The organism is Streptomyces sp. NPDC000594 (genome assembly GCF_040299965.1).
GTDB lineage: Bacteria > Actinomycetota > Actinomycetes > Streptomycetales > Streptomycetaceae > Streptomyces.
Window position 1 is genome coordinate 112516 of sequence record NZ_JBEPCY010000012.1, and the last position, 101696, is coordinate 214211.

The following is a 101696-nucleotide window of genomic DNA, read 5'->3' on the forward strand; positions in this document are numbered from 1 at the left end:
CGATCCCGAGCGTTCCCCCTGTAGCCCGGCCATCTCAAGGAGCCCGTATGTTCCTCTCGTCCCGTACCCCCGTGCTCCCCACCCCCGAGCAGGCGCTGAAGGGCCGCGCCGAGCCCACTTTCGGCGTCCCTGAGCGCCACACCGTCCTCGGCAACCCCCTGCTCGGCCCCTATCCGGAGGGCCTGGAGACCGCCGACTTCGGACTGGGCTGTTTCTGGGGTGCCGAGCGCACGTTCTGGCGGCTCCCCGGCGTCTGGACCACCCTCGTGGGCTATCAGGGCGGCACCACGCCCAACCCCACGTACGAGGAGGCGTGCTCCGGTCTGACCGGCCACACCGAGGCCGTCCGGGTGGTGTACGACCCCTCCGTCATCACCTATGAGCAGCTGCTCAAGGTGTTCTGGGAGGCCCACAACCCGACCCAGGGCTTCCGCCAGGGCAATGACGTGGGTACGCAGTACCGCTCCGCGGTGTACACCCACTCCCCCGAGCAGGCCGCCACCGCCGAGGCCTCCCGCGCCGCCTACCAGCGCGTGCTGACCGGCTCCGGCCATGGCACCATCACCACCGAAATCCTGCCCGCCGAGGGCCGCCCCTTCTTTCCCGCCGAGGCGTACCACCAGCAGTACCTCGACAAGAACCCCGGCGGATACTGCGGTATCGGCGGTACGGGCGTCTCCTGCCCCATCGGCGTCGCCCCGGCCGACAGCTGAGCCCCTGGCCCCCTACGACTTCCGGGCACCGGTCCTCCGGCCCCGTCACCCCAGATGGGGCCGGTCCCGGTGGTCCAGGAAGTGCTGGACGCGCAGCCGCTGAGTGTGGTGCATGGGCAGGTCGGGAAGATCGTCGGGGGCGATGAACCGCAGCTCGGTGGACTCCTCCGAGATCTTCAGCTCCCCGCCGGTGACCCGGGCCGTGAAACAGACGTTGAACTGCCGGCGCACCTCGCCGTCCGAGTAGGCGATCACATGGCGGGGGTCGGTGTACGTACCGACCAACCCGGTGATCTCGACGGTGAGGCCCGTCTCCTCCCGGACCTCACGCACCGCCGTACCGGGGAGGGAATCGGTCATCTCCATGCCGCCTCCGGGCAGGGCCCAGAGATTGTTGTCCCGGCGCCGCTGGAGCAGGATGCGTCCCCGCTCGTCGGTCACGACGGCCGAAGCGGCGACGACGAGACTGTTCGGCTCGGGGGCGTGGGGGTCGTCGTAATACTCGGTACGGGTGGTACGGGCCATGGTCACTCCTCGCGGATCAGGGACGCCGTCGCCCATACGGCGTCAAAGCTCTGCGCGTAGGTGTCGAAGATCCCTCCGGCACCGTTGCGCCTGAGGTGCCAGACGGGGGCTCCGTAGGCGTTCACTCCCCAGACATGGGCGTTGACCAACAATTGGTCATCTGCCCGGAAGAGGGAGTTGTAGAGCGTCGTCCCATGGGTCCGGACCTCGATCCCCGGCACCCCGATCAGCGGCCGGTAGTGCATCAGGGCCAGTCGGCACCGGGACTCGATGCCGTGCCCGAACTTCTCCTCCTCACCCCGCTGCCGGACATTCTGGCTGTCCGCGTCCCCGAGAGCGATCCGTACCGTGCAGCCGTCGGCGGCGCGCTCCCGCAGCAGGTCGTTGAGTCGCGGATACGCCTCGTGCAGGAAGATCGCGGCGTAGACGAGTACGTCGATGTGCTCGCGGGACTGAGCGAACATGTCGGTGATGGCCGACACCGGGACGTCCGCGCGCTTCTCGTAGAGAGCGACCAGTTCCGGGCTGACCGCGCGGGCGGCACGGGCCTGACGCAGTGCGGGCCACAGGGTGTGCACGTCTTCTCCTAGGGTCTCTGCCGCGAGCAGGGCCGTGGTCCGACGTGGCGTGCGGCCCAGATTGACCCACCGTTCAACGGACTTCGGGTCGACCTCTGCCTTCGTCGCGAGAGTGGCGTAGGTCCACCCACCGGCTGCCATGGCGGCGCGGAGCCGTTCGTTCGGCATCGCAGTCTCTCCCTGAAGCTGGGGACGTTGCTAGGGACGTTCTACCGCACCCAGGACGTCCCCAAATGGGTTTTGGGGGAGGTATCCACGTCCTGGCGAGCGGCCTGATCCTCCCCGTATGACGAACAACTCCGCCCCGGAAGTGGGCACGCTGGCGCTGGATTCGGTGACCCGGCGAGTCGGCACGGTCATGGGCCATGTAGGCCCCTATGTGCAGTTGCGCCCGCCCGAGGGCGGCTTGGAGTGGGACGCCTGCCCGGAGGACATCCAGCCGGCCAGTGCCTCCGACCGGCTCCGGGAGCGGGTGGCCGAACGGAACGCGAACAGTGAGCGGGCCCTGTGAGGCGCTTCGGCTTACACCCCGCCCGGTGGATCATGCACCCGGACCCCGTCAGGGACGCGCCGGAGATGATCCACGAACTGGTCTGCGCGACGTGCGAAGTGGCGTCCGGAGCGCAGAGCGAGTTCGACGCCGTACGCGACTGGGCCTTCGCCCACACCGACGCGAACCCCACGCACCTGCGCTACTTCGAAATGGCCGCCCGCCCCTGGCGCCTGGTCCCCACTGGCGGGGATCGACCGTGAGCCAGACCCTGCTCCACGCTCTGGCGCTGATCTCCTGGCTGGCGGTGGTCGTACCCGCCTCCCTGCTCAGCGGCCCGAGCACCCACTGACCCACCACACATTGAGACCGGACCACCCCTCGCCCTCGACAGCTACCGGGGGTGATCCGGCCCGGAGCCCTCGCGGACCCCAGTGCCGATGGCACTGGGGCCGCAGCCATGCCGCTGATCAGCGGAGCTACGGCCCAGGTGCTGAACTTCAGCTTCCTGAGGGGACGTTCTGTGCAGCACGAGCCGATAGACCCGGGCATCGACGGCGACGGGGTCCTGGACCCGGACGCCTGGGTGTGGACGCAAGGGGTCGACTACCTGGCGGGGTGGCGCCGCGCGAGGGACGCGGCGGCGGAGCTGGCTGCCGCGATGGACGCAGCTGGCATCGACACGTCGGGGATGACGGCGACGGCGGGCGCGGCTCCGGATGGGGCGGGGCTGCTGCGAGTGTCGCTTCCTGCTGAGACGGCCTTCGCCATGGCGCAAGTGATCAGGGAGGGAGCGGTGAAGTGGGACGAGTCGGGGGAGATCGGTTCGAGGCGGGCTGGCGGGTAAAGCACCAACAAGGCCACGAGCTTGGGAATCAGCGATCTTTGCTGGGTCTGTGCTGCCCTGACTAGCGATATACGCGCCAGGCTGATCTCAAGTGCTCCCCGGCCACCCGGTGCGGACCGTGGTTGACCGACTGATCTGGCACGGCCCTTCTTGTCCTCAGGAGCCGACCATGGGTGTCCGCTGCCGGGCGTGCGGTGTGGTGTGGTGTACCCGCAGAAGTTACCCGAGGAGCCATACGTCCATCTTTTCCTTAATTTTGCACTATGTCACTTTAATGAAGTATGGCCTAGTGGTACTGCTCAAGTGCTCGCTGCTGCCGGTCCGGTGTCAGTGCGGATCGCTAGAGTTTCGGTCATGAGTCTCAGGCCGGCAGTACCCAGGAGCCCTCCCGCTGATCTAGCCTGAAACCTCGTTGTGTTCGGGGAGGGGCACTGCCTGTGGTGGGGGCAATAGGATCTGCAGGCGGACGCAAGCCGCGGGCTAGCCACATAGAAGCTGTAGACAAGCGCCATGTCACTCAGATGATGGAACAGCTACAGCAGGGCTACATCAAGTCCGTGGCGGCCACCGCCGGTCTGGCAGTCGAAGTCGTTCCCGTCGATGTGTACGGCTATGACATCCGCCTAATCAAGCCGCCTCGCGATGCCATGGATGAGGAGTCCGCGCTACTTGCTCAGCTCAAGTGCACGACTCAGATTGTTCCCGATGTTTCCCGTGAACACTTCAGTTACCAGTTCACTAAGCGGCAATACTTTGATCACCTCGTAAAGCCCCGCCGGTATCCCAAGGCGATCCTCATCGTCATGACCACGCCCACTCGGCAGTCTGACTGGACCGAGGTGACGCACGACGGTCTTTGGACTAGACGATCTTGTTACTGGGCATACCTTGAAGGAGTGCACGCTGATCCGTCGATCAAGAAACCGACGGTGCACATTCCTACCAAAAATAAAGTAGACGCCGCTTCCCTTATTGAGATCCTGGACAAGATTGACAGGGGTGAATCGCTGAATGACTGACATGTCGAGCGTAGCGCTCCCTACCCGAGTTGATCCAGGGAAGCTAGGTGCGCTACTGGAAGAAGCCGGGTGGACACGAGCGGGCGGCCGGAGAGGGATTTACTCCCGCTACCTCCCTCCTAATCTCACTGATGCCTGGCAAGAGGCAAGTCTCATGTTGCCTCTTGATGAAGGTGCGCCTGAATTTAGCGAGGCGATGAGGGCTGCACTATATCAACTCTCTCAGGATCGAGAATTCTGGATCAGATCGATCTATCCTCGTCTCATTGTTGATGCATCTGATGAGTTTAGATTCCGGAAAGAATCCTCCGCGCCAAGTGGTTTCATTGAGTGGAAGAGCGGGGAGCGCCTGGTTGAATCGGCGCGCAGGACGCTGCTCGCTGGCGCGAAATCCTACGTGGAGCCTGGCCGCCACTTTGTGAACAAGCATGGTCGGTTTGCCCATCGCTACCTCGATCAGATCCTCATGGGGCAGACAGCACCCGGAAGTTACATCATTACCGCATATGCTCCACCAAATGCCGGAGTTACGCTTTCTGCTTCAGCGGGCAGATCGTCGATGGGGTTGCCAGAGGTCGGCATTGCGAGCGTGCGCGACGTTAGCCAGGCCGTGGTTAAGGCGGTCCAGGCGACAGTTGAGGCCCTCGAACACTACAGATCCAGCGGATCGCTCTCAGGCTTCGACTCCGGAGTCTCCGAAGGTATCTCGTATGAAATGACCAATGCCTTGCTGGGGATTGCGGAAAACTCGGACGGTGCAGACATCAGCGTAGATTGGGATCCGACTGTTCCGGGGCCTTCTGCACTGGATTCCCGATTTGAACTGAGAGGTTCGGATGTTGAGCCTCTCAATAAGGCCGCTGTGAAGCTTGCCGCAGGTGAAGATTCGCAGATTACAACGGTCATTGGCAGGGTTCACCTGCTTGCCAAGAAGCTTGCTGGAAGTCCTGGTGTTTTTGGGATTGAGATGCTTGCGGCTGGTCGTACTAAGAAAGTTCGCGTGCGACTTTCGGATGAGGAGGAGTATCACGAAGCGGTTAGGGCACACGAGGAAGATCTCGCGTTGCAAGTCAGCGGTAGGTTGGAAAAAGAGGGCAACTTGAGCTGGCTCTACGATGCGAATGTACTTCGTACGCTAGGCCCAATCTCTGGATATGCAAAACAGCATCGAGGCGGTTCGATTAAAGGTCAGATAGAGCTCTTTGCGGAGCAGCGCTCCGAGTCGGATTCGTAGGAACCGCGTTGCTCTAGAAAGACTTGCGATGGCTCGGTGGAGCGGCTTTGGGGCGGGAGCTGCCATGGGGCGAGAGATCGGGGCCCGTAAGCTGTCGGCGACTCGGGCGGTCTGTGAACCTGCCCGGTAAGGCCCGATGTGGGCCCCGATCTTCGAGGCTCGCCCCATGGTGGCTGCCTAAAGCCGTGGAGCCGACCGCCCCGGCCACAGAGGGGTTGTCCTGAACGGATTGCCACGTTGGCGGCCTGGCGGCCGGGCCGCCCGCCGGAGGCAGGGGCGGGCCCGGGTGCCGGGGCCGACCCGCGCTGTGCGCGGGCCTTGAGGAAGTGAAGAAAGTTTCGACCGGTGGCCCCGGTCAGCTCCGGACAGCTTGCGGGCTGCGGCTGGCGCCGGGGCTGATGCGGTAGTTGAGCTGGGCCCTGCTGCCGCTGGTGCGGAGTTCTTCCAGCAGGAGTGGGGCGTTCTCCGTGCCGTGCGTGACGCGGAGCGCGTGGATCACCGGGGTCGCGTCGGGGAGTTCGAGGGCCGCGCGTTCGTCGCCCTGCGGCATCCGGGCCCGTACGGTCTCCGACCACGCCAGGTCGTGCCCGGCCCGCGCCAGAGCAGAATAGATCTCTTCCACCGGAGCACCGGGGTTCTCCGCCAGGGCCGGCGCCTGGTCGGCGGTGGCGAACGGCAGCAGCAGCCGGTGCAGCGCGCGGGCGCCCGTCGCCAGGTCGGTTAGTGTGCGGTCCACGCCGAAGAGCGCTTCCCCTTGGCCCTGCGCCTCGGGATCGTCTCGTCCTCCTCGTGCGCTCACGCGACGTGCAGGCCTGACAGGCGGTCGTCATCACCCTGTTCGGGATCTACCTCAGACAGACCCCGGTGATCCTCACCGTCGACTCCGTCGTCAACTGAGCCGTCTCCGGCTTCATCACCCCCGACGACACGACCCCGGAGGGAAGGCGGGCCGAACTCGACCGCTCGGCGCGCCGGCGCCGCCTGCCCGAAGCGGACCGGGACGCCATCCAGCGTCATGGGTCACATGGATACAGGTTGGTAGGTACGGGTGTCTCCTGCCCCATCGGCGTCGCCCCGGCCGACAGCTGAGTCCGGCCCGCAGCTGAGTCCTCCGCCCCGTCCCTGACCCCGCCCCCGCTGTCCCCGTCGTCACCGGCCACGGGAAAACCGGAGGACCGGGGGCGGGGTCGTTCCGTAGAGTGGGGCCATGGGTTTGTTCGCTCACTTCTTCTTCGTCTGAGTCCGCGCGCGGACGCGGCCTCGTAGCACCACGCCCCGAGCACGGTGGCGCGGTGCGGTGCCGTCGTCCCTCTCACCGGTGGTCCGGCTTTTCGATGCCGGGCCCGGCGAACCCATTCGTACCGCTGTGCGGGCCCTGCCCCGGCGGTGTTCCCGAGGGAAACGATCATGCGCGCACGCACCCAGCACTCCCCTGCATCCAAGCCGTCCCAGCAGTCCTTGAAGGCCCAGCTGTCCTTGAAGGACGTCTCCAAGAGCTATGGCACCCGTACGGTGCTCGACCGGATCAGCCTGGCGGTCCGGCCCGGTGAGCGGGCCGGGGTCATCGGGGAGAACGGCTCCGGCAAGTCCACCCTGCTCCGGCTGATGGCCGGGGCCGAGGCGCCCGACAGCGGGGAGGTCACCGTCCGGGCGCCCGGGGGGACCGGGCGGCTCGCCCAGACGCTGGAGCTGACCTTCGGGGTCGGCGACGGCCACACCGTGGCGGAGACCGTCGACGCCGCCCTCGCCGAGCTGCGGGAGCTGGCGGAGCGGCTGCGGACGGCCGAGGCCGGGCTCACCGGCGACCCGGCGGCGCTGGCCGCCTACGGCGAACTGCTGACCGCCTTCGAGGAGCGCGGCGGATACGAGGCCGACGCCCGGGTCGACGCCTCCCTCGACGGACTCGGCCTCTCCGGCATCGGGCGCGACCGCCCCGTCGGCACCCTCTCCGGCGGGGAGCGCTCCCGGCTCGCCCTCGCCTGTGTCCTCGCCTCCGACCCCGAACTGCTGCTCCTGGACGAGCCGACCAACCATCTCGACCGGCGCGCCACCGACTGGCTGGAGCGGCGGCTGCGCGACCACCGGGGCACCGTGGTCGCCGTCACCCATGACCGGGTCTTCCTGGACCGGATCGCGACCACCGTCCTGGAGGTCGACCGCGACACCCGTACGGTGCGCCGCTACGGCGACGGCTGGCAGGGCTACCGCCAGGCGAAGGCCGCCGCCCGCCGCCGCTGGGCCCAGGAGCACCGGGAGTGGCTGGACGAGCTGGCCCGCGCCGAGGAGCTGGTCACAGCGGCCGGACAGCGGCTGCGCGGCGGGGGCGGGGACCCGGGCGAGGGCTTCGGCAAGCACCGGCGCTCCTCCGAGGCCAAGCTCTCCGGCCGGGTCGGGGCCGCCCGCGAGCGGCTGGATCGGCTGCGGCGGGAGCCGGTGCCCCCGCCGCCGGAGCCGCTGCGCTTCCGGGCCGGCCTCCGTACCACCGACCCGGTCACAGACATGGAAATAGACACAGACACAGATGGCACCCCGATGGGGGACGGTGGCGGCGGCATCGTGGCCGAGGCACGGGACATCGTCGTCGGCGACCGGCTCCGGCTGGACCGGCTGCGGATCGGCGCGGGCGCCCGCCTGCTGGTCACCGGCCCCAACGGCGCGGGCAAGACCACCCTGCTCCGGGTGCTCGCCGGGGAGCTGCGCCCGGACCGGGGCACCGTCCGCCACGGCCCCGGGACCGCCGTCGGCCGGCTGGCACAGGAACTGGACCCGGCCCCCTCCCCCGTACCGCTGCTGCAGGCCTACGCACGGGACCGGCCGGGCCACCCGGAGGAGTACACGGACGAACTGCTCGGTCTGGGCCTCTTCCGGGAGGCGGATCTGACGGTTCCGGTACCGGCGCTCTCGGTCGGCCAGCGGCAGCGGCTGGCGCTGGCCCGGCTGCTGGCCGCCCCGGTGGATCTGCTGCTCCTGGACGAGCCGACGAACCATCTCGCCCCGGATCTGGTGGAGGAGCTGGAGGCGGCCCTCACCGCCTATCCGGGGGCGGTCGTCGCGGTCTCGCACGACCGGGGGTTCGGCGGCGCGTTCCCCGGCGAGCGGCTGGAGCTGTGCTCCGGCACGGCTCGGTGACCGACCCCGGGGCCCGGCCGGGACAGGGCCGGGCCCCCGGGGGTACGAAGGTCCGCCAGTAGGGTTGTCACCGTGGGGAGCAGCGAACGACAGGCAGAGATGACCAGGCCCGGCGGGAACGGAACGACCGAGGGAGAGGCACCGGAAGCGGGGGAACGCACCACCGGGCACCCGGCCACCGCCGTTTCCGCGCGGATCGCGCCCGAGCGGGTCCCCGGGCAACCCGGGCCCGGTAACGCCCCGGCGGAGGGATCCGGTGGGCCCGCCGGGCGGGGCGCGTCCTGGTGGCGGATCCCGCTGATCGTGACGGCCGCCGTGGCCCCGCTGTACCTGGTGTGGGCGGTGTGGCTGGCGACCGGCGGTGGCGATCTCGCCGCCCAGTTCGCCTGGACCGCCTTCGCCCGGGAGCATCCCTCGTCGGCGTACAACCTCTCCTGGTACGGGGGGATGCACACCGTCAATTACAGCGTGCTGACCCCGCCGCTGATGGCGTTCCTCGGGGTGCGGACGGTCTCCGTCGCCGCCGGGCTGATCGGCACCTGGGCGCTCGCCCTGCTGGTGGTCCGGAGTCCGGTGGCCCGGCCGCTGTGGCCCGCGCTGCTGGGCGCCCTGGCCGTCTGGTGCAATATCGCCTCGGGCCGGACCACCTTCGCGCTGGGGTTCGCGATCGGTCTGGTCGCCCTGGTGTACATCCGCAGGCCCGCCCTGGCGGCGGTGGGTACGGCCCTCGCCACCCTGGCGAGCCCGGTCGCCGGGCTCTTCCTGGTGGTCGTGGGCGCGGCCTGGCTGCTGGAGCGGCGGTGGCACCGGGCCCTGGCGCTGCTCGTACCGCCCGCCCTGGTGGTGGCGGTGACCACGGTGCTCTTCCCGTTCTCCGGTGAGATGCCGATGCCGTCGGGGAAGCTCTGGCTGCCCCTGCTGGTCTGCGCCACCCTGGTGGTGGCCGCTCCGCCCGCGTGGCGGATGGTGCGATACGGGGCCGGGATCTATGCCGTCGGGGTGGTGCTGACCTTCTTCATCCCGACCCCGATCGGGACCAATGTGGAGCGGCTGGCGGGGCTCGCGGGGCCGGTGGTGCTGCTGGCCGCCGTTCTCACCGCCTTCGCGGGGGTGCCCCGTTCGGCCTGGTTCGCCCGCTCCCGGGCGGGGCTGGCCCGGCTGCTGCTGGTGGCGGTCCTCGCGGTGAATGTCTCCTGGCTGGGCGACAAGACCGAGGACGATCTCACGGTCTCCACCGTGGTCCCGGCGTGGGCCGAGGAGACCGACGGGGTGGTACGGGAGCTGAAGCGGCTCGGCTCCGACCGGATGCGGGTGGAGGTGGTCCCGGCCCGTAACCACCGGGAGGCCACCGTCCTCGCCCCGCACCTCAATATGGCCCGTGGCTGGAACCGCCAGCTCGATGTGGAGCGCGGCCGGCTCTTCTACGACGGCTCGCTGAGCGAGGAGAGCTACCGCCAGTGGCTGGACCGCTGGGCGGTGGGTCTGGTGGTGCTGCCGCACGGCCGGATCGACGGCCCCGCCGAGGACGAGGCGGAGCTGGTCCGCTCCGGACCGGCGTGGCTGGAGCGGGTCTGGTCCGACGAGGGCTGGAGCATCTTCCGGGTGAAGGATCCAGTGCCGCTGGTCCCGGCCCCGGCGACGGTGGTCCGCGGGGACGCCTCCGAGTTGGTGGTACGGATGCCGGCGGCCGGTTCGGTGACGGTACGGGTGGCGTACTCGCCCTGGCTCCGTGCCGAGGGGGCGTGTCTGAGCGAGGACGGCGAGTACACCCGGCTGACGGTGGAACGGGCCGGTGAGTACCGGCTGGACTCCCGCTACCGGTTCCCCGGCACGGGCGACGGCGGCTGCTGACCCTCCGCCGGGAACGGGCGCGCGCGACCACCCGGTGCGCGCGACCGCCCCCGGCCCCGGGCCCCCGCCCCGGCCCCAGCCGCAGGGCTCAGGGCTCAGGGCTCAGGGCTCAGATCGTGGCCGCGTCGATCACGAAGCGAAAGCGCACATCCCCGGCGAGGACCCGCTCGTACGCCTCGTTGATCTGCTCGGCGCGGATCACCTCGACCTCCGCCACGATCCCGTGCCGGGCGCAGAAGTCCAGCATCTCCTGGGTCTCCGCGATCCCGCCGATCATCGACCCCGCCAGCGTGCGCCGCCCCGCCAGCAGGTCGAAGAGGTTCAGCCCGACGGGCTCCTCGGGGGCGCCGACATTCACCATCACCCCGTCCGTGGCGAGCAGCCCCAGATAACGGCCCATCGGCAGCGGCGCGGAGACGGTCGAGACGATCAGGTCGAAGCTCCCGGCCAGCTCCTCGAAGGTCTTCTCGTCGGCGGTGGCGTAGTAGTGGTCGGCGCCCATCCGCAGCCCGTCCTCCTGCTTGCGCAGCGACTGGCTCAACACGGTGACCTCGGCGCCGAGCGCATGGGCGATCTTCACTCCCATATGGCCGAGACCGCCAAGGCCCACGATCGCGACCCGCTTGCCGGGGCCCGCCTTCCAGTGGACCAGCGGGGAGTAGAGCGTGACGCCCGCGCAGAGCAGCGGCGCGGCGGCGTCCAGGGCGAGGCCGTCGGGTATGCGGACGGTGAAGGACTCGTCCACGACGACATGGGTGGAGTAGCCGCCGTAGGTGGGCTCGCCCTCCTTGTCCCGGCCGTTGTAGGTGGGGACGGAGGCGGTGCAGTACTGCTCCCGCCCGGCCCGGCAGTCGTCACAGGTGCGGCAGGAGTCGACCAGACAGCCGACCCCGACCCGGTCGCCGACGGCGAAGCGGGTGACGGCCCCTCCGGTGGCGGCGACCACACCCGCGATCTCATGCCCCGGGACCATCGGATAGATGCCCTCGTCCCAGCCGTCGCGCACCTGGTGGATGTCGGAGTGGCAGATGCCCGCGTAGACGATCTCGATCAGTACGTCGTGGTCGCCGACCGGACGGCGGGGGACGGTGGTCCGCTCCAGCGGGGCATGGGCGGCGGGGGCGGCATAGGCGGGGACCGTGGTGACAGCGGAAGCAGTGGTGACGGCGGAGGCAGCAGAGGCATTGGAGACGGTGGTGGCAGCGGAGACGGTGGTGAAGTCCTGGGTGGTCATGGGAGAACCCTGGTCGATCGCCGGAACCGGGCCCAGCCCTCTGCTGTGCGTACCACCGCCGTTCCTACCACTGACAGGGACAGGCTCCCCGTACTCGGGCACCCGTACCGAAGAATCCCGCCCCGGCGATACTGGCCCCATGGATCAGCGCGCCGAACTCAGCGAATTCCTCCGGTCCCGCCGAGCCCGGCTGCTCCCCTCGGATGTGGGGCTGCCCTCCTTCGGCAACCGCCGCCGGGTGCCGGGGCTGCGCCGGGAGGAGCTGGCGCTGCTGGCGGGGGTCTCGGTGGCGTACTACACCCGGCTGGAACAGGGCCACGGCGGGAATGTCTCCATGGAGGTACTGGACTCGATAGCGCGGGCGCTCCGGCTCTCGGACGCGGAACGGGACCATCTCAGCCATCTCGCCGGGCAGAAGCGGACCAAGCACCGGCGGACTGCCGCCCGGCCGCAGCGGCTGCGCCCGGCGGTGCGGCATCTGCTGGACGCGATGGAGACCGTTCCGGCGTATGTGCTGGGCCGGCGGCTGGATGTGCTGGGCTGGAACAGGATGGCCCGCGCACTGCTGGGCGACCTCTCCGCGCTCGCCCCGGCCGATCGGAACATGGCACGGATCGTCTTCCTCGACCCCAACGCGGTCGATCTGTACGAGGACTGGGAGAACAAGGCAACCCAGGTGGTCAGCATGTTGCGGATGTACGCGGGGTGCTCGCCGGACGACCCCCGGCTGCCGGAGCTGATCGGCGATCTGTCGGTGCGCAGCGAGGACTTCCGGCGACTGTGGGCGGCGCACACGGTGGCGGACAAGGGCCATGGCACCAAGCGGATCCGCCATCCGCTGGTGGGCTCGATGACGCTCTCGTACGAGACGCTGCGCCTGCCCGACGACCACGATCTGGCGCTGGTGACCTATCACGCGGAGCCGGGCTCCCGTTCGGCGGAGCTGTTGCGGCTGCTGTCGGGGTGGGGGGTCGACGGGGTGCCGGACGGGTCGGCGGAGGAGACGGTCGGCCACTGAGCCACTGAGCCACTGAGCCGCCGGGCCGCCGGGCCGCCGGGCAGGCAGCGCGAAGGCGGCGCCCCGGGAGGAGCGCCGCCTTCGCGGTGGTGCGATGGACCCGTGGTGGGTACGAGGTACGGCGACCGGATCAGGCGGCCGAGCCGGCCTTCCACTTCGCCCAGTCCATGTTCCAGCCGTTGAGGCCGTTGTCCGGGGCGATGGTCTCGTCCTTGGAGTTCTTCACGACCACGACATCGCCGAGCAGCGAGTTGTCGTAGAACCAGGCACCGGGCTTGCCCGGGTTGTTGGCGCCCTGCACATCCTCAAGGCCCACACAGCCGTGGCTGGTGTTGGAGTTGCCGAAGACGCCGCGACCCCAGTAGTTGCCGTGGATGAAGGTGCCGGAGGTGGAGAGCCGCATGGCGTGCGGCACGTCCTTGATGTCGTACTCGCCCTTGCCGCTGGCGTCGGTGAAGCCGACCGTGGCGCCGTTCATCCGGGTCTCCTTGAACTTCTCGGAGATCACCATCTGACCGTTGTAGGTCGGGGTGGCGGGGGCGCCCGCGGAGATCGGGATGGTCCGGACGGTCTTGCCGTCGCGCTGGATCTTCATGGTCTTGGCGGCGGCGTCGACCACGGAGACCTGGTTGCGGCCGATGTTGAAGGTCACCGTCTTCTGCTGGACACCGACGACGCCGGGGGCGCCCTCGACACCGTCCAGGTTGAGCTTCAGCGTGACCTTGGTGTTCTCCTTCCAGTACTGCTCGGGGCGGAAGTCGAGGCGCTGGCTGTTGAACCAGTGACCGACGATTTCCTGGCCCCCGGTGGAGGAGACGGTGATCGCGGACTGCACCGCCTTGCGGTCCTTGATCGGCTTGTTGAAGTTGATCGAGACGGGCATTCCGACACCGACGGTGGAATTCGCCTCGGGGGTGAAGTTGCCGATGAAGCTGTTGTCGGGCGAGACGGTGGTGAAGGAGCTGTTCTCATGGGCGGTGAGCCCGGCGGAGTCCTTGGCCTTCGCCGCGAGCTTGTAGCCGGTGGAGCGCTCCAGCTGGGCGTCGGGCTTCCAGCTCTTGGCGTCGCCGGCGAGGGTGCCCTTGACCGGGGCGCCGTCGGCGGTGGTGAGCTTGACCTCGACCAGGGTGCCGTCGGTGACGGTGACCTTGCCGGCGTTGTTGATGCTGGCGTTGGTGGCGCCGTTCTTGGGCGCGATGGCTATTCGCGCCTTGGAGACCTTCTCGGCAGCGGCCTTGTCGACCTGCGCCTGGGACTTCCCGGACTTGTCGTCCCCGCCCTTGTCACCGCCGTCGCTGCACGCCGACAGCACCAGGACACCGCTGAGCACCGCCGCCGCCGCCGCGAAACCCCGCCGCCGCTTGCTGTCCGTCTTCACACGCTTCTCCATCGTCCCCGATTTCCCCTGACCGAACTACTTAGTTGAACACCCATTTCGGGCCTCGCGGTTGCATTCACCCGGGCGATGTGGGGAACGCCACTCTCCTGTCGGCTGTATCCGGTCAACCTTTCCGGAGCACCATCTTCCCTGGGACGGTTCCGGAGCCGGGCGGCGGGGCGGGGAACCCCGGATTTTCTTTGACGTGCACCTCTCACTAGCATCTGCGCATCCGGCCAACTCAAGGACGCCTCAAGGGAGATCGTGTCCGTGTCCGTCGCACGCCGACCGCTTCTGACCGCCATCGTCGCAGGGCTGCTGCTGTGTGCCCTGTGGTTCGTCCCGTCAGCGAACGCCTCCGTCGATCCGGGCGGGGACCGGAGAACCCCGGGGGGCGGATCCGTGGTCGCCCCGGGCACCGGCGCGGCCGCCGCCGCGCGGGCGCTGCGGCTCGCGGAGACCGGGAGCCTCAACACCACGCCCTATCTGATCGGCGGCACCGGCTTTCTGGGGCTGGGAATCGGCTTTGTGGCCTATGCGGTCCGCAGGCGCGGTTCCGACCCGATGTAAGCCTGTACGTACACCTATGAGCCGGTACGGTCGTGACCGTACTGGTGAGCCCGTACGGAGGACAACCACGCAGGGCCGGTCCCGCAACACCGGGGCCGGCCCTCCGCCGTTCAGGCCAGTGGTCCGGTGACCCGCTCCACCGCCGCGAGCAGCGCCCCGTCGCGGACGAAGGCGTCGGCCAGCTCCAGTTCGGGGGCGAGGAAACGGTCCGGCCCCGGCCCCTCGACCCCGGCGGCGCGCAGGGCATCGATCGCCGCCCGGGACGCGGGCGCCGGGGTCAGCCCCCTCCGCAGCTCGATGGCGCGGGTCGCCGCGTACAGCTCGACGGCGAGGACCCGGCCGAGGGCGGCGACGGCGGTACGGAGCTTGCGCGCGGCCGACCAGCCCATGGAGACATGGTCCTCCTGCATCGCCGAGGACGGGATGGAGTCGGCGGAGGCGGGGACGGCGAGCCGCTTCATCTCACTGACCAGCGCCGCCTGGGTGTACTGGGCGATCATCAGGCCCGAGTCCACGCCGGGGTCGTCCGCGAGGAAGGGCGGCAGGCCATGGCTGCGGTTCTTGTCCAGCAGCCGGTCGGTGCGGCGTTCGGCGATGGAGGCGAGGTCGGCGGCGGCGATGGCGAGGAAGTCCAGGACATAGGCGACGGGGGCGCCGTGGAAGTTGCCGTTGGACTCCACCCGGCCGTCGGGCAGCACCACCGGGTTGTCGACGGCGGAGGCGAGTTCGCGGTCGGCGACCAGCCGGGCGTGGGCGAGGGTGTCCCGGCCGGCCCCGGCCACCTGGGGGGCGCAGCGCACCGAGTAGGCGTCCTGCACCCGGGGCGCCTCGTCCTGCTGGAAGTGGCCGGTGAGGCCGGACCCCTTGAGCACGGCGGCCATATTGGCGGCGGCGGCGGACTGGCCGGGGTGGGGGCGGACGGCGTGCAGCTCGGGTGCGAGGACCCGGTCGGTGCCGAGCAGCGCTTCGAGGCTGAGCGCGGCGGTGATGTCGGCCGAGGTGTAGAGGGAGTGGAGGTCGGCGAGGGCGAGGACCAGCATGCCGAGCATGCCGTCGGTGCCGTTGAGGAGGGCGAGGCCCTCCTTCTCCCGGAGTTCGACGGGGGCGAGGCCGTGTTCGGCGAGGAGTTCGGCGGCGGGGCGGACCCGGCCGTCGGGGCCTTCGGCGTCGCCCTCGCCCATGAGTGCGAGGGCGCAGTGGGAGAGCGGGGCGAGATCGCCGGAGCAGCCGAGGGATCCGTACTCATGGACGACGGGGGTGATCCCGGCGTTGAGGAGACCGGCCATGGCGAGGGCGGTACCGGGGCGGACTCCGGTATGTCCGGAACATACCGTCTTCAGCCGCAGGAACATCAGGGCGCGGACCACTTCGCGCTCCACCCTCGGGCCCATGCCGGCGGCGTGCGAGCGGACGATGTTCCGCTGGAGCCGGGTACGGAGTTCGGGCCCGATATGGCGGGTGGCGAGCGCCCCGAAGCCGGTGGAGACGCCATAGACGGGCTCGGGGGTCGCGGCGAGCGTGTCCACGATGGAGCGGGCGGCGGCGAGGGCGGCGAGGGCCTCGGGGGACAGCTCGACCCGGGCACCCCGGCGGGCCACGGCCACCACGTCATCGGCGGTGACGCCGGACGGTCCCACCACGACGGTATGCATATCCATATTCAGCAGCGTACGTATTGAATTGCAGCATGTCATCAGAGGAACGGGAGGCGATCGGGGCGGGTGGGACGGTCGCGCCCCAAGGCGCACCCGGCCACAGGCGCGGGGCGGCTAGGGCTCGTCGGTGCCGTCCGCCGGGACGCCCCGGAAGGCGCGGCGCTCACGGTGGGGATGGGACGGCGGGGTGTCGGCGAGACGCAGCACCGAGCCGTCGCGGCCCGCGACGACCGGGCCGGGCGAGCGCTCGGCCTTGGCGCGGTACTGGGCGGCGTCCGCCAGCCGGAAGAGCCGGCGGGCGCTGCGGATCTGGCCGATCGGGTCCCCGGTGGAGGCGACTCCGCAGGCCACCCCCTCCCCCAGTTCCAACGCGGCGGCCCGGTCACAGAGTTCCCCGGCGACCCGGACCACCTCGTCGGCGGTGGGACCCACCGAGAGCAGACAGAACTCGTCGCCGCCCAGCCGGGCGGCGAGCGCGCCGGGGAGCATCGCCCCGCAGAGCGAGAGGACCGAGCCGAACCGTTCCAGCAGACGGTCGCCGACGGCATGGCCCTGGGTGTCGTTCACCTGCTTGAGGCCGTTGAGGTCGCAGACGACCAGGCTGACCACGGAGCCGTCGGCGCGATGGCGCTCCACCGCCTCGTCGAGCCGGGTGTCCACGGCCCGGCGGTTGGCGAGGCCCGTGAGGGGGTCGGTGAAGGCCAGCCGGCGTACCTCCTCCAGACGCTCGGTCTGGGCGATCCCGGAGGCGACGACCGAGGCGAGCACGGTCGCGAAATCCGTGTCGTCCCGGTCGAAGAGGGGAGCGCCGAGCGGGCGGGCCACATACAGCTCGCCCCAGGCCCGGCCGTGGAGCACGATCGGCGCCACCACACAGCAGCCGCGCTCACGGCGGCGGAGCGCCATGGCCCGGCCGTCCCGGGGGGCGGAGGGGTGGCGGTAGCCGGGCGGGGGGCCACCGGGGGCGGAACCACCGGCCCCGGAAGCGGGGGCGGATCCGGAACCCAGGGCGGACCCGGACCCGGACCCGGTTCCGGAACCGGCCTGGGCGGGGTTCTCCACCACCACCGGCCGCCCCACCCGGGCCCCGGGGGCACCCGGCGGCTCGTCCCCGGGGTACCGGGCCGCCGTCTCCACCCAGGCGTCCGGCTCACCGCCCCCCGCCCACCGCTCATGCAGAAACTCGGTGATCTCCGGGAAGCGGTTGACCGGATAGGTCTCCGCCTCCGGGAACTCCTCCTCGCCGGGGGCCCGTTCACCGGCATTGACCAGCACCTTGAGCCTGCCCAGCTCGCGCTCCCACACGGAGAGCGCGGCAAAGGAACCCGACAGTGCCGAGCACGCCCCCAGCGCCGCCGCCCGCCAGAACTCGCGCGGCGTCTGCGCCGCCGCCATCGCCTGCGCCAGTGCCACCACGGCTCGCAGCCGCCGATCCTCAGCCATCAAACCAGCTTAGGGAGGATTGGCGCGTTTTGATCGGTGAACGGTTATGTGCCCCTGCCCCGCCCGGTCAGCGCGGGGCCTCCCGGCCGGAGCGAGGCCGCCCGCTCAGAGCGAGGTCGCCCGTCCGGGGGCGGGACCGTCCGGCCGGGGGTCGGGGGCCCTGCCTCCGGGGGCTCACTCACCGGGCCACTGCGGCCTGCGCTTCTCGTTGAAGGCGGCCACCCCCTCCGCCCGGTCCCCGGAGAAGGCGACCGAACGCCAGGCGGCGTCCTCCACCTCCAGACCCGAGCGCAGATCGAGCCCCTGCCCCAGCCGCAGGGCGCGCTTGGCGGCCCGCAGCCCCAGCGGGGAGTTGGCCGCCATCCGGGCGGCGAGTGCCAGCGCCTCCGTCCGCGCGTCCTCCGCGAGTTGGTCGACCAGACCCAGCTCACGGGCCTCCTTGGCGGCCACCCTGCGGCCGGTGAAGACCAGCTCGGCGGCGCGGGCCGCGCCCACCCGGCGGGGCAGCAGCTGGGTCCCGCCACCGCCGGGGACCACCCCGACGGAGACCTCCGGCAGCCCCACCACGGTGGTGGCGTCACCCACGATCACATCGCACGCCAGCGCCAGCTCGAACCCACCGCCCAGCGCGAAGCCATGGACCCCGGCGACGGCCGGAACCGGCAGCTCCAGCACGCCCGTATAGGCGGCCCGGGTCACCGGGCGCTGCCGCCGCAGCTCCTCGTCGGTGAAGGAGTTGCGCTCCTTCAGATCGGCGCCGACACAGAAGGCCCGGTCGTTCGAGGAGGTCAGCACAGCGACCCGGACGGCCGGATCCCCGGCGAGGGCATCACAGGCGGCGCTGATCGAGCGGGCCATGGCGGTGGAGACGGCGTTCATCGCCCCCGGCCGGTCCAGGACCAGCTCGGCGACATGACCATGGGATCGGACCAGGACGTACTCGCCGAACCGCTGCTCGGACTCGGACATGGGACACCCTCCCGGTTAACGACGGTTCACCATCTCCCGGATCATAGGCCCCCCGCCGAAGGCCTCCCCGGGCGGTCCCGACGGGCACGGGCGACCGGCGCCAGGGGGCACCGGGGCGTACCGGGACAAGGGCGCGGGGACACACACGTACCAACAGGAACAGGAACGGAAACAGAAACGGAGAGGGACGGAGACGGGTACGGGCGTACGGGCGTACGGGCGTACGGGCGTACGGGCGTACGGGGCTCAGTGACGGCGGGCGAGCAGCCAGGGCTCGACCACGCCGAGGCCGCGCACGGGCCGCTGCCACATCGGCTGGAGCGCGAACCGGTACGCGGGCGGGGTCACGCCCTCCTTCTCCGCCGCCGCCGCGTCCTCCGCCGCCTGCGCCTCCGACTTCGGGGCGTCGCCGGTACGGATCAGCTCCTCGGCGAAGGCGCCGTCCACCAGCACCGCGTCCTTCGGGGCTATCGAGGTCAGCCGGCTGGCGAGATTCACCGTCGTCCCGAAGACATCGCCCATCCGGGTGGTGACCGTCCCGAAGGCGAGGCCCACCCGGAGCGCGGGCATGGTCTCGTCCTGGTTCATCGCGTCGATCAGCCGCAGCGCGATCTCGGAGGCGGTGCCCGCGTCGTCCGCCGCGTAGAGGACCTCGTCGCCCAGGGTCTTGATCAGCCGCCCGCCGTGCGCGGCCACCAGATCGGCGGCGCTGGTCTCGAAGGACTCGACCAGCTCGCCCAGCTCCTCCTCCTCCAGCCGACGGGTCAGCCGGGTGAAGCCGACCAGGTCGGCGAAGCCCACCGCGAGCCTGCGGTCGACCATCTCCTCGTCGTCCGCCGCCTGCACCACCCGGCCGGTCGCGGCGGCGAGCTGGCGGCGCCAGACGTACCGCAGGAACTCCTCCAGCTCCGGCAGGAGCAGCTCGATCAGCGGATAGGTGACCTCGGTACGGGTCATCCCCGGCTCGGGCGGCTCGGTCAGCCCCTCCAGGAAGGAGTCGATCTGCCATTCGGCCAGCCGGGCGGTGGTCTGGCCGGTGGAGCGCGCCACCTGGATCGCCATCGGCTCGCTGAGCAGCCCCGCCTCCACCAGACCGGCGAGCCGCCGCAGGGCGAGCACATCCGCCTCGGTGAGCGCCTTGGCCTGACCGATGTCGGCGAAGCCCATGGCCCGCCAGAAGCGGGAGGCCAGCTCCATGGAGACACCGGCGGTCCGGGCGGCCTGGAAGGGGGTGTAGCGGCGCTCCGCGCCGAGGATCAGCTGCTCCAGCCGGATGGCGAGGGGATCGTCGGTGGGCTCGGCCGTGTGGTCGACGTCGTGGTGGGGCGTCGGGTGCACGGACCGGGCGGACCCGCCGGACGCGCCCGCGCCGGACGTGGTTCGGTCGCCCGTCACCCGCCGCCTCCTGCCCGTTCCCTACCCACTGTCCTGCCGTTTCTCTCTCCGTCGCCGACCGCCTCAACGATACGACAGGTGTGCCCTAGCTCACGTCCCGGCGGCGGGGGAGGTTCATCCGGGGAGGCACCGGGCGGACGGGGGACGCGCCGTGAGCGCCTTGCCGCACATCGCACGCGCCCTTCGGTGCGGCCCCGCGCCCCTGTGTGCACCCCGCCCCGGGGCCCGGTCCCCCTTCGGCCCCGACCGCCCTGCCCGCCCTGTCCGCCCTGTCCGCCCGGCGGCACCTTCCGCCCCAGTGGCCCCGCCGGCCCGGTCAGTCTCCCGCCGGGCGCAGATGGACGATGTCCCCCGCCCCGACCGCCTCCCGGCCCCCGTCCGCGAGGGCGATCACCAGCCGTCCGTCGCCGTCCAGCGCCACCGCCTCGCCGGTGAGCGAGCGGTCCCCGGGGAGCAGCGCCCGCACGGTCCGGCCGAGGGTCGAACAGCCCGCCGCGTACGCCGGCTGCACCCGGGAGACGACCGGGTCGCCGCCGGCCGAGCGCCACTCCCCGTACCACTCCTCCAGGGAGCGCAGCACGGACCGGAGCAGGGGATCGCGGTCGGTGGAGACGGCGTTCGCGAGGGCGAGCGAACCCGCCGTCGGGACGGGCAGCTCATCGGCGCGGAGCGAGACATTGACGCCGATGCCGACGACCACCATCTCCTCGCCCGCCCGTTCCGCGAGGATGCCGCCGGTCTTGCGCTCCTCGCCGTCGACGGTGACCAGCAGGTCGTTGGGCCATTTGAGGGACATGTCGACCCCGGCGGACCTGCTCAGCCCGGTCGCCACCGCGACCCCGGCGAGCAGCGGCAGCCAGCCCCACCGGTCGACCGGCACCCCGGGGCCCGGCCGCAGCGCGACCGAGAAGAAGAGGCCCGAGCGCGGCGGCGCGGTCCAGGAGCGGTCGAGCCGCCCCCGTCCGGCGGTCTGCTCCTCGGCGACCAGCACCGCCCCTTCGGTGAGCGGGGTGCGGCGCACCAGGTCGGAGTTGGTGGAGCCGGTGGTGGGGACCACGTCGAGGGAGGTCCACAGCCCGCCGGGCCGGACCAGGGCACGGCGCAGTGAAGGGGCGGCGAGCGGCGGCCGGTCCAGGTCGGACCAGCGGTGACCGGGCGTATTCCGTGGCGTCATGCAAGCCAGGGTAGGTGTGGCAAACGCCGCACTGCCGAGAGGTATCGGCGCCGATACGCTACGAGTCGGTAGCAAGGGCGGCGGGTACGCGAGCAGCCGGGCCGACCGTCCCGTACCAGGTGGGAGGCCGTCCCCGAGAACCGGAGCCGACCCCATTGCCCGGAGCCGTCCGTAGAGCCCCGTCCGCAGAGCCGCCCGTACCGCCGTCAGCCATCGCACAGCCGTCGCGCCGGGGCACCGCCGCCGTCGCGCCGACCCGTCAGTCAGGGGAGCCGCATCCCGATGTCCGAGCCGGAGAAGGTCCGCGAAGAGGTCGCCGTCGCCGAGGTCCCGGCGGCGATCCCGGATCCGATCGATGTCCACACCACCGCCGGGAAGCTCGCGGATCTACGGCGGCGCCGGGAGGAGGCGGTCCACGCCGGCTCCGCGCGCGCGGTGGAGAAACAGCACGCCAAGGGGAAGCTGACCGCGCGTGAGCGGATCGATCTGCTGCTGGACGAGGGTTCCTTCGTCGAGTTCGACGAGCTGGTCCGGCACCGCTCCACCAGCTTCGGCCTGGAGCGCACCCGGCCATACGGGGACGGTGTCGTCACCGGGTACGGCACCGTCGACGGGCGTCCGGTCGCCGTCTTCTCGCAGGACTTCACGGTCTTCGGCGGCGCGCTCGGCGAGGTCTACGGCCAGAAGATCATCAAGGTGATGGACTTCGCGCTCAAGACCGGCTGCCCGGTGGTCGGCATCAACGACTCCGGCGGGGCGCGGATCCAGGAGGGGGTCAGCGCACTGGGGATGTACGGCGAGATCTTCCGGCGCAACACCCATGCCTCCGGGGTGATCCCGCAGATCTCCCTGGTGGTGGGCCCGTGCGCGGGCGGCGCCGTCTACTCCCCCGCGATCACCGACTTCACGGTGATGGTGGACCAGACGTCCCATATGTTCATCACCGGTCCGGATGTGATCAGGACGGTCACCGGGGAGGACGTCGGCTTCGAGGCGCTGGGCGGGGCCCGTACCCACAACACCACCTCGGGTGTGGCCCACCATCTGGCGGGCGACGAGAAGGACGCGATCGACTATGTGATCTCGCTCCTCTCCTATCTGCCGTCGAACAACCTCTCCGAGCCGCCCGCCTTCCCGGAGGAGGCGGAGCTGGAGACCACGGCGGAGGACCTGGAGCTGGACACCCTCGTCCCGGACAGTGCGAACCAGCCGTACGACATGCACACGGTGATCGAGCACATCCTGGACGAGGGCGAGTTCCTGGAGACCCAGGCGCTCTTCGCGCCGAACATCCTCACCGGCTTCGGCCGGGTGGAGGGGTATCCGGTCGGGGTGGTGGCCAATCAGCCGCTCCAGTTCGCGGGCTGTCTGGACATCAACGCCTCGGAGAAGGCGGCGCGGTTCGTCCGTACCTGCGACGCCTTCAACATCCCGGTGCTGACCTTCGTCGATGTGCCCGGCTTCCTGCCCGGGGTCGACCAGGAGTACGGGGGGATCATCCGCCGGGGCGCCAAGCTGATCTACGCCTACGCGGAGGCGACGGTGCCGCTGATCACCGTCATCGTCCGCAAGGCGTTCGGGGGCGCGTACGACGTGATGGGCTCCAAGCATCTGGGGGCCGACCTCAATCTGGCCTGGCCGACGGCGCAGATCGCGGTGATGGGCGCCCAGGGCGCGGTCAACATCCTGCACCGGCGCACCATCGCCGAGGCCGGGGACGCCGAGGAGCAGGAGGCCCGGCGGGCCGAGCTGATCCAGGAGTACGAGGACGCGCTGCTCAATCCGTACACGGCGGCCGAGCGCGGCTATATCGACCGGGTGGTGCTGCCGTCGGACACCCGGGTGCAGATCGTCCGGGGCCTGCGCCAGCTGCGGACCAAGCGGGAGAGCCTGCCGCCGAGGAAGCACGGCAATATCCCGCTGTGAGCGGGGTTCCCCTCGGAGGATCCCCTCAGAGGATCCCCGGAGGGGTCCCACCAGGCTGTCGGGGTGCGGCGGGGCGAGCGGAAGGACAAAGCGATGATCAGGGTGGTACGGGGCAATCCGACGCCGGAGGAGCTGGCGGCGGCGCTGGCGGTGGTACGGGCGCGTGCGCTGGCCTCGGCGGGCGCGGGCGCCGTGGGTGCTGCGGGCGCCGGGGGTGCATCGGGCGTCTCGGGCGAGAGCACCGCTCCGGGACCGGAGCAGTGGTCCGACCCGGCGCGGATCGCCCGGACCGGCCGCCCCCGCCCGGGGCCCCGGGCCTGGGCCCGGACCTACTGGCCGCGCTAGGTCGTCTCTTCACAGGGGCACCCGGGGCGGGGGGCTCCGCCGGGCGCTATCACCGGTCCCGGGGTGCCGGCGCCAGTGATGGACGGAGGATCACGCGATAGGTCTTGCGCGGGACTGCGGACTGTGTCCAAGGTCCCGCGCGGCTTGAGTACCCGTACTCAGGCGCGACCCTGCCCGGCGGCGCCACCATCGGAAACATGCTGTGGTCCGACCCGAAGAACGAGCCCCCCAAGGAACTGCGGGAGACGCAGGCGATGATGCGCCGGGCGGGGCTGCTGCTCGCGCTCGCCATGGTGGTGGGGATGTTCGTGCTGGGTCTGCGCTGAGCGCGCCCTACCATGCTGGCATGACCGCCCGAACCCCCCGCCTCGTCCTCGCCTCCGCCTCCCCCGCCCGGCTGCGTCTGCTGCGCGAGGCGGGCTTCGCCCCCGAAGTGATCGTCAGCGGGGTCGACGAGGACGCCCTCAGCGCCCCCACCCCCGCCGAGCTGGCCCTGGTCCTGGCCGAGGCGAAGGCGGCCGTCGTCGCCGCCCGCCCGGAGACCGCCGGGGCGCTGGTCATCGGCTGCGACTCGGTGCTCGAACTCGACGGGGTCGCGCTCGGCAAGCCCAAGGACGCCGAGGAGGCGACCGCCCGCTGGAAGGCGATGCGCGGGCGGAGCGGGGTGCTCCAGACCGGTCACTGTGTGACCGACACGGTCACCGGGCGGATCGCCTCGGCGACCGCGTCCACCACGGTCCGCTTCGGTGAGCCGACCGACCAGGAGATCGCCGCGTATGTGGCGACCGGTGAACCGCTCCAGCTCGCGGGCGCGTTCTCGCTGGACGGGCGGTCCGGTCCGTTCGTCCAGGGCATCGACGGGGACCACGGCAATGTCATCGGTCTGTCGCTGCCGCTGCTGCGCGGGCTGCTCGCCGAGCACGGCCGCTCGGTGACGGACTTCTGGGTCTGACGGCCCTCCGGGTCCGGCCCTCTTCCCGGCCCGGCCCCCTTCCGGGCTGACGGCCTTCCCGGTCCGGCCGCCCTCCGGGTCCGGCCCTCTTCCGAAGCTGCGGGACCCACCCCCTTACCGCCGGTAAGGGCCTGGCGGGCCGGGGCGGACCACTGACCGGTACCGGACCGTACAGGGGCCCGGACACCCCCGGACGGCCCAGCCGCCACCGCCGTGACTAGCCGGAAACACCCCAGGGGCATTCGTAGACACTCCACAAAGAAACACGTCGGGCAGATGGGTTCCCTGACAGAGACCCGCACCGCTCGGGAGGGCTACGCTGCCAGGAGGAAGCCCGTCGTGCCTCGGTGCGACAAGGGATTTCGCGACCTGCGCGAGCCTCGAATCACGCTCCGTGTGGGCAAGCTCACCAATGGGGACGGGTCGAAGGGCCGTGTCGGTAGTCCCTAAACTCAGCTTGTTTCATGGAGGGAGCCATCGTGCGCAAGGTGCTCATCGCCAACCGTGGCGAAATCGCTGTACGCGTTGCCCGTGCCTGCCGGGACGCCGGAATCGGGAGCGTAGCCGTCTACGCCGACCCGGACCGGGACGCTCTGCACGTCCGCGCGGCAGACGAGGCGTTCGCCCTGGGCGGTGAGACCCCGGCCACCAGTTATCTCGACATGGCCAAGGTGCTCCAGGCCGCCCAGGATTCCGGGGCGGACGCGATCCACCCCGGTTATGGATTCCTCTCCGAGAACGCGGAGTTCGCGCAGGCGGTCATCGACGCCGGGCTGACCTGGATCGGTCCCCCGCCGTCGGCCATCCGCGACCTCGGTGACAAGGTGGCCGCCCGGCATATCGCCCAGCGCGCCGGAGCCCCGCTGGTGGCGGGCACCCCCGACCCGGTCTCCGGGGCGGACGAGGTCGTCGCCTTCGCCGAGGAGCACGGTCTGCCGATCGCCATCAAGGCGGCCTTCGGCGGTGGCGGCCGGGGACTCAAGGTGGCCCGCACTCTGGAAGAGGTGCCGGAGCTGTACGACTCCGCCGTCCGCGAGGCGGTCGCCGCCTTCGGCCGGGGCGAGTGCTTCGTCGAGCGCTATCTCGACAAGCCCCGCCATGTGGAGACCCAGTGCCTGGCCGACCGGCACGGCAATGTCGTGGTGGTCTCCACCCGTGACTGCTCCCTTCAGCGCCGTCACCAGAAGCTGGTGGAGGAGGCCCCCGCCCCCTTCCTCTCGGAGAAGCAGAACGCCGAGCTGTACAGCGCCTCCAAGGCGATCCTCAAGGAGGCCGGCTATGTCGGCGCCGGTACGGTCGAATTCCTGGTCGGGCTCGACGGCACCATCTCCTTCCTGGAGGTCAACACCCGTCTCCAGGTGGAGCACCCGGTCACCGAGGAGGTGTCCGGTATCGACCTCGTCCGCGAGATGTTCCGGATCGCCGACGGCGAGGAGCTGGGGTACGACGACCCGCCGCTGCGCGGCCACTCCTTCGAGTTCCGTATCAACGGCGAGGACCCGGGCCGCAACTTCCTGCCCGCGCCCGGCACCGTCACCGCCTTCAACCCGCCCACCGGCCCCGGTGTCCGGCTGGACGCGGGCGTGGAGTCCGGCAGTGTGATCGGCCCGGCGTGGGACTCGCTCCTCGCCAAGCTGATCGTCACCGGCGCCACCCGGGAGCAGGCGCTCCAGCGGGCGGCCCGCGCGCTGGACGAGTTCACCGTGGAGGGCATGGCCACCGCCATCCCGTTCCACCGTGCGGTGGTCAGGGACCCGGCCTTCACCAGTGACCCCTTCCGGGTCCACACCCGGTGGATCGAGACCGAGTTCGTCAATGAGATCCCCGCCTTCGCGGTGCCCGCGGCGCCCGAGGCCGAGGACGAGCCGGGCCGTGAGACGGTCGTGGTCGAGGTCGGCGGCAAGCGCCTGGAGGTGTCGCTGCCGTCCTCGCTGGGGATGACCCTGGCCCGTACCGGCCTCGCGGCGGGTGCCCGGCCCAAGCGGCGGGCGGCGAAGAAGTCCGCCTCCTCCGTCTCCGGTGACACCCTCGCCTCCCCGATGCAGGGCACGATCGTGAAGATCGCCGTCGAGGAGGGCCAGGCGGTCCAGGAGGGCGACCTCATCGTGGTCCTGGAGGCCATGAAGATGGAGCAGCCCCTGAACGCGCACCGCGCGGGCACCGTCAAGGGTCTGAGCGCCGAGGTCGGCGCCTCCATCTCGTCCGGCGCGGCCATCTGCGAGATCAAGGACTGACCCCCGTACCGCCCCCGTCCGTCCCACAGCGGCCCGGCCGCCCGGCTCACCCGGGCACCGGGCCGTTGTGCACTCCGGCCTCCCGCGCGGACCGGGGGGCTCCGTCCTCCGCTTCCGTCCTCCCCCCTCCGCTCTCTCCGTCCTCCGCTTTCTCTCGGCCCATCGCCCCCGCGATGGCATCCTGTCCTCCAACCGGGACGACCCGGCGAGCCTCAGGGAGGACCGCGCGATGGCGACCACGACGGCGGGCACGGCACGACCCATGCGGGCGGACGCCCGCCGCAACTACGAACGGCTGCTCGTCGAGGCCCGTGCCGTCTTCGCCGAGCGGGGCACCGATGCCTCGCTGGAGGAGATCGCCCGCCGCTCGGGCGTCGGCATCGGCACCCTCTACCGGCACTTCCCCAACCGCCACGCGATCATGAACGCGGTCTTCCGGGAGGCGGCCGAGACCCTGCTCGACCACTCCCGCGAGCTGGCGTACGCGGAGCGCCCCTGTGCGGCGCTCATCGAGTGGCTGCGCGCCCTCATCACCCATGCGAGTGAGTACCGAGGGCTCGCGCGGGCGCTCATGTCCGCCTCGCAGGACGCGGGTTCGGCGCTCTCCCCGTGCTGTGTGCCGCTGAACGAGGCCGGGGAGCGGCTGCTGAACCGGGCACGGGAGACGGGGGCGGTACGGGACGATGTGTCGATCCGGGATCTGATGCAGCTGACGAACGCCATCGCGCTGGCGGCCGAGCAGACACCGGACGACCCCGGGCTCCCCGACCGTCTGCTGAGTCTGACGCTCCGGGGCCTGGCCCCCTGTCCCCCGGCTGCGCCGCCCCTCTGACCTGGGAGGGTCCAGCCCTTGGCGGCCGGGTGGAGCCCTACGGCGGGCCCGCCCGGACGCCACGGTCACACGGCACGGACCTGCGGGCGGGCGCGCCCCCGCAGGCCCACCGCCCCGGCGGCCCCCGGCGGTCCCGGCGCCCCCGGGCGGCCCGGGGCCACTCGCGACGCCTCGGCGGCGCCTCAGCGGCGCCTCAGCTCCGCCATCCTGGCCGTACGCTCCATCGCGCCGCCCGGCCCCGCCACGGTGCCCGGCTCAAGACCGCCCGCCGGGCCGAGCCGCTGCGGCCCTGGACCGGCCCCGCCCCGGGTACGGCGCTGCCCGGGCAGCGGCACCTCGCGCCGCTGCGGCCGGGCCTTCTCCTGGTCGGCCCCGCCGCTCTGGCCCCCCGGGGCACCCCCGCTCGCGGGCGGTGGCGCCGGGGCCCCGGCGACGGTGATCTGCACCCCCTGGTCCGCCAGCGCCTGAAGCTCCGTGGCGGCCCGCTCGTCATGGGCCGGGGGCTCGTCCGTCACCAGCCGGGTGATGACATCCGTGGGCACGGTCTGGAACATGGTGTCGGCGCCGATCTTGGTGTGGTCGGCGAGGACCACGACCTCCCCCGCCGCCTGCACCAGCGCCCGGTCGACGCTGGCCGAGAGCATGTTGGAGGTGGAGAGCCCCCGCTCGGCGGTCAGCCCGCTGCCGGAGAGGAAGGCCCGGGAGACCCGCAGCCCCTGGAGGGACTGCTCGGCACCACTGCCCACCAGGGCGTAGTTGGAGCCGCGCAGGGTCCCTCCGGTCATGACGACCTCGACCCGGTTGGCGTGGGCGAGCGCCTGCGCGACGAGCAGGGAGTTGGTGACAACGGTCAGTCCGGGCACCCGGGCGAGCCGTCTGGCCAGCTCCTGGGTGGTGGTCCCGGCACCGACGACGATGGCCTCGCCCTCTTCGACAAGCCCGGCGGCGAGATCGGCGATGGCCGTCTTCTCCGCGGTGGCCGACAGGGATTTCTGGGGAAAGCCGGACTCGCGGGTGAACCCGCCCGGCAGGACCGCACCGCCGTGCCGGCGGTCGAGGAGTCCTTCGGCCTCCAGCGCCCGCACATCACGTCGTACGGTCACTTCGGAGGTCTGGACGACGCGGGCGAGCTCACGGAGTGACACGGCTCCGTTGGCACGCACCATTTCAAGGATCAATTGGCGACGTTCTGCAGCGAACACGAAACTGACAGTAACCTGAGCGGCCGATAGTTTTCAGCAGTATGCGCCGAATAATAAGTAGTGCGCTCACCGAGGGCCATCAAGTGGTATGAGGGAGCCAGCAGTTGGCTTTTGAACGACCAATACGGTGATCGCGGCGGAGAACGTACCGACCGGAACAGCGGAACACTCCGGCCGGAACAGCGGAACGCGTCGGCCGCGCGGGGCGGACACGGAAGGGGTGCGGCCCGGCCGACCGGCCGGGCGACACCCCTTTTCGCGTGCGCGGATTCCCCGTCAGCCCTCGCCGGACGTCTTGCGGGTGTGCAGCTGGCGGGCCACCTCCGCGATCGATCCCGACAGCGAGGGGTAGACGGTGAAGGCGTTGGCGATCTGCTCCACCGTCAGATTGTTGTCGACCGCGAGCGAGATCGGATGGATCAGCTCACTGGCGCGCGGGGCGACCACACAGCCGCCGACCACGATTCCCGTACCCGGCCGACTGAAGATCTTCACAAAGCCGTCGCGGATCCCCTGCATCTTCGCGCGGGGGTTGCGGAGCAGCGGCAGCTTGACGACGCGCGCGTCGATGGTGCCCGCGTCCACATCGGCCTGGGTGCAGCCGACGGTGGCGATCTCCGGGTCGGTGAAGACATTGGCCGATACGGTCTTCAGGTCGAGCGGGGTGACCGCGTCGCCCAGGAAGTGGTACATCGCGATCCGGCCCTGCATCGCGGCGACCGAGGCCAGCGCGAAGACCCCGGTGACATCGCCGGCCGCGTAGACACCCTGGGCACTGGTCCGCGAGACCCGGTCGGTCCAGATGTGGCCGGACTCCTTGAGCCGGACACCCGCCTCCTCCAGGCCCATGCCCGCGCTGTTGGGGATCGCGCCGACCGCCATCAGACAGTGCGTACCGGAGATCACCCGGCCGTCGGAGAGGGTGACCTCGACCCGGTCGCCGACCCTCTTGGCGGACTCGGCGCGGGAGCGGGCCATGACATTCATGCCCCGGCGGCGGAAGACGTCCTCCAGCACGGCGGCGGCGTCCGGGTCCTCGCCGGGGAGCACCCGGTCGCGGGAGGAGACCAGGGTGACCCGGGAGCCCAGCGCCTGGTAGGCACCGGCGAACTCGGCGCCGGTGACACCGGAGCCGACCACGATCAGCTCCTCGGGCAGCTCCTCCAGGTCGTAGACCTGGGTCCAGTTGAGGATCCGCTCGCCGTCCGGGAGGGCGTCGGGGATCTCCCGGGGGTGACCGCCGGTCGCGATCAGCACCGCGTCGGCGACGAGGGTCTCCTCGGTGCCGTCGGCGGCGCGCACCACGACCTTGCGGGAGCCGTCCGCCGCCTGGCCGCCCTCCAGCCGGCCCCGGCCGCGCACCACCCGGGCGCCGGCCCGGGTGACCGAGGCGGTGATGTCGTGCGACTGGGCGAGCGCCAGACGCTTCACCCGGCGGTTGACCTTGCCGAGGTCGACACCGACGACGCGGGCGCTCTGCTCCATCGGCGGGGTGTCGTCGGCCACGATGATGCCCAGCTCCTCGTAGGAGGAGTCGAAGGTGGTCATCACCTCGGCCGTGGCGATCAGGGTCTTGGAGGGCACGCAGTCGGTCAGCACGGACGCGCCGCCGAGGCCGTCGCAGTCGACGACGGTCACCTCCGCGCCGAGTTGGGCGCCCACCAGGGCCGCCTCGTATCCGCCGGGTCCGCCGCCGATGATCACGATCCGGGTCACTGGGGTTACGCCTCGCGCTCTCGTTGCTGCGGGGGTGTCCATCCCGCTGGGCTGAGTCCCACGGGTGGGCTGGAGTACGTACCCCATTGTCCCGCACGCTTCAAGTTGCTCGCCGCCGGGGCCCTCCATGTGGGCGAAGGGCCGGGACCGGGCCCCCGCCCAGGGCTCCGACGGGACCGCCGGGGCGCCTCCGGAAGGTCCTCGGGACGGCCTTCGGGAAGGATGTCCGGCGGCGGTACGGGGGCGGGGTCCGACGCCTCCGTAACACAGCGGGGAAGGGCGACCACCCATGCCCCTCCCGTACCCTCAATCCCATGTCGCTCTACGCCGCGTACGCCGGCAACCTCGACGCGCGGCTGATGACCCGCCGCGCCCCGCACTCCCCGCTGCGCGGCACCGGCTGGCTCAACGGCTGGCGGCTCACGTTCGGCGGGGAGCAGATGGGCTGGGAGGGCGCGCTGGCCACGATCGTGGAGGCGCCGCGCTCACAGGTCTTCGTCGCCCTCTACGACATCGCCCCGATGGACGAGGACTCGATGGACCGCTGGGAGGGTGTCGGGCTCGACATCTACCGGCGGATGCGGGTCCGGGTGCACACCCTGGACGGCGAGGAGCCCGCCTGGGTGTATGTCCTGAACGGGTACGAGGGCGGGCTGCCGTCGGCGCGCTACCTCGGGGAACTCGCCGACGCGGCGGAGTCGGCGGGGGCGCCGCACGACTATGTGATGGAGCTGCGCAAGCGGCCCTGCTGAGCCCTGGCCCCCGGGGCGGCGGGCCCCGGGGAATGGCCGCGCGCCGGTATTCACTCCCCTTCCGCTCCCCTGCCCCCCCTTCTTCCCCCCCCCTTTCGCTCCTCTCCCACTCCCCTCCCACTCCCCTTTCGCGCCCCTTTGATCCGGCGCCTTCGCGGGACCTTCCCCCGATGTTCCCGGGAGGTTTCCGGAGCGGTTGTCCGGCGTTCGGGGAGCCCTTTGTCGGAAACGACAAGACAACGATCCGGGGACCTTGTGCCACAGCATCTACGCGCGTAGGGAATCAGCGGTTACTCTCATTCGCGTGAACGCACATGTGAATCCGGAGCACGACGGCGCCAGCGCCGACCCCTACCGCGCGGCCGATACCGCCGCCGCGCGGCTGCGCGAGCTGACCGGTGCCGAGACGCACGACGTGGCCCTGGTCATGGGCTCCGGCTGGGCCCCGGCCGTGGAGGCGCTCGGCGCCCCCGAGGCCGAGTTCCCGGTGACCGACCTGCCCGGCTTCCCGCCGCCCGTGGTCCAGGGCCACGGCGGCCGGATCCGCTCGTACCGGATCGGCGAGAAGCGCGTCCTGGTCTTCCTCGGCCGTACGCACTACTACGAGGGCCGGGGCGTCGCCTCCGTCGCCCACGGGGTGCGCACCGCCGTCGCCGCGGGCTGCAAGACCGTGGTCCTCACCAACGGCTGCGGCGGTCTGCGCGAGGGCATGCGCCCCGGGCAGCCCGTGCTGATCAGCGACCACCTCAACCTCACGGCCGCCTCGCCGATCGTCGGCGCGAACTTCGTGGACCTCACCGACCTGTACTCCCCCCGGCTGCGGACGCTCTGCAAGGAGATCGACCCGGCGCTGGAGGAGGGCGTGTACGTCCAGTTCCCCGGCCCGCACTACGAGACCCCCGCCGAGATCAACATGGTCCGGGTCCTCGGCGGCGACCTGGTGGGCATGTCCACCGTCCTGGAGGCCATCGCGGCCCGTGAGGCGGGCGCCGAGGTCCTGGGCATCTCCCTGGTCACCAATCTGGCGGCCGGGATGAGCGGCGAGCCGCTCAACCATGAAGAGGTGCTCCAGGCGGGCCGTGACTCGGCCGCGCACATGGGCGAGCTGCTGACGCGGGTACTGGCCCGCATCTGATCGACGGGCCCGGCGGCACCGCCGGGCGGACCGGCCACGTCCGGTGGAACCGGTCACGTCCGGGCGGGGTCCCTTTCCCGCCCGGACGTTCCTGTTCCCCGGGCCGGCGGGCACCACTGCCCGTACGGGCCCCTTGCGGACCGACGGACGGCACAGCGCCCGTACACAGGGCATGGACACCACAGCGCGAAAGGCGGAGCGAGCGTGCAGCAGGACCAGGATCTCTTGGCACGGGCCCGGACATGGCTGGCCGAGGACCCCGACCCGGACACCCGGGCGGAACTCGGCGCACTGATCGAGGCGGGCGACACCGACGGGCTCGCCGACCGGTTCTCCGGGACGCTCCAGTTCGGGACCGCCGGGCTCCGGGGCGAGCTGGGCGCGGGCCCCATGCGGATGAACCGCGCCGTGGTGATCCGCGCCGCCGCCGGGCTCGCCGCGTATCTGAAGGCCCAGGGGCAGGGCGACGGGCTGGTCGTCGTCGGCTACGACGCCCGCTACAAGTCCGCCGACTTCGCCCGGGACACGGCGGCCGTCATGGTCGGCGCGGGGCTGCGCGCCGCCGTGCTGCCGCGCCCGCTGCCGACGCCCGTCCTCGCCTTCGCCATAAGGCAGCTGGGTGCCGTGGCGGGCGTGGAGGTCACCGCGAGCCACAACCCGCCGCGCGACAACGGCTACAAGGTCTATCTGGGCGACGGCTCCCAGATCGTGCCGCCCGCGGACGTGGAGATCGCGGCGGAGATCGCCGCCGTCGAGGCCCTGGCGGATGTGGCGCGCGCCGACTCCGGCTGGGAGATCCTCGGCGACGAGGTCCTGGACGCGTATCTGGCCCGTACCGACGCGGTCCTCACCCCCGGCTCCCCCCGGACCGCCCGGGTCGTCCACACCGCCCTGCACGGCGTGGGCACCGCCGTGCTGACCGCCGCGTTCGCCCGCGCGGGCTTCCCCGAGCCGGTCCTCGTCGCGGAGCAGGCCGAGCCCGACCCGGCGTTCCCGACGGTCGCGTTCCCCAACCCGGAGGAGCCGGGCGCGATGGACCTCGCCTTCGCGACGGCGCGCCGGGCCGGCCCGGACATCGTGATCGCCAACGACCCCGACGCGGACCGCTGCGCCGTCGCCGTCCCCGACGGGGGCGACTGGCGGATGCTCCGCGGCGACGAGGTCGGCGCGCTGCTCGCCGCCCACCTCGTCCGCGGCGGCGCGCGCGGCACCTTCGCCGAGTCCATCGTCTCCTCCTCGCTGCTGGGGCGGATCGCCGAGGCGGCGGGGGTCGGGTACGAGGAGACCCTCACCGGCTTCAAGTGGATCGCCCGCGTGGAGGGGCTGCGGTACGGGTACGAGGAGGCGCTCGGCTACTGCGTCGACCCCGAGGGCGTCCGCGACAAGGACGGCATCACGGCGGCGCTGCTCGTCGCCGAGCTGGCGTCGGTCCTCAAGGAGGAGGGGCGCACCCTCACCGACCTCCTGGACGACCTCGCCGTCGAGCACGGCCTCCACGCCACGGACCAGCTCTCCGTCCGGGTGAAGGACCTCGGCGTCATCGCCGACGCCATGCGCACGCTGCGGGCCACCCCGCCGACCGCCCTGGCCGGGCTCACCGTCACCTCCGCCGAGGATCTGGCCGAGGGCAGCGCCGCCCTTCCGCCCACGGACGGCCTCCGCTACCACCTCACGGGCGCCCTCAAGGCCCGCGTCATCGTCCGCCCGAGCGGGACCGAGCCCAAACTCAAGTGCTACCTGGAGGTCGTCGTCCCGGTCCCCACCCCAACGGCCCTCCCCTCGGCCCGCACCCGCGCCACGGATGTCCTCGCGACCCTGAAGCACGACCTCGCCTCGGCGGCGGGCCTCCCGTCGACCTGAGCCTCACCACCAGGTAAATCAAGCCCCTCCGGCGTTTGAGGAGCGGGGGCCTCAATCCCAGCCTCGTGGGGGTCCCCCCGGACGAAGTCTGGGGGAGTTTGAGAAGCGGGGGCCTCAAACTCCAGCCCCTCCGGCGCTTGAGGAGCGGGGGTCGGGGCTGGCCCCGACAGGTGCCTCAATCTCAGCCCCTCCGGCGATTGAGGAGCAGGGGTTCGGGGGCTGGCCCCCGACGTGTGCCCGAGCCCGCCCGGGGCTGAGGTCCGTCCTCAAGCGCCGGACAGGCTGGTTTTGTGCGGGCAGCCCGTACCTAGGGGGCTTGGAGCGAGGTGACTCGCGAGTGCGGGGGCGGGGGCCTCCGGGCTCACCTCCTCGGGGCCGGCAGACCGAGGAGAAGGTCAAGCCCAAGGGACCGTCCGCCGGTCCCCTGCGGGGGCGACCCTGCACCCCCCACCCTCGTGCCACCAGGCCAACCGCCCCGGGGCGCGGGCAGACCGCGACGGGGGACGGGGGCCCGGCTCGGCCCCCATGGTGCAATGCCCCCATGGCAACCCTCCTCGACAAGGCACAAACCTTCCGCTCCCTGCACATCCCGGGCACCCCCCTGATCCTCCCCAACGCCTGGGACGCCGCCACCGCCCGCATCGTCGCCGACGCCGGCGCCCCCGCCGTCGCCACCACCAGCGCCGGCCTCGCCTGGTCACTGGGCCACGGCGACGGGAACCACCTCACCCGCGACCAGGCACTCGCCGCGATCTCCCGGATCACCGCCGCCGTGGACGTACCGGTCACCGCCGACATCGAACGCGGCTACGCGACCGATCCCGCCGGCGTCGCCGAGACCGTCCACGGCGTCCTCGCGGCCGGGGCGGTCGGCATCAACCTGGAGGACACCCTTCGCCCCATCGCCGAGCAGGCCGAACGGATCGCGGCGGCCCGCACCGCGGCGGACGACGCGGGCGTCCCGTTGTTCATCAACGCCCGCATCGACACCCACCGCCTGCCCCCCGGCGACCGCGCCGCGTGGATGGCGGAGACCCGCACCCGTGCCATCGCCTACGCCGCGGCCGGCGCGGACGGCATCTTCGTCCTCGGCACGCCGGACGTCGCGACGATCGGAACGCTCGCCGCGTCCGTCCCCCTGCCGCTGAACGTCCTGGCCGAACCCGGCGCGCCCGCCGTGCCCGAACTGGCCGCCGCGGGAGTCGCCCGCGTCAGCGCGGGGTCCTCCATCGCCGAGGCGGCCTACGCGCTGGTGAGCCGGGCCGCCCGCGAACTGCTGACCCAGGGCACGACGACCGCGCTGCGGGGCAAGTACGACTACGCCACGCTCAATGCCCTGCTCCTGGACGAACGGACGGGCGGCTGAGGCACGGTCAGCGGGGGTCGTCGACCGGCTCGGATGTGGTGTGGGACCAGCGGGCGACCGTTCGCGCGTCGGCCATCTCGGCTTCGGTGGCCAGGAGGTGGTCCAGCCGTCCGGCGCGGGTGTCGGTGACGAAGAGGGTGAAGGCGACCCGGGGGACGACCAGCGCGGGCTGAGGGCTGTCGCAGTCGCGAAGCCGGATCATGCGCAGGCCGTACGGTCCGTCGGGGGCCGGTGTGGCGTTGAGGGACATGGGTGTCTCCCTTGAGGGTGAGGGGGGTGGGTTCTACGGGTGGGCCCCGGCCGCCCGAATGCGGGGGTGGCGGCCGGGGCCCGGGGGCCCGCCCAGGGCAGGGGTACGGGCGGACCCGCTTGAAGCCGCCCTCCGTGGCCCGGAGAGGATCACCGCTGAACCAGCGGGCCACGGAGGACGGGGCTTTTCAGAGCCGCTCGGCCAGGCTCAAGGTGTGCAGACCGACCGAGAGCGACCAGGCGGCGAGCAAGGCCACCGTGCGGGCTATCGACTTTCCTCGTCGCTCTCGCACGAATGTGCCTTTCTGACAATCGCGTGGAACGGACCGAACCGCACGCGGAGTTCGTGATCGTCCTGTATCCGCAGGCGGAGGGCCCTGAGGAGCGCGCTGTCCCCGGAGGGCTCGGGCAAGAGCGGGGGCGGTTGACTCACCGGTCACCTCCCACCGGTAATGAACTGTCCCCAGGTCGGGGAGTACCGCTGCGCCGCGCCATGAGCGACCTTTCGATCTCGGTGTGTCTGTGATCGAGAAAACCGCTCGGACGGCGCCGGGGGTACCGTGGAAGCAGAAACGGCATTTAAGCGCGTTAAAGGCACCCAAGGACCGTCTCGTACAGGGGAGTTGTCTGCACATGGCAGACCGCGAATCGAACGAATGTTTAAAGCGCCTGCACGCCGAAGCGGACTGGTCCTTGCGCCAGTTCGCCCATCTGGTCAACCGCGTCGGTACGGAACAGGGCCATACGACCCGGTACCAGCCGCCCTCCGTCCATCAATGGATCCATGGGCAAATGCCGAGAGCGGCCACCCGCCCCCTGATCCTGGAGGCGCTCTCCCGGCGGCTCGGCCGGCCGATCACCGCGATGCAGGCGGGCTTTCCGCCCCCTCCCGATGGCGGTCCCCCACCGGGAACGGTCGAAGGTCTGATCGATCTGGGCAGCGCGGACATGGACCCGTCACGCCGAGGTGTCATGGGCGCGGCGCTCTTCTCCGTCGCCCTGACCGTCCCCGACTGGCAGGATGTCGTGGGCCGGATGGAGGCCGTCCAGAGCGGGAAGACGCCGCGCATGGGGATGGGCGAGGTGGACATGGTGACCGCCATGACCGAGCGACTCTCCGACCTGGACGATCAGTTCGGCGGCAGACATGCCCGGCCGATGGCGGCGGCCTTCCTGGTGAACACGGTGTCGCCCTATCTACGGACAGACGCTAAAGATGAAGTACGCAAGGCGATGATGTCCGCTGCGTCCGATCTGTGCTATCTCACGGGCTATATGGCCGTCGATGAAGGGATACACGGACTGGGCCAGCGTTACTACACGAAAGCCCTGGAGCTGGCCGGGGCGGCGGAGGATCACCTCACGTACTGCACAACACTGCGCGGAATGAGCGTGCAGTCCGTAGATCTCGGCCATGGACCAATAGCAGTGAGACTCGGTGACGCCGCCGCTTCCGCCTCCCCGCAGGCAGGTCCCAGGATGCGTGCATTCCTCGCCGGACAACAGGCCCACGCATACGCGCAGGTAGGGGACCGGCCCAATGCGATGAGGTTCCTTAAAGACGCCGAAATGGCCATGGAGAAGGCCGAGTCCCGGGAAAAGACCTTCGGCTCGTACGATCCGGCGGCACTCGCCTATCACACTGCGCAGGTCCGTTACGAACTGGGAGACACCAAGGGTTCGATCGCCTCTCTTACTGCAAGCAATAGGCTTCGGCCCAGCAAGTTCCGCAGGGGCCAGGTCCGGCATCTTGCACTCCTCGCGGAGCGGCAGCTCGAAATGGGCAATCTGGAGCTGGCGTGTGAGACCTGGGGGAGTTCGCTCGACCTCTACCCCGGTGTGCAGTCCGGCCGCTGCGATGCCCGGATGGTGGAGATGCGCAAGCGTATCCGCCCCTACCTCGGAAACCGCTACGCGAAGGCGCTGCACGAACGCGCGAGATCGACGCTTCCCATGTGATCGACAGCGGCCCCGCCCCCTCCGCTCCGGGGCGGGGCCGTCGCCGGCCGGGCGGCGCCCGGCTCAGGAGGACGTATCGCGGAGGATCTTCCGCGCGGCGGCGAGCCGGTCGGTCCGGGTGTGCGCGAGGTCCCGGAAGGTGTCGGGATCCGACCGGATGGCGGCGTTCTGCACCTGGCGGTCGACGCGGACCCAGGTGGCGAGGAAGCCGGTGCTCTGCTTGCAGCGCACATCGTCGCGGGCGACGGAGAGTTCACGGGCCGTGGGACGGGGCGACTTCTTCCAGGCGGGGTCGTCGAAGGGGCGGTCCGGGTCGGGGTAGGCGTGGCCCTCTCGCTTCATGCAGGCGCTCCACCGCCGGTTGGCGTCGAGGACATCGGGGTGTCGGCGGGCTGTGGCGAAGGTCTGCGTCGAATGCCTGGCGAGCAGTTCCCCGCGGCTGGTCCGGACATCCCGCTCCATACGGAGATGCGCCTTCTTCCAGCAACCTCCGGTCGCGCCGTCGGGGCCGTAGGCGGCACGACGCTCCTCGGCCGGAAGGGTGGTCCGGCCGGCGTACACGGCCTCCAGCCGTTCACGAGCCGGGGTCGCGGGCGGCATGCGATATCCGTAGCGGGCAGCGTCGCCGGGAATGGCAAGCCCGTAGCGGCGGTCGTGCGACCCACCCGTGTCCGCCCGGGTGAGCGGCGGCAGCGGTGTCCACCGCATGCCCCGGTCGCGCATGCAGGCGCCGAGGAGACGGTCCTCCGCCCGCTGGATCAGCTGGCCCTCGGCAGGGGTCGTTTCATACGCGTCGAACGGAAGAACCAGGGTCGCGATGTCCACCGGGCCCGTCGGGAAAGTGGGGGCGGGCGTGGCACGGGGCGCGGCGGCCGGCCGGTCTCCAGGGCCGAGCGTGGTGAGGAGAGTGACGACCACGGCGACGGCGACGGCGGCTGAGATGAGGAGGGTGATGTGACGGGCGCGGGTCACAAGAGCCCTTTCGGGAATCGCGTTCAGGGCATGGCGGGGAGGTGCCCCGGCGCGACGCGCCGGGGCACCTGTGACGGGGAGAACTTAACTGAAGATGAGGCAGCTGATCGTGTTGTTGAAGCCGCCCAGATTGGTGAAATCAACGCCGTTGGCAAAGCCGACATTGTCCCCGCGGCAGTTTCCGTCCCTGCTGCCGATGGTGTACATCTGGACCCACCTGCCAGTCCGGTTCTTGGCCGAGTTGGCTCCATTGTCGACCGAGATGCTGGTGCCGTCCCAATAGTTGTCGCCCAACCAGTGGTTCGTGGCGGTGAACGACACCGTGTACCCGGAGAAGTTGTTGCCTCCATAGAGGTGGAGCCGGCCCGTCTGTGCCGCCCCCGACTCGCCACTCTTCGATGCCTCGACAGAAACAGGCGCGGCGCCGGCGGGGTTCTCGGCCGCGGTGGCCGAGCCGGCGGTGACCATCCCCATTCCCATGGCCGCCAGGAGCGCTACAGCCGCCGGAATCTTCCTCGACATGGTGCGATTCACAATTATCTCCTTGTGAGTTCGGACCCAGGAGGGCTCGTTCCTGAAACGAGCCCGGTGAATCTGCGGGCTGACTCAAAGATTAGGGAGGCGACAAGTGAAAGAGTTGGCGATCCATGTGGAGAACTTGGCCGTCCGTGTATCACGTATCACGCGACCCGGGCCTGCTGTCGGAACGCTCGCGGGCTCACGCCGTACGCGTTGCGGAACGCCCGGCTGAAGGCGGCGGCGTCGGTGAAGCCCCAGCGCGCGGCGATGACATGGATGGGCCGCTGCCGCTGATCCACCGCGACGAGGTCGGCGCGGCACCGCTCAAGGCGCCGTCGGCGGATCCACGCGGCGACGCCCTCTTCCTGCGTGCGGAAGAGGGCGTAGAGGGTACTGAGCGAGATGTGGTGGCGGTCCGCGACAGCCTGTGGGGTGAGACAGGGGTCCGCGAGATTCGTCTCGATGAACGAGTGGATACGCTGGAGTGCGGTCTTTTCCCCGGTCTCGGCCGGCAGCGTGTTACACGCACCGAGATGCCGGGAAAGAAAATCTGACGTCATGTCCAATAAGGACTGTTGCAGCGACTGAAGCTCCCGTGGAGTACACGCTGGACCATGCGACATCAGAGAGTCGAGGAAGTTGTTCAGGATGGCGTCGACACCTTGATGAGCGGGGGGTCTGTCCAGCTTGCTCCTCTCCCTGTGGGCATAATCCACCATGCAGAGGTGGGCCAGAGCGAAGAAGATCGCATCGTCGTGGTGCGGACGATGCGTGTTGCGCCGTTGGGATATCTCCATCTGCGCTCCCTTGTGATCGGACCGATGGGACGATTGCCACGATCGCTCTACCGGATCAGACCGCACCGGTTTCGGAACTCCGGTGCGCAAGGGAAAGGGCGCCACAAGGGCGCGTACGGGCCGGTGATCACGCGGAGATCGAGGGCCCCCGAGGGTCGGGCGGACGCGCGCCGACGCACGGTCTTCTCTCACACCATGCGCATAAGGCCAGGTGAGACCCAGGTGAACCACCCGTCCTTCTGTCCACGGCAGTCGCACTGATCCGGTTCCCGTAGATGGTTCCGTACCTATGTGCACCGTGCAACCACGCACGGACCAAACGCCCCCGCCGCCCCACCGGAAACGCAGCGGCCCCGCCCCCTCAGGACAAGGGGACGGGGCCGACGGTGCGGGGGTTCCTAGCGCGCTATGAGCGCCCAGGCGACGCCGCGCTGCTCACACCACCAGATGATGCCCCACCGCCACTCGCCGGCCTTGCCCGCGTTCTTGCACTCCAGTTCGGTCCCGTACCAGGCGACGGGATAGAACGGGGTCCGCACCGAGGCAGTCGTCGTGGCTTCGGCGGGGGCCGCCGTGGCAGTCGTGGATGAGACACCGAGGGCCAGCGCGGCGCCGGCGAGGGTGATTCCGATGGCAGTGGCTGAGCGTCTGAACATGAAGAACTCCCTTGTCAGAAGGGGGGACATGAACGGAGCGTGCGCTTGCGGAGGCCGCCCGACCAGCGGCCAAGGAGGAAACTAGCCAAAGTCCCGGAAGGTCGACAAGAGGTCTACACCATTCATTTGACGCCGCGCCGGGATTATCCACATACGCCCCTCGGCCACGCCCGGAGCGACGCCGTTCCTCCAGGTCACACCGGTGAGCGGGCGCCCTCCGGCGGGGGCGGGGCGGGGACGACGGCGGGGGTCGCCATGCCGTTCTCCTCCAGGGCGATGGGGCCCATTTCGACACTGCGGACCAGGACCCCGGGGAAGTCCTCGAACCGACTCAGCGCGTCCGCGACGGCCGCCGTGAGGGTGTCCGCCCAGACGATGCAGATGAACCGGCTGTAGCCCGGCCTCTCGGCCAGCCCCAGGGCTCCGTCATGGAAACGGTCGAGATGGTCCAGAGTGCTGGCCTGCTCCTCAGTCAGCGGGGCATCCAGCACAAGGTTGAAGTACCAGCTGCGCACAGTTCCCATGCCTCTCACACGGACAGCGGCGGAGGCGCGGGAACAACGGCCGGAGTCGCCATGCCGTTCTCCTCCAGCGCCATCTCGTCCAGCTCGACACTCCGGACAAGTACCCCCGGAAGGTCCTCGAACCGGCCCAGCGCGTCGGCAATCGCCTGGGTCAGCGTCTCGGCCTCGAAGGAACACGTGAACCGGGAGTAACCCGGCCTCTCCGCCAGGTGGATGCGCCCGTCGTGGAAGCTGGCCAACTCCGTCAGCCTGTCATCCTGCTCTTCGGTAAGGGCATCCTGAAGGACCAGGCTGAAGTACCAGTTACGCACAGTTCCGATGCCTCTCACACGGACAGCGGCGGAGGTGCCGGGACCACGGCCGGGGTCGCCATGCCGTTCTCCTCCAACGCGATCTCGTCCAGTTCGACACTGCGGACCAGAACACCGGGGAAGTCCTCGAACCGGCCCAGCGCGTCGGCAATCGCCTGGGTCAGCGTCTCGGCCTCGAAGGAGCACGTGAACCGGGAATCGCCCGGCCCCTCCTCCAAGTGGATGCGCCCGTCGTGGAAGCTGGCCAACTCCGTCAGCCTGTCATCCTGCTCTTCGGTAAGGGCATCCTGAAGGACCAGGCTGAAGTACCAGTTACGCACAGTTCCGATGCCTCCGAGTGAATCGATCGATGTCCCGAGCCTCTTCGCTCGGATTCTGCGGGGTGCAGGCCACCGGGTACCTGCGATTGCAGGGACAGCAGACGACGAGCCCCCAGCGGTGCCCCTTCCCCGTATGCGTCACCTTGAGCCCCGCCGCCTCCGCGCGCCTCAGCGCCGCCTCGACGTCCTTCTTCTGGTGCCGGTCACCAAGTCCCATGCCACCACGTCCTAACGCCCCGGCGACAGCACCCGCAGCCGAACAGAAGGCGAGTCGCCCGAACGAGCGACCTCGGCGGGCGCGGCACCGGCGGGTCGGGGCGTACGGGTGAATCTGGCACGGCACCCCGGGGCCCACCCCCGCGTCGCGCGGTCGTTTGGACAGGGTGACCCGGTAGGACCCGCCGAATCGAGGAGCGCCGCCGTTGTCCCCCGCCGCGACCGCTCGTCCGTATCCGCGCGTGCCCGCGTCCCGGCGGCCCGCTCCCCCCAAGGGCACGGCGGGGCCTGGGGCGGGGGCGCGGCTGGTGCGGTCGTTGCGGTGGGCCGGGCCCGCGCTCGCCGGGTATCTGGTGGTGCGGCTCTGCGGGCTGCTGGCCGTCGCCCGGCTGGCGCACGCCCAGGACCACGGGGTCTGGCCGGTGCTCGCCGGCTCCTGGGACTCCCGCTGGTATCTGGACATCGCCGCGCACGGCTACGCGGACGAGCTGGGCACCCGGGTCAACGCCAACAATCTGGCGTTCTTCCCGCTCTACCCCTTCCTGGTCCGGGGGCTCGCCGCCGTCCTGCCCGGGTCGGCCGGATCGGTGGCCCTCGGCGTCGCCGTGGTCTGCTCCGGCGCGGCGGCGTGGGGGATCTTCGCCGTCGGCGACCATCTCCACGGGCGGCGCACCGGCACCCTGCTGGCCATGGTGTGGGGCGCCCTGCCGGTCGCGGTGGTGCAGTGGATGGCGTACACGGAGTCACTGTTCACAGCGTTGACCGCGTGGTCCCTGTACGCGGCGCTCACCCGCCGCTGGCTGCTCGCCGGAGCCCTCGCCTCGCTCGCCGGGCTCACCCGGCCCACCGGGATCGCGGTGGCCGCCGCGATCTCCCTCGCCGCGCTGCTCGCCTGCCGCCGCCGACCCCGCGCACCCGCCGTGGCGGGCGCACTGCTGGCACCGCTGGGGTGGCTCGCGTATCTGATCTGGGTGGGGGTACGGGTGGGCCGCCCGGACGGCTACTTCGCGGTGCAGCGACTCTGGAAGAACGAGTGGGACGGCGGCCGGGCGACCCTGCTGGAACTGCGCCAGCAGCTGGTGTACGCGAGCCGCCCGCCGCTCTTTCTGCTGCTGGTGTCGGCGGTGCTGGTGGTGTCGCTGGTGCTGTACGCGCTGTGTCTGGCCGATCGTCAGCCGCTGCCGCTGCTGGTCCTCAGCGGGGTGCTGCTGCTGGTGGTCCTGGGCAGCGAGGGCGTCTACTTCCCCCGGGCCCGCTTCCTGCTGCCCGCCTTCCCCCTGCTGCTGCCCGTCGCCCGCGCGCTGGCCGGGGCGCGGGCGGTGACGGCGGGGGTGATCCTGACGTCGATGACGGCCCTCTCGGCCTGGGCGGGCGCCTACATGCTCCTGGTGTGGAACGGTCCGCCGTGACAGGGGGAGGCAAAGCCAGTCGGATGTTCCCCGGCCGTTCCCGGCCCCTCAGGAGCCCGAGCGGAGCCCCAGCACACTGTGCAGATAGGGCCCGGCGGGAATATCGGGACGGCCCCTCCGCCGGCGCGCCCCCTCCGCCACCTCCGCGCGCAGCCCGGTGGCCGGTTCACCCAGGACGACGGTGCTGATCACCAGTTCGATCATCAGACAGTCATGGTGGTCGTCGGTTCCGCCGTAGCGCTCCGGGTCGCGTTCGGCCATCGCTCCGATGATCCGCCATCCTCCGCCCTCGGCCGGGGCGAAGGCCGCCTCGAAGATCCCGAGGCCGGTCCAGCTGCGGTGCAGGAAGACGACACCGTCCTCGGTGAAGACGTCCCACTTCTCGTCCATGTCCCCCGAGCGGTAGCCGCTCCGGATGCGTTGCCAGTCGTCCTCCGACCAGATCCGCTGGGGCAGCTCCGACAGCGGACGAGGGTCCGACATCCACTCGACGCCGCAGGCGAAGGAGGAGCGCGTCACGTGTTCGACGGCGGGCATGGCCAGATCCTATAGATGATCATGGCCGGTCCGACGGCGGAAGGCGGGTCAGCCGGTCGCGAAGAGCGCGATCAGCAGCACCGCGCCGGCGGCGATCGGGGCGATCAGTTCGAACGCCCACCGCACCACGGGCTCGCCCTGCGCGGACTTCCGCTCGGCGTGGTGCTCGCAGAGCAGCCGCAGCTCGCGGATGGTCTGGTCGACCTGGGCCTGCTTGATCTCGCCGACCGGGTCGGTGCCGGTCCCGGCGGTCCGGGCGGCCTTCATCTGCTGGCGGTTGGCCTTCTTCCGCTGGCGCAGCGAGACCGGGATGGCCCACATCGGGTACTTGGTCCCGTCCTCGGTGATCACCTCGGACGAGTAGGCGGCGCGGAAGTCGTCCACGGCGCCCCAGGGGATGTCGATGGTACGGAGCGGATTGCGGACCCGTACCCGGTCGTCGCCCGCGAGGACCACGGGCCGCAGGGTGAACGCCAGCACCGACGGCACCACCACGAGCAGCCAGGCGACGGCGAACCAGGGCGTCCGCCCCTCGCCGCGCAGAATGGCGTCCGTGCCCAGCCACAGGGCGAGGCCGAGCAGCAGGACGCCGCCCACCAGTCCGGCGGGGGATCGGAACGCCCGATCCGCGTAGGTGCGCGCCTCGGGAGACTTCGAGCTGGTCATACCCCCGATTCTGCCCCACGGTCCGCCGGGGCCGCGCCCGCCTCCCTGGGAGGACGCCGGGCAGAAGCCGGGATGAGGCCAGGAGGACCCCGGGAGGACCCCGGGAGGACGCCGGGCAGAAGCCAGGAAGACACCGGGCGGAAGCCGAAAGCGGGCGACGGACCCGCATTCCGTCGCTTCTCACACCCCCCTGTACAGGCAGCTACGCGCGTAGATATGCTCCGCTGGTGAGCATGCCCACCGCACCCGCATCCGCCCTCCCGGAGGTCACCGCCTCCGACCAGGCCCTCCGTCGCTTTCTGCACGGGCTCCCGGGGGTCGACCCCGTCGGGCTCGAAGCACGCGCCGCGTCCCTCGGCACGCGGTCGATCAAGACCACCGCCAAGGCGTACGCCATCGATCTGGCGATCTCGATGATCGACCTCACCACCCTGGAAGGCGCCGACACCCCCGGCAAGGTCCGGGCCCTCGCCGCCAAGGCCGTGCACCCCGATCCGATCGACCGGACCACCCCGGCCACCGCCGCCGTCTGCGTCTATCCCGACATGGTGGCGACCGCCAAGGCCGGGCTGAAGGGCTCCGGCGTCAAGGTCGCCTCCGTCGCCACCGCCTTCCCCGCCGGGCGCGCCGCGCTCGATGTGAAGCTCGCCGACACCCGGGACGCCGTCGCCGCCGGGGCGGACGAGATCGACATGGTGATCGACCGTGGTGCCTTCCTCTCCGGGAGGTATCTGAAGGTGTACGAGGAGATCGTCGCCGTCCGGGAGGCCTCGGGCGACGCCCGGCTGAAGGTCATCTTCGAGACGGGCGAGCTGTCGACGTACGACAACATCCGCCGCGCCAGCTGGCTCGGCATGCTCGCGGGCGCCGACTTCATCAAGACCTCCACGGGCAAGGTCGCGGTCAACGCCACCCCGGCCAACACCCTGCTGATGCTGGAGGCCGTGCGTGACTTCCGGCTCCAGACCGGGATCCAGGTCGGGGTGAAGCCCGCCGGAGGCATCCGTACCACCAAGGACGCGATCAAGTTCCTGGTCCTGGTCAACGAGACCGCCGGTCCCGACTGGCTGGACAACCACTGGTTCCGTTTCGGCGCCTCCAGCCTGCTCAACGATCTGCTGATGCAGCGCCAGAAGCTGGCCACCGGCCGCTACTCCGGCCCCGACTATGTGACTGTGGACTGAGCGAGATGACCAGCGATATGACCCAGACAGCGGCGGGCAACCCGTTCGCCTACGCCCCCGCGCCGGAATCCCGCGCGGTCGTCGACATCGCCCCCTCCTACGGCCTCTTCATCGACGGGGAGTTCACGGAGTCCAGCGGCCGGGAGATGCACAAGACCGTCTCCCCCGCGACCGAGGAGGTCCTGGCGGAGTACACCCAGGGCACCGCCGAGGATGTGGAGCGCGCGGTCGCCGCCGCCCGCAAGGCGTTCGGGAAGTGGTCGGCACTGCCCGGCTCCGAGCGCGCCAAGTATCTCTACCGGATCGCCCGGATCATCCAGGAGCGCAGCCGTGAGCTGGCCGTTCTGGAGACCCTGGACAACGGCAAGCCGATCCGCGAGACCCGTGACGCCGACCTTCCGCTGGTCGCCGCGCACTTCTTCTACTACGCGGGGTGGGCCGACAAGCTGGGCCACGCGGGGTTCGGCCCCGACCCCCGTCCGCTGGGTGTCGCGGGCCAAGTCATCCCCTGGAACTTCCCGCTGCTGATGCTGGCGTGGAAGATCGCCCCGGCGCTGGCCACCGGCAATACGGTGGTCCTCAAGCCCGCCGAGACCACCCCGCTCTCCGCGCTCTTCTTCGCGGACATCTGCCGCCAGGCGGGTCTGCCCCGGGGTGTGGTGAACATCGTCACCGGTGACGGCCGTACCGGTGAGGCGCTGGTGACCCACCCCGGCATCGACAAGGCGGCCTTCACCGGCTCCACGGCGGTCGGCAAGGCCATCGCCCGCCAGGTCGCCGGGACCGGCAAGCGGCTCACCCTGGAGCTGGGCGGCAAGGGCGCCAACATCGTCTTCGACGACGCCCCCATCGACCAGGCGGTCGAGGGCATCGTCAGCGGCATCTTCTTCAACCAGGGCCAGGTCTGCTGCGCGGGCTCCCGGCTGCTGGTCCAGGAGTCGATCGAGGAGGAGCTGCTGGACGCGCTGAAGCGCCGGCTCTCCACCCTGCGGCTGGGCGATCCGCTGGACAAGAACACCGATATCGGTGCCATCAACTCCGCCGAGCAGCTGGCCCGGATCACCGCACTGGCGGGTACGGGCGAGGCGGAGGGCGCCGAGCGCTGGTCCGCCCCGTGCGAGCTGCCGTCCTCGGGGTACTGGTTCGCCCCGACCCTCTTCACCGGGGTCACCCAGGCGCACACGATCGCCCGGGACGAGATCTTCGGCCCGGTGCTGTCGGTGCTGACCTTCCGTACCCCGGACGAAGCCGTCGCCAAGGCCAACAACAGCCAGTACGGCCTGTCGGCGGGGATCTGGACCGAGAAGGGCTCGCGGATCCTCGCTGTCGCGAGCAAGCTCCGGGCGGGTGTCGTCTGGGCCAATACGTTCAACAAGTTCGACCCGACCTCGCCCTTCGGCGGTTACAAGGAGTCGGGCTTCGGCCGCGAGGGCGGCCGTCACGGCCTGGAGGCTTACCTCGATGTCTGAGATCGCACGACTGAGCGTATTCAAGACGTACAAGCTGTACGTGGGTGGTAAGTTCCCGCGTTCCGAGAGCGGCCGGGTGTACGAGGTGACCGACGCAAAGGGCCAGTGGCTGGCGAACGCCCCGCTCTCCTCCCGCAAGGACGCCCGGGACGCCGTGGTCGCCGCGCGCAAGGCGTTCGGCGGCTGGTCCGGGGCGACCGCGTACAACCGAGGACAGATCCTCTACCGCGCCGCCGAGATGCTGGAGGGCCGCCGGGCGCAGTTCGTCACCGAGGTCGCCCAGGCCGAGGGGATCTCCAAGACGAAGGCGGCGGCGCAGGTCGACGCGGCCGTCGACCGTCTGGTCTGGTACGCCGGGTGGACCGACAAGATCGCCCAGGTCGTCGGCGGGGCCAACCCGGTGGCGGGGCCGTTCTTCAATCTCTCCACCCCGGAGCCGACCGGTGTGGTCGCCGTCCTGGCCCCGCAGGAGTCGTCCTTCCTGGGTCTGGTCTCGGTGATCGCCCCGGTGATCGCCACCGGTAACACCGCCGTGGTCGTGGCGAGCGAGCGGGCCCCGCTGCCCGCGCTCTCCCTGGGCGAGGTGCTGGCCACCTCGGATCTGCCCGGCGGTGTGGTCAATGTCCTCTCCGGCCGTACGGCGGAACTGGCCGCGCCGCTCGCCGCGCACCAGGACGTCAACGCGATCGATCTCACCGGCGCGGGCCCCGAGCTGGCCCGGGAGCTGGAGACGGCCGCCGCCGACAACCTCAAGCGGGTGCTGCGGCCCCGGCCCGATGCCGACGAGTGGACCGCCGACCCCGGTACCCGCCGGATGACCGCGTTCCTGGAGACCAAGACGGTCTGGCACCCCACGGGCGCGCTGGGCGCGGCCGGTTCCTCGTACTGAGGACCGCCGGAGTAGAGGAACAAGACGCCGGGGCGGTCGCGGAGACCGGCCCGGCGTCTGTCGTGTCTACAGCGGTGTGTCTACAGCGGCAGCTGGCCCACCACCCCGCCGATCAGCGGCAGCTCGCTGAGCGAGGCGCCCTGGGCCAGCGGCCCGGTGGCCGCCTCGGTGGAGATCGGCTTGAAGTCGGCGATCTGGGTCGCGACCCCATTGGCGAGCGGGTCGACACCGGTCTTGGCCAGCGGGTTCAGCTGGAGCCTGGTCAGCTCCCCGAGGCCGGTCACCGAATTGGTGACCACCCCGGTCAGCGGTCCCAGCGCGTCCGCCGGGCCGGCCGCCGTGGCGGTACCCGGGGCCGGGGCCGGGGCGACCGGTACGGGTGCCGCGTGCGCGGCGGTGGCGCCCGCGCCGAGGGAGGCGGCCACCGCCGCCATGGTCAGTCCGGCGCGCAGGGTGACCCGCCGGGGATGGGGTGAAGCGTGACGTGCCATGGATCGAGGCTCCCGCCTGGGTGAGCACCCGGACGGCGCCCGGATGTCCGTATGTGTCATCGGAAGGGCACCGAGCGTAGTTGAGATGTGATTCTCCCTCCACCGCTCTCCCCGGAGGGTCCCCTTCACGGGTCAATGCCTCACACTGGTGTCCCGTGACTGCCTCCCCCACGCCGACGCGTGTCGTACTGCTCACGGGTCCCTCCGGTTCCGGAAAGAGCTCCCTCGCCGCCCGTACGGGACTGCCCGTACTGCGCCTGGACGACTTCTACAAGGAGGTCGGCGACCCCACTCTGCCGCTGGTCGCGGGGGGTACGGACATCGACTGGGACTCCCCGCTCTCCTGGGACACCGAGACGGCGGTGGCCGCCATCGCCGAGCTGTGCGGCACCGGGCGTACCGCCGTACCGGTGTACGACATCGCCGCCAGCGCGCGGACGGGGAGCACCGTCTTCGAGAGCGGCGGCGCGCCGGTCGTGGTCGCGGAGGGGATCTTCGCCGCCGAGCTGGTGGACCGCTGCCGGGAGCTGGGGCTGCTGGCGGACGCGCTCTGTCTGCGCGGCCGTCCCTCGACCACGTTCCGCCGCCGTCTGGCGCGTGATCTGCGGGAGGGACGGAAGTCGGTCGGGTTCCTGCTGCGGCGGGGGTGGCGGCTGATGCGCGCGGAGCGTTCCATCGTGGCCCGTCAGGCGGGTCTGGGGGCGTATCCCTGTGGACGGGACGAGGCACTGGGCCGGGTCGCGGCGGCGGTGGCGGGCGACCGCGCGGACCACCCGGGGTGTCAGGAGCACCCGGGGCATCAGGACCGCCCGGCGCGCCAGGGGCGGCGGCAGCGCCGTACCCCCGCCCGGCAGGGCTGACAGGGCCGAAGCAACCGAAAACCGGGGAAGCCGAAGCCGGGGAAGCGGAAGCCGGGGAAGCGGAAAGAAGCCAAAAAGAAGAGCGGAATCGGACAAGACCCCCCGGCCCGTCCGATCCCGCTCTCCCCCGTTGCCCCCGTGAGCCGCGTGGGTCCCCCGACCCTCGTGGCTCCCCCCTTGTGCACCGTCGCTCCCCCGAGTCGACGGCCCCCCTCACTTCCCCCGTTCGGGTCACCCCGGTATTTCCCCCGTGGGGTTCCCCGTGCCTTCAGGCCACCAGCTCGCCGAAGGACTCCTCCTCGTCACGGCCGAAGCTGAGGACCTGGTCCTCGCGGAGCCGGCGGAGCGACCGCCAGATGCTCGACTTCACCGTGCCGACACTGATGTCCAGGATCTTCGCGATCTCCGGGTCGGTGCGTCCCTCGTAGTACCGCAGGACCAGCATCGTCCGCTGGAGTTCGGGCAGCCTGGCCAGCGCCTGCCAGAGCACCGCACGCAGCTCGGTCCCCCGCATCGCGTCGGTGTCGCTCGCCGTCTCCGGCAGCTCCTCCGTGGGGTACTCGTTGAGCTTGCGCCGGCGCCAGGCGCTGATGTGCAGATTGGTCATGGTCCGGCGGAGATAGCCGCCGACGGCCGCCTTGTCGCTGATCCGCTCCCAGGCGCGGTACGTGGAGAAGAGCGCGCTCTGGAGCAGGTCCTCGGCCTCGAAGCGGTCACCGGTGAGGTGGTAGGCGGTCGCGTACAGGGAGGAACGACGTTCCTGCACATAGGCGGTGAACTCCGCCTCGGTCAGGCTCGGCCGTCCCCCGTTCTCCCGGTACGGGACCGCCCCGGTCCCCGTGCTCCCCGTGTTCGCGTCAACGACCGTCATGTACGACGGCTTGTGCTGACGCCCGGTGCCGCGCACGCACCCCCGTCCGTTCACGGCACCGGACTTCTCCGTGGTCCGCCCGACGTCGTGCAGACGCGTGACAACTGCGCTTGAGGTGGTGCTGTGCAGTGCGTTCATCCCGCGCCCCCCGTCGAGTGGATTCCGTTCCCGTCCATGTGCCAGCAACTTTGCCCAGGCAGTTTCATGGCGGTGTCCGCCGACTGTCACAGAGCTGTCACAGGGGAAGGGGTGAACACTCATGTGACGGCTGGGGCACGGCTGGCGGGGGAGGACGGATCGGGGAGGGCCGGAGCGCTCCCGCCGCCGGGCCATGGGCGCCCCCGCCGCCGGGGCATGGGGGCGGCGGTCGAAGTCCGGCGGGGGCATGGGCCAGAATGGCCCTGTGCCTTTCCTGTTGCTGATCGAGGACGACGACGCCATCCGCACGGCCCTCGAACTCTCGCTCTCCCGCCAGGGCCACCGTGTGGCCACCGCGGCGACGGGCGAGGACGGCCTGAAGCTGCTCCGGGAGCAGCGACCGGATCTGATCGTGCTGGATGTGATGCTGCCCGGGATCGACGGCTTCGAGGTGTGCCGCCGTATCCGGCGCACCGACCAGCTGCCGATCATTCTGCTGACCGCCCGCAGCGATGACATCGACGTGGTGGTGGGCCTCGAATCCGGTGCGGACGACTATGTCGTCAAGCCGGTCCAGGGGCGGGTGCTGGACGCCCGTATCCGCGCGGTGCTGCGCCGGGGCGAGCGGGAGGCCACCGACTCGGCCACCTTCGGCTCCCTGGTGATCGACCGCTCCGCCATGACGGTGACCAAGAACGGTGAGGATCTCCAGCTCACCCCGACCGAGCTGCGGCTGCTCCTGGAGCTGAGCCGCCGCCCCGGGCAGGCGCTCTCCCGGCAGCAGCTGCTGCGGCTGGTGTGGGAGCACGACTATCTCGGCGACTCCCGGCTGGTGGACGCGTGTGTCCAGCGGCTGCGGGCGAAGGTGGAGGACGTGCCGTCCTCGCCGACCCTGATCCGTACCGTGCGCGGTGTGGGCTACCGGCTGGACGCGCCCCAGTGACCCTCCGTACCACCACCGGCGCCTCCCCACAGCCCGCCGTGCGCATGCGCCGTGCGAAGGGCGCCGGCCGGTGAGCGGAGCCGCCAAGCGCGCGATAGTCGCCGGGCTGCGCTGGACGAGTCTGCGGCTGCGGCTGGTCGTGGTCTTCGCCGCGGTCGCGCTGACCGCCGCCGTCTCCGCCTCGGGGATCGCCTACTGGCTCAACCGCGAGGCCGTGCTCACCCGGGTGCAGGACTCCGCGCTGGAGAGCTTCCGCAAGGACATGCAGAGCCGCGCCGCCGCGCTGCCGCTCCTCCCCTCCCAGGAGGAACTGGAGTCCACCGCCCACCAGATGGCCAACGGCAAGGCGGGGTACGGGGTCCTGCTCCTCGGCGAGCGGGCGAAGGGCAAGCCGGTCGTGGGCACCTCCGACCAGGACCGCTACACGCTCGACCAGGTCCCGCGGACCCTGCGGACCGCCGTGAACAAGCGGCAGCCGACGGGTTCGGGCAACTCGGCCCCGTACCACCTCTACTGGCAGCGCACCGAGCTGCGCGGCACGCCGTACCTGGTGGGCGGCGCCCGGATCGTGGGCGGCGGCCCGACCGGCTATGTCTTCAAGTCGCTGGAGAACGAGCGCGAGGACCTCATCACGCTGGGCTGGTCGCTGGGGATCGCGACCTCGCTGGCGCTGGTGGGTTCGGCGCTGCTGGCGCAGGCCGCGGCGACGACCGTACTGCGCCCGGTGCGCCGGCTCGGGGAGGCCGCGCGCCGGCTGGGCGAGGGGAAGCTGGACACCCGGCTGCGCGTCTCGGGCACCGATGAACTGGCGGAGCTGGCCCGGACCTTCAACAGAACGGCGGAGGCGCTGGAGAAGAAGGTCGCCGACATGAGCGCCCGGGAGGAGTCCAGCCGCCGTTTCGTGGCGGACATGTCGCATGAGCTGCGGACCCCGCTGACGGCGCTGACCGCCGTCACCGAGGTGCTGGAGGACGAGATCGACACCCTGGACCCGATGATCGCCCCCGCCGTGAATCTGGTGGTGAGCGAGACCCGCCGGCTCGGTGTCCTGGTGGAGAATCTGATGGAGGTCACCCGCTTCGACGCGGGCACCGCCAAGGTCGTGCTGGACACGGTCGATGTCGCGGACCAGGTGACGGCCTGTATCGACGCACGGGCCTGGCTGGACGCGGTGGAGCTGGACGCCGAGCGCGGGATCATGGTCCGCCTCGACCCCCGGCGGCTCGATGTGATCCTGGCGAATCTGATCGGCAACGCGCTCAAGCACGGCGGTTCGCCGGTACGGGTCGCGGTGCGGACCGCCGGGAACGAGCTGCTGATCGAGGTGCGGGACCACGGGCCCGGCATCCCCGCCGAGGTGCTGCCGCATGTCTTCGACCGCTTCTACAAGGCGAGCGCCTCCCGGCCCCGCTCGGAGGGGAGCGGTCTCGGCCTGTCGATCGCAATGGAGAACGCGCTGGCCCACGGCGGCACCATCACCGCGGCCAACTCCCCCGACGGCGACGGCGCGGTCTTCCTGCTGCGGCTGCCGCAGGACACCCCCGTACCCAAGGAGGATCCCATCGGCACCGCCGGTACCGCCGGGGACGGGACCGGGGACACGGCGGACGCCCCCGACGGCGAGGCGCCCGGAGAGGGGAACGCACGGTGAGGACGGGGCTCGCGGTGAGGACGGGGCTCGCGGGGCCGCGTGCCGCCCTGGTGCTGGCGGCGGGCGCGCTGCTGCTCGCCGGGTGCGGGATCAGGACCACCCAGGTGCCGGTGGACGCCGGTCCCGCGCCGTCCCGGCTGCCGTGCGCGGTGAGCGGGGAGACGGCGGCGGAGGGCTTTCCGCACCGGGTGCACCTGGTGTGCGCCTCCCGGCTGAAGGCGGTGGACCGGTCGGTCGAGCCGCCCGCCGACGGGGCGCCCGACGGACAGGTACGCGTCGCCCGGCTGCTCCTGGACGAGTTGGAGCGGGAGCCGTCGGCGGCGGAGCGGGAGGCCGGGTTCACCACCGATGTGCCCGGCCCCATCGGAGTGCGCGGGGCGCGCCCCGGGGACCCGGCGGGCACCCTGCGGCTGAGCCGTCAGCCGGAGGACCTGCCGGGGGCGGCGCTGGCGCAGATCGTCTGCACCTTCGCGGAGAGCCAGGCGGCGGCGGCCGGGGGCGCGGTGATCCTCGGCGGGCCCGGGGAGTATCCGGCCCGGGGGTACTCCTGTCCGGAGCGGATCCGGGAACGGCCGGGCGAGCCGGTGCCGACGCTCTCACCGCTGCCCTCCCCGGCGGCGGGCGTGCCGCCGGCCGCAGGCCTCCACGCCCCGGTCACGGGCGCCGGAGCGCCCGTCGGCGGCCTGGGATGAGCCCCGGGGCGCGAGTCCTCCGTACGCCCCCGCCGGGGCGGGAGGAGCCGACGGTGGGAGGGGCGGGACATACGGGGAACCGTTTCCGGGGTGCCGCGCGTCTTGTGTGCCGTGCAGGGTCAAGGTAAGAGCGGCAAAGCCGCGATCCGGTTGCGTGTGGCGGGGGTCGTCCTCCTCCTCGCGCACTTGCTGCTCGTCTGCTGGCTGACGCTGCGCCCGCTGGACGTTCCCTGGGTGACCCCGGCCAATCTGGAGCTGTTCGCCGGGATCCGGGCCGATCTGGAGCTGCCCCCGGCGGACGCGGCGGTGCGGATCGGCGGGGGGCTGCTGCTGCTCTCCCCGCTGGGGGTGCTGCTGCCGATGGCGGGCGGACGGCTGATGGTCTCCCCGGTGGCGTCGCTGGCGCGGACGGCCGCCGCGGGGGCGCTGATCTCGCTCGCGATCGAGCTGCTCCAGACCGGGGTGCCGGGGCGGGTGATGAACGTCGACTCGCTGCTGCTGAACACCACCGGGGTCGTGGTCGCGCATCTGCTGGTGGTGCCGCTGGCGCGGGTCCGGCTGCGGCGTGCCCACCACGGATCACGGTCGCGGTCGCGGACGGTGGCCCGGAGAACTCCGCTGGATCAGGCGTCCGCCGTGTCCTCGGCGGCCTCGGCGGCCCAGGGGCGAGCGGTCGCGCTCTCGCAGGCCAGGCGGAACGCCGCAGGCGGCGGCCAGGGTGCGCGGGAGGAGCGGGGCGAGCGGGGCACTCAGGGCCCGACCCCGAAGATTTCCAGGGTAGGGATCGCCCCTTAGAGGGACGCTCTGTCCTGTTCTGTACGGGCATCATGGAGCCATGGGGTACATCCGGCGGTCCGGGTGGCCCCGGAGGGCCGGGGAGTCCGGCCCGTCCACGGATCACTGCCCACGGATCACCGTCCACGGACGACTGTCCACCGCTCACTGCCCACGGATCACTGTCCACCGCTCACGAAGGAGCACACCATGTCCGCACTTGTCCGCCCCAGCGAGGGACGCATGATCGGCGGGGTGTGCGCGGGGCTGGCCCGGCGCTTCGGCACCTCCGCCGCCACCGTGAGGGTGGTCTTCGCGGTGTCCTGTCTGCTGCCGGGCCCGCAGATCCTGCTGTACGGGGTGTTGTGGGCGGTGCTGCCGTCCGAGGCCAAGGCGGCGGCCCGGGCGGCCAAGGCGGCCGGGACGACCTGGTAGCCCGACGCACACACATGGGGCGCGCACCGGAGATCGGTGCGCGCCCCATGGCGCTGCCGGGCCGCCGTACAGGGGGAAGGGACGGCGGACGGGCCCGGTCGCCCTCAGGCGGGCTGCGACCCGGTGTTCAGCTGGGGGGTCAGATTGAGCGGGGCGGGGGCGAGCTTGCCCAGCTCACCCACCGGGAGGCCGCCGAGCAGGCTGCTCAGCACCTCCTGGGAGGCGCCGGGGGCCATCGCCCGGGTGGTGGCAGTGCTGAGGGTGCCGGGCACCGTGGAGGCGCCCTCCACCAGGGCGGACTGGGCGCTGGAGCGGACCCCGTGGAGGGTCTGGGGGGCACCGGCCGGGAGCTTGCTCACGACCTTCTGGACCGGCACCACCGAGGTGACGGCGTCGAGCGAGGTGACCTCCTCCAGGGAGGGGGCGGGCGGCGGGGCGGCGCAGGCGGTGCCCGCGGCGGCGGCGGCGAAGGCGGCGCCGAGAGCGGCGGCGCCGAGGGACCTGGCGGCAGAATGCTTCATCAGGAGTATGTCCTCGGAAAGCGAATGACAGCGAATGAGGGGAATGACAGGGGACGGCCGTGGCATCGGAAAGGGAAACAGCGGCTCCGTAAACTAGGCACACCGCCGCCGGGGAGGCAAACACCCCGCAGCTGCGCGGCGTTCACCTCTTCCGGTGCTTCCGCCCCTCTTCCTTTACCGGCGCCGTCAGCTTTCCCTGGGGGCGGATTCGCTGGTCGCGACGGTCTGCGAGAACAGCCATTCGGATTTCAGCTCCGCATATCCGGGCTTGATCACATCATTGATCATGGCCAGCCGTTCATCGAAAGGAATGAACGCGGATTTCATGGCATTGACGGTGAACCACTGCATGTCGTCGAGCGAGTATCCGAACGCCTCGGTCAGCCGCTCGAACTCCTGGGACATGCTGGTCCCCGACATCAGACGGTTGTCGGTGTTGACCGTGGCCCGGAAATGGAGACGGCGGAGCAGCCCGATGGGGTGGTCCGCGTAGGAGTCGACGGCGCCGGTCTGGATATTGGAGGTGGGGCAGAGTTCCAGCGGGATCCGCTTGTCGCGCACATAGGCGGCGAGCCGGCCCAGGCGGACCGTGCCGTCGTCGTCGACGGTGATGTCGTCGACGATACGGACGCCATGGCCGAGCCGGTCGGCGCCGCACCACTGGAGCGCCTGCCAGATCGACGGCAGTCCGAACGCCTCGCCCGCGTGGATGGTGAAGTGGTTGTTCTCCCGCTTCAGGTATTCGAAGGCGTCCAGATGGCGGGTGGGCGGATAGCCGGCCTCGGCCCCGGCGATGTCGAAGCCGACAACGCCGTCGTCCCGGTGGCGGTTGGCGAGTTCGGCGATCTCCAGGGAGCGGGCGGCGTGCCGCATCGCGGTGAGCAGGGCGCCGACCCGGATGCGCCGGCCGTCCTGGCGGGCCAGCCGCTCGCCCTCCCGGAAGCCCTCGTTCACCGCGGCCACCACCTCTTCGAGGGTGAGCCCGCCCGCCAGATGCTGTTCGGGGGCGTAGCGGATCTCCGCGTACACCACCCCGTCCTCGGCGAGGTCCTCGGCGCACTCGGCGGCGACCCGGAAGAGCGCGTCGGCGGTCTGCATCACGGCGCAGGTATGGGCGAAGGTCTCCAGATAGCGCTCCAGCGAGCCGGAGTCGGCCGCGTCGTGGAACCACGTCCCGAGCCGGTCGGGCTCGGTCTCGGGGAGCGCCGTGTAGCCGCCCGCCCGGGCGAGGTCGACGACCGTACCGGGGCGCAGCCCGCCGTCGAGATGGTCGTGGAGGAGCACCTTCGGGGCACGGCGGATCTGCTCCGCGGTGGGGGTGTTCAGGGGCTTGGTCTCCATTCGCGCACTCTAGCCCCGCCGGGGAGAAGGGGCCTGGGGCGCTCCGTAACAATGCCCGCGCATACGGGTGGCTGGGCGTTCCGCTTCTGCCAGTGTTCTGCCATGGCAGACCGTGCACTGCCCCGCTGGTGGGGGCGTCGTCAGGAGCAGGGATCGCCACGGGCGCGGGAAGCGCGACGGGCGGGCGCAGACGGGACGGAACGGAGGGAGCGGGCGGAGCGGCTGGAACCAGGAGGGCGGGGGGAGCGGGTGGACCCGGGGCGGCTGGGGCGGCCCTTCCGGCAGAGCGCTCCGCCGCCGGGCGGGGCCCCGATGGTGGGCGGGGTGGTCCTGCTGCTGCCCGACGGGGAGGCGGACTCGGAGCGCGGTCCGTCCCGCTGGGCGCTGGGCCGGTCGCTGCCGCTGGGCCGGTCGCTGGCCCGTGCGGGCTCCCCCTACGGTCTGGTGGTGCACCCGGTGCGCTACCGGGTACGGGGGTGGAACGGCGCCGAGGCCCGGCTCGCGGCCGACGCGACCGAGGCGGCCGAGGAAGTGGTGCGGCGGTACGGGGACGTTCCGGTCTGTCTGGCCGGGCACGGGTTCGGCGGCCGGGCGGCGCTGCGGGCGGCGGACCATGCCTCGGTGGGGTCGGTCCTGGCGCTGGCGCCCTGGCTGCCCGCCGGTGAGCACGAACCGCCGGAGCCGGTGAAACAGCTGGTGGGGCGGCAGGTGCTGATCGTGCATGGCACCAATGACCAGCGGACGTCCCCGGATCTGTCGTACCGGCTGGCCGAGCGGGCGAAGAAGGTGAACCGGAACATATGCCGCTTCGAGGTGCACACGGACGGCAACGCGCTGCGGCAGCACCATGCGGAGGTGCTGGCGCTGGCGACGGACTTCGTCCTCGGGTCGCTCTTTCCGCACCCCTATGCCCGGCCGGTCGCGGACGCGCTGGCCGCGCCGCCGCCGCTGGGGCTGAGGATGCCGCTGGCGGCGGGGTTCGGGCGGTCGCTGCGGCCCTGACCCGCCGGTGACCCCGGGCCGATACGGCCCTCCTCCGGGCCCGGCGAGGCCCGGGGGGTCACTCCGGCAGGCCCGGGAGCAGCCGGCCCCGGCGGGAGAGCAGGAACTTCTTGAACGCGGCGACGGGGGCGGTGTCGGGATGCCCGTCCAGCCAGGCGACCCCGATCTCCCGTACCGCCCTCGGCGCCGTCACCGTCAGCTCCACCACCCCGGGCCGGGCCACCGCCGGCGGGGGCAGCAGCGCGACCCCGAGCCCGGCGGCGACCAGCCCCCGCAGGGTCTCGGCCTCCTCCCCCTCGAAGGCGACCTTGGGGGTGAATCCGGCCTGGGCGCAGAGATCGTCGGTGATCCGGCGCAGCCCGTACCCCGGTTCCAGGGTGACGAAGACGTCCTCGGCGGCCTCGGCGAGCCGGACCCTGCGGCGGCGGGCGAGCCGGTGGTCGTCGGGGACCACGAGCCGCAGCCGCTGTTCGTCCAGGCGCCGGGCGACCAGGTCGGGGGCGTCGGGGACGGGAGAGGTCAGACAGAGGTCGAGATCGCCGGAGCGCAGCCCGCCGAGCATCGCCTCGCCGTAGTTCTGCACCAGGGTGAAGCGGACCTTCGGATGGTCGGCACGGAAGGCCCGCAGCAGCCCGGGGACCGTCTCCGAGCCCATGGTGTGCAGAAAGCCGAAGGCGACCTTCCCGGCGCGCGGGTCGGCGTCGGCGCGGACCACCTCGGCGGCCCGCTCGACCTCGGCGAGGGCCCGTTCGACGGCGCCGAGGAAGGTGCGCCCGGCGGGGGTGAGGGAGACCGTACGGCCCCTGCGGGCGAAGAGGGCGACCCCCAGATCGCGCTCCAGCCGGACCATCGCCCGGGAGAGCGTCGACTGGGGGACGCCCATCTCCAGTGAGGCCCGGGTCACATGCTCCTGGCGGGCGACCCCGGCGAAGTACGCGAGGCGCGGCACCAGCAGCAGTGCGGTGTCCTCGGTGAAATCCTCGGTTGCTTCTTCGTAACTGCCGTGTGACAGCCGAGGCTGTGAGCTGCGTTCATGCACCATGGGAACGATTATCGGCATTCCATGCATTGGACGCATGAAAAGGTTCGGTCGTACGTTCGTGGCATGCCTGCTGCCAGTACCAAGGCGTCCACCACGGTGGGCGCCGCCGCCGACCCCGCTTCCTCCCTCCTCGCCCCGGGCCGCCCCGGCTACCGCCGGATGAGCCTCGCGCTCTTCGCCGCCGGTGTGGCGGCCTTCGCCCTCCTCTACTCCACGCAGGCACTGCTGCCCGCGATCTCCGCCGACTACGGCGTGAGCGCGTCGGCGGCGAGCTGGACGGTCTCGGCCGCGACGGGCGCGCTGGCCCTCTTCGTCCTGCCGCTCTCGGCGCTCTCCGAGCGCTACGGGCGGCGCACCATGATGACGCTCTCCCTCACCGTCGCCGTCGGCCTCGGGCTGCTGGTGCCCTTCGCGCCGAGCCTGGAGTGGCTGGTGGCGCTGCGGGCCCTCCAGGGCGCGGCGCTGGCCGGGCTGCCCGCCTCCGCGATGGCCTATCTCGCCGAGGAGGTGCGGCCCAAGGCGCTGGTCGCCGCGATCGGTCTCTTTGTCGCGGGCAACAGCGTCGGCGGGATGAGCGGCCGGATCGTCACCGGCTGGGCGTCCCAGCTCTGGGGCTGGCGGGCGGGGCTGCTCGCGGTCGGTCTGCTGGCGCTCCTGGGCGCGGTCGCCTTCCGGCTGCTGCTCCCGAGGCCCCAGCACTTCACCGCCGGGACGCTGAGCCCCCGGGCGCTGGCGGCGACCGTGCGCGGCCATCTGTCGGATCCGCTGCTGCTGCGGCTGTACGCGATCGGCGCGCTCTTCATGACCGTCTTCGGCGCGGTCTACACGGTGATCGGCTACCGGCTGGTGGCGGAGCCGTTCGGTCTCGCACAGGGTGTGGTGGGCTCGGTCTTCCTCGTCTATCTCGTCGGTACCGCCTCCTCGGCGGCGGCGGGGCGGCTGGTGAACCGGCTCGGCCGGCGCGGGGCGCTCTATCTGGCGGTCACCACCACGGCGGCGGGGCTGCTGCTCTCCCTCTCCACCGAGCTGGTGATGGTGCTGGCCGGTCTGGTGCTGATCACGGCGGGCTTCTTCGCCGGGCACGCGGTCGCCTCGGCGGCGGTGAGCCGTACCGCCACCACCGGCCGGGCGCAGGCGTCCGCGCTCTACCAGTCGGCGTACTACCTGGGCAGCAGCGTCGGCGGCACCCTGGGGGCCATCGCCTTCCACTCCGGCGGCTGGGCCGGGACGGTGGGGCTGGCGCTGCTGGCGGTCGCCGGAGTCGTCTCGATCACCCTCTACGGCACCCGGGTGGCGCGCGCCGAGCGGCGCTCGCTGGTGGTGGCGGGCTCGGTGCCGGTGGCCCGCTGAGCCGTCGGCGGCGTCGACATCGGCGATCCACTGATCCATTTTCCGCCAACCTGCCCGCGATGTAGCGAGATCGAGACATTTTCCCGTACAACGGGGGGTCCCGTATCGTCGTCGTACGGTGTGAGCAACCGCACTCCAGCGGTGTGCGAAGGGGGAGTTGAGAGTGGTGGGGAACGTGATACGTGAGGGACGGAGATCGGCGCGCCGGGCGGGTGTGCTGCTCGGTCTGACCGGGCTGCTGGTACCGCTGACGATGGCGATCGGCGCCGGTCCGGCCGCCGCGGCGCCCGCGTGCAACGCGAAGAAGGGCCCGCATCAGAAGCAGGTGGAGAAGTTCCTGGGCCGCCCGGTGGACGGCAAGCAGTCCAAGGCCGACTGCCGGGCGATCCGGGCCTTCCAGCAGAAGCACGGCATCAGCCCGGGGATCGGCTACGCGGGCCCGCTCACCTGGCAGGTCATGAACACGATGATCCAGCAGGACGCGGCCGGGAAGAACCCCAACAAGGCGGGCAAGTGCCCGGTGAACAAGGGCCGGATCGCCTGTGTCGACCTCACCCGCCAGCTGAGCTGGATCCAGGACGGCAGGACGCTGAAGTTCGGCCCGGTGCCGGTGCGGACCGGACGGGACGGCGAGGAGACCCGTGGCGGGCTGAAGCAGATCTACTGGCGGAACATCGACCATGTCTCGTCCATCTATGACGTGCCGATGCCGTACGCGCAGTTCTTCGACGGCGGGCAGGCGTTCCACTCGACCACCAAGTCGATGTGGAATCCGCCGGGGTCGGCCGGGTGCGTCAATATGCGTCCCTCGGATGCCAAGACCTACTGGAACATGCTGAAGAACGGCGACGACGTGTATGTCTACGGCCGGAAGCCCGGCACCTGAGCCACCGCGGCCGGTCCGCTCCGGTAGGTTGCCCGCCACAGCGGTAGTGGCTCGACGGCCAGGGGTGACAGGGGTGGGTGGACCCGATGGGTGACGCGGCGACGGGGCAGGGCCTCGACACGGAGTTGGAGAAGTACCGGCGGGAGCTGACGGGGTACTGCTACCGGATGCTCGGCTCGTCCTTCGAGGCGGAGGACGCGGTCCAGGACACGCTGGTACGGGCCTGGCGGAGCCTGGACGGGTTCGAGGGGCGTTCGTCGCTGCGGTCCTGGCTGTACCGCATCGCGACGAACGTCTGTCTCGACATGCTGCACGCGGGCAACCGCCGGGCCCGCCCGATGGATCTGTCCGCGCCCACCCCGGTCGACCGGGCGCAGCTGCGGACCCGTCCGGAGGAGACCTGGCTGGAGCCGGTGCCCGACGGGCGGATCCTGCCGTCGGTGGCGGACCCGGCGGAGCGGGCGGTGCAGCGGGAGACCATCCGGCTGGCCTTTGTCGCCGCCCTCCAGCATCTGCCGCCGAAGCAGCGGGCGGTGCTGATCCTCCGCGAGGTGCTGGCCTGGCAGGCGTCCGAGGTGGCACAGCTCCTGGACACCTCGGTGGCGGCGGTCAACAGCGCGCTCCAGCGGGCGCGGGCGACCCTGGCGGAGTCGCCGCCCGCGCGGAGCGACCCCGCCGACCCCCTGGACGAGGAGCAGCGCAAGCTGCTGGAGCGGTATGTGGCCGCGTTCGAGGGGTACGACATGGAGGCCCTGAAGCGGGTCCTGCACGATGACGCGACCCTCTCCATGCCGCCGTACGACCTGTGGCTGCGGGGCCACGAGAACATCGTGGGCTGGCTGCTGGGCACCGGCTCGGTCTGTATCGGCTCCCGGCTGGTGCCGACGACCGCCAATGGGATGCCCGCCTTCGCCCACTACCACGTGGCGGAGGACGGCCTGCCGGGTCACACCGCCTGGGCGCTGATGGTGATGGATCTGCGCGAGGGGCGGGTCGCCGGGATCCATTCCTTCCTGGACACCGCGCGGCTCTTCCCGCACTTCGACCTGCCGCTGCGGCTGGAGCCCGCCGGCTAGGAAACCCTAGGACGCCCCCGGGGGCTCGGCGAGGGAGCCGAGCCCCGTCAGGGCGAGCAGCTCCCGTATCCCGCTCCCCGCGTTCACCACCCGTACCTCCCGCCCGGCCCGCCGCGCGGTGAGCCGCAGCCTGGCCAGCGCCTCCACCACGGCGAGATCGGCCCGCTCCACGGCCCCGAGATCGCACACCACACTCCGCGCGCCACCCCCGTACAACGCGCTCAGCCGCGCACACAGCCCCGGCACATCCGCGAGCCCCACCCGCGCGGGCATCACCAGAACAGATCGGGGGCCGGTCTCCCCGGCGGTGTCAGCACTCATGCCCCCTGAGACCGGCGGGCCGTCCCCGACTCATCGGTGCGACCCGGGGTGAACGGGACCGGCGCGGGGCCGGGTCCCGTTCACCTGTACGGGTCGTGCGAGCCGGTACGGGAAACGCAGGGTCAGGCGATACGGTCCAGCACGATCGGGGAGGGGGTGAAGCCCGTGCCGGCGGGGGCGATGTCGTAGGACGAGCCCAGGGCGGCGAGGGCGTAGTCGAACTTCTCCGGGGTGTCCGTGTGCAGGGTCAGCAGGGGGGTGCCCGCGGTGACGGTGTCGCCGGGCTTGGCGTGGAGTTCGACGCCCGCGCCCGCCTGGACCGGGTCCTCCTTGCGGGCGCGGCCGGCGCCCAGGCGCCAGGCGGCGATGCCGATGTCATAGGCGTCGAGGCGGGTGAGGACACCCGAGGCGGGGGCGGTGATCACATGGCGCTCCCGGGCGGTGGGCAGCTCGGCGTCCGGGTCGCCGCCCTGGGCGGAGATCATCCGGCGCCAGACGTCCATCGCGGAGCCGTCCGCGAGCGCCTTCGCCGGGTCGGCGTCCTTGATTCCGGCCGCGTCCAGCATCTCCCGGGCGAGCGCCAGGGTCAGCTCCACCACATCGGCCGGGCCGCCGCCCGCGAGGACCTCGACGGACTCACGGACCTCCAGGGCGTTGCCCGCGGTGAGGCCGAGCGGGGTCGCCATGTCGGTGAGGAGCGCCACCGTGCGCACCCCGCTGTCGGTGCCCAGCGCGACCATGGTGGAGGCCAGCTCCCGGGCGTCCTCGATGTTCTTCATGAAGGCGCCGGAGCCGACCTTGACGTCCAGCACCAGGGAGCCGGTGCCCTCGGCGATCTTCTTGGACATGATGGAGGAGGCGATCAGCGGGATCGCCTCGACCGTGCCGGTGACATCGCGCAGCGCGTAGAGCTTCTTGTCGGCGGGGGCCAGCCCGTCGCCCGCCGCGCAGATCACCGCGCCGGTGGTGTCGAGGACGTCCAGCATCTCCTCGTTGCTCAGCAGCGCCCGCCAGCCGGGGATGGACTCCAGCTTGTCCAGGGTGCCGCCGGTGTGGCCGAGGCCCCGGCCGGAGAGCTGCGGCACGGCCGCGCCGCACGCGGCGACCAGCGGGGCGAGCGGCAGGGTGATCTTGTCGCCGACCCCGCCGGTGGAGTGCTTGTCGGCGGTGGGACGGGAGAGCGTGTCGAAGTTCATCCGCTCACCGGAGGCGATCATGGCCGCGGTCCAGCGGGCGATCTCGGTGCGGTTCATGCCGTTGAGCAGGATCGCCATCGCCAGGGCGGACATCTGCTCGTCGGCGACCACGCCCCGGGTGTAGGCGTCGATGACCCAGTCGATCTGCTCGGGGCTCAGCTCGCCCCGGTCCCGCTTGGTGCGGATGACGGAGATGACGTCCATGGGTTTCCTCCAGAGTCGCGGCTCGCGCTCTCTACGCGCATAGAGATCGACAGAGATCGATAGGGATCGGTAGAGACCGAGGGTAAGAGATGGAAAGGCAAAGGCCACGGCCCCTCCGGAGCGGAGGGGCCGTGGCGGTCGGCTCACGCCAGATGGCCGGGGCCGAACGGCTGGGGCAGCAGCTCCCCCAGGGTCACGATCCCGCCCGGGGTGTCGAGCAGCAGCTCGGCGCCCCCGAACTCGTACAGCAGCTGACGGCAGCGGCCACAGGGCACCAGGCTCGCACCCTGGCCGTCGACGCAGGTGAAGTGGGTCAGCCTGCCGCCGCCGGTGGCCTGGAGCCGGGAGACCAGACCGCACTCGGCGCAGAGCGAGAGGCCGTAGGAGGCGTTCTCGACATTGCAGCCGGTCACCGTCCGGCCGTCGGCCACCCGGGCCGCCGCACCGACCGCGAAGCCCGAGTAGGGCGCGTACGCGTGGGCCATCGCCGCGCGTGCCGCCTCCCGCAGGGCCTCCCAGTCGGCGGCCGGGTCGGGCCCGGCCGGGTCGGACGGGGGCGTGTGGGCCCCGGGCCGGCCGGCGGCATCGGCCGGCTCGGCTCCGGGCGGGGTCACTTCCCCTGCCCCTTCCGGTACCGCATACCGTCCGCCTTGGGCATCCTCAGCCGTTGCGCGGAGAGCGACAGCACCAGCAGCGTCACCACATACGGCGTGGCGGTCACGAACTCGGTCGGCACGGTGTCGGTGCCCAGGTACCAGACCAGGACCAGGGCGCCGATGGCCGCGCTGACGGCCGCCTGGAGGTAGCTGTTGCGGTAGAACTTCCAGATCGCCAGGCCGATGAGGACCACGACGAGCAGCAGGAGCAGCGCGTGGACGGACTGGCCGCCGTTGCGGAGCTGGAGGGCGTCGGCGTAACCGAAGAGCCCCGCGCCCATGGCGAGACCGCCGGGCCGCCAGTTACCGAAGATCATCGCCGCGAGGCCGATGTAGCCGCGTCCGCCGGTCTGGCCCTCGTTGTAGATGTGCGAGGTGACCAGGGAGAGGAAGGCGCCGCCGAGGCCGGCCATACCACCGGAGATGATCACGGCGATGTACTTGTACTTGTACACATTGACGCCGAGGGACTCCGCCGCGATCGGGTTCTCGCCGCAGGAGCGCAGCCGCAGACCGAAGGCGGTCTTCCACAGCACCAGGAAGGTCGCGACGAAGAGCAGCGCCGCCACGATCGTCAGCAGCGAGACATTGGTGACCAGGCCGCCGAGGATCCCGGCGAGGTCGGAGACGAAGAACCACTCATGGTTCTCGATCGTCTTCAACCAGTCCGAGACCCCGGGCAGGGTGACCGTGGTGATGCTGTCCGACGGCGGGGACTGCTTGGGGCTGCCGCCCTTGGCCATCGCCTCGCCGCTGTTGAACCAGAGCTTGGCGAAGTAGGTGGTGAAGCCCAGCGCCAGGATGTTGATCGCGATACCCGAGATGATGTGGTCCACGCCGAAGGTGACCGTGGCCACCGCGTGCAGCAGACCGCCGAGCATGCCGCCCAGCACACCGGCGAGCACACCGATCCAGGGGTTGGTCTGCCAGCCGGCCCAGGCACCGAAGAAGGTGCCGAGGATCATCATGCCTTCGAGACCGATGTTGACGATGCCCGCACGCTCGGCCCAGAGACCGCCGAGACCGGCGAGACCGATCGGCACCGCCATCGCGAGCGCGGCGCTGATCTGGCCGGAGGAGGTGACGTCCTGGGCGCCGGTGATGGCCCGCACCGCGGCCAGGGCCAGCAGCGCGCCCGCGATGATCAGCAGGACGACGGGGAAGGAGAGGCGGACACGGCCGCCCTTGCCACCGCTCACCTTGGGGGCGGAGGGCGGCGGAGTGGAAGTCGCCGTGGCGCTCACGCCGACACCTCCTTCTGGTCGGAGTTACGGGCCTGGGCGGCGAGCTTGGCGCCGACCTGCCGCTGCTGGAGCTTGAGGCCGTAGCGGCGGACCACTTCGTAGGCGATGACGACGCACAGGACGATCACGCCCTGGATCACGCCGACGATCTCCTTGTCGTAGCCCTGGAATTCGAGCTGGCCGCTGCCGCGCTCCAGGAAGGCCCAGAGCAGCGCGCCGAGCGCGATGCCCACGGGGTGGTTGCGGCCGAGGAGGGCGATGGCGATACCGGTGAAGCCGATACCGAGCGGGAAGTCGCCGCTGTACTCGTAGCTCTCGTTGAGGAGCGTGGGCATACCGACCAGACCGGCCATGGCGCCGGAGATCAGCATGGAGGTGACGACCATGCGCTTGACGTTGACACCGCTGGCCTGCGCGGCCGAGCCGGACTGGCCGACGGTGCGCAGATCGAAGCCGAAGCGGGTACGGGAGAGGGTGAACCAGTACCCGACGCCCGCGATCACGGCGACCACGATGAAGCCCCAGACGGGCTCGGGCGTGGTCGGGAACTCGAAGAAGTGCGCGGACTCGGGCAGCGGATTCGTGGAGACCTTGGTCCCGGCGCTGTCCAGATGGCCCAGGCGGCCCTCCTGGAGGAGGTAGCCGATGATCGCGGTGGCGATGGCGTTCAGCATGATCGTGGAGACGACCTCGCTGACCCCCCGGGTGACCTTGAGGAGACCGGCGATACCGGCCCACATCGCGCCGACCAGCATGGCGCAGATGATGATCATCGGGATCTGGAACGGGGCCGGCAGGGTCACCGCGCCACCGAGGGCGGCGGCGAAGAAGGCCGCCAGCCGGTACTGACCGTCCACACCGATGTTGAACAGGTTCATCCGGAAGCCGACGGCGACCGCGATACCGGCGAGGTAGTAGGTCGTGGCCTTGTTCAGGATGTAGACCTGGCTGTCCGACTTCATGCCGTAGTCGAACATGATGCCGAAGGCGTTGAACGGCTCCTTGCCGGTCGCCAGCAGCACCACCGCGGTCACCAGGAAGGCGACGACGATCGCGAGCAGCGGGGCGGCGATCCCCAGGAGCAGACGCTCCTTGTCGAACTTCTTCATCGGTCCTCTCCCCCGTTCCGGGGGGCATCACCGTCTGCGGTGCCGTCGGAATGGTGTTCCAAATGGCCGGTGGCCGCGCCGGTCATGGCCGAGCCCAGCTCCTCCGGGGTGATCGTGGCGGGGTCGGCGTCCGCCACCAGGCGGCCTCGGTACATCACCCGCAGGGTGTCCGAGAGGCCGATCAGCTCATCGAGGTCGGCGGAGATCAGCAGGACCGCCAGGCCCTCCCGGCGGGCCGCCCGGATCTGGTCCCAGATCTGGGCCTGCGCGCCGACGTCCACACCCCGGGTGGGGTGGGCCGCGATCAGCAGCTTGGGGTTGTGGCTCATCTCCCGGCCGACGATCAGCTTCTGCTGGTTGCCGCCGGAGAGCGAGGCCGCGGTGACCTCGATACCGGGGGTGCGCACGTCGTACTCGCGCACGATCCGCTCGGTGTCGGCGCGGGCGGCCTTGAGGTCGAGGAAGGCGCCCTTGCTGTTGGGCTTCTCGGTGACATGGCCGAGGATGCGGTTCTCCCAGAGGGGGGCCTCCAGGAGCAGACCGTGCCGGTGGCGGTCCTCGGGGATGACCCCGATGCCGTCCTCACGGCGCCTGCGGGTGGGCAGCTGGGCGATGTCCGTGCCGTCGAGGGTGAGGACACCGGTGTCCAGCGGGCGCATGCCCATGATCGCCTCGACCAGCTCGGACTGGCCGTTGCCCTCCACTCCGGCGATGCCGAGGACCTCGCCCTTGTGGATGGTGAGGTCGATGCCGTCGAGGACCGCGCGGACGACACCGTCGGGGTCGGTCGCCGTCATCCGCAGATCCGCGACGGTGAGCATCGGGACATCGGTGACGGTGGACTCGCGGGTCTCCGGCGAGGGCAGCTCACTGCCCACCATCAGCTCGGCGAGCTGCTTGGGGGTGGTGGTCGCGGGGTCGGCGGTGCCGACCGTGGTGCCCCGGCGGATGACGGTGATGTCATCGGCGACCGAGAGCACCTCGCCCAGCTTGTGCGAGATGAAGATGACGGTCAGACCCTCGGCCTTCAGCTCCCGCAGATTGTCGAAGAGGGCGTCGACCTCCTGCGGCACCAGCACGGCGGTGGGCTCGTCCAGGATGAGGATGCGCGCGCCGCGGTAGAGGACCTTGAGGATCTCCACCCGCTGGCGGTCGGCGACACCAAGGTCCTCGACCATCGCGTCGGGCCGCACCTGGAGACCGTACGCGTCCGAGATCTCCTTGATCTTGGCGCGGGCCCGGTCGCCGATCCCGTACAGCTTCTCGGAACCGAGAACGACGTTCTCCAGGACCGTGAGGTAGTCGGCGAGCATGAAGTGCTGGTGCACCATGCCGATACCGCGGGCGATGGCGTCTCCGGGGTTGTGGAAGGAGACCTGCTCGCCGTCGATGGTGATGGTTCCCTCGTCCGGCTTCTGCATGCCGTAGAGGATCTTCATCAGGGTGGACTTGCCGGCGCCGTTCTCACCCACAAGGGCATGGACGGTACCGCGCGCGACGGTGATGTCGATGTCGTGATTGGCCACGACACCCGGGAAACGCTTGGTGATGCCGCGCAGCTCTACGGCGTGCGGACTGCTGGACGGTTTGATGGCGCACTCTCCAGGACAGGAGCGGAGGAGCAGAGGCGGGTCGGTGGCGAAAACTACCGCGTAGATCGGAAGCTACGCGCGTAGCGCCACCGAATCGTTGAAGAACCGGACGTATGGAGCGAGATCCCGCACGCGCGTCGGGGCCCGGAGACGGCTCGGCCGCACATCCGGACCCCGATGGCAGCGTGGATCAGGTGGTGGTCTTCACCTTGATGTCGCCCGCGACGATCTTCTTCTTGGCCTCGTCCAGCTTGCTCTGGATGTCCTTGAGGTGGTCACCCGTGGTGGTGAGGCTGACACCGTCCTCGGCGAGCGAGTAGGTGTGGACGCCGGTCAGCGGCTTGCCGTCCTTGACGGACTTGGCCAGCTCGAAGACGCCGGTGTCGACGTTCTTCACGACCGAGGTCAGGATCGAGGAGGCGTACTTCGACAGGGCCGGGTCCTTGGCCTGGTCGGAGTCGACACCGATGGCCCACGCGCCCTTCTTGGCGGCGACGGCCTCGATGGCGCCGGCGCCGGAGCCACCGGCGGCGGTGTAGATGATGTCGATGTTCTTGTCCAGCATGCCCTGGGCGGCGTGCTTGCCCTTGTCGGGGCTGCCGAAGCCGGAGAGGTCCGTACCGGTGGTCAGGTACTGGATCTGGACCGACGCCTTCGGGTTGGTCTCCAGGACGCCCTGCTCGAAGCCGGCCGCGAACTTCTTGATCAGCGGGAGGTCCACACCACCGATGAAGCCGACCTTGCCGTCCTTCGACTTCAGGGCGGCGGCGACACCGGCGAGGTAGGAGCCCTGCTCCTCGGTGAAGACGATGCTGTCGACGTTCTTGGCGTCGGAGACCGAGTCCACCAGACCGAAGGTGGTCTTCGGGAACTTGGGCGCGACCTTGTCGATCGAGTCCTTGTAGGCGAAGCCGACACCGATGACGGGGCTGAAGCCGCTCTCGGCGAGCGAGGCGAGGCGCGCCTCACGGTCGGCGGGGGTCTCGCCGTGCTTGGCGGTCAGCTCCTTGGTCTCGGCGCCCAGCTCGCTCTTGGCCTTGTCCAGGCCACGGGCGGCGGAGTCGTTGAAGGAGTTGTCGCCACGGCCGCCGACGTCGTAGGCCATGCCGATCTTCAGCTTGCCCTTGGCGTCCGCGCTGGCGTTGCTGGAGCCGGTGTCCTCGGTGGAGGACTCCCCGCAGGCGGTGGCGGTAAAGGCGAGGGCCGCGGTCGCGATGCACGCGGCAGTGATCTTGGATACCCGGCGCAAGAGGAGGGGTCCCTTCGAGACTGACCGAAAGCGCCTCTTCCGGCGCTGGTTTTGCGGCGATCGTAACGCGCGTAGATGTCAGTTAAAGCCCTGTTCATGAGTCGTTATCGGATCGTCGCGTACAGGCTCGCGTGGCGACCTGGTGCGGTGGGGCGGGTACGGCTACGGCAGTACGGGGGACCCCTCACCGGCCGTAGTCGACACGGCGGGCGGCCGGTCCGGGGGAGGCAGGGAGGACGGCCCCGGCCGGTCGGGCGGAGGGCCGGGCGGACGGCCCCGGGGCGCGGGGCCGTCCACTGCCGGCGGAGGCGGTCAGTCCCGGGGGACGTCCAGCAGGGCGGCGGCCGTGAACAGCTCCACCCCGACCTCGATCGCGTACTCGTCCACATCGAAGTCGCCCCGGTGGAGATCCCGCTGGATGTCGTCCCCCGGGGTGCGCACCCCCAGCCGGGCCATCGCCCCCGGCACCTGCTCCAGATACCAGGAGAAGTCCTCGCCGCCGAGGCTCTGCTCGGTGTCCTCGATCGCGGAGGCGCCCCGGCGGGCGGTCTGGGCCTCGCGCAGCAGCTCGGCCACGGCCGGGTCGTTGACCACGGGCGGAACGCCCCGTACATAGGTGATCTCGGTCTTCGCCCCGTACAGCCGCGCGATCTCGTCGATGGCGGTGTGCACCAGGTCGGGGGCGGCCCGCCAGCTGGGCAGGTCCAGGCAGCGCACGGTGCCGGACAGCTCGGCGTGCTGCGGGATGACATTGCAGGCGTGCCCGGCCTCGATCCGGCCCCAGGTGACGGCGAGGCCCGCACGGGTGTCCACCCGGCGCGCGAGCAGGGCCGGGACCTCGGTGGCCACCTTCGCCACGGCGGTCACCAGATCGGTGGTGAGATGCGGGCGGGCGGTGTGGCCGCCGGGGCCGTCCAGGCTGATCTCCAGCCGGTCGCAGGCGGAGGTGATGGCGCCCGCGCGCAGTCCGATCACCCCGGCGTCCACCCGGGGGTCGCAGTGCACCGCGATGATCTTCCCGACGCCCTCCAGCACCCCGGACTCGATGCTGTCGGTGGCACCGCCGGGCAGCACCTCCTCGGCGGGCTGGAAGATCAGCCGCACCGGGCGGGTCAGCAGCCCCTGACGGTCCAGCTCGGCGAGGACCAGACCGGCGCCGAGCACGGTGGTGGTGTGCACATCGTGGCCACAGGCATGGGCCCGGTCCGGGACGGTGGAGCGGTACGCGACCCCGGTCTTGGTGTCCGGAATGGGCAGCGCGTCGATGTCCGCGCGCAGGGCGAACAGCGGCAGCTCCGGTGTGCCGTCGCGTACCCCGATGTCACACATGAGCCCGGTGCCGGTGGACAGGACCCTCGGCCTCAGACCGGCCTTCTCCAGGCGGGCCTTGAGGGCGGCGGTGGTACGGAACTCCTGGTTGCCCAGCTCCGGGTGCATATGCAGATCGCGGCGGAAGGCGATCAGCTCGTCACGCAGGGCGGTGGACAGCGTGCCGGGCAGCGCGGCACTCCCGGGCAGATCGGTTGCGGGCTCGCGGGACATCAGCTTGTTCACCTGTTGAAGAGTAGGCCCAGACGGGTGCCAACTGGCCACTGATCAACAAAAGTTCCATCCGATAGGGGAAAGAAACACCGTACGAAGGGGCATGATCACAGGCCGCCATGGGTACACTGCGCGGCCCTCTCGAACGTACCCCACCTGCACGGACCCCGCCCCTCACCGGCGCCGCCGGGCGGGCCGGTGGCCGGGGCGGCGGCCCTCCGCCGAAACAGCGGCGGGGGCCGTCTCCCTCAGATGTCTTCCAGATCCGCTTCGTGATCCCTTCAGGCCGGGGCGGGCAGCCGCTGGACGCCCCGGGCGGTGCCGGTGACCGCCGCGAGGAAGCCCTCGGCCCGGGGCGAGACCCCCTCGGTGAGCCACTCCGGCGCGATGTCGCAGACGGCGACCTCGACGGCGGTACCGGCCAGGGCGAGCGGGAGGGTGTGCACCACGGTGGAGGGGAAGCTGAGCACGGTGGCGGCGACCGGGCCCCGGCGGGCCACCAGCTCCAGGGGCAGCTCGGGCCGGACGATCTCCAGACCGGTCAGCCGGGAGAGCCGCTGGAGCTTGCCGGGGCTCTCCCGGCGGTGGGCGAAATAGCGCCGGGCGCCCTGGGCGCGGGCCAGCCGCCGGACCGCCTCCGCGTACCGGGCGTCGTCCACCACCCCGGTCTCCACCAGCGATGTGCCGACCAGATCGGCCCCGGCGAGCAGGGTGGGCGGCCCGAAGCGCGCCCGGGTCCAGCCGAAGAGGTTGGGGGTGACGGTGATGCCCTCGGGCGCCGTCCCCAGCGGCATCGCGGTGAAGACCTCCACCTCGCGGCCGGGGCGGGGGGCGAGACGGCGGCGGGCCAGCAGGCTCACCGGGGCGAGCAGCCGCTCCCGGGCGCCGCCGGTGCCGCGCCGGTGCCAGCGCACCAGCCGCTCGCCCCGGGCCAGCTGGGCGGCGAACTCCATGGTGGCGGTGCCGTCGTCCACCACGGTCAGCTCCTGGTCGCCCGCGAGGGTGAGCAGCAGCTGTACATAGCGCGAGAAGGGGTCGCCGACGACGATCCGGTCGGCGCTGCGGAGCATCGGCGCCAGCTCGCGCACGGTGCGCAGCGGGGCGGTGGGCCCGCCTCTGGCCTCCTGCCAGCGGACGGTGAAGCCCTCGTCGCGGGCCAGCTCGGCCATGCGGCGCAGCTGGCCCCGGGAGAGCGGGTCGGTGGGAGAGAGGACCACCACGGTCACCGCCTCGGGGGCGTACGGCCGGGTATGGGCCCATTCCAGGACATTGAGGAGCTGGACCGGGCTCTCGACAAAGGCGAGATTCACTGCGGATCACCTCGTTGGGGGAGGGCGTCTGCGGTCGGGGCCTCAGGGACCCGGGGGTACGGGGAAGGCGTACCGGGGTGTACGGGGGTGTGCGGGGGTACGGGGGTACGGGGGTGTGCGGGGCCGGATGTCCGGTGTCGGCCGCCGGGCATCCGGCCCGTCGTGGTGGCGGGGGGGGGCGGGACGGGTGACGGCCGGGTTCAGACGGCGACGGGCTCGCGGTCGTCGGCGCCGGTTTCGACTGCGGCTTCGGCTCCCGCTTCGGCTTCGGCTTCGGCTTCGGCTTCGGCGACGACGCCCGTGACCCGGCGGAGCTTGCGCATCGGGGCCTGCTCGGACTCGTACACCCGCTTCACCCCGTCCCCGAGGGCGGCCTCGATGGTGCGGATGTCCCGGACCAGCCGGGCGAGGCCCCCCGGCTCGACGGAGGCGGCCTGGTCGGAGCCCCACATCGCGCGGTCGAGGGTGATGTGCCGCTCCACGAAGACCGCGCCGAGGGCGACGGCGGCGAGGGTGGTCTGGAGCCCGGTCTCATGGCCGGAGTAGCCGATGGGGACGTTCGGGTAGGCGTCCTGGAGGCTCCGGATGACGTTGAGGTTCAGCTCCTCGGCGCGGGCGGGGTAGGTCGAGGTGGCGTGGCAGAGGACGATGTTGTCGCTGCCCAGCACCTCCACCGCGTGGCGGATCTGGCGTGGGGTGGACATCCCGGTGGAGAGGATGACGGTCCGGCCGGTGGCGCGCAGCGCCCGCAGCAGCTCGTCGTCGGTGAGGGAGGCGGAGGCCACCTTGTGGGCGGGTACGTCGAACTTCTCCAGGAAGGCGACGGCCTCGGTGTCCCACGGGGAGGCGAACCAGTCGATGCCGCGCTGGGCGCAGTAGGCGTCGATCCGGCGGTACTCCTCCTCGCCGAACTCGACGCGGTGGCGGTAGTCGATGTAGGTCATGCGGCCCCAGGGGGTGTCGCGCTCGATGTCCCACTGGTCGCGCGGGGTGCAGATCTCCGGGGTGCGCTTCTGGAACTTGACGGCGTCGCAGCCGGCCTCGACGGCGGCGTCGATGAGGGCGAGGGCGTTGTCCAGGTCGCCGTTGTGGTTGATGCCGATCTCGCCGGTGACATAGACGGGGCGGCCGGGTCCGGCGGTCCGGGTGCCGAGGGTGCGCAGACGGGAGGTGCTCATGGGGTGGTTCCTTACGTGATGAGGGGTTTCGGGGAGGGTGTGGGTGGTCAGGGGTGCGGGGTGAGGGAGGGGCCGAGCAGCCATCCGGCGATCTCCCGGACCGCGCCCCGGCCGCCGGGGGTGACGGTGACCGCGCGGGCCGCCGCCCGTACCGGCGCATGGGCGTCGGCGACCGCGACGGGCCAGCCGACCAGGCCGAAGCAGGGCAGATCGTTGACGTCGTTGCCCGCGTAGAGGACCCGCCCGGGGTCGATGCCCCGCTCCGCGCACCACTCCTTGAGGGCCAGGTCCTTGCGGTCGATGCCCTGGAGTACGGGGATGTGGAGCTTGCGCCCCCGGGCGGCGACCACCGGGTTCCGTTCGGTGGAGAGGATCAGCAGATCGAGACCGGCCGCGCGGAGCCGGGCGATACCGAGCCCGTCGCCCCGGTGGACGGAGACGGTCTCCCGGCCGTCGGCGTCGATCTGGGCGCGGTCGTCGGTCTGGGTGCCGTCGAAGTCCAGGACGACGGCGTCGATGTCGTCGCGGGTGGGGAGTGCGGGGGCACCGGCCGGGCCGGCGGCGTCCAGCAGCGGGGCGAGGGCGCGGGCCCGGTCGAGATCGTGCGGGTCGTCGATCTCCAGCACCCGGGCGGGGTCGGTGCGGACGAGGGCGGTCCGGCCGAAGAAGCGGTGCCGGGCGGTCCGGAAGCCCCGGGCGTCCATGGCGTAGGCGGCGCCGGTCTCCAGATAGTCCTGGGGCCGGTCCTGGCGGCGGGGCCGGACGGCGGGATCGTGGTTGACCCCCGTACCGCCCGTATCCCCCGTACCGCCCCCGCCGTTGTCTCCCGGGGCCGCGCGCCAGACGAAGCCGTGGAAGGGGGCCACGGTCACGGCGGTGTCGGCGCCGCCCTCCGCCACGGCGGCGGCCACGCCCGCCACGTCCTCGCGGGTGAGGAAGGGGCTGGTGCACTGCACCAGGAGGACCGTGTCCACCCGGGTGCCGCGCAACTCCTCGAAGGTGTCCAGCGCGTGCAGCACCGCCGACTCGCTGGTCGCGGTGGGGCCCGCGAGCGCGGCGGGCCGGATCACCGCCAAGGCGCCCGCCTCGCGGGCGGCGGCGGCGATCCCGGGGTCGTCGGTGGTGACCACGACATCGGTGACGGGCCCGGCGGCGAGGCACTCCCGTACCGCCCTGGCCACCAGGGGGACGCCCCCCACGGGTGCGAGGTTCTTGCCGGGGACGCCCTGGGAGCCGCCCCGGGCGGGGATCACGGCGAGGACGGTCATGCGCTGCTCTCCTGAGATGGTCGGTACGGAGTCGTTCGGTACGGGACCGGTCGGCACGGAGTCGTTCGGTACGGGGTCCGTATGGCCCGGATCGGGGGCCGGGGGCGGGGTCACAGCTCGCCCATCCGGCGGATGACGGGCGCGACCCGCTGGACGCCCTGCCGGTACGCGCCGCGCGCGGCCCCCCGTACCGCCTCGCGCATCACCCGGCGCACCCCGTTCCCGGGCGCGGTGTCCCCCGCCGCTCCCGCCGTCTCCGGGCCGGGCAGTGGGGTGCCGTCGGGGGCGAGCCGGTGGCGGGCGAGTATCCCGGGGAGATAGCCGGGTGCGCTGGTGAGCGTGTAGTACGGCCGGATCGGCGGCAGCGGCGGGCCCGCGAGGAGCCGGGTCAGCCGCTCCCGGACGGTGTCGAAGGCGGTGGCGTACCGCCCGTCGGCCGCCACCCCCTGGAGCGCCAGCCAGCGCGGATCGGGCACCGGCCGGTGCCCGGCGTCCAGCCGGTCGAAGCTGGTGAGCAGCCCGGAGCCGATGAAGTGGTGGTTGCCATGGGCCTCACGGATGCCGAGATCGGTGAGGACGGCGGTGGGGATGCCCCGGTGCAGGGCCTCCAGGGCGGCCGTGGAGGAGAGGGTGACCAGCAGATCGGTCCGGTCCAGTACCTCGCCCATATGGCCGTGGACCAGTCGGAGGTTGGGCGGCGGACCGCCGGGGATCCGGGCGGCGAGCCGCTGGTACGGGAGTTCTTCGAGGTGGGTGGTGTGCTCACCGGGGCGGGAGCGCAGCTTGACCAGCACCTCACGGCCGGGGTGCAGCCGGGCGTGCCCGATGAGCCGTTCCAGGATGTACGAGCGGTCGGCGCGGCTCGCGGGGACGGAGGGCTGGGTGGCGAAGCACAGGGTGTCCCGGCCGGCCTCGGGCCGGTAGGGGTCACCGCCGAGGAACGGCAGCGCGGCCTCGGCCACGGGGGACGGATCGGCGCCGACCCCCTCGTACACCGCACGGAAGCGCTCCGCGTCCTGACGGGAGTTGGCGAGGACGAGATCGGCGCCATGGCGCAGCAGCAGCCCGTCGGCGAGCTTCTCGTACACCACCCCGACATAGCCGGTGACCACGACGGGACGGGGGTCGGGGGCGAGCGCGGCCAGACCGTGGAGCATGGCCTGGACACCGCCGCCGACCAGGGCGAGGACGATCACGTCGTATCCCTCGGCCACGACGGCCCGCAGGAATTCGGTGCCGGTCACCTCGCGTGGCGCCGTCGCCTCGGCGCCGATCTCGGCAAGCTGGCGGGCGGTGGGGGTGGCCCGGCCGCGCAGCAGGAAGCCGGTCGGCGCGGGGGCCTCGGGGGCGATGCGGCGGGCGGTGAGCGCGCCCCATTTCCACCGGGTGTCGGAGTCGGCGAGCACGGCGACCCGGGGGGTCCCGCGTTCGGCCTCGCTGGTAGGTGATGGCACACCGAGGACGCTAGAAATCGATTCCGTTGACCGGCCCAACTCGATCGCAACGGATGGTTAACAGCGCGCCTACGCATGGGGACCCGGGTTCGGGAAACGTGATCGTCGCTCTTCGTTCATCTGCCATCCGCCTGATGGAAAGAGCGGATGACGGCGAGGGTCCATAAGGTCATGCGGGTGGTCAAGCTCTCCGTCATCGTGCCGTTCTACAACGTCCGGGCATACGCGTCAGAAACTCTGCGAAGTCTTCGGCTCAATGCCCGGGAGGACTATGAATTCCTGCTGGTCGACGACTGTTCGACGGACGGCACCGACGGGATACTGGAACGCGCGGCGGAGGAGATCCCCGGTGCCCGGCTGATCCGGCACGAGCGCAACGGCGGTCTGGCGACCGCGCGCAACACCGGTCTGGACGCGGCGCGCGGCGACTTTCTCGCCTTTCTGGACGGGGACGACTGGGTGGCGCCCGGCCACTTCGCCGGTTTGCTGGCGGCGCTGGAGGAGCTGGACTGCGCCTTCGTCCGTACCGACCATGTGCAGTGCACCGCCAGGGCCCGGACCGTGTGCCGGGTGCCGGTGGGGCGGCGCGGTGAGGTGCTCGACCCCCGGGACACGATTCTCCCGGCGGACCGTTCCACCGCCGTCGACTATCCGTACGCCTGGGCCGGAATGTATCGCCGGGAGCTGCTGGAAAAGGGGCTTCTGCACTTCACCGACGGATTGCGGACCGCCGAGGACCGGCCCTGGATCTGGCGTCTGCACCGGGAGGCGGATTCCTTTGCGGTGGTCAGTGGTTTGAGCATCTTCTACCGCCGGGGAATCGCCTCCTCATTGACGCAGATAGGCGATGTCCGGCAGCTGGATTTCCTTCGGGCTTTCGATCAGGTACTGGCGGAGACGGCGGCCGACCGGGATTCCGCGCGGCTGCTGCCGAAAGCGGTCCGTACATATTGCGCGGTAATGGCCCATCATCTGGGATCGGACCGTTTCGAGCCCGCCGTGGCACGTGCGCTGCGTGCACAGGGCGGGGCGGCGCTGCGGCGGATGCCCCAGGATGTGCTGGACGAGGTGCTGGGCGCGATGGGCGGGGAGCGGGCCGGACGGCTGCGCCGGCTGCGTCGCCGTCATCCGCTGACCGGTGCGGAGGTGGCGGCGTGATGGCGCGGCGGACCACGCAGATCTTCTACGCCTCCTCGCTGTACGGGATCGCGACGCTGGCGGCGGCGATCGACAGCGGGGCCTTTCCGGCGGCGGACCGGCGGCTGCTGCTGGTCGCCAATAACGCGGTGGTGCCGGAGACCTCGCCCGGGCCGACCCAGATGCCGGGGTTCGAGCGGCTTCGCGGGCGCTTCGACGAGGTGGTGTCCTGGAACGAGACGATCGCCCCGTTCCATCCGGGGGGCTGGACCCCGCGCGCGGACGACCGTCCGCTGTGGAGCCGCCAGCTGCGGATGCTCTGGGGGCTGGGTGAGGACAGGATCGAGCTGGCCGTGGAGTCGATCCAGGTCAGCCCGGGGCTGACGATCGCCCAGCTCTTCCCGGACGCGGCGCTGGATGTGTACGCGGATGGGCTGATGAGTTACGGGCCGACGCGGAACAGGATCGATCCGCTGGTGGGCGAGCGGGTACGGCGGGTGCTCCACCCCGATCTGGTGCCGGGCCTCGAACCGCTGCTGCTGGCGGAGTTCGGGGCGGTGGCGGAGGTGGTGCCGTCGGACGCGCTGGTGAAGGTGTTCCAGGAGCTGGCCCTGGCGGAGCCGTCGTCCCCGGGGGAGCCGTTGTCCCTGGCGGAGTCCGATGGCGGGCGGGCGCTGCTGCTCGGCCAGTATCTGGCGGCGCTGGGCATCCTCACCGCCGACGAGGAGGAGGAGCTGCATCTGCGGATGGTGCGCGGAGCGGTCGCGCGGGGCCATCGCCGGCTCCTCTTCAAGCCGCATCCGACGGCGCCCGCCGCCTGGACCCGCGCCCTGGAGCAGGAGGCGGCGGCGCTGGACGCGGAGCTGGAGGTGGTGGAGCGGCCCGTCCTCGCGGAGGTGGTCTGTCTGCGGGAGCGGCCCGCGCTGGTGGTGGGGTGCTTCTCGACGGCGCTGATGACGGCGTCCCGGCTCTTCGGCCTGGCGGTGGCCCGGGTGGGGACCGGACCGCTGCTCGACCGGCTGGCGCCGTACCAGAACAGCAACCGGGTGCCGCTGACGATCGTCGACGCGGTGGTGCCTTCGCTGGCACCGTCGGACGGGGACGCGGCCGGGCCGGGTTCCGGGGGCGAAGGTCCGTACCGGGACCTGCCCGGGCTGGTGGCGGCGGTCGGCTTCGCCATGCAGCCGCAGATCAGGCCGGATCTGCGGGAGCGGGCCGAGCGCTTTCTCGCGGAGCGGTCGGGGGAGGCGCGGACGCGCCGCTACTTCAAGCGGCGGCGGCTGACCGCGCTGGGGCTGCCCGGCGGGGTCCCGGTGCCCCGGAACGCAGCCGTCCGGGAGGTGATCCGCCGCGCCCGCCGTCTGAAGCGCGCGGCTGCCCGCCGCTGACGCCCCTGGCCGGCTGGCCCGACCCATGAGGGTGAATGGTTCACTTTTGCCCATTGATGTCCGACCCACGAACCGCTGTCGGGACGCCCATGGACGATCATGGGGGGTCCGGTACGCCGCACAAGGGGCCCAAGGTCCCTGTGCGCGAAGCCGCCGCACACCGCAGGCTTGAGCCGGGACCCACGATGTGACCAGCGGATACGAAAGGGGCGGGCGGGCGATGAGGCACCGTACGATCGCCGATCTGATGACCCCCGTGGCCGTGGCCGTACAGCCCGGCACCGCGTTCAAGGAGATCGCGCGGCTGCTGGACGAGTACGGGATCACGGCCGTACCGGTGATCGACGACGAGGAGCGCCCGATCGGGGTGGTCTCGGAGGCGGACCTGCTGCGCCGCCAGACCTCCCGGACCACCGCGAGCACCGCCGAGGGCCTGATGTCCAGCCCGGCGATCGTCGCCGAGCCGGACTGGAGCGTGATCCGCGCGGCGAAGGTCATGGAGGAGCACCGGATCAAACGACTGCCCGTGGTGGACCGGGCGGGGCGGCTGACCGGGGTGGTGAGCCGCAGCGATCTCCTCCGGCTCTTCCTCCGCCGGGACCGGGCGATCCAGGAGGAGATCCTGGAGGACGTCCTCACCCACACCCTCGGCCTCTCCCCCTCCGCCCTGACCGTCGACGTCACGGACGGCCGCGTCACCCTCAGCGGCACGGTGGACCGCGACGACCTGCGCCCGGTCCTCCTCAGGCTCTGCGAGAGCGTCGACGGGGTGGTCGAGGTGGCCGACCGCCTGGTGTACGAGGACCCGACCCCCAGCTGAAGCAAGCCTCTGCGGCGCTTGAGGCGCAGGGGCCTCGAAACTCAGCCTCGCCGGCGCTTGAGGCGCGGGGGTCTCGGGGGCTGGCCCCCGACAGGTGCCTCAATCTCAGCCCCTCCGGCGTTTGAGGAGCGGGGTTCGGGGTTGGCCCCGACGTCCGCCCGAGGTGACTCGGGGCTGGGGTCCGTCCTCAAACGCCGGACAGGCTTGATTTGTGCGGGCAGCCCTTGCCACAAGGGGGATTGGACGCGAGGTGACTCGCATGTGCGGGGGCGGGGGCCTCCGGGCTCACCTCCTCGGGGCCGGCAGACTGAGGAGAAGGCCAAGCTCGGGGGCCGTCCGCCGGTCCCCTGCGGGGGCGACCCTGCACCCCCCGACCTCGTTGCACGAGGAACGGACCCCCTTGTGGTGCGGGCAGACCGCGACGGGGAGGGGTCAGAGGAGGTCCGGCTCGGGCGTCTGGTGGGACCAGCGGGCGGTCTTCCGTGCCTCGGCCATCTCGGCGTCGGTCGCCAGGAGGTGGTCCAGCCTTCCGGCACGGATGTCGGCGGCGAAGACGGTGAGGGCGACCCGGGGGACGATCAGCGCGGGCTGGGGGCTGTCGCAGTCACGCAGGCGGATCATGCGCAGACCGTAGGGGCCATCGGGGGACGGAGTGGCATTGAGGGACATGGCTGTCTCCCTGAAAGTGGGGGTGTGTTGGCTGGACGGGCCCCGGCCGTCCGTGCGGGGGTGAACGGCCGGGGCCCTGGTGTTCCCGGGAACCCCTGGGAAGGGCGTGGGGTGCGTCCGGGAACAAGGCCCGCCCAGGGCAGGGGTTCGGGCGGACCCGCTTGGGGAACCGCCCTCCGTGGCGCCGGTGAGAGGAACACCGCTGAACCTGCCGGCGCCACGGAGGACGGGGTCTCTAGAGCCGGTCGGCGACGCCCAGGGCGTGCAGACCGACGGAGAGCGACCACGCCGTGAGCAGGGCCACGGTCCGGGCTATCGACCGGCGGTGTCGTCGCCGCTGCTCACGCATGGCGGTGTCCTTCCGACCATGGAGTGGAACGGTCCGAACCTCGCGCGGAGTTCGTGATCGCGCTGTATCCGCCGACGGAGAGCGAGGAGGAGAGGACTGTCCCCAGTCGAGGGCGGGGCGTCGTCAGACGGTGGGTGCTCGCTCACGGATCACCTCCCGGTAGGGAGGTCCGGCGATCACCCGCTGCTCGAATGCGAACTCTGAATCCCGCTTCGGCTGCCGCAATTCAGCACGGGGTACATGGTATTCGCGCCTCTTGGGCACAAGGAACCATGCGGTCCAGGTTGAGAGGGTCCATAAGACCTCAGTTGCCACTTCGCCACCTGCTCATTGTTCGGCTAAGTGACGAAGAAACTACTCAGCGAAAGGGGTGGCGTCTGTGGCACTCCGACCGCTCACCCCCGTGAAGTACCCCAATGGTTCAACTACAGGGGCATCCCCACGACATCGGCCATGGCCCGCATCTCACTGGTCAGGGTCCGGCGACCCTTGGCGATCCTGGCAAAGATGTCGCGGGCATATCGCTGATTGGGCAGCCACTCCGGGCTGCTGGCCCTGATCTGCTCCAACTGCCCGAACGCCTCCATATACATTCCCGTCTTGGCGTAGGCATCCGCCACATCGAGGAAGTGACGATTGCGATTGTTCGACCCTTGCGATCGTACCGAGATTTTTCGCGCAATACGCAACACCAGATCGGGCTGATCCATTACAGATGCGTTCTCTGCGGCATGGAGCCTGACTCTGGTGGGGCCGAATGTGCTCGACCGGCCGATGTTTCGGGGTGTGTACTCCCGCCCAAGAGCCGCAGCAGCTGAATTGGCGAAACGCAGTGCATTCTGGGCGACGCCAGGATGAGCGTTGCGGATGGCCGACCCCGACACTCTGAGGAGCATGATTCCCCAAGCGCTCAGCTCTTCGGGAGTCGCGCGGGTGATGCGAGGCTCGGTCTCGTCCGCCCACTTCACGGCAAGGTCATGAGCCTTCTCCAGCTCTCCCTGGCGCATCAGCAGCCAGGACCATGTATTCATGACAGCCGCCCCTTCCAGGCGGTCAGATGCTTCACTCATGGCGCGTTGCAGAGCAGTTTCAGCGACATCAAACTGACGCGTCTGAACCATGAGCCATCCGGAAAGCTCCAGCAGTCGGACCCGAAGCTCACGTCCGGCATCTCCCAGTGCTTCAGCGTCTTGCAGAAGTGATGGAAGAGCAAGGGCGAGCTTAGCGAATTCGTCTTTCCTGAACATGGGCTCAGTGGCGCTCAATGCATCTCGTACACCAGCCACGGTGGGTTGATCGTCATCCGACTGAGGCATTCGAGGGGGCTGTTCGAGTGCGGAACGGAGAGACTCCCAGCGCTCCTTGGTTCCTTCCCGGGGGCCTTCTTCGTTGGGACCGCCCGACAAGCGCATGGTCGGTACCCGGAGTGCCGCCGCCAGCTTCCTCAGGGTTTCCAGGCGAACGGTCTCGCGCTCACCTTGTTCAAGCTTCCGGATGATCGACAGTGAGACACCCGAGGCATCGGCAAGGCCCCGCTGCGTGAGCCCCCGGCGCTTACGTACATCCTTGACGTGCCTACCCGCGTCGCTCATACCATCGAGAGTACGCCGACAGGGAACTCTCCACCCCTTCTCTGCAACAGAGTTGGCGCCGGACGGTCCGGAAACGATCTGCGCCCGTCACCCAACTGGGTGACGGGCATGAGCCTCGTGGCCCCGCAGCACTCAGACCACTCACCTCAGTGACATACGCCAAGGGTTGAACTACAGGGGCATCCCCACGGCATCGGCCATGGTCCGCATCTCACTGGTCAGGGTCCGGCGACCCTTGGCGATCCTGGCAAAGATGTCGCGGGCATATCGCTGATTGGGCAGCCACTCCGGACTGCTGGCCCTGATCTGCTCCAGCTTTCCGAATGCCTCGGCATACTGTCCCGTTTTCGCGTACGCTTCGGCCACGTCCAAGTAGTGACGATTCCGGTTGGTGCTGGTTGGCTTCAGCGCGTAGGCAGGAATTTTATCAGCGAGACGCAGAACGACGTCCGGGCGATCTGCGATGCTCGCATTCTCCGTACGCTTGAGATGCACAGTCGTAGGCCCAAAGGTGCGGAGGAAGTCATTTTCGGGAGCGAACTCGCGCCCCAGCGCAACGGCCGCAGCGCGGGCGAATCTAAGCGCATCGGCAGCCTGTCCATCCTGGGAGTTCCGCATCGCGGCCGCTGACACCCGAAGAAGCATCCACCCCCATGAACTCAGCTCGGAAGGGGTCGCCCGAGTCACCCTGGGCTCTGTCTCATCCGCCCATTTAACGGCAAGATCCAAAGCAGAATCGAGCTTTCCCTGACGAAGCAGGAGAAAGCACTGTGTATTTACTGTGGCCGCCCCCTCCATACGGTCTCCCGCGTCATCGAGTGCACGATTGAGGGCCACCTCCGCCGATGCAAACTGACGCGTCTGGACCATGAGCCACCCGGCGAGCTGCAAGAGCCGTACACGGATGGCCCGGCCATCGCTCCCCAGCGCTTCGGCGTCATGCAGGAGCGGTGGCAGCACAACAGCGAGTTTGGCGAATTCGTCTTTCCTGAGCATGGGCTCAGCGGCGGTCAGGGCGTTTCGCAGGCCGGCCACCGTCGGCTGATCATCATCTGACCCCAGGGCGAGCGGGGGCTGTTCAAGTGCGGCACGCAAGGCCGCCCATCGCTCCTTGGTTCCTTCCCGAGGGCCCTCTTCGTTAGGGCCGCCCGACAAGCGCATGGTCGGTACCCGGAGTGCCGCCGCCAGCTTCCTCAGGGTTTCCAGGCGAACGGTCTCGCGCTCACCTTGTTCAAGCTTCCGGATGATCGACAGTGAGACACCCGAGGCATCGGCAAGGCCCCGCTGCGTGAGCCCCCGGCGCTTACGTACATCCTTGACGTGCCTACCCGCGTCGCTCATACCATCGAGAGTACGCCGACAGGGAACTCTCCGCCCCTTCTCTGCAACGGAGTTGGCGCCAATGAGCGTAAAAGAAACCTCGTGCCCGTCACCCAGTTGAGTGACCGCACGAGGTGTCCCAGCGGCTACCCCGACTACTGTGGCGCGGGGACCACGGCAGGTGTTGCCATGCCGTTGTACTCAAGGGCACGCGGGCCCAGCTCGACGCTGCGGACCAGAACCCCCGGGAAGTCCTGGAAGAGATCGAGCGCGGACGCGATGGCCCCGGTGAGTGTTTCCGCGTCGAAGGAGCACCAGAACTCTGCCGAGTCCGGGCCCTCGACCAAGCTCATGCGCCCGTCATTGAAACTGTCCAGGCCATCCAGGGTGTCGGACTGCTCCGGCGTCAGCGGCGCTTGAAGATGCAGGATGAAGTCCCACTCACGAACAGCCACGGTGGTCCTTGACGAAATCATCGATCGAGCGTGCCTCTCTTCCCTGGTTCTGGGGGGTGCAGTGCACCCGATGCCTTTTGGTGCAGGGGCAGCAGATGACCCAGCCCCACCGATGGCGGTTCTTGTCGTGCGTCACCTTGAGCCCCGCCGCCTCCGCACGCCTCAGCGCCGCCTCGACATCCTTCTTCTGGTGCCGGTCACCAAGTCCCATGCCACCACGTACTAACGCCCCGGCGACAGCACCGGCGACCGAACCGGACGCCAGTCGCCCGAACGAGCTACCTCGGGGACACCGGCGGCAGAATCCAGCGGGGCTCCGGGGGCCAGTCGATGGGGTTGGGGTGTCACCCTGACCGAACCTGAGATACGGGCCCCTCGGCGCGGGCATGGTGAAGGGGAAGGGAGAGAACACCGTGAGTCTGAATCCTCCATCACCGTTCAACCCCCCACCCCCGTCAGGGCCGTTCCAGCCGTCCCTGGGGCACCTCTGCGACCGGTGCGACGGCGTGGTCTTCCACGGCCGGTGCGGTCGGTGCGGCCACACCTGGGAACGCGTGCGTCAGCTCGGGGCCGTGATCGAGATGAACGAGCCGTGCCCCGACCCCGAGTGTCACGGGGAGGTGGTGACGCGGCATGTGTACGACGACGACGCCAACTTGATGTCCGTGGAGCGGGGGCCTTGCTCGTCCGGACTGCACTGACCGCCGTCGACGGGCTGCTGTCAGACTGCCGGAGGGGTGGCTCCCACCGGAGGCGGCGCGGGGACCACGGCCGGGGTCGACATGCCGTTGTCCTCCAGCGCCATCTCGTCCAGCTCGACACTGCGGACGAGGACACCAGGAAGGTCCTCGAACCTTTCGAGAGCTTCCGCGATGGCCTCCGTCAGGTGCTCCGCGTCGAAGTGGCACCAGAACTCCGCCGTTCCCGGGCCCGTGACCGGGGTGGCCCGGCCATCGCTGAAACTGTCCGACCAGTCGAGGGCGTCGGACTGCTCCGGCGTCAGTGGGCCCTGAATATGCAAGGTGAAGCGCCAGCTACGCACAGCTCTCGTGCCTCCGGGTGCATCGATCGACACCCCCGGCCACGCAGCCGGAGCCGAGGGGTAGGTACACCGCACGTAACTAACGCCCCGGCGACAGCACCGGCGGCCGAACCGGACGCCAGTCGCTCGAACGAGCTACCTCGGGGACGCCGGCGGCACGGCCTAGCAGGGCTCCGGAGGCCAACCGAAGAGAGGGGTCTGTTCGGGGTGGCTCGGGGGGCCCGCGCCCACCGATTCGAGGTCGCGGTCGGCGGCCCGCATCAGGCGGCCGGAGAGATCGCGCATCGCGCGCCCCGCCGCCAGTTCCTCGCCGATCTCGGGGATGTCGACATCGAGCGGATTGCAGTGGGCGCTCCCCCGGCCCGTGAGGGTCGTGGTGCCGGTGTCGAGCACCGCGCGTGCCCGGGTCGTGCCGTCCTCCTCCGTGAGGACGAGGCCGACGGTCCATTCATGGGTCCGTGCAGCAGCCATGGCCGCACCTCCTTGGCCGACTCCCTCCAGCATCCCCCCGGACCGCGCCGACCGCAGCGGTGAGCGGGCGGTCACGCGCTGCTGAGCGAGAGCTTCACCGCGAAGCCGAGGAAGAGCGCGCCCGCCGCCGAGGTCGCCCCCGCCGAGAGCACCCGGCGGCGCCGGAAGGCGGCGGCCAGCTTGGTGCCGGTGAATATCAGCCCGCTCAGGTAGAGGAGGCTGGCGAGCTGGAGACAGCTCCCGAGCACCAGGAACGAGAGCGCGGGATAGGCGTACGCCGGGTCGACGAACTGCACGAAGAAGGCGATGAGGAACAGGATCGCCTTCGGGTTGAGCAGGCTGATCACCAGCGCCCGGCGGAACGGCAGCTCCCGGGTCCCCGCGGCCTCGGGCTCCGTGCCGGGGTCCTCGGCGCGGCGCTCGTGGCGGGTGCGCCACATCGACCAGGCCGCCCGGAGCATGCCGATCGCCATCCAGGTCAGATAGCCCGCGCCCAGCAGCTTCACCACGCCGAAGAGCAGATCGTTGGTCTGGAGCAGCGAGGCCGCGCCCGCCGCGGCCAGCACCATCAGGATCGTGTCGCCCAGGAAGACCCCGGCGACGGCCCCGTACGCCTGTCGCACTCCGCGGCGGGCGGCCACCGAGAGCACATAGAGCGAATTCGGCCCCGGGATCAGGATGATCAGCACAAGGCCGGCGAGGTACGTGGGGAGGTCAGTGACGCCGAGCATGAGTGGGAGTGTCGCACAGGGATGCGAATCGGCCATAGGGACGGAAGGCCCTGGTCAGAACCGATACCCAGGGGCTGGAAACCTCAGCGGGGCGTGTACTCGCCCCACTCCGCGCGCAGCGCGTCGCAGACCTCCCCCACCGTGGCCCGGGCCCGCAGGGCCTCCCGCAGCGGTGGCAGCAGTCCGGCCGTGCCCCGGGCCGCCGAGCGCACCTCCGCCAGGGCCCGGGTGACGGCCGCCCCGTCCCGCCCGGCCCGCAGCGCGGCCAGCCGCTCGGTCTGCCGGGCCTCGATCCCGGGGTCGACCCGGAGCGGCCGGTAGGGCTCCTCCTCGTCCAGGACGAAACGGTTGACGCCGACCACCACCCGTTCCCCGGACTCGGTCTCCCGGGCGACGCGATAGGCACTCTCCTCGATCCGCTCCTTCTGGAAGCCGTGCTCGATCGCGCGCACCGCGCCGCCCAGCTCCTCGATCCGTTCCATCAGGGCGAGCACCTCCGTCTCCGTGCGGTCGGTGAGCGACTCGACAGCGTAGGAACCGGCGAAGGGGTCGACGGTGGCGGTGACATCCGTCTCGTACGCCAGGACCTGCTGGGTACGGAGGGCGAGCCGGGCGGCCCGCTCCGTCGGGAGGGCGATGGCCTCGTCATAGGCGTTGGTGTGCAGCGACTGGGTGCCGCCGAGGACGGCGCCGAGGCCCTGGAGGGCCACCCGTACCAGATTGACCTCGGGCTGCTGGGCGGTGAGCTGCACCCCCGCGGTCTGGGTGTGGAAGCGGAGCATCCAGGACCGGGGGTCGCGGGCTCCGAAGTCCTCCCGCATCACCCGGGCCCAGATCCGGCGGGCGGCCCGGAATTTCGCCACTTCTTCGAGCAGGGTGGTCCGCGCGACAAAGAAGAAGGAGAGACGGGGTGCGAATGCGTCCACCTCCATTCCGGCGTCCAGTGCGGTACGGACATAGGCGATGGCGTTGGCCAGGGTGAAAGCGATCTCCTGTACGGGGGTCGCCCCGGCTTCGGCCATGTGATAGCCGGATACGGAGATGGTGTTCCACTGCGGGAGTTCGGTACGGCAGTAGCGGAAGACATCGGCGGCCAGCCGCAGCGAGGGTTCCGGCGGAAAGATATAGGTGCCGCGCGCGATGTATTCCTTGAGGATGTCGTTCTGGACGGTGCCGGTGAGCCGGTCGCCCGGTACGCCCTGTTCCTCGGCGACCAGTTGGTAGAGGAGCAGCAGCACGGCGGCGGGAGCGTTGATCGTCATCGAGGTGGAGACCCGGTCCAGCGGGATCCCGTCGAAGAGCACCCGCATGTCCTCGATGGAGTCGATCGCCACCCCCACCTTGCCGACCTCGCCCCGGGCGAGGGGCGCGTCGGAGTCGTGGCCCATCTGGGTCGGCAGGTCGAAGGCGACCGAGAGCCCGGTGGTGCCATGGTCGATGAGCCGCCGGTAGCGGGCGTTGGACTCGGTGGCGGTGCCGAATCCCGCGTACTGCCGCATCGTCCAGGGGCGGCCGGTGTACATGGTGGGGTACACACCCCGGGTGTACGGGTACGAACCGGGTGCGCCCAGTTTCACCGCCGGATCCCAGCCCGTCAGCGATTTCTGGTCGTATACCGGCTCGATGGGCTGCCCGGACTCGGACTGGCGTGTCATTTTCGGCCTTCCCTGTTTCCGTGCCGGGATGTTTTCCCCATAATGCGCGGGAACGCGGGACCCGGCGGGGTGGGAATCGCCGGGGAGTACCGGGGAGTACCGGAGAACGCCGTACGGAGGGATGCCCGCACAGCGGGTACGGGGAGTGGGGGAAGGTCATGACGTATACGGGAGAACCCGGGGCGGCGCACGGGCCGAGGGCGGGGGCACGGTGGTCCGTCGCGGCGACGGCGCTCCTGCTGGCGTTCGCCGCCGTCGCGAGCTGCTCGGACCGTGGCGAGGAGCCGGCGGCCTCGGCCGCCCCCACGGGGCCGCCGGGTGCCGGGGCGGCTCCGTCGCCCACCCAACGGCCGACCACGGCCCCGCCGTCCACCGCTCCCCCCACTACCGCCCCGCCGTCCACCGCCCCGCCGTCCACCGCCCCGCCGTCCACCGCCCCGCCGTCCTCGGCGTCGCCGGAGGCGCCGGTGCAGCCCTCGGCGTCGGCCACCGCGTCCCGGACACCGGCGCCCCGGGTGCTCTTCGGCCGGGGCGACGAAGGTGCCGGGGTCCGCGAACTCCAGGCGAGGCTGGCCCAGATCAGCTGGTTCGACTCGGCCCCCACCGGGTTCTACGGGCGGCTCACGGCGAGCGCCGTGGACGGCTTCCAGGCCCGGCGGGGACTGCCCCGGACCGGGCAGGCGGACACGGTGACCTGGGCGAGGCTGCTCGGGATGACGACCCGGCCGACCGCCGCCGAACTCTCCGGCGAGAAGCCCCGTCCCCCGCGCCCCCGGCTCGACCCGCGCTGTCTGAACGGTCGGGTGCTCTGTGTCAGCAAGGCCACGCGGAGCCTGTCCTGGGTGGTCGACGGCACCGTCCGGGCCACGCTGGATGTGCGCTTCGGTTCGGAGTACACCCCCACCCGGGAGGGGGTGTTCCAGGTCTTCTGGAAGTCCCGGCACCATGTCTCGACGCTGTACGACACCCCGATGCCGTACGCGATGTTCTTCAGCGGCGGCCAGGCGGTGCACTACTCGGCGGACTTCGCGGCCCAGGGGTACAACGGCGCCTCGCACGGCTGTGTCAATGTCCGGGACAAGGCCGGGATCGCGGCGCTGTTCGCGGCGGTCCGTACGGGCGACAAGGTCGTCGTCCACCGGTGAGGCCCTGATCAGGACACGGGGAAGATCCCCTCCGGGACACCGGAAGTACACCCGGGCGCAGGAGGGAAAGAGAAGTGGCGGGGGAAAAAAGAGAAGTGGCGCGGGTGGGACCGGGGGAACGAGTCCCACCCGCGCCGATGCGCCGAGCCGTAGGTACGGGGGGAACCCCGGCTTCTGGCGCCGCCGATGACCAGTCGGCTCACTCTGTACTGCGCCATCGGCCCGCGAAACGTCACACCTCTCTGCGTCTTTTTACAAAGACGCAGGTCAAAGGCGCTCTCCAAGGACCAGGGGACCGGAATCCGGATGGTGCGGTCCGGTGACCGGAGCCCGGGTGGGGTCGGTCTGCGGGGCGGGGAAGAGGGGGTACGGGGCCGGGTGCTCGGTCCGGGCGGTCCTGCCCGGGTCCCGGCCCGCACCGGTTCCCCGGTCGTCGTCGGTGTCCCGGTGGGCGGGGCGGTCGTAGCGGCCGTCCCCGGTGGACGGCTCATTGGCCCGGTACGGCTGGTCACCCCGGTCCGGGCGAGTGGGTCGGTCCGCCCCACCCGGGCGGTGGTGGGCACCGGAACCGGCCCCCGCGCCGCCGTTCTGGGGCCGGGCCGCGCCGCCGGGTCCGTCCGCGCCGGGGTGCCGGTCGGGGCCGCCGTCGGGGCCCGGCCAGCCGTCCGCCGTACGCCCGCCGTACCCCCGGCCACCGCCCGCGCCGTCCGTACCGCTCCCCCGGGTCTCCGGGTCGGGACGGCCCAGGATCTGGTCGCAGAACGCCTCCACGCCGCCGCTCCCCGCGTGCCGCTCCAGTCGCTGCCGCCACCGGTCGGCGATGGTGTCGTCCCGGTACTTGCGGCAGGCCTTCCCCATCCAGGGATGCCGGTCGGGGCCGTGCCGCCAGTCCTTCTCCACACCCCGGTGGTCCCCGGGGCGCCGGTCCCGGTCCCGGTCACCGTCGTCGTCGCCGTCGTCACCGGCGCCGTCCGGATCGCCCTCCCGCTGGAGCTTCCCGCTCCGCCCGGGGGACGGGTCCCGGTCGGCGGGCGGCGACGGAGGGGCGAACCCCTGCACCGAGCCCCCCGGCGTACCCCCGCCGACCGGATCCGGCAGCACCGGGCCCTGGCCCGAGACGCCCGGCCGGCTCTGGGCGAACGGGGAGGGCAGCAGCCCCGTACCGGTCGCCACCGCGACCCCGCTGAAGGCGAACGCGGCCACCAGGGCGATCACCCCGGAGCGCGCCGACCGGGACATCCGGCCGCCGAACGGCACCGGGCGCGGCTGACGAGCGAGCCGTACGACCCCCAGACTGAGCGCGCCCGCCCCGACCGGGCCGTCCGCCCGCTCCCGTGCCGCACGGAACGCGGCCAGCGCGGCGGCCTCCCCCGGCAGCTCCCCCGCACCGCCGCCGGGCAGGGCGTCCCGCGCCCTGCGGACCCCGGACAGCGCCTCGTTCAGCCGCCCGGCGGCCGGGGTCACGGGCCCTTCGGGCACCCCGGCCGTCCCCCCGCGCAACAGCCACTCGGCCGTGGCCCTGTCCAGCCAGTCCTGCCCGCCTTGCGCGTCCTCGGCCATCACACGTCCCTCTGCGCCCGCAGCCGGGTACGCGTCGCACCGGCGGGTGCGGTGGCACCGGGCCGGGACGCGCGCTGCGGAGGCATGCCGTTCAGATCCATACTGCGGTCGTGGGGGCGGTCGGGCCGAGCCGTCCCTGGGGAACGCCCGTCCTCCCCGCCGACGCCGTCCGCACCGTACGCTCTCCCGGCCCGGTCCGTGTACTTGGTGTACCCGTCCTGCCTGCGGCCCTCCGCGCGGGCCGTCCCCTCGGGGGCCCCGGGGTCCTCCGCCCCCAGCAGCTCCGCCAGCCGTTTGAGCCCGCGATGGGCGGCGGTCCGCACGGCCCCGGGGCGTTTGCCGAGGGTCCGGGCGGCGCTCTTGGCGTCGAGGCCGACCACCACCCGGAGCACCACCGCCTCGGCCTGGTCCTGCGGCAGCCGGGCGATCAGTGCCATGGTGCTGCCGGTGGAGAGGGCCTCCATCGCCTCGTCGGCGGTGTCCGACTCGGCCGGGCGTCCGGTCAGTTCGGTCTCGTCGCCGCCGACCGCCGGGCGGCGGCCCCTCATCCTGATGTGGTCGAGTGCGCGGTTACGGGCTATCCGCGCGGCCCAGCCCCGGAACCGGTCCGCGTCACCGCTGAAGCCGTCCAGGTCACGTGCGATCTGGAGCCATGCCTCGGATGTGACGTCCTCGGCGTCCGGATCGCCGACCAGCGTCCGTACATAGCCGAGCAGGCGCGGATGCACCGCGCGGTACACAGCCCGGAAGGCGCTCTCGTCCCCCTGCTGTGCCGCGAGCACCGCGGCCGTCAGCTCCGCGTCGTCCCCCAGCACTACCTCAACCTGTTCCGAATCGCAGCTGGTCACCACTGCCCGCGCCCCAGGACGCGATCAGCACGCTACGGCGTTCCGTCAGCCGCGTCCATGACTTCGTACAACTTGCAACAATATGGTCACCCGACCGGGTGTGACAGAAATCGCCGGCCCGGCGCTGAGTGGAGTACGGGGACGCACAGCGCACCCGTCGGACGACGGCCGGGGTCTCTCCTGTGGGGGGTGGCGACCCCGGTCGTCCTCCCTCGCCGGTGCCCGCGTCCCGCCACGAACCGGCGGTCCCGCGGCCGTTCCGCGCCCGCCCGTCCGCCGCTTCCGGCGGACGCCTTCCCGCCCTCACGGCGGATACACCTCTCCGCCGCGGGCGTCCGTCAAGGGTGTCCCCGTCGCCGCCATCGCGCCCCCGGTTCCCTCGGTCCGGCCCCGGGCCCGTTCGCCCGTGTGCCGCCCGGCCCGTTACCTGTTCGTTCCCCGCTGCGGCCCCGGGCACCCGTGGCCATCACCCGGGTGATGGCCGGATCCTCGGGCTCCGCCCGGCAGATCACTCCGTACCCGTACATATCGCCCATCGGTCCGTCCCGATCACGACTGATCACGAGCCGGGGTGACCGGGGGTCAGCCGCCGACCCGGGAGCGCCGGGAGACCACCGCCCGCAGGACCCGCTGTCCCTCGGTCGACACCCGCAGCACCTGGCGGAGCCCGGCGCCGCCGGTGCCGTCGGCCAGGATCTCCAGGACCCGCACCTGCCGCCGCAGCTCCCCCGCGACCAGCGGGCCGGCCCCGGCCGGTTCACCCGTACGGCAGCTCTTGAGGACCTCCACCACATCGGTGGCGGCGGGCTCCCCGCGCCCCGGGCCCGCGTCGAGCCGGTGGTGGAGTTCGAGCGCGGCCACCGAGCAGTCGTCGGCCCACTCCCGCAGCGGCTCCGCCTCCCAGGCGGCGGGCGCCGCGTCCAGCATCTGCCGGACCAGCGCGGCGGCCGGCTCACCGGCGGCGTCCGCGCCGTTTCCCGACGCCCCGGCCACCGCGAGACCCTCGGCCGCGGCGGCGAGCGACGCGGGCCAGACCCCGCCGCCCCGGGCCAGGCCGGACCAGAGCGGACGCAGGGCGTCCGCCTCCGCCGCGAGCAGCGGCAGGCATCGTTCCAGGCAGGCCACCCCGCTGGCGGCCAGCCCTCGCTCATCCGCCTCCGCGATCAGTTCCCTCAGGCACTTCGACACCGCCGACCCCTCCCCTCGCGGCGCGGTTTTCGGGCCGCTTGGCGCAAAGTACCCCGTCCGCACCCCCGCCGCCATGGGTTGTCCGGAGCTGAGCGGTTGTGCCCATCACCGGTGGCCCGTACGGCGATATCCCCCGGGTAGGCATGAGCCAGGCGCATATGCACGTTCTTCTGTTAGATTCGTCGCACCCGGAACTCGGCGCGGGGGGCCCGGCGTTGTCCGGCGCGCGCCCCGCCCACCGAGCCCACCGGGCAGCCGCGGTGTGGGCCCGCGCACCCCCGAGCGGACTCACACCGCGCACCCCTGCCCATAACCGGGCGCCGCCTCACCCCCCCTGCCCGTATCCGGGCCCGGTCTCACTCCCCGAGACGGTCGGCGAGACCCCGGAACTCCGCCCAGCTCCGGGCCGGGGTCCGCGGGTCCCACAGCTTCTGCGCGGTCGCCCGCAGCGGCAGGGCGATCCCCCGGGCGATCCGCTCCGGGGTCTGCGCCTTCGACAGATCGCACCAGACGGCGAACCGCCCGCCCAGGATCAGCGCCGAGTGGCGCGCCGGGACCGGCCGGGTGCCGCGCAGCACCAGCGGGGTCCACTCCTCGTAGATCCGCCGGCCGGTCGGATAGACGAAGTCATTGGGCTCGCCGAGTACGTAGTAGAGGTACTCGTCGTTGAGGTTGACCACCGGACGGCCCTCGGCCAGATACTCCGCCGGGGGCCGCGCCCCGATCTCCTTGCCGGTCCAGTACTCGACCTCGATGTCCTCGGCGACGCTCTCCCGGCCGCCCCGGGTGTAGCCGTCGTTCCAGGCCTTCAGGGTGCGGCCGTCGGGGCGGAGCACATCGGCCCGGTCGTTGACCCAGGCGGCGGCGAGGTCCTGGACGCGCCCCTGGGGCCCGTACCGCTCCCGGGCCAGGGCGGCCAGCTCCGGGAAGGAGGCCTCCGGGTCCCGCCGGGTCAGCGCCTGGTACTCGTCGCCGCCGAGATGCCAGTACGCCCCGTCGAAGAGGTCCGCGTACTCCCGCAGCAGCTCGTCCACGAGCCGTCCGGAGGCCGGGTCCCCGATGTCGACCGCGCCCGGCACCGCCCGGCCCGCCGCGTCCCGGAGCTGGAGCGCGGGGTGCTTCGCCAGCACCGCGCCCAGATGGCCGGGTGAGTCGATCTCCGGGATCACGGTGATGTGGAGCGAGGCGGCCAGCTCGATGATCCGCCGTACCTCGGCCTTGGTCAGATGCTGCGGGGAGACGATCTCCGGATGGGTCGTGGAGGCGATCCGGAACCCCTGGTCGTCGGAGAAGTGCAGCCCCAGCTGGTTCAGCTTGAGGTCGGCCATCTCGCGCAGCCGGTCCTCGATCCAGGCGGCGTCGAAGAACTTGCGGGCGGTGTCGACCATGAATCCGCGCTGGGGCCGGTCGGGGCCGTCGCGGACGGTTCCCTCGGGCATCGAGCCGCCGGAGCGGACCGCCTGCTTGAGGGTGCGGGTGCCGTAGAAGACCCCCGCCTCGGTGGGGGCGGCGATCCGCACCCGGTCGCCCGAGACGGTGAGGGTGTACGACTCGGAGCCCACCGCTCCGGGCGGCGCGGCGGGCCTGGGGGCGGTCGGGGCCCCCGGGGTGAGCGCCAGCTCCACATCGCCCGCGCGGGCGGCGGCCGTCCCCCGGAAGGCGAGCCCCAGCTCCCCGGCGAGCAGCCGGGCCTCGTCCGTCAGCCCCGCGCCGCCCGGGGCGGTGACGACCGCCCGGCCGGACGCGGGACGCCACCCCGGGCCCCGGGCGGGTTCATGGCTCCGTACGGCGGGGATGGTCGCGGGAGCCCGGGAGAGCGGATACACCCGGGAGGGTGAGGGGCTCGGAGTGGCGCCGGTTGCCGAACGGTCCTCCGCTCCGACAGCCGTACGATCGGTTTCGCGACTTTCCCCCGCTATGCCGGGTTCGCCGGAATCACCCGATCCGTTCTCCGCGCAGCCGCCGAGCGCCAGGGACAACACGGTGGTCAGGACGGCCGCCGTGGTCGCGGCGGACCGGATCCGCCCAGGGTGGCGTATCACTCCGCTACCTCCTGCCCGATCTCCGTACCCGGGGGCCGAAGCGCCCCCGGGCCGTCCGGGACACCGCCCGGGGCGTCACCCGGGGCGGAGCCCAGGGCCCGGGGCGATTGAACACCCGCCCCAGGGGTCCCGCCATCGCCACCGTGACCGCCGGGACGGGACCCCACCGCACCCCACGGCGCCCCGGAGGGTCCGGGAGGTCCCCGGGCGACGGCCCCGGAGGCCCCCGGAGCATGGCCGGGAGGCACCTTCCCGATAGCCCGTCCGTGGCTGTTTGATTGCCTGTTTGATCACACCTGAGGACCCCGCGCGAACGAACCGACAACTCGTCGCTACGATGGCCGGGGCCGGTGGACCGTACCCGGCCGGGCCAGACCGACACCCCAAGCCGGCAGGCCCCAGTCCCCGCTCCCGGAGGGTTCTTCCGTGCCGGCTGGAACGCTGTACCGCGGCCGGGAAGGAATGTGGTCCTGGGTGGCTCATCGAGTCACCGGCGTCCTCATCTTCTTCTTCCTGTTCGTGCATGTGCTGGACACCGCTCTCGTCCGTGTCTCCCCCGAGGACTACGACAAGGTCGTAGCCGTCTACAAGACGCCACTCGTGGCGCTGCTGGAGTACGGGCTTGTCGCCGCCGTGCTCTTCCACGCGCTCAACGGTCTGCGCGTCATCGCCGTGGACTTCTGGTCCAAGGGCCCGCGCTACCAGAAGCAGATGCTCTGGACCGTGATGGGCATCTGGATCGTGCTGATGGCGGGCGCCCTTTACCCCGTCCTCGGTCACGCCGCACGCGAAGTCTTCGGGAGCTGAGTCCGGACATGTCTGCTGACACCTCTTCCGCCATCGGCTCCGTCGAGGGCGCGCCCGTCTACGACGTGGACAACCCCGCTCCACTGATCGAGGCACCCCGCAAGCGCACGGGCAGGACCCCGCGCGCCACCCGCGGCAACTTCGAGATGGCCGCATGGCTCTTCATGCGCCTCTCCGGCGTGGTGCTCGTCGTCCTGGTCATCGGCCACCTGATCATCCAGCTGGTGCTGGACGGCGGTGTGTCCAAGATCGGCTTCGCGTTCGTCGCGGGCCGCTGGGCCTCCCCGTTCTGGCAGATCTGGGATCTGCTGATGCTGTGGCTCGCCATGCTGCACGGCGCCAACGGCCTGCGTACCGTCATCAACGACTACGCCGAACGCCCGAACACGCGTCTGTGGCTCAAGGGCCTGCTGTACACCGCCACGGTGTTCACCATCCTGCTGGGCACGCTGGTGATCTTCACCTTCGACCCGAACATCCGCTAAAGCCGGGGCTGACGAACCAATGAAGATCCACAAGTACGACACCGTCATCGTCGGCGCCGGTGGCGCCGGCATGCGCGCGGCCATCGAGGCCACCAAGCGCAGCCGTACCGCCGTGCTGACCAAGCTCTACCCCACCCGCTCCCACACGGGCGCCGCGCAGGGCGGCATGGCCGCCGCGCTCGCCAATGTGGAGGAGGACAACTGGGAGTGGCACACCTTCGACACGGTCAAGGGCGGTGACTACCTGGTCGACCAGGACGCCGCCGAGATCCTGGCGAAGGAGGCCATCGACGCCGTCCTCGACCTGGAGAAGATGGGCCTGCCGTTCAACCGGACCCCGAACGGCACCATCGACCAGCGCCGCTTCGGCGGCCACTCGCGCAACCACGGCGAGGCCCCGGTCCGCCGGTCCTGCTACGCCGCCGACCGCACCGGTCATATGATCCTCCAGACGCTGTACCAGAACTGCGTCAAGGAGGGCGTGGAGTTCTTCAACGAGTTCTACGTCCTGGACCAGCTGATCACCGAGGTCGACGGCGTCAAGAGGTCCGCCGGCGTGGTGGCGTACGAGCTGGCCACCGGCGAGATCCACATCTTCCAGGCGAAGGCCGTGATCTACGCCTCCGGCGGCACCGGCAAGTTCTTCAAGGTGACCTCCAACGCGCACACCCTCACCGGCGACGGCCAGGCCGCCTGCTACCGGCGCGGGCTGCCGCTGGAGGACATGGAGTTCTTCCAGTTCCACCCGACGGGCATCTGGCGGATGGGCATCCTGCTGACGGAGGGCGCCCGTGGTGAGGGCGGCATCCTCCGCAACAAGGACGGCGAGCGCTTCATGGAGAAGTACGCGCCGGTCATGAAGGACCTCGCCTCGCGCGACGTGGTCTCCCGCTCCATCTACACGGAGATCCGCGAGGGCCGCGGCTGCGGTCCCGAGGGCGACCATGTCTTCCTGGACCTGACCCACCTGCCGCCGGAGCAGCTGGACGCCAAGCTCCCGGACATCACCGAGTTCGCCCGGACCTACCTCGGCATCGAGCCCTACACGGACCCGATCCCGATCCAGCCGACCGCGCACTACGCCATGGGCGGCATCCCGACCAATGTCGAGGGTGAGGTGCTGGCCGACAACACCACCGTCGTGCCGGGCCTGTACGCCGCCGGCGAGGTGGCCTGTGTCTCCGTGCACGGCGCCAACCGCCTGGGCACCAACTCGCTCCTGGACATCAATGTCTTCGGGCGCCGCGCGGGCATCGCCGCCGCGGAGTACTCCGCCACCGCCGACTATGTCGAGCTGCCGGAGAACCCCGCCTCCCTCGTCGTGCAGATGGTGGAGCAGCTGCGGGACTCCGAGGGCGGCGAGCGGGTCTCGGAGATCCGCCGCGAGCTCCAGGAGACCATGGACGCCAATGTCATGGTCTTCCGCACCGAGCAGACGATCAAGACCGCGGTCGAGAAGGTCGCGGAGCTGCGCGAGCGCTACCGGAACGTCTCCATCCAGGACAAGGGCAAGCGGTTCAACACGGACCTCCTCGAAGCCATCGAGCTGGGCAACCTGCTCGAACTGGCCGAGGTCATGGCCGTCTCCGCGCTGGCCCGCAAGGAGTCCCGCGGCGGTCACTACCGCGAGGACTACCCCAACCGGGACGACGTCAACTTCATGCGCCACACCATGGCGTACCGCGAGGTCGGCGACGACGGCACCGAGACCGTCCGCCTCGACTACAAGCCGGTCGTCCAGACCCGCTACCAGCCGATGGAGCGTAAGTACTGATGGCTACCCCTGTCATGGACAAGGCCGAGTCCGCCCCCGCCGAGTCCGCCGCCTCGCCGTACATCACGGTCACCTTCCGGATCCGGCGGTTCAACCCGGAGATCTCCGAGCACGCGGTCTGGGAGGACTTCGAGCTGGAGATCGACCCCAAGGAGCGGGTCCTCGACGGTCTGCACAAGATCAAGTGGGACCAGGACGGCACCCTGACCTTCCGCCGCTCCTGCGCGCACGGCATCTGCGGCTCCGACGCGATGCGGATCAACGGCAAGAACAGGCTCGCCTGCAAGACGCTGATCAAGGACATCAACCCGGAGAAGCCCATCACGGTCGAGGCCATCAAGGGCCTGACGGTCCTGAAGGACCTGGTCGTGGACATGGAGCCGTTCTTCCAGGCGTACCGCGATGTCATGCCCTTCCTGATCACCAAGGGCAATGAGCCCACCCGTGAGCGCTTCCAGACCGCCGAGGACCGCGAGCGCTTCGACGACACCACGAAGTGCATCCTCTGCGCCGCCTGCACCACGTCGTGCCCGGTCTTCTGGAACGACGGCCAGTACTTCGGCCCGGCGGCGATCGTCAACGCCCACCGCTTCATCTTCGACTCGCGTGACGAGGCCGGGGAGCAGCGGCTGGAGATCCTGAACGACAAGGACGGCGTCTGGCGCTGCCGTACGACCTTCAACTGCACGGACGCCTGTCCGCGTGGCATCGAGGTCACCAAGGCGATCCAGGAGGTCAAGCGGGCGCTGATCACGCGCCGCTTCTGATCCCGGCCGCCATCGCCCCGACCGGGGCGCGCACGGCCGTCAGGGCCCCGATCCCGCCCGGGACCGGGGCCCTCGGCGTACCCTCCCGGGCGGAGCGCGGTCCGGGAGGCTTCACCGGGGATCGGCGGACCTGGCAGGATCGTGGGTACGGCCGCGGGGAGACGACCTGGGGGCCGTGGACAGGGAACGGGGGCACGGAGATGAACGAACCGAATCCGTACCGGTCGGAGGGGTCGGGGGAGCCGGCGGGGCCGGAGGGCGAGCCGGAGTACCGGTGGGGGCCGTCGGAGCCGCCCGGGTACGGGCCGGGGTACGGGTACCCCCAGGCCCCGCCGCCGGGGCCGTATCCGCCGCAGCCTCACCCGTACCCGCCGACGCAGGGCTACCCGCCCCCGGTGCAGCCGGGGCCGCCGACCCAGCCGTATCCGGCGCAGCAGCCGTATCCGCCGGCCCAGCTCTCCGGGATGGCCGTCCCCGCCTACGGGGCGCCCCTGGCGGGCATGGCGCCGGTGCTGACGATCGGTGACATCACGGTGGTGGGGGACCAGATCCTCACCCCGTCGGGGCCCATCCCCCTCAAGGGCGCGGTCTGGCATGCGATGGATCTCTCGCAGACCACCGAGAAGATCCCGACCTATGCCGTGGTCCTCGCCGTCACCTTCGCCCTCGCCTGTCTGCTGGGGCTCTTCTTCCTCCTCATCAAGGAGAAGGAGGTCACGGGCTTCATCCAGGTCAGTGTGGCGGGCGGCGGGCGGCAGCACACCACGATGATCCCCGCGCACAACCCCTACGCCATCCACCACATCATGGAGCAGATCAACTACGCCCGGCTGCTGAGCGCGTAGTCCCTCCCGGGCACCTCCCCTGCGTCCTCCGGCACCTTCCGGTGCCGGGGATCCGGGTCCTGCCGCGCCGCTTGTTGTCATGCGCATGACCATCACTCCACCGTCCTCGCAGTCGACTTGAACATGTTCAAAAAGAGGTCTACGGTCAGGTCCGTCGGAACTTTTGAACACGTTCAAGGAGCGTGGGGGCATGGACCTCAACGTGGTCTCGTACGTCGTCTACCTGACCGTCAGCATCGCGCTGACGGTATGGGTCGCACGCACCCTCAGCAGAAACGGCCGGGTCTTCCTCGCCGATGTGATGCGCGGCGACGAGAAGCTCGCCGATGCCGTCAACCATCTGCTGGTCGTCGGCTTCTACCTGGTGAACCTCGGCTTCGTCGTGCTCTATCTGCGCGGCGACGGGCGGGTGACCGAGGTGATCGAACTCTTCGACGCCCTCTCGATGAAGCTCGGCGTCGTCCTGCTGGCACTCGGCGCGATGCATCTGTGCAATGTGTACGTCCTCAGCAGGATCCGCCGCCGCCGCATGATGGAGCGGGAGATGGTGCCCCCGGTCGCGCCCCAGGGCTGGACCGGACTCCAGCCCGCACCGGGCCAGGGCGGGGTGTGACCCCGGTGGCCGGGGCGGTGGCGGCGACGGGTGCGCTCACGGAGCGCACCCCGGTCGGGGGACTGACGGTGCTGTACGACGCCCAGTGCCCGCTCTGTGTCCATCTGCGGCACTGGCTCCAGCGCCAGCACCAGCTCGTACCGCTGCGGATGGTCCCCGCCGCCTCCGAGGAGGCACAGCGGCTCTTCCCCGGCCTCGACCACCACGGCACCCTGCGGGAGGTCACCGTGATCGGGGACCGGGGGCAGATCTACCGGGGGCAGTCGGCCTGGATCGTCTGTCTGTGGGCGCTGAGCGACCACAGGTCCCGGGCGATCTGGCTGGCCACCCCGGCGGGGCGGCCCTTCGTCCGGGTGACGATGCTCGCGGCGGCCAAGTACCGCGAGCGGCGCGCCGGGGCGAACGGCGGGTGGGGTACCGATCCCTGCGACGGCCACTGCGCGGTCCCCGGCTAGGCTCGGTCCCCGTGACGGACGCACAGCCCCCCGCGAAGAGCGCTCCCAAGAGCGAGCAGACCCGTACGCTCATCCTCGAAACGGCCCTCAGGCTGTTCCAGGAGCGTGGTTACGACAGAACCACCATGCGGGCCATCGCCCAGGAGGCGGGCGTCTCGGTGGGGAACGCGTACTACTACTTCTCCTCCAAGGAACATCTGATCCAGGGCTTCTACCACCGGATCGCCGCCGAGCACCAGGCCGCGGTCCGGTCGGTCCTGGACCGGGAGACGGCGCTGGACAAGCGGATCTCCGGGGTGCTGCTGACCTGGCTGGACATCGCGGAGCCGTACCACGAGTTCGCCGCGCAGTTCTTCAAGAACGCGGCGGACCCGGAGAGTCCGCTGAGCCCCTTCTCGCCCGAGTCCGGGCCCGCCCGCGAGGAGGCCCTCTCGGTGCACCGGGAGGTCCTGGCCGGGGCGCGGACCAAGGTGCCGGCGGAGTTGCACGACGCCTTCCCGGAGCTGATGTGGCTCTCCCAGATGGGGCTCGTCCTCTACTGGGTCTTCGACCGCTCGGAGGGCCGTGAGCGCAGCCGGAAGCTGGCGGAGCAGGGGGCCAGGCTGACCGCCCGGGGCATCGTCCTGTCGCGCTTCCGGGTGCTGCGGCCCCTGGTCCACGACATGCACGAGCTGGTCACCGATCTGCTGCCGGGGATGGCGCAGACCGTCGCGGCCCGCAAGCGGGACGAGCCGGCCGAGCGGGACAAGGCGGCGAAGTCGGGCCGTAAGCGGACCGCGGCCCCCCGGCGGAAGCCGGAGGGCGCGGACCAGGGCGGTGCGGGCGAGGCCTAGGGAGTGTCTTCAAAGTAGCGTCGTTCGCCCGGAGGGCGGGCCGGGCGGGGTCTGGTGCGTGCAATCGCAAGGCGGAGGAGGGAGTCCATG

Annotated in this window: 100 protein-coding genes; 47 read left to right on the forward strand and 53 right to left on the reverse strand. The window is 71.1% G+C overall.

The genetic code is table 11. The annotated features are described in order from the left end of the window. The first annotated feature begins 47 nt into the window (after window positions 1–47). Window positions 48–713, forward strand: a complete 666-nt coding sequence (gene msrA, locus ABT354_RS18835) for a peptide-methionine (S)-S-oxide reductase MsrA (protein ID WP_351495072.1) — start codon at window positions 48–50, stop codon at window positions 711–713. A gap of 45 nt (window positions 714–758) precedes the next feature. Here msrA and ABT354_RS18840 read toward each other — a convergent pair whose 3' ends face one another. Then, window positions 759–1238, reverse strand: a complete 480-nt coding sequence (locus tag ABT354_RS18840) for an NUDIX domain-containing protein (RefSeq protein ID WP_351495074.1) — start codon at window positions 1236–1238, stop codon at window positions 759–761. Window positions 1239–1240: 2 nt separating this feature from the next. Next, window positions 1241–1984, reverse strand: coding sequence for a helix-turn-helix domain-containing protein (locus ABT354_RS18845; protein ID WP_351495075.1), 744 nt, complete (start codon window positions 1982–1984; stop codon window positions 1241–1243). A 118-nt stretch (window positions 1985–2102) separates the two neighbouring features. Here ABT354_RS18845 and ABT354_RS18850 point away from each other — a divergent pair, with 118 nt between their 5' ends. The 5 genes from ABT354_RS18850 to ABT354_RS18870 all read left to right on the forward strand — a co-directional run bounded on the left by ABT354_RS18850 (window position 2103) and on the right by ABT354_RS18870 (window position 5406). Then, window positions 2103–2327, forward strand: coding sequence for a hypothetical protein (locus tag ABT354_RS18850; protein ID WP_351495077.1), 225 nt, complete (start codon window positions 2103–2105; stop codon window positions 2325–2327). Beyond that, window positions 2324–2569, forward strand: a complete 246-nt coding sequence (locus tag ABT354_RS18855; protein ID WP_502983444.1) for a DUF7848 domain-containing protein — start codon at window positions 2324–2326, stop codon at window positions 2567–2569. Before ABT354_RS18850 ends, ABT354_RS18855 begins: the two co-directional genes overlap by 4 nt. A gap of 197 nt (window positions 2570–2766) precedes the next feature. Continuing rightward, complete coding sequence (locus ABT354_RS18860) at window positions 2767–3153, forward strand: hypothetical protein (RefSeq protein ID WP_351495081.1); 387 nt, start codon at window positions 2767–2769, stop codon at window positions 3151–3153. A 524-nt stretch (window positions 3154–3677) separates the two neighbouring features. After that, window positions 3678–4172 (forward strand): DUF4365 domain-containing protein, encoded by a 495-nt coding sequence (locus tag ABT354_RS18865; protein ID WP_351495083.1) that lies wholly within the window; start codon window positions 3678–3680, stop codon window positions 4170–4172. A gap of 154 nt (window positions 4173–4326) precedes the next feature. After that, entirely contained in the window at window positions 4327–5406 is a 1080-nt protein-coding gene (locus ABT354_RS18870) for a hypothetical protein (RefSeq protein WP_351495085.1), read from the forward strand. A 355-nt stretch (window positions 5407–5761) separates the two neighbouring features. Here the strand turns inward: ABT354_RS18870 and ABT354_RS18875 are convergent, their stop codons facing one another. Next, window positions 5762–6142, reverse strand: a complete 381-nt coding sequence (locus ABT354_RS18875; protein WP_351495088.1) for a UTRA domain-containing protein — start codon at window positions 6140–6142, stop codon at window positions 5762–5764. Window positions 6143–6813: 671 nt separating this feature from the next. On the opposite strand from ABT354_RS18875, the gene abc-f reads away from it, so the two are divergent. Further along, window positions 6814–8535, forward strand: a complete 1722-nt coding sequence (abc-f, locus tag ABT354_RS18880) for a ribosomal protection-like ABC-F family protein (protein WP_351495090.1) — start codon at window positions 6814–6816, stop codon at window positions 8533–8535. Between the two features lie 99 nt (window positions 8536–8634). Beyond that, complete coding sequence (locus ABT354_RS18885; RefSeq protein ID WP_351495092.1) at window positions 8635–10386, forward strand: DUF8823 domain-containing protein; 1752 nt, start codon at window positions 8635–8637, stop codon at window positions 10384–10386. A gap of 109 nt (window positions 10387–10495) precedes the next feature. Here the strand turns inward: ABT354_RS18885 and ABT354_RS18890 are convergent, their stop codons facing one another. Next, window positions 10496–11620, reverse strand: coding sequence for an NAD(P)-dependent alcohol dehydrogenase (locus ABT354_RS18890; protein WP_351495094.1), 1125 nt, complete (start codon window positions 11618–11620; stop codon window positions 10496–10498). Window positions 11621–11759: 139 nt separating this feature from the next. Here ABT354_RS18890 and ABT354_RS18895 point away from each other — a divergent pair, with 139 nt between their 5' ends. Continuing rightward, window positions 11760–12638 carry a helix-turn-helix domain-containing protein gene (locus ABT354_RS18895; protein WP_351495096.1) on the forward strand — a complete coding sequence of 293 codons (879 nt, stop codon included), beginning with the start codon at window positions 11760–11762 and terminating at the stop codon, window positions 12636–12638. Between the two features lie 130 nt (window positions 12639–12768). Here the strand turns inward: ABT354_RS18895 and ABT354_RS18900 are convergent, their stop codons facing one another. Then, window positions 12769–14028 carry a L,D-transpeptidase gene (locus tag ABT354_RS18900; protein ID WP_351495098.1) on the reverse strand — a complete coding sequence of 420 codons (1260 nt, stop codon included), beginning with the start codon at window positions 14026–14028 and terminating at the stop codon, window positions 12769–12771. Window positions 14029–14286: 258 nt separating this feature from the next. On the opposite strand from ABT354_RS18900, the gene ABT354_RS18905 reads away from it, so the two are divergent. Further along, the gene (locus ABT354_RS18905) at window positions 14287–14586 is read left to right on the forward strand and encodes a hypothetical protein (RefSeq protein ID WP_351495100.1); all 300 of its coding nucleotides are present in this window, start codon (window positions 14287–14289) and stop codon (window positions 14584–14586) included. Window positions 14587–14696: 110 nt separating this feature from the next. Here the strand turns inward: ABT354_RS18905 and hutH are convergent, their stop codons facing one another. From hutH to ABT354_RS18930, 5 genes are all read right to left on the reverse strand, one after another. Beyond that, window positions 14697–16238 carry a histidine ammonia-lyase gene (gene hutH, locus ABT354_RS18910; RefSeq protein WP_351495259.1) on the reverse strand — a complete coding sequence of 514 codons (1542 nt, stop codon included), beginning with the start codon at window positions 16236–16238 and terminating at the stop codon, window positions 14697–14699. A gap of 117 nt (window positions 16239–16355) precedes the next feature. Further along, the gene (locus ABT354_RS18915) at window positions 16356–17684 is read right to left on the reverse strand and encodes a GGDEF domain-containing protein (RefSeq protein ID WP_351495102.1); all 1329 of its coding nucleotides are present in this window, start codon (window positions 17682–17684) and stop codon (window positions 16356–16358) included. Between the two features lie 174 nt (window positions 17685–17858). Then, window positions 17859–18653, reverse strand: a complete 795-nt coding sequence (locus ABT354_RS18920; RefSeq protein ID WP_351495104.1) for an enoyl-CoA hydratase/isomerase family protein — start codon at window positions 18651–18653, stop codon at window positions 17859–17861. 246 nt (window positions 18654–18899) lie between these two features. Next, window positions 18900–20048 carry an adenylate/guanylate cyclase domain-containing protein gene (locus ABT354_RS18925; protein ID WP_351495106.1) on the reverse strand — a complete coding sequence of 383 codons (1149 nt, stop codon included), beginning with the start codon at window positions 20046–20048 and terminating at the stop codon, window positions 18900–18902. Window positions 20049–20364: 316 nt separating this feature from the next. Then, entirely contained in the window at window positions 20365–21222 is an 858-nt protein-coding gene (locus ABT354_RS18930) for a biotin--[acetyl-CoA-carboxylase] ligase (protein WP_351495108.1), read from the reverse strand. A 282-nt stretch (window positions 21223–21504) separates the two neighbouring features. On the opposite strand from ABT354_RS18930, the gene ABT354_RS18935 reads away from it, so the two are divergent. The 6 genes from ABT354_RS18935 (at window position 21505) to ABT354_RS18960 (ending at window position 27511) form a co-directional block, all read left to right on the forward strand. After that, a complete protein-coding gene (locus tag ABT354_RS18935) occupies window positions 21505–23148 on the forward strand; it encodes an acyl-CoA carboxylase subunit beta (RefSeq protein ID WP_351495110.1) in 1644 nt (547 codons plus the stop codon). A 93-nt stretch (window positions 23149–23241) separates the two neighbouring features. Continuing rightward, entirely contained in the window at window positions 23242–23493 is a 252-nt protein-coding gene (locus ABT354_RS18940) for an acyl-CoA carboxylase epsilon subunit (protein ID WP_351495112.1), read from the forward strand. A gap of 197 nt (window positions 23494–23690) precedes the next feature. After that, the gene (mmpB, locus tag ABT354_RS18945) at window positions 23691–23819 is read left to right on the forward strand and encodes a morphogenic membrane protein MmpB (protein ID WP_351495114.1); all 129 of its coding nucleotides are present in this window, start codon (window positions 23691–23693) and stop codon (window positions 23817–23819) included. A 20-nt stretch (window positions 23820–23839) separates the two neighbouring features. Then, a complete protein-coding gene (locus ABT354_RS18950) occupies window positions 23840–24445 on the forward strand; it encodes a Maf family protein (protein WP_351495116.1) in 606 nt (201 codons plus the stop codon). A gap of 479 nt (window positions 24446–24924) precedes the next feature. After that, window positions 24925–26679, forward strand: coding sequence for an acetyl/propionyl/methylcrotonyl-CoA carboxylase subunit alpha (locus tag ABT354_RS18955; protein WP_351495118.1), 1755 nt, complete (start codon window positions 24925–24927; stop codon window positions 26677–26679). 229 nt (window positions 26680–26908) lie between these two features. Next, complete coding sequence (locus ABT354_RS18960) at window positions 26909–27511, forward strand: TetR/AcrR family transcriptional regulator (RefSeq protein ID WP_351495120.1); 603 nt, start codon at window positions 26909–26911, stop codon at window positions 27509–27511. 182 nt (window positions 27512–27693) lie between these two features. On the opposite strand, the gene ABT354_RS18965 is transcribed toward ABT354_RS18960, so the two are convergent. After that, complete coding sequence (locus tag ABT354_RS18965) at window positions 27694–28677, reverse strand: DeoR/GlpR family DNA-binding transcription regulator (RefSeq protein ID WP_502983451.1); 984 nt, start codon at window positions 28675–28677, stop codon at window positions 27694–27696. A 312-nt stretch (window positions 28678–28989) separates the two neighbouring features. Beyond that, complete coding sequence (locus ABT354_RS18970) at window positions 28990–30429, reverse strand: NAD(P)H-quinone dehydrogenase (protein WP_351495124.1); 1440 nt, start codon at window positions 30427–30429, stop codon at window positions 28990–28992. A gap of 314 nt (window positions 30430–30743) precedes the next feature. Here ABT354_RS18970 and ABT354_RS18975 point away from each other — a divergent pair, with 314 nt between their 5' ends. The 4 genes from ABT354_RS18975 to ABT354_RS18990 all read left to right on the forward strand — a co-directional run bounded on the left by ABT354_RS18975 (window position 30744) and on the right by ABT354_RS18990 (window position 35542). After that, window positions 30744–31181, forward strand: a complete 438-nt coding sequence (locus ABT354_RS18975) for a gamma-glutamylcyclotransferase family protein (protein ID WP_006347041.1) — start codon at window positions 30744–30746, stop codon at window positions 31179–31181. Between the two features lie 304 nt (window positions 31182–31485). Continuing rightward, window positions 31486–32316, forward strand: a complete 831-nt coding sequence (locus ABT354_RS18980) for a purine-nucleoside phosphorylase (protein ID WP_502983445.1) — start codon at window positions 31486–31488, stop codon at window positions 32314–32316. 204 nt (window positions 32317–32520) lie between these two features. Then, entirely contained in the window at window positions 32521–34176 is a 1656-nt protein-coding gene (locus tag ABT354_RS18985) for a phospho-sugar mutase (RefSeq protein WP_351495127.1), read from the forward strand. A 541-nt stretch (window positions 34177–34717) separates the two neighbouring features. Beyond that, window positions 34718–35542, forward strand: coding sequence for an isocitrate lyase/PEP mutase family protein (locus ABT354_RS18990; RefSeq protein WP_351495129.1), 825 nt, complete (start codon window positions 34718–34720; stop codon window positions 35540–35542). 7 nt (window positions 35543–35549) lie between these two features. Here the strand turns inward: ABT354_RS18990 and ABT354_RS18995 are convergent, their stop codons facing one another. After that, on the reverse strand, window positions 35550–35792 hold the full coding sequence (locus ABT354_RS18995) for a hypothetical protein (RefSeq protein WP_351495131.1): 243 nt from the start codon (window positions 35790–35792) through the stop codon (window positions 35550–35552). A 632-nt stretch (window positions 35793–36424) separates the two neighbouring features. Here ABT354_RS18995 and ABT354_RS19000 point away from each other — a divergent pair. Further along, window positions 36425–37750 carry an NsdA family TPR-like regulatory protein gene (locus ABT354_RS19000; protein WP_351495133.1) on the forward strand — a complete coding sequence of 442 codons (1326 nt, stop codon included), beginning with the start codon at window positions 36425–36427 and terminating at the stop codon, window positions 37748–37750. A gap of 63 nt (window positions 37751–37813) precedes the next feature. Here ABT354_RS19000 and ABT354_RS19005 read toward each other — a convergent pair whose 3' ends face one another. The 8 genes from ABT354_RS19005 to ABT354_RS19040 all read right to left on the reverse strand — a co-directional run bounded on the left by ABT354_RS19005 (window position 37814) and on the right by ABT354_RS19040 (window position 42066). Further along, on the reverse strand, window positions 37814–38722 hold the full coding sequence (locus ABT354_RS19005) for a hypothetical protein (protein ID WP_351495135.1): 909 nt from the start codon (window positions 38720–38722) through the stop codon (window positions 37814–37816). Between the two features lie 84 nt (window positions 38723–38806). Beyond that, the gene (locus ABT354_RS19010; protein WP_351495137.1) at window positions 38807–39256 is read right to left on the reverse strand and encodes a peptidase inhibitor family I36 protein; all 450 of its coding nucleotides are present in this window, start codon (window positions 39254–39256) and stop codon (window positions 38807–38809) included. A 146-nt stretch (window positions 39257–39402) separates the two neighbouring features. After that, on the reverse strand, window positions 39403–40038 hold the full coding sequence (locus ABT354_RS19015) for a helix-turn-helix domain-containing protein (protein WP_351495139.1): 636 nt from the start codon (window positions 40036–40038) through the stop codon (window positions 39403–39405). Window positions 40039–40436: 398 nt separating this feature from the next. After that, window positions 40437–40694, reverse strand: a complete 258-nt coding sequence (locus ABT354_RS19020; protein WP_351495141.1) for a hypothetical protein — start codon at window positions 40692–40694, stop codon at window positions 40437–40439. 194 nt (window positions 40695–40888) lie between these two features. Continuing rightward, the gene (locus ABT354_RS19025) at window positions 40889–41218 is read right to left on the reverse strand and encodes a hypothetical protein (protein ID WP_351495143.1); all 330 of its coding nucleotides are present in this window, start codon (window positions 41216–41218) and stop codon (window positions 40889–40891) included. Window positions 41219–41223: 5 nt separating this feature from the next. Next, a complete protein-coding gene (locus ABT354_RS19030) occupies window positions 41224–41529 on the reverse strand; it encodes a hypothetical protein (RefSeq protein ID WP_351495145.1) in 306 nt (101 codons plus the stop codon). 14 nt (window positions 41530–41543) lie between these two features. Beyond that, window positions 41544–41849, reverse strand: coding sequence for a hypothetical protein (locus ABT354_RS19035; protein WP_351495148.1), 306 nt, complete (start codon window positions 41847–41849; stop codon window positions 41544–41546). Next, the gene (locus ABT354_RS19040) at window positions 41842–42066 is read right to left on the reverse strand and encodes a hypothetical protein (RefSeq protein ID WP_351495150.1); all 225 of its coding nucleotides are present in this window, start codon (window positions 42064–42066) and stop codon (window positions 41842–41844) included. The genes ABT354_RS19035 and ABT354_RS19040 overlap by 8 nt, the downstream gene beginning before the upstream one ends. Window positions 42067–42271: 205 nt before the next feature. On the opposite strand from ABT354_RS19040, the gene ABT354_RS19045 reads away from it, so the two are divergent. Continuing rightward, window positions 42272–43474 carry a putative hexosyltransferase gene (locus ABT354_RS19045; RefSeq protein ID WP_351495152.1) on the forward strand — a complete coding sequence of 401 codons (1203 nt, stop codon included), beginning with the start codon at window positions 42272–42274 and terminating at the stop codon, window positions 43472–43474. A 48-nt stretch (window positions 43475–43522) separates the two neighbouring features. Here ABT354_RS19045 and ABT354_RS19050 read toward each other — a convergent pair whose 3' ends face one another. Together ABT354_RS19050 and ABT354_RS19055 are read right to left on the reverse strand one after the other, a co-directional pair. Continuing rightward, window positions 43523–44011, reverse strand: a complete 489-nt coding sequence (locus tag ABT354_RS19050; RefSeq protein ID WP_351495154.1) for a hypothetical protein — start codon at window positions 44009–44011, stop codon at window positions 43523–43525. 48 nt (window positions 44012–44059) lie between these two features. Further along, window positions 44060–44677 carry a PH domain-containing protein gene (locus tag ABT354_RS19055; protein ID WP_351495156.1) on the reverse strand — a complete coding sequence of 206 codons (618 nt, stop codon included), beginning with the start codon at window positions 44675–44677 and terminating at the stop codon, window positions 44060–44062. Between the two features lie 233 nt (window positions 44678–44910). Between ABT354_RS19055 and deoC the strand changes: the two genes are divergently transcribed. The 3 genes from deoC to ABT354_RS19070 are packed head-to-tail and all read left to right on the forward strand — an operon-like array spanning window position 44911 to window position 48219. Beyond that, complete coding sequence (gene deoC, locus ABT354_RS19060; RefSeq protein WP_351495263.1) at window positions 44911–45861, forward strand: deoxyribose-phosphate aldolase; 951 nt, start codon at window positions 44911–44913, stop codon at window positions 45859–45861. A gap of 5 nt (window positions 45862–45866) precedes the next feature. Further along, a complete protein-coding gene (locus ABT354_RS19065) occupies window positions 45867–47330 on the forward strand; it encodes an aldehyde dehydrogenase family protein (RefSeq protein ID WP_351495157.1) in 1464 nt (487 codons plus the stop codon). Further along, a complete protein-coding gene (locus tag ABT354_RS19070; protein ID WP_351495159.1) occupies window positions 47323–48219 on the forward strand; it encodes an aldehyde dehydrogenase family protein in 897 nt (298 codons plus the stop codon). Before ABT354_RS19065 ends, ABT354_RS19070 begins: the two co-directional genes overlap by 8 nt. An 80-nt stretch (window positions 48220–48299) precedes the next feature. Here the strand turns inward: ABT354_RS19070 and ABT354_RS19075 are convergent, their stop codons facing one another. Beyond that, window positions 48300–48710, reverse strand: coding sequence for a hypothetical protein (locus tag ABT354_RS19075; RefSeq protein ID WP_351495160.1), 411 nt, complete (start codon window positions 48708–48710; stop codon window positions 48300–48302). A 155-nt stretch (window positions 48711–48865) separates the two neighbouring features. Here ABT354_RS19075 and ABT354_RS19080 point away from each other — a divergent pair, with 155 nt between their 5' ends. Then, complete coding sequence (locus tag ABT354_RS19080; RefSeq protein WP_351495162.1) at window positions 48866–49570, forward strand: uridine kinase family protein; 705 nt, start codon at window positions 48866–48868, stop codon at window positions 49568–49570. A 268-nt stretch (window positions 49571–49838) separates the two neighbouring features. On the opposite strand, the gene ABT354_RS19085 is transcribed toward ABT354_RS19080, so the two are convergent. Beyond that, window positions 49839–50579, reverse strand: a complete 741-nt coding sequence (locus tag ABT354_RS19085) for a SigE family RNA polymerase sigma factor (RefSeq protein ID WP_351495164.1) — start codon at window positions 50577–50579, stop codon at window positions 49839–49841. Between the two features lie 265 nt (window positions 50580–50844). On the opposite strand from ABT354_RS19085, the gene afsQ1 reads away from it, so the two are divergent. From afsQ1 to ABT354_RS19110, 5 genes are all read left to right on the forward strand, one after another. Next, window positions 50845–51522 carry a two-component system response regulator AfsQ1 gene (gene afsQ1 / locus ABT354_RS19090; protein WP_003954923.1) on the forward strand — a complete coding sequence of 226 codons (678 nt, stop codon included), beginning with the start codon at window positions 50845–50847 and terminating at the stop codon, window positions 51520–51522. Between the two features lie 70 nt (window positions 51523–51592). After that, on the forward strand, window positions 51593–53173 hold the full coding sequence (locus tag ABT354_RS19095; RefSeq protein WP_351495167.1) for an ATP-binding protein: 1581 nt from the start codon (window positions 51593–51595) through the stop codon (window positions 53171–53173). Beyond that, a complete protein-coding gene (locus tag ABT354_RS19100; RefSeq protein ID WP_351495169.1) occupies window positions 53170–53865 on the forward strand; it encodes a hypothetical protein in 696 nt (231 codons plus the stop codon). The genes ABT354_RS19095 and ABT354_RS19100 overlap by 4 nt, the downstream gene beginning before the upstream one ends. A 111-nt stretch (window positions 53866–53976) precedes the next feature. Further along, complete coding sequence (locus ABT354_RS19105) at window positions 53977–54660, forward strand: VanZ family protein (RefSeq protein WP_502983446.1); 684 nt, start codon at window positions 53977–53979, stop codon at window positions 54658–54660. Window positions 54661–54849: 189 nt separating this feature from the next. Further along, entirely contained in the window at window positions 54850–55074 is a 225-nt protein-coding gene (locus tag ABT354_RS19110) for a PspC domain-containing protein (protein WP_351495171.1), read from the forward strand. A gap of 104 nt (window positions 55075–55178) precedes the next feature. On the opposite strand, the gene ABT354_RS19115 is transcribed toward ABT354_RS19110, so the two are convergent. Together ABT354_RS19115 and ABT354_RS19120 are read right to left on the reverse strand one after the other, a co-directional pair. After that, on the reverse strand, window positions 55179–55595 hold the full coding sequence (locus ABT354_RS19115; protein ID WP_351495173.1) for a hypothetical protein: 417 nt from the start codon (window positions 55593–55595) through the stop codon (window positions 55179–55181). A gap of 186 nt (window positions 55596–55781) precedes the next feature. Next, window positions 55782–56936: an adenosine deaminase gene (locus tag ABT354_RS19120; RefSeq protein ID WP_351495175.1), complete on the reverse strand. Its 1155-nt coding sequence runs from the start codon at window positions 56934–56936 to the stop codon at window positions 55782–55784. A gap of 312 nt (window positions 56937–57248) precedes the next feature. On the opposite strand from ABT354_RS19120, the gene ABT354_RS19125 reads away from it, so the two are divergent. After that, entirely contained in the window at window positions 57249–57938 is a 690-nt protein-coding gene (locus ABT354_RS19125; protein WP_351495264.1) for a dienelactone hydrolase family protein, read from the forward strand. A 58-nt stretch (window positions 57939–57996) separates the two neighbouring features. On the opposite strand, the gene ABT354_RS19130 is transcribed toward ABT354_RS19125, so the two are convergent. Then, window positions 57997–58980 carry a LysR family transcriptional regulator gene (locus ABT354_RS19130; RefSeq protein WP_351495177.1) on the reverse strand — a complete coding sequence of 328 codons (984 nt, stop codon included), beginning with the start codon at window positions 58978–58980 and terminating at the stop codon, window positions 57997–57999. Window positions 58981–59043: 63 nt separating this feature from the next. Between ABT354_RS19130 and ABT354_RS19135 the strand changes: the two genes are divergently transcribed. The 3 genes from ABT354_RS19135 (at window position 59044) to ABT354_RS19145 (ending at window position 62292) form a co-directional block, all read left to right on the forward strand. Continuing rightward, on the forward strand, window positions 59044–60330 hold the full coding sequence (locus ABT354_RS19135) for an MFS transporter (RefSeq protein WP_351495179.1): 1287 nt from the start codon (window positions 59044–59046) through the stop codon (window positions 60328–60330). Window positions 60331–60583: 253 nt separating this feature from the next. Next, a complete protein-coding gene (locus tag ABT354_RS19140) occupies window positions 60584–61216 on the forward strand; it encodes a L,D-transpeptidase family protein (RefSeq protein WP_351495266.1) in 633 nt (210 codons plus the stop codon). 86 nt (window positions 61217–61302) lie between these two features. Next, window positions 61303–62292 carry a sigma-70 family RNA polymerase sigma factor gene (locus ABT354_RS19145; RefSeq protein ID WP_351495181.1) on the forward strand — a complete coding sequence of 330 codons (990 nt, stop codon included), beginning with the start codon at window positions 61303–61305 and terminating at the stop codon, window positions 62290–62292. Window positions 62293–62298: 6 nt separating this feature from the next. On the opposite strand, the gene ABT354_RS19150 is transcribed toward ABT354_RS19145, so the two are convergent. From ABT354_RS19150 to ABT354_RS19205, 12 genes are all read right to left on the reverse strand, one after another. Then, window positions 62299–62613: an STAS domain-containing protein gene (locus tag ABT354_RS19150; RefSeq protein ID WP_351495183.1), complete on the reverse strand. Its 315-nt coding sequence runs from the start codon at window positions 62611–62613 to the stop codon at window positions 62299–62301. Window positions 62614–62735: 122 nt separating this feature from the next. Next, a complete protein-coding gene (locus ABT354_RS19155) occupies window positions 62736–64013 on the reverse strand; it encodes a thymidine phosphorylase (RefSeq protein WP_351495185.1) in 1278 nt (425 codons plus the stop codon). Between the two features lie 143 nt (window positions 64014–64156). Continuing rightward, window positions 64157–64627, reverse strand: a complete 471-nt coding sequence (locus ABT354_RS19160; protein WP_351495187.1) for a cytidine deaminase — start codon at window positions 64625–64627, stop codon at window positions 64157–64159. Then, window positions 64624–65913 (reverse strand): ABC transporter permease, encoded by a 1290-nt coding sequence (locus tag ABT354_RS19165; RefSeq protein WP_351495189.1) that lies wholly within the window; start codon window positions 65911–65913, stop codon window positions 64624–64626. Before ABT354_RS19165 ends, ABT354_RS19160 begins: the two co-directional genes overlap by 4 nt. Next, window positions 65910–67022, reverse strand: coding sequence for an ABC transporter permease (locus ABT354_RS19170; protein ID WP_351495191.1), 1113 nt, complete (start codon window positions 67020–67022; stop codon window positions 65910–65912). The genes ABT354_RS19165 and ABT354_RS19170 overlap by 4 nt, the downstream gene beginning before the upstream one ends. Beyond that, window positions 67019–68647, reverse strand: coding sequence for an ABC transporter ATP-binding protein (locus ABT354_RS19175; RefSeq protein ID WP_351495268.1), 1629 nt, complete (start codon window positions 68645–68647; stop codon window positions 67019–67021). Before ABT354_RS19175 ends, ABT354_RS19170 begins: the two co-directional genes overlap by 4 nt. A 157-nt stretch (window positions 68648–68804) precedes the next feature. Further along, the gene (locus ABT354_RS19180) at window positions 68805–69863 is read right to left on the reverse strand and encodes a BMP family lipoprotein (protein ID WP_351495193.1); all 1059 of its coding nucleotides are present in this window, start codon (window positions 69861–69863) and stop codon (window positions 68805–68807) included. A 312-nt stretch (window positions 69864–70175) separates the two neighbouring features. Next, on the reverse strand, window positions 70176–71405 hold the full coding sequence (locus ABT354_RS19185; protein ID WP_351495270.1) for an amidohydrolase: 1230 nt from the start codon (window positions 71403–71405) through the stop codon (window positions 70176–70178). A 281-nt stretch (window positions 71406–71686) separates the two neighbouring features. Continuing rightward, the gene (locus ABT354_RS19190) at window positions 71687–72715 is read right to left on the reverse strand and encodes a hypothetical protein (protein ID WP_351495195.1); all 1029 of its coding nucleotides are present in this window, start codon (window positions 72713–72715) and stop codon (window positions 71687–71689) included. Between the two features lie 200 nt (window positions 72716–72915). Continuing rightward, complete coding sequence (locus tag ABT354_RS19195; protein ID WP_351495197.1) at window positions 72916–73893, reverse strand: N-acetylneuraminate synthase family protein; 978 nt, start codon at window positions 73891–73893, stop codon at window positions 72916–72918. 47 nt (window positions 73894–73940) lie between these two features. After that, on the reverse strand, window positions 73941–75161 hold the full coding sequence (locus ABT354_RS19200) for a cytidylyltransferase domain-containing protein (RefSeq protein WP_351495199.1): 1221 nt from the start codon (window positions 75159–75161) through the stop codon (window positions 73941–73943). Between the two features lie 110 nt (window positions 75162–75271). Then, window positions 75272–76615, reverse strand: a complete 1344-nt coding sequence (locus ABT354_RS19205) for a DUF6716 putative glycosyltransferase (protein ID WP_351495201.1) — start codon at window positions 76613–76615, stop codon at window positions 75272–75274. A 177-nt stretch (window positions 76616–76792) separates the two neighbouring features. Here ABT354_RS19205 and ABT354_RS19210 point away from each other — a divergent pair, with 177 nt between their 5' ends. The 3 genes from ABT354_RS19210 to ABT354_RS19220 all read left to right on the forward strand — a co-directional run bounded on the left by ABT354_RS19210 (window position 76793) and on the right by ABT354_RS19220 (window position 79960). Next, entirely contained in the window at window positions 76793–77773 is a 981-nt protein-coding gene (locus tag ABT354_RS19210; protein WP_351495272.1) for a glycosyltransferase family 2 protein, read from the forward strand. Beyond that, window positions 77773–79140: an alpha-2,8-polysialyltransferase family protein gene (locus tag ABT354_RS19215; protein ID WP_351495203.1), complete on the forward strand. Its 1368-nt coding sequence runs from the start codon at window positions 77773–77775 to the stop codon at window positions 79138–79140. The genes ABT354_RS19210 and ABT354_RS19215 overlap by 1 nt, the downstream gene beginning before the upstream one ends. A 220-nt stretch (window positions 79141–79360) precedes the next feature. After that, window positions 79361–79960 carry a CBS domain-containing protein gene (locus tag ABT354_RS19220; RefSeq protein ID WP_351495205.1) on the forward strand — a complete coding sequence of 200 codons (600 nt, stop codon included), beginning with the start codon at window positions 79361–79363 and terminating at the stop codon, window positions 79958–79960. A gap of 432 nt (window positions 79961–80392) precedes the next feature. On the opposite strand, the gene ABT354_RS19225 is transcribed toward ABT354_RS19220, so the two are convergent. The 9 genes from ABT354_RS19225 to ABT354_RS19265 all read right to left on the reverse strand — a co-directional run bounded on the left by ABT354_RS19225 (window position 80393) and on the right by ABT354_RS19265 (window position 88244). Further along, entirely contained in the window at window positions 80393–80581 is a 189-nt protein-coding gene (locus tag ABT354_RS19225; RefSeq protein ID WP_351495207.1) for a hypothetical protein, read from the reverse strand. Between the two features lie 822 nt (window positions 80582–81403). Further along, window positions 81404–82570: a helix-turn-helix domain-containing protein gene (locus ABT354_RS19230; protein WP_351495209.1), complete on the reverse strand. Its 1167-nt coding sequence runs from the start codon at window positions 82568–82570 to the stop codon at window positions 81404–81406. Window positions 82571–82741: 171 nt separating this feature from the next. Next, the gene (locus ABT354_RS19235) at window positions 82742–83911 is read right to left on the reverse strand and encodes a helix-turn-helix domain-containing protein (protein ID WP_351495211.1); all 1170 of its coding nucleotides are present in this window, start codon (window positions 83909–83911) and stop codon (window positions 82742–82744) included. Between the two features lie 134 nt (window positions 83912–84045). Then, complete coding sequence (locus ABT354_RS19240) at window positions 84046–84366, reverse strand: hypothetical protein (RefSeq protein ID WP_351495212.1); 321 nt, start codon at window positions 84364–84366, stop codon at window positions 84046–84048. Further along, window positions 84332–84556 (reverse strand): hypothetical protein, encoded by a 225-nt coding sequence (locus ABT354_RS19245; protein WP_351495213.1) that lies wholly within the window; start codon window positions 84554–84556, stop codon window positions 84332–84334. Before ABT354_RS19245 ends, ABT354_RS19240 begins: the two co-directional genes overlap by 35 nt. A gap of 510 nt (window positions 84557–85066) precedes the next feature. After that, complete coding sequence (locus ABT354_RS19250; RefSeq protein WP_351495215.1) at window positions 85067–85387, reverse strand: hypothetical protein; 321 nt, start codon at window positions 85385–85387, stop codon at window positions 85067–85069. Window positions 85388–85549: 162 nt separating this feature from the next. After that, window positions 85550–85858: a DUF1876 domain-containing protein gene (locus ABT354_RS19255; protein WP_351495217.1), complete on the reverse strand. Its 309-nt coding sequence runs from the start codon at window positions 85856–85858 to the stop codon at window positions 85550–85552. Window positions 85859–85929: 71 nt separating this feature from the next. Beyond that, the gene (gene leuE, locus ABT354_RS19260) at window positions 85930–86589 is read right to left on the reverse strand and encodes a leucine efflux protein LeuE (RefSeq protein ID WP_351495219.1); all 660 of its coding nucleotides are present in this window, start codon (window positions 86587–86589) and stop codon (window positions 85930–85932) included. Between the two features lie 83 nt (window positions 86590–86672). Next, window positions 86673–88244, reverse strand: a complete 1572-nt coding sequence (locus tag ABT354_RS19265) for an acyl-CoA mutase large subunit family protein (RefSeq protein ID WP_351495221.1) — start codon at window positions 88242–88244, stop codon at window positions 86673–86675. Between the two features lie 158 nt (window positions 88245–88402). On the opposite strand from ABT354_RS19265, the gene ABT354_RS19270 reads away from it, so the two are divergent. Continuing rightward, a complete protein-coding gene (locus ABT354_RS19270; RefSeq protein WP_351495223.1) occupies window positions 88403–89389 on the forward strand; it encodes a L,D-transpeptidase family protein in 987 nt (328 codons plus the stop codon). Between the two features lie 267 nt (window positions 89390–89656). Here the strand turns inward: ABT354_RS19270 and ABT354_RS19275 are convergent, their stop codons facing one another. From ABT354_RS19275 to ABT354_RS19290, 4 genes are all read right to left on the reverse strand, one after another. Continuing rightward, the gene (locus ABT354_RS19275; RefSeq protein ID WP_351495225.1) at window positions 89657–90949 is read right to left on the reverse strand and encodes a hypothetical protein; all 1293 of its coding nucleotides are present in this window, start codon (window positions 90947–90949) and stop codon (window positions 89657–89659) included. Continuing rightward, window positions 90949–91764 (reverse strand): RNA polymerase sigma factor, encoded by an 816-nt coding sequence (locus ABT354_RS19280; RefSeq protein WP_351495227.1) that lies wholly within the window; start codon window positions 91762–91764, stop codon window positions 90949–90951. The genes ABT354_RS19275 and ABT354_RS19280 overlap by 1 nt, the downstream gene beginning before the upstream one ends. Before the next feature lie 615 nt (window positions 91765–92379). Beyond that, window positions 92380–92985 (reverse strand): hypothetical protein, encoded by a 606-nt coding sequence (locus ABT354_RS19285; protein ID WP_351495229.1) that lies wholly within the window; start codon window positions 92983–92985, stop codon window positions 92380–92382. A gap of 356 nt (window positions 92986–93341) precedes the next feature. Continuing rightward, window positions 93342–95027, reverse strand: a complete 1686-nt coding sequence (locus ABT354_RS19290) for a beta-N-acetylhexosaminidase (protein ID WP_351495231.1) — start codon at window positions 95025–95027, stop codon at window positions 93342–93344. Between the two features lie 426 nt (window positions 95028–95453). On the opposite strand from ABT354_RS19290, the gene sdhC reads away from it, so the two are divergent. The 8 genes from sdhC (at window position 95454) to ABT354_RS19330 (ending at window position 101606) form a co-directional block, all read left to right on the forward strand. After that, the gene (gene sdhC, locus ABT354_RS19295; protein ID WP_351495233.1) at window positions 95454–95834 is read left to right on the forward strand and encodes a succinate dehydrogenase, cytochrome b556 subunit; all 381 of its coding nucleotides are present in this window, start codon (window positions 95454–95456) and stop codon (window positions 95832–95834) included. 8 nt (window positions 95835–95842) lie between these two features. Further along, window positions 95843–96319 (forward strand): succinate dehydrogenase hydrophobic membrane anchor subunit, encoded by a 477-nt coding sequence (locus ABT354_RS19300; RefSeq protein WP_351495235.1) that lies wholly within the window; start codon window positions 95843–95845, stop codon window positions 96317–96319. Between the two features lie 19 nt (window positions 96320–96338). Next, complete coding sequence (gene sdhA, locus ABT354_RS19305) at window positions 96339–98093, forward strand: succinate dehydrogenase flavoprotein subunit (RefSeq protein ID WP_351495237.1); 1755 nt, start codon at window positions 96339–96341, stop codon at window positions 98091–98093. After that, entirely contained in the window at window positions 98093–98860 is a 768-nt protein-coding gene (locus tag ABT354_RS19310) for a succinate dehydrogenase iron-sulfur subunit (protein ID WP_351495239.1), read from the forward strand. Before sdhA ends, ABT354_RS19310 begins: the two co-directional genes overlap by 1 nt. A gap of 395 nt (window positions 98861–99255) precedes the next feature. Then, window positions 99256–99705 (forward strand): hypothetical protein, encoded by a 450-nt coding sequence (locus tag ABT354_RS19315; RefSeq protein ID WP_502983447.1) that lies wholly within the window; start codon window positions 99256–99258, stop codon window positions 99703–99705. A 190-nt stretch (window positions 99706–99895) separates the two neighbouring features. Continuing rightward, on the forward strand, window positions 99896–100318 hold the full coding sequence (locus ABT354_RS19320) for a hypothetical protein (RefSeq protein ID WP_351495243.1): 423 nt from the start codon (window positions 99896–99898) through the stop codon (window positions 100316–100318). A 5-nt stretch (window positions 100319–100323) separates the two neighbouring features. Beyond that, window positions 100324–100773, forward strand: coding sequence for a thiol-disulfide oxidoreductase DCC family protein (locus ABT354_RS19325; RefSeq protein WP_502983452.1), 450 nt, complete (start codon window positions 100324–100326; stop codon window positions 100771–100773). A gap of 11 nt (window positions 100774–100784) precedes the next feature. Further along, window positions 100785–101606, forward strand: a complete 822-nt coding sequence (locus ABT354_RS19330; RefSeq protein ID WP_351495247.1) for a TetR/AcrR family transcriptional regulator — start codon at window positions 100785–100787, stop codon at window positions 101604–101606. The last annotated feature ends 90 nt before the right edge of the window (window positions 101607–101696 follow it).

Coding starts and splice junctions, on each gene's coding strand:
- msrA (WP_351495072.1), top strand. CDS start 48: ATGTTCCTCTCGTCCCGTACCCCCGTGCTCCCCACCCCCGAGCAGGCG.
- ABT354_RS18840 (WP_351495074.1), bottom strand. CDS start 1,238: ATGGCCCGTACCACCCGTACCGAGTATTACGACGACCCCCACGCCCCC.
- ABT354_RS18845 (WP_351495075.1), bottom strand. CDS start 1,984: ATGCCGAACGAACGGCTCCGCGCCGCCATGGCAGCCGGTGGGTGGACC.
- ABT354_RS18850 (WP_351495077.1), top strand. CDS start 2,103: ATGACGAACAACTCCGCCCCGGAAGTGGGCACGCTGGCGCTGGATTCG.
- ABT354_RS18860 (WP_351495081.1), top strand. CDS start 2,767: ATGCCGCTGATCAGCGGAGCTACGGCCCAGGTGCTGAACTTCAGCTTC.
- ABT354_RS18865 (WP_351495083.1), top strand. CDS start 3,678: ATGGAACAGCTACAGCAGGGCTACATCAAGTCCGTGGCGGCCACCGCC.
- ABT354_RS18870 (WP_351495085.1), top strand. CDS start 4,327: ATGTTGCCTCTTGATGAAGGTGCGCCTGAATTTAGCGAGGCGATGAGG.
- abc-f (WP_351495090.1), top strand. CDS start 6,814: ATGCGCGCACGCACCCAGCACTCCCCTGCATCCAAGCCGTCCCAGCAG.
- ABT354_RS18885 (WP_351495092.1), top strand. CDS start 8,635: ATGACCAGGCCCGGCGGGAACGGAACGACCGAGGGAGAGGCACCGGAA.
- ABT354_RS18890 (WP_351495094.1), bottom strand. CDS start 11,620: ATGACCACCCAGGACTTCACCACCGTCTCCGCTGCCACCACCGTCTCC.
- ABT354_RS18895 (WP_351495096.1), top strand. CDS start 11,760: ATGGATCAGCGCGCCGAACTCAGCGAATTCCTCCGGTCCCGCCGAGCC.
- ABT354_RS18900 (WP_351495098.1), bottom strand. CDS start 14,028: ATGGAGAAGCGTGTGAAGACGGACAGCAAGCGGCGGCGGGGTTTCGCG.
- hutH (WP_351495259.1), bottom strand. CDS start 16,238: ATGCATACCGTCGTGGTGGGACCGTCCGGCGTCACCGCCGATGACGTG.
- ABT354_RS18915 (WP_351495102.1), bottom strand. CDS start 17,684: ATGGCTGAGGATCGGCGGCTGCGAGCCGTGGTGGCACTGGCGCAGGCG.
- ABT354_RS18920 (WP_351495104.1), bottom strand. CDS start 18,653: ATGTCCGAGTCCGAGCAGCGGTTCGGCGAGTACGTCCTGGTCCGATCC.
- ABT354_RS18930 (WP_351495108.1), bottom strand. CDS start 21,222: ATGACGCCACGGAATACGCCCGGTCACCGCTGGTCCGACCTGGACCGG.
- ABT354_RS18935 (WP_351495110.1), top strand. CDS start 21,505: ATGTCCGAGCCGGAGAAGGTCCGCGAAGAGGTCGCCGTCGCCGAGGTC.
- ABT354_RS18940 (WP_351495112.1), top strand. CDS start 23,242: ATGATCAGGGTGGTACGGGGCAATCCGACGCCGGAGGAGCTGGCGGCG.
- mmpB (WP_351495114.1), top strand. CDS start 23,691: ATGCTGTGGTCCGACCCGAAGAACGAGCCCCCCAAGGAACTGCGGGAG.
- ABT354_RS18950 (WP_351495116.1), top strand. CDS start 23,840: ATGACCGCCCGAACCCCCCGCCTCGTCCTCGCCTCCGCCTCCCCCGCC.
- ABT354_RS18960 (WP_351495120.1), top strand. CDS start 26,909: ATGGCGACCACGACGGCGGGCACGGCACGACCCATGCGGGCGGACGCC.
- ABT354_RS18965 (WP_502983451.1), bottom strand. CDS start 28,677: ATGGTGCGTGCCAACGGAGCCGTGTCACTCCGTGAGCTCGCCCGCGTC.
- ABT354_RS18975 (WP_006347041.1), top strand. CDS start 30,744: ATGTCGCTCTACGCCGCGTACGCCGGCAACCTCGACGCGCGGCTGATG.
- ABT354_RS18990 (WP_351495129.1), top strand. CDS start 34,718: ATGGCAACCCTCCTCGACAAGGCACAAACCTTCCGCTCCCTGCACATC.
- ABT354_RS18995 (WP_351495131.1), bottom strand. CDS start 35,792: ATGTCCCTCAACGCCACACCGGCCCCCGACGGACCGTACGGCCTGCGC.
- ABT354_RS19000 (WP_351495133.1), top strand. CDS start 36,425: ATGGCAGACCGCGAATCGAACGAATGTTTAAAGCGCCTGCACGCCGAA.
- ABT354_RS19015 (WP_351495139.1), bottom strand. CDS start 40,038: ATGGAGATATCCCAACGGCGCAACACGCATCGTCCGCACCACGACGAT.
- ABT354_RS19020 (WP_351495141.1), bottom strand. CDS start 40,694: ATGTTCAGACGCTCAGCCACTGCCATCGGAATCACCCTCGCCGGCGCC.
- ABT354_RS19025 (WP_351495143.1), bottom strand. CDS start 41,218: ATGGGAACTGTGCGCAGCTGGTACTTCAACCTTGTGCTGGATGCCCCG.
- ABT354_RS19040 (WP_351495150.1), bottom strand. CDS start 42,066: ATGGGACTTGGTGACCGGCACCAGAAGAAGGACGTCGAGGCGGCGCTG.
- ABT354_RS19050 (WP_351495154.1), bottom strand. CDS start 44,011: ATGCCCGCCGTCGAACACGTGACGCGCTCCTCCTTCGCCTGCGGCGTC.
- ABT354_RS19055 (WP_351495156.1), bottom strand. CDS start 44,677: ATGACCAGCTCGAAGTCTCCCGAGGCGCGCACCTACGCGGATCGGGCG.
- deoC (WP_351495263.1), top strand. CDS start 44,911: ATGCCCACCGCACCCGCATCCGCCCTCCCGGAGGTCACCGCCTCCGAC.
- ABT354_RS19065 (WP_351495157.1), top strand. CDS start 45,867: ATGACCAGCGATATGACCCAGACAGCGGCGGGCAACCCGTTCGCCTAC.
- ABT354_RS19070 (WP_351495159.1), top strand. CDS start 47,323: ATGTCTGAGATCGCACGACTGAGCGTATTCAAGACGTACAAGCTGTAC.
- ABT354_RS19075 (WP_351495160.1), bottom strand. CDS start 48,710: ATGGCACGTCACGCTTCACCCCATCCCCGGCGGGTCACCCTGCGCGCC.
- ABT354_RS19085 (WP_351495164.1), bottom strand. CDS start 50,579: ATGAACGCACTGCACAGCACCACCTCAAGCGCAGTTGTCACGCGTCTG.
- ABT354_RS19110 (WP_351495171.1), top strand. CDS start 54,850: ATGTCCGCACTTGTCCGCCCCAGCGAGGGACGCATGATCGGCGGGGTG.
- ABT354_RS19115 (WP_351495173.1), bottom strand. CDS start 55,595: ATGAAGCATTCTGCCGCCAGGTCCCTCGGCGCCGCCGCTCTCGGCGCC.
- ABT354_RS19120 (WP_351495175.1), bottom strand. CDS start 56,936: ATGGAGACCAAGCCCCTGAACACCCCCACCGCGGAGCAGATCCGCCGT.
- ABT354_RS19125 (WP_351495264.1), top strand. CDS start 57,249: ATGGTGGGCGGGGTGGTCCTGCTGCTGCCCGACGGGGAGGCGGACTCG.
- ABT354_RS19130 (WP_351495177.1), bottom strand. CDS start 58,980: ATGGTGCATGAACGCAGCTCACAGCCTCGGCTGTCACACGGCAGTTAC.
- ABT354_RS19135 (WP_351495179.1), top strand. CDS start 59,044: ATGCCTGCTGCCAGTACCAAGGCGTCCACCACGGTGGGCGCCGCCGCC.
- ABT354_RS19140 (WP_351495266.1), top strand. CDS start 60,584: ATGGCGATCGGCGCCGGTCCGGCCGCCGCGGCGCCCGCGTGCAACGCG.
- ABT354_RS19145 (WP_351495181.1), top strand. CDS start 61,303: ATGGGTGACGCGGCGACGGGGCAGGGCCTCGACACGGAGTTGGAGAAG.
- ABT354_RS19150 (WP_351495183.1), bottom strand. CDS start 62,613: ATGAGTGCTGACACCGCCGGGGAGACCGGCCCCCGATCTGTTCTGGTG.
- ABT354_RS19155 (WP_351495185.1), bottom strand. CDS start 64,013: ATGGACGTCATCTCCGTCATCCGCACCAAGCGGGACCGGGGCGAGCTG.
- ABT354_RS19170 (WP_351495191.1), bottom strand. CDS start 67,022: ATGAAGAAGTTCGACAAGGAGCGTCTGCTCCTGGGGATCGCCGCCCCG.
- ABT354_RS19185 (WP_351495270.1), bottom strand. CDS start 71,405: ATGTCCCGCGAGCCCGCAACCGATCTGCCCGGGAGTGCCGCGCTGCCC.
- ABT354_RS19195 (WP_351495197.1), bottom strand. CDS start 73,893: ATGAGCACCTCCCGTCTGCGCACCCTCGGCACCCGGACCGCCGGACCC.
- ABT354_RS19200 (WP_351495199.1), bottom strand. CDS start 75,161: ATGACCGTCCTCGCCGTGATCCCCGCCCGGGGCGGCTCCCAGGGCGTC.
- ABT354_RS19215 (WP_351495203.1), top strand. CDS start 77,773: ATGGCGCGGCGGACCACGCAGATCTTCTACGCCTCCTCGCTGTACGGG.
- ABT354_RS19220 (WP_351495205.1), top strand. CDS start 79,361: ATGAGGCACCGTACGATCGCCGATCTGATGACCCCCGTGGCCGTGGCC.
- ABT354_RS19225 (WP_351495207.1), bottom strand. CDS start 80,581: ATGATCCGCCTGCGTGACTGCGACAGCCCCCAGCCCGCGCTGATCGTC.
- ABT354_RS19230 (WP_351495209.1), bottom strand. CDS start 82,570: ATGAGCGACGCGGGTAGGCACGTCAAGGATGTACGTAAGCGCCGGGGG.
- ABT354_RS19235 (WP_351495211.1), bottom strand. CDS start 83,911: ATGAGCGACGCGGGTAGGCACGTCAAGGATGTACGTAAGCGCCGGGGG.
- ABT354_RS19240 (WP_351495212.1), bottom strand. CDS start 84,366: ATGATTTCGTCAAGGACCACCGTGGCTGTTCGTGAGTGGGACTTCATC.
- ABT354_RS19245 (WP_351495213.1), bottom strand. CDS start 84,556: ATGGGACTTGGTGACCGGCACCAGAAGAAGGATGTCGAGGCGGCGCTG.
- ABT354_RS19255 (WP_351495217.1), bottom strand. CDS start 85,858: ATGGCTGCTGCACGGACCCATGAATGGACCGTCGGCCTCGTCCTCACG.
- leuE (WP_351495219.1), bottom strand. CDS start 86,589: ATGCTCGGCGTCACTGACCTCCCCACGTACCTCGCCGGCCTTGTGCTG.
- ABT354_RS19265 (WP_351495221.1), bottom strand. CDS start 88,244: ATGACACGCCAGTCCGAGTCCGGGCAGCCCATCGAGCCGGTATACGAC.
- ABT354_RS19270 (WP_351495223.1), top strand. CDS start 88,403: ATGACGTATACGGGAGAACCCGGGGCGGCGCACGGGCCGAGGGCGGGG.
- ABT354_RS19275 (WP_351495225.1), bottom strand. CDS start 90,949: ATGGCCGAGGACGCGCAAGGCGGGCAGGACTGGCTGGACAGGGCCACG.
- ABT354_RS19300 (WP_351495235.1), top strand. CDS start 95,843: ATGTCTGCTGACACCTCTTCCGCCATCGGCTCCGTCGAGGGCGCGCCC.
- sdhA (WP_351495237.1), top strand. CDS start 96,339: ATGAAGATCCACAAGTACGACACCGTCATCGTCGGCGCCGGTGGCGCC.
- ABT354_RS19310 (WP_351495239.1), top strand. CDS start 98,093: ATGGCTACCCCTGTCATGGACAAGGCCGAGTCCGCCCCCGCCGAGTCC.
- ABT354_RS19320 (WP_351495243.1), top strand. CDS start 99,896: ATGGACCTCAACGTGGTCTCGTACGTCGTCTACCTGACCGTCAGCATC.